The 87,097-nt window shown below is 65.8% G+C and carries 83 protein-coding genes and 2 pseudogenes; 52 read left to right on the top strand and 33 right to left on the bottom strand.

Annotated features, from left to right (window positions below):
* Positions 1-424, top strand: a 424-nt coding sequence (locus AC5RU7_RS17480; RefSeq protein ID WP_494053288.1) for an aldehyde dehydrogenase family protein, incomplete at its 5' end; no start/stop codon positions are given.
* 31 nt (positions 425-455) lie between these two features.
* Here the strand turns inward: AC5RU7_RS17480 and AC5RU7_RS17475 are convergent.
* Genes AC5RU7_RS17475 through AC5RU7_RS17445 form a run of 7 tightly spaced genes read right to left on the bottom strand, consistent with a single transcriptional unit; the run spans position 456 to position 8,722 of the window.
* Positions 456-1,505 carry an NAD(P)-dependent alcohol dehydrogenase gene (locus tag AC5RU7_RS17475; RefSeq protein ID WP_494009600.1) on the bottom strand — a complete coding sequence of 350 codons (1,050 nt, stop codon included), beginning with the start codon at positions 1,503-1,505 and terminating at the stop codon, positions 456-458.
* An 11-nt stretch (positions 1,506-1,516) separates the two neighbouring features.
* Entirely contained in the window at positions 1,517-3,025 is a 1,509-nt protein-coding gene (locus AC5RU7_RS17470; RefSeq protein WP_494009601.1) for a CoA-acylating methylmalonate-semialdehyde dehydrogenase, read from the bottom strand.
* A gap of 32 nt (positions 3,026-3,057) precedes the next feature.
* The gene (locus AC5RU7_RS17465; RefSeq protein ID WP_494053287.1) at positions 3,058-4,041 is read right to left on the bottom strand and encodes a D-2-hydroxyacid dehydrogenase; all 984 of its coding nucleotides are present in this window, start codon (positions 4,039-4,041) and stop codon (positions 3,058-3,060) included.
* A complete protein-coding gene (locus AC5RU7_RS17460; RefSeq protein ID WP_494009603.1) occupies positions 4,038-5,159 on the bottom strand; it encodes a tartrate dehydrogenase in 1,122 nt (373 codons plus the stop codon). The genes AC5RU7_RS17465 and AC5RU7_RS17460 overlap by 4 nt, the downstream gene beginning before the upstream one ends.
* Entirely contained in the window at positions 5,156-6,706 is a 1,551-nt protein-coding gene (locus AC5RU7_RS17455; RefSeq protein WP_494009604.1) for an aldehyde dehydrogenase family protein, read from the bottom strand. The genes AC5RU7_RS17460 and AC5RU7_RS17455 overlap by 4 nt, the downstream gene beginning before the upstream one ends.
* A gap of 36 nt (positions 6,707-6,742) precedes the next feature.
* Positions 6,743-8,020, bottom strand: a complete 1,278-nt coding sequence (locus tag AC5RU7_RS17450) for an NAD(P)/FAD-dependent oxidoreductase (RefSeq protein WP_494053286.1) — start codon at positions 8,018-8,020, stop codon at positions 6,743-6,745.
* 27 nt (positions 8,021-8,047) lie between these two features.
* Positions 8,048-8,722: a haloacid dehalogenase type II gene (locus AC5RU7_RS17445; protein WP_494009606.1), complete on the bottom strand. Its 675-nt coding sequence runs from the start codon at positions 8,720-8,722 to the stop codon at positions 8,048-8,050.
* 414 nt (positions 8,723-9,136) lie between these two features.
* On the opposite strand from AC5RU7_RS17445, the gene AC5RU7_RS17440 reads away from it, so the two are divergent.
* From AC5RU7_RS17440 to AC5RU7_RS17400, 9 genes are all read left to right on the top strand, one after another.
* Complete coding sequence (locus tag AC5RU7_RS17440; RefSeq protein WP_494009607.1) at positions 9,137-10,066, top strand: ABC transporter substrate-binding protein; 930 nt, start codon at positions 9,137-9,139, stop codon at positions 10,064-10,066.
* A 50-nt stretch (positions 10,067-10,116) separates the two neighbouring features.
* Positions 10,117-11,013 (top strand): amino acid ABC transporter permease, encoded by an 897-nt coding sequence (locus tag AC5RU7_RS17435; RefSeq protein WP_494009608.1) that lies wholly within the window; start codon positions 10,117-10,119, stop codon positions 11,011-11,013.
* Positions 11,010-11,777, top strand: a complete 768-nt coding sequence (locus AC5RU7_RS17430; protein ID WP_494009609.1) for an amino acid ABC transporter ATP-binding protein — start codon at positions 11,010-11,012, stop codon at positions 11,775-11,777. The genes AC5RU7_RS17435 and AC5RU7_RS17430 overlap by 4 nt, the downstream gene beginning before the upstream one ends.
* 3 nt (positions 11,778-11,780) lie before the next feature.
* Positions 11,781-12,914, top strand: coding sequence for an FAD-dependent oxidoreductase (locus tag AC5RU7_RS17425; RefSeq protein WP_494053285.1), 1,134 nt, complete (start codon positions 11,781-11,783; stop codon positions 12,912-12,914).
* Between the two features lie 77 nt (positions 12,915-12,991).
* Positions 12,992-14,245 (top strand): aspartate aminotransferase family protein, encoded by a 1,254-nt coding sequence (locus AC5RU7_RS17420; protein WP_494053284.1) that lies wholly within the window; start codon positions 12,992-12,994, stop codon positions 14,243-14,245.
* Positions 14,246-14,271: 26 nt separating this feature from the next.
* Positions 14,272-15,726, top strand: a complete 1,455-nt coding sequence (locus AC5RU7_RS17415) for an NAD-dependent succinate-semialdehyde dehydrogenase (RefSeq protein WP_494053283.1) — start codon at positions 14,272-14,274, stop codon at positions 15,724-15,726.
* 41 nt (positions 15,727-15,767) lie between these two features.
* Complete coding sequence (locus AC5RU7_RS17410) at positions 15,768-16,460, top strand: GntR family transcriptional regulator (RefSeq protein WP_494009613.1); 693 nt, start codon at positions 15,768-15,770, stop codon at positions 16,458-16,460.
* Positions 16,461-16,596: 136 nt separating this feature from the next.
* Complete coding sequence (locus tag AC5RU7_RS17405; RefSeq protein ID WP_494053282.1) at positions 16,597-16,905, top strand: hypothetical protein; 309 nt, start codon at positions 16,597-16,599, stop codon at positions 16,903-16,905.
* Between the two features lie 69 nt (positions 16,906-16,974).
* Positions 16,975-19,128, top strand: coding sequence for an amylo-alpha-1,6-glucosidase (locus AC5RU7_RS17400; RefSeq protein WP_494053281.1), 2,154 nt, complete (start codon positions 16,975-16,977; stop codon positions 19,126-19,128).
* A gap of 768 nt (positions 19,129-19,896) precedes the next feature.
* Here the strand turns inward: AC5RU7_RS17400 and AC5RU7_RS17395 are convergent.
* The 3 genes from AC5RU7_RS17395 to AC5RU7_RS17385 form a co-directional block, all read right to left on the bottom strand.
* Positions 19,897-20,097: a hypothetical protein gene (locus AC5RU7_RS17395; RefSeq protein WP_494053280.1), complete on the bottom strand. Its 201-nt coding sequence runs from the start codon at positions 20,095-20,097 to the stop codon at positions 19,897-19,899.
* 74 nt (positions 20,098-20,171) lie between these two features.
* Entirely contained in the window at positions 20,172-20,591 is a 420-nt protein-coding gene (locus AC5RU7_RS17390; RefSeq protein ID WP_494053279.1) for a YkvA family protein, read from the bottom strand.
* 85 nt (positions 20,592-20,676) lie between these two features.
* Positions 20,677-21,510, bottom strand: coding sequence for a response regulator transcription factor (locus AC5RU7_RS17385; RefSeq protein WP_494053278.1), 834 nt, complete (start codon positions 21,508-21,510; stop codon positions 20,677-20,679).
* Positions 21,511-21,852: 342 nt separating this feature from the next.
* On the opposite strand from AC5RU7_RS17385, the gene AC5RU7_RS17380 reads away from it, so the two are divergent.
* Complete coding sequence (locus tag AC5RU7_RS17380; protein ID WP_494053277.1) at positions 21,853-22,944, top strand: glycoside hydrolase family 16 protein; 1,092 nt, start codon at positions 21,853-21,855, stop codon at positions 22,942-22,944.
* 106 nt (positions 22,945-23,050) lie between these two features.
* On the opposite strand, the gene AC5RU7_RS17375 is transcribed toward AC5RU7_RS17380, so the two are convergent.
* The 4 genes and pseudogenes from AC5RU7_RS17375 to AC5RU7_RS17360 all read right to left on the bottom strand — a co-directional run.
* Positions 23,051-23,215 (bottom strand): hypothetical protein, encoded by a 165-nt coding sequence (locus AC5RU7_RS17375; protein WP_494053276.1) that lies wholly within the window; start codon positions 23,213-23,215, stop codon positions 23,051-23,053.
* Between the two features lie 4 nt (positions 23,216-23,219).
* Positions 23,220-24,269, bottom strand: coding sequence for a glycosyltransferase family 2 protein (locus AC5RU7_RS17370; protein WP_494053275.1), 1,050 nt, complete (start codon positions 24,267-24,269; stop codon positions 23,220-23,222).
* Positions 24,270-24,739: 470 nt separating this feature from the next.
* The gene (locus AC5RU7_RS17365; RefSeq protein ID WP_494053274.1) at positions 24,740-25,204 is read right to left on the bottom strand and encodes a pyridoxamine 5'-phosphate oxidase family protein; all 465 of its coding nucleotides are present in this window, start codon (positions 25,202-25,204) and stop codon (positions 24,740-24,742) included.
* Positions 25,205-25,274: 70 nt separating this feature from the next.
* A pseudogene (locus tag AC5RU7_RS17360) lies at positions 25,275-25,484 on the bottom strand (ZIP family zinc transporter); the annotation flags it as partial.
* A 105-nt stretch (positions 25,485-25,589) separates the two neighbouring features.
* On the opposite strand from AC5RU7_RS17360, the gene AC5RU7_RS17355 reads away from it, so the two are divergent.
* Positions 25,590-26,066, top strand: a complete 477-nt coding sequence (locus tag AC5RU7_RS17355) for a sensor histidine kinase (RefSeq protein WP_494053273.1) — start codon at positions 25,590-25,592, stop codon at positions 26,064-26,066.
* A gap of 75 nt (positions 26,067-26,141) precedes the next feature.
* Here the strand turns inward: AC5RU7_RS17355 and AC5RU7_RS17350 are convergent, their stop codons facing one another.
* Positions 26,142-26,753, bottom strand: a complete 612-nt coding sequence (locus tag AC5RU7_RS17350; RefSeq protein WP_494053272.1) for an NADPH-dependent FMN reductase — start codon at positions 26,751-26,753, stop codon at positions 26,142-26,144.
* Positions 26,754-27,022: 269 nt separating this feature from the next.
* On the opposite strand from AC5RU7_RS17350, the gene AC5RU7_RS17345 reads away from it, so the two are divergent.
* A complete protein-coding gene (locus tag AC5RU7_RS17345; RefSeq protein WP_494053271.1) occupies positions 27,023-27,166 on the top strand; it encodes a hypothetical protein in 144 nt (47 codons plus the stop codon).
* Positions 27,167-27,357: 191 nt separating this feature from the next.
* Positions 27,358-28,296, top strand: a complete 939-nt coding sequence (locus AC5RU7_RS17340) for an SRPBCC family protein (RefSeq protein ID WP_494053270.1) — start codon at positions 27,358-27,360, stop codon at positions 28,294-28,296.
* Positions 28,297-28,396: 100 nt separating this feature from the next.
* Here AC5RU7_RS17340 and AC5RU7_RS17335 read toward each other — a convergent pair whose 3' ends face one another.
* Together AC5RU7_RS17335 and AC5RU7_RS17330 are read right to left on the bottom strand one after the other, a co-directional pair.
* Complete coding sequence (locus tag AC5RU7_RS17335) at positions 28,397-30,394, bottom strand: rhamnogalacturonan lyase (protein ID WP_494053269.1); 1,998 nt, start codon at positions 30,392-30,394, stop codon at positions 28,397-28,399.
* 216 nt (positions 30,395-30,610) lie between these two features.
* Positions 30,611-31,105: an Lrp/AsnC family transcriptional regulator gene (locus AC5RU7_RS17330; protein WP_494053268.1), complete on the bottom strand. Its 495-nt coding sequence runs from the start codon at positions 31,103-31,105 to the stop codon at positions 30,611-30,613.
* 92 nt (positions 31,106-31,197) lie between these two features.
* Between AC5RU7_RS17330 and AC5RU7_RS17325 the strand changes: the two genes are divergently transcribed.
* Both AC5RU7_RS17325 and AC5RU7_RS17320 read left to right on the top strand, forming a co-directional pair.
* Positions 31,198-32,292, top strand: coding sequence for a histidinol-phosphate transaminase (locus AC5RU7_RS17325; protein ID WP_494053267.1), 1,095 nt, complete (start codon positions 31,198-31,200; stop codon positions 32,290-32,292).
* A gap of 11 nt (positions 32,293-32,303) precedes the next feature.
* Entirely contained in the window at positions 32,304-32,978 is a 675-nt protein-coding gene (locus AC5RU7_RS17320) for a YitT family protein (protein ID WP_494053266.1), read from the top strand.
* Positions 32,979-32,997: 19 nt separating this feature from the next.
* On the opposite strand, the gene AC5RU7_RS17315 is transcribed toward AC5RU7_RS17320, so the two are convergent.
* The gene (locus tag AC5RU7_RS17315; protein ID WP_494053265.1) at positions 32,998-33,954 is read right to left on the bottom strand and encodes a YncE family protein; all 957 of its coding nucleotides are present in this window, start codon (positions 33,952-33,954) and stop codon (positions 32,998-33,000) included.
* Between the two features lie 150 nt (positions 33,955-34,104).
* On the opposite strand from AC5RU7_RS17315, the gene AC5RU7_RS17310 reads away from it, so the two are divergent.
* Positions 34,105-34,443 carry a hypothetical protein gene (locus AC5RU7_RS17310; RefSeq protein ID WP_494053264.1) on the top strand — a complete coding sequence of 113 codons (339 nt, stop codon included), beginning with the start codon at positions 34,105-34,107 and terminating at the stop codon, positions 34,441-34,443.
* A gap of 32 nt (positions 34,444-34,475) precedes the next feature.
* On the opposite strand, the gene AC5RU7_RS17305 is transcribed toward AC5RU7_RS17310, so the two are convergent.
* Both AC5RU7_RS17305 and AC5RU7_RS17300 read right to left on the bottom strand, forming a co-directional pair.
* Positions 34,476-35,408, bottom strand: coding sequence for a threonine/serine dehydratase (locus AC5RU7_RS17305; protein ID WP_494053263.1), 933 nt, complete (start codon positions 35,406-35,408; stop codon positions 34,476-34,478).
* Between the two features lies 1 nt (position 35,409).
* Positions 35,410-35,682 (bottom strand): hypothetical protein, encoded by a 273-nt coding sequence (locus AC5RU7_RS17300; RefSeq protein WP_494053262.1) that lies wholly within the window; start codon positions 35,680-35,682, stop codon positions 35,410-35,412.
* A gap of 213 nt (positions 35,683-35,895) precedes the next feature.
* Between AC5RU7_RS17300 and AC5RU7_RS17295 the strand changes: the two genes are divergently transcribed.
* Positions 35,896-36,492, top strand: a complete 597-nt coding sequence (locus AC5RU7_RS17295; RefSeq protein ID WP_494053261.1) for a dTMP kinase — start codon at positions 35,896-35,898, stop codon at positions 36,490-36,492.
* A gap of 83 nt (positions 36,493-36,575) precedes the next feature.
* On the opposite strand, the gene AC5RU7_RS17290 is transcribed toward AC5RU7_RS17295, so the two are convergent.
* Positions 36,576-37,406 carry a hypothetical protein gene (locus AC5RU7_RS17290; RefSeq protein ID WP_494053260.1) on the bottom strand — a complete coding sequence of 277 codons (831 nt, stop codon included), beginning with the start codon at positions 37,404-37,406 and terminating at the stop codon, positions 36,576-36,578.
* Between the two features lie 183 nt (positions 37,407-37,589).
* On the opposite strand from AC5RU7_RS17290, the gene AC5RU7_RS17285 reads away from it, so the two are divergent.
* Positions 37,590-38,339 carry a GntR family transcriptional regulator gene (locus tag AC5RU7_RS17285; protein WP_494053259.1) on the top strand — a complete coding sequence of 250 codons (750 nt, stop codon included), beginning with the start codon at positions 37,590-37,592 and terminating at the stop codon, positions 38,337-38,339.
* Between the two features lie 12 nt (positions 38,340-38,351).
* On the opposite strand, the gene AC5RU7_RS17280 is transcribed toward AC5RU7_RS17285, so the two are convergent.
* Entirely contained in the window at positions 38,352-38,810 is a 459-nt protein-coding gene (locus AC5RU7_RS17280; RefSeq protein WP_494053258.1) for a PTS sugar transporter subunit IIA, read from the bottom strand.
* The gene (locus AC5RU7_RS17275) at positions 38,810-39,040 is read right to left on the bottom strand and encodes a PTS sugar transporter subunit IIB (protein WP_494053257.1); all 231 of its coding nucleotides are present in this window, start codon (positions 39,038-39,040) and stop codon (positions 38,810-38,812) included. The genes AC5RU7_RS17280 and AC5RU7_RS17275 overlap by 1 nt, the downstream gene beginning before the upstream one ends.
* 231 nt (positions 39,041-39,271) lie before the next feature.
* Between AC5RU7_RS17275 and AC5RU7_RS17270 the strand changes: the two genes are divergently transcribed.
* The 5 genes from AC5RU7_RS17270 to AC5RU7_RS17250 all read left to right on the top strand — a co-directional run bounded on the left by AC5RU7_RS17270 (position 39,272) and on the right by AC5RU7_RS17250 (position 45,226).
* Positions 39,272-40,522, top strand: coding sequence for a PTS transporter subunit EIIC (locus AC5RU7_RS17270; RefSeq protein ID WP_494053256.1), 1,251 nt, complete (start codon positions 39,272-39,274; stop codon positions 40,520-40,522).
* Between the two features lie 39 nt (positions 40,523-40,561).
* Complete coding sequence (nagB, locus tag AC5RU7_RS17265) at positions 40,562-41,341, top strand: glucosamine-6-phosphate deaminase (RefSeq protein ID WP_494053255.1); 780 nt, start codon at positions 40,562-40,564, stop codon at positions 41,339-41,341.
* Entirely contained in the window at positions 41,326-42,162 is an 837-nt protein-coding gene (locus tag AC5RU7_RS17260; RefSeq protein WP_494053254.1) for a copper homeostasis protein CutC, read from the top strand. The genes nagB and AC5RU7_RS17260 overlap by 16 nt, the downstream gene beginning before the upstream one ends.
* Positions 42,159-43,361, top strand: coding sequence for an N-acetylglucosamine-6-phosphate deacetylase (locus tag AC5RU7_RS17255; RefSeq protein WP_494053253.1), 1,203 nt, complete (start codon positions 42,159-42,161; stop codon positions 43,359-43,361). Before AC5RU7_RS17260 ends, AC5RU7_RS17255 begins: the two co-directional genes overlap by 4 nt.
* Positions 43,362-43,453: 92 nt before the next feature.
* On the top strand, positions 43,454-45,226 hold the full coding sequence (locus AC5RU7_RS17250) for an HNH endonuclease signature motif containing protein (protein ID WP_494053252.1): 1,773 nt from the start codon (positions 43,454-43,456) through the stop codon (positions 45,224-45,226).
* A 47-nt stretch (positions 45,227-45,273) separates the two neighbouring features.
* Here the strand turns inward: AC5RU7_RS17250 and AC5RU7_RS17245 are convergent, their stop codons facing one another.
* The 3 genes from AC5RU7_RS17245 to AC5RU7_RS17235 all read right to left on the bottom strand — a co-directional run bounded on the left by AC5RU7_RS17245 (position 45,274) and on the right by AC5RU7_RS17235 (position 47,473).
* A complete protein-coding gene (locus AC5RU7_RS17245; RefSeq protein ID WP_494053251.1) occupies positions 45,274-46,101 on the bottom strand; it encodes an MBL fold metallo-hydrolase in 828 nt (275 codons plus the stop codon).
* Between the two features lie 41 nt (positions 46,102-46,142).
* Positions 46,143-47,033 (bottom strand): Rieske (2Fe-2S) protein, encoded by an 891-nt coding sequence (locus AC5RU7_RS17240; RefSeq protein WP_494053250.1) that lies wholly within the window; start codon positions 47,031-47,033, stop codon positions 46,143-46,145.
* Positions 47,034-47,173: 140 nt separating this feature from the next.
* Entirely contained in the window at positions 47,174-47,473 is a 300-nt protein-coding gene (locus AC5RU7_RS17235) for a putative quinol monooxygenase (RefSeq protein WP_494053249.1), read from the bottom strand.
* A gap of 149 nt (positions 47,474-47,622) precedes the next feature.
* Between AC5RU7_RS17235 and AC5RU7_RS17230 the strand changes: the two genes are divergently transcribed.
* Together AC5RU7_RS17230 and AC5RU7_RS17225 are read left to right on the top strand one after the other, a co-directional pair.
* Complete coding sequence (locus AC5RU7_RS17230; protein WP_494053248.1) at positions 47,623-47,916, top strand: hypothetical protein; 294 nt, start codon at positions 47,623-47,625, stop codon at positions 47,914-47,916.
* Positions 47,917-48,057: 141 nt separating this feature from the next.
* Entirely contained in the window at positions 48,058-48,474 is a 417-nt protein-coding gene (locus AC5RU7_RS17225; protein ID WP_494053247.1) for an Hsp20/alpha crystallin family protein, read from the top strand.
* Positions 48,475-48,544: 70 nt separating this feature from the next.
* Here the strand turns inward: AC5RU7_RS17225 and AC5RU7_RS17220 are convergent, their stop codons facing one another.
* Positions 48,545-49,573: an Lrp/AsnC family transcriptional regulator gene (locus AC5RU7_RS17220; RefSeq protein WP_494053246.1), complete on the bottom strand. Its 1,029-nt coding sequence runs from the start codon at positions 49,571-49,573 to the stop codon at positions 48,545-48,547.
* 130 nt (positions 49,574-49,703) lie between these two features.
* Here AC5RU7_RS17220 and AC5RU7_RS17215 point away from each other — a divergent pair, with 130 nt between their 5' ends.
* On the top strand, positions 49,704-50,972 hold the full coding sequence (locus AC5RU7_RS17215; RefSeq protein ID WP_494053245.1) for a M20 metallopeptidase family protein: 1,269 nt from the start codon (positions 49,704-49,706) through the stop codon (positions 50,970-50,972).
* A 77-nt stretch (positions 50,973-51,049) separates the two neighbouring features.
* Positions 51,050-52,339 (top strand): MFS transporter, encoded by a 1,290-nt coding sequence (locus AC5RU7_RS17210; protein ID WP_494053244.1) that lies wholly within the window; start codon positions 51,050-51,052, stop codon positions 52,337-52,339.
* Positions 52,340-52,421: 82 nt separating this feature from the next.
* Here the strand turns inward: AC5RU7_RS17210 and AC5RU7_RS17205 are convergent, their stop codons facing one another.
* On the bottom strand, positions 52,422-53,972 hold the full coding sequence (locus AC5RU7_RS17205) for a glycoside hydrolase family 32 protein (RefSeq protein WP_494053243.1): 1,551 nt from the start codon (positions 53,970-53,972) through the stop codon (positions 52,422-52,424).
* Positions 53,973-54,374: 402 nt separating this feature from the next.
* Between AC5RU7_RS17205 and AC5RU7_RS17200 the strand changes: the two genes are divergently transcribed.
* From AC5RU7_RS17200 to AC5RU7_RS17125, 16 genes and pseudogenes are all read left to right on the top strand, one after another.
* Positions 54,375-55,811 (top strand): glycoside hydrolase, encoded by a 1,437-nt coding sequence (locus AC5RU7_RS17200; RefSeq protein WP_494053242.1) that lies wholly within the window; start codon positions 54,375-54,377, stop codon positions 55,809-55,811.
* A 36-nt stretch (positions 55,812-55,847) separates the two neighbouring features.
* Positions 55,848-57,182 carry an ABC transporter substrate-binding protein gene (locus tag AC5RU7_RS17195; RefSeq protein WP_494053241.1) on the top strand — a complete coding sequence of 445 codons (1,335 nt, stop codon included), beginning with the start codon at positions 55,848-55,850 and terminating at the stop codon, positions 57,180-57,182.
* A 63-nt stretch (positions 57,183-57,245) separates the two neighbouring features.
* A complete protein-coding gene (locus AC5RU7_RS17190) occupies positions 57,246-58,127 on the top strand; it encodes a carbohydrate ABC transporter permease (RefSeq protein WP_494053289.1) in 882 nt (293 codons plus the stop codon).
* Positions 58,124-59,026 (top strand): carbohydrate ABC transporter permease, encoded by a 903-nt coding sequence (locus tag AC5RU7_RS17185; RefSeq protein WP_494053240.1) that lies wholly within the window; start codon positions 58,124-58,126, stop codon positions 59,024-59,026. Before AC5RU7_RS17190 ends, AC5RU7_RS17185 begins: the two co-directional genes overlap by 4 nt.
* 38 nt (positions 59,027-59,064) lie before the next feature.
* On the top strand, positions 59,065-60,144 hold the full coding sequence (locus AC5RU7_RS17180; RefSeq protein ID WP_494053239.1) for a LacI family DNA-binding transcriptional regulator: 1,080 nt from the start codon (positions 59,065-59,067) through the stop codon (positions 60,142-60,144).
* A 169-nt stretch (positions 60,145-60,313) separates the two neighbouring features.
* Complete coding sequence (gene katG, locus AC5RU7_RS17175; protein ID WP_494053238.1) at positions 60,314-62,608, top strand: catalase/peroxidase HPI; 2,295 nt, start codon at positions 60,314-60,316, stop codon at positions 62,606-62,608.
* Between the two features lie 183 nt (positions 62,609-62,791).
* On the top strand, positions 62,792-63,592 hold the full coding sequence (locus AC5RU7_RS17170) for a hydroxypyruvate isomerase family protein (protein WP_494053237.1): 801 nt from the start codon (positions 62,792-62,794) through the stop codon (positions 63,590-63,592).
* A 33-nt stretch (positions 63,593-63,625) separates the two neighbouring features.
* Positions 63,626-64,516: pseudogene (locus AC5RU7_RS17165) on the top strand (2-hydroxy-3-oxopropionate reductase); the annotation flags it as partial.
* A 196-nt stretch (positions 64,517-64,712) separates the two neighbouring features.
* Positions 64,713-66,491 carry a glyoxylate carboligase gene (gene gcl, locus AC5RU7_RS17160; protein WP_494053236.1) on the top strand — a complete coding sequence of 593 codons (1,779 nt, stop codon included), beginning with the start codon at positions 64,713-64,715 and terminating at the stop codon, positions 66,489-66,491.
* Between the two features lie 3 nt (positions 66,492-66,494).
* Positions 66,495-67,691 (top strand): glycerate kinase, encoded by a 1,197-nt coding sequence (locus AC5RU7_RS17155; protein ID WP_494053235.1) that lies wholly within the window; start codon positions 66,495-66,497, stop codon positions 67,689-67,691.
* Positions 67,684-69,027, top strand: a complete 1,344-nt coding sequence (allB, locus tag AC5RU7_RS17150) for an allantoinase AllB (RefSeq protein WP_009358443.1) — start codon at positions 67,684-67,686, stop codon at positions 69,025-69,027. The genes AC5RU7_RS17155 and allB overlap by 8 nt, the downstream gene beginning before the upstream one ends.
* Positions 69,028-69,036: 9 nt before the next feature.
* Positions 69,037-69,654, top strand: coding sequence for a winged helix-turn-helix domain-containing protein (locus AC5RU7_RS17145; protein ID WP_494053234.1), 618 nt, complete (start codon positions 69,037-69,039; stop codon positions 69,652-69,654).
* An 80-nt stretch (positions 69,655-69,734) separates the two neighbouring features.
* Positions 69,735-70,214 carry a thioredoxin-dependent thiol peroxidase gene (bcp, locus tag AC5RU7_RS17140; RefSeq protein WP_494053233.1) on the top strand — a complete coding sequence of 160 codons (480 nt, stop codon included), beginning with the start codon at positions 69,735-69,737 and terminating at the stop codon, positions 70,212-70,214.
* A 111-nt stretch (positions 70,215-70,325) separates the two neighbouring features.
* Entirely contained in the window at positions 70,326-71,324 is a 999-nt protein-coding gene (locus AC5RU7_RS17135) for an aldo/keto reductase (protein ID WP_494053232.1), read from the top strand.
* A 54-nt stretch (positions 71,325-71,378) separates the two neighbouring features.
* Positions 71,379-71,951 carry a GNAT family N-acetyltransferase gene (locus AC5RU7_RS17130; RefSeq protein ID WP_494053231.1) on the top strand — a complete coding sequence of 191 codons (573 nt, stop codon included), beginning with the start codon at positions 71,379-71,381 and terminating at the stop codon, positions 71,949-71,951.
* Positions 71,952-72,056: 105 nt separating this feature from the next.
* Complete coding sequence (locus AC5RU7_RS17125; protein WP_494009669.1) at positions 72,057-72,827, top strand: zinc metalloprotease; 771 nt, start codon at positions 72,057-72,059, stop codon at positions 72,825-72,827.
* A 180-nt stretch (positions 72,828-73,007) separates the two neighbouring features.
* Here the strand turns inward: AC5RU7_RS17125 and AC5RU7_RS17120 are convergent, their stop codons facing one another.
* Positions 73,008-73,376, bottom strand: a complete 369-nt coding sequence (locus AC5RU7_RS17120) for a hypothetical protein (protein WP_494009670.1) — start codon at positions 73,374-73,376, stop codon at positions 73,008-73,010.
* Positions 73,377-73,637: 261 nt separating this feature from the next.
* Between AC5RU7_RS17120 and AC5RU7_RS17115 the strand changes: the two genes are divergently transcribed.
* The 4 genes from AC5RU7_RS17115 to AC5RU7_RS17100 are packed head-to-tail and all read left to right on the top strand — an operon-like array spanning position 73,638 to position 77,458.
* The gene (locus tag AC5RU7_RS17115) at positions 73,638-74,750 is read left to right on the top strand and encodes a PP2C family protein-serine/threonine phosphatase (protein ID WP_494053230.1); all 1,113 of its coding nucleotides are present in this window, start codon (positions 73,638-73,640) and stop codon (positions 74,748-74,750) included.
* A complete protein-coding gene (locus AC5RU7_RS17110) occupies positions 74,747-76,708 on the top strand; it encodes a glycosyltransferase family 2 protein (RefSeq protein WP_494053229.1) in 1,962 nt (653 codons plus the stop codon). The genes AC5RU7_RS17115 and AC5RU7_RS17110 overlap by 4 nt, the downstream gene beginning before the upstream one ends.
* Positions 76,708-77,040, top strand: coding sequence for an STAS domain-containing protein (locus AC5RU7_RS17105; RefSeq protein WP_009358427.1), 333 nt, complete (start codon positions 76,708-76,710; stop codon positions 77,038-77,040). Before AC5RU7_RS17110 ends, AC5RU7_RS17105 begins: the two co-directional genes overlap by 1 nt.
* Positions 77,033-77,458 (top strand): ATP-binding protein, encoded by a 426-nt coding sequence (locus tag AC5RU7_RS17100; RefSeq protein WP_494053228.1) that lies wholly within the window; start codon positions 77,033-77,035, stop codon positions 77,456-77,458. The genes AC5RU7_RS17105 and AC5RU7_RS17100 overlap by 8 nt, the downstream gene beginning before the upstream one ends.
* A gap of 23 nt (positions 77,459-77,481) precedes the next feature.
* On the opposite strand, the gene AC5RU7_RS17095 is transcribed toward AC5RU7_RS17100, so the two are convergent.
* Complete coding sequence (locus tag AC5RU7_RS17095) at positions 77,482-78,708, bottom strand: GAF domain-containing sensor histidine kinase (protein ID WP_494053227.1); 1,227 nt, start codon at positions 78,706-78,708, stop codon at positions 77,482-77,484.
* Positions 78,709-78,967: 259 nt separating this feature from the next.
* Between AC5RU7_RS17095 and uraD the strand changes: the two genes are divergently transcribed.
* The 4 genes from uraD (at position 78,968) to AC5RU7_RS17075 (ending at position 83,503) form a co-directional block, all read left to right on the top strand.
* Complete coding sequence (uraD, locus tag AC5RU7_RS17090) at positions 78,968-79,465, top strand: 2-oxo-4-hydroxy-4-carboxy-5-ureidoimidazoline decarboxylase (protein WP_494009676.1); 498 nt, start codon at positions 78,968-78,970, stop codon at positions 79,463-79,465.
* Positions 79,462-79,800, top strand: coding sequence for a hydroxyisourate hydrolase (uraH, locus tag AC5RU7_RS17085; protein WP_494053226.1), 339 nt, complete (start codon positions 79,462-79,464; stop codon positions 79,798-79,800). Before uraD ends, uraH begins: the two co-directional genes overlap by 4 nt.
* A 158-nt stretch (positions 79,801-79,958) precedes the next feature.
* Positions 79,959-80,768, top strand: coding sequence for an IclR family transcriptional regulator (locus AC5RU7_RS17080; protein ID WP_494053225.1), 810 nt, complete (start codon positions 79,959-79,961; stop codon positions 80,766-80,768).
* A gap of 227 nt (positions 80,769-80,995) precedes the next feature.
* On the top strand, positions 80,996-83,503 hold the full coding sequence (locus AC5RU7_RS17075) for a GcvT family protein (protein WP_494053224.1): 2,508 nt from the start codon (positions 80,996-80,998) through the stop codon (positions 83,501-83,503).
* A 61-nt stretch (positions 83,504-83,564) separates the two neighbouring features.
* On the opposite strand, the gene AC5RU7_RS17070 is transcribed toward AC5RU7_RS17075, so the two are convergent.
* The 3 genes from AC5RU7_RS17070 to AC5RU7_RS17060 all read right to left on the bottom strand — a co-directional run.
* Positions 83,565-85,913, bottom strand: a complete 2,349-nt coding sequence (locus tag AC5RU7_RS17070; RefSeq protein WP_494053223.1) for an FdhF/YdeP family oxidoreductase — start codon at positions 85,911-85,913, stop codon at positions 83,565-83,567.
* Positions 85,914-86,022: 109 nt separating this feature from the next.
* Positions 86,023-86,643: an MBL fold metallo-hydrolase gene (locus tag AC5RU7_RS17065; protein WP_494009681.1), complete on the bottom strand. Its 621-nt coding sequence runs from the start codon at positions 86,641-86,643 to the stop codon at positions 86,023-86,025.
* A partial coding sequence (locus AC5RU7_RS17060) for a zinc-binding dehydrogenase (protein WP_494053222.1) occupies positions 86,643-87,097 on the bottom strand: 455 nt, incomplete at its 5' end. The genes AC5RU7_RS17060 and AC5RU7_RS17065, both read right to left, overlap by 1 nt.

Raw genomic sequence — 87,097 nt, 5'->3', positions numbered from 1 at the left:
CGCCGTTGACGCCGGTGCCGTCGCTGTCACCGGTGGGGCTCCCGTGGACGGGCCAGGCTACTTCTACCAGCCCACCGTCCTGGCCAATGTCCCCAACAACGCCGCGATCCTGGGCCAGGAAATCTTCGGCCCCGTCGCCCCCGTCACCACCTTCACCACCGAGCAAGAAGCCATCAACCTCGCCAACGCCTCCGAGTACGGCCTCGCGTCCTACCTCTACAGCAAGGATTTCAACCGGTTGCTCAGGGTGGCCGAACAGATCGAGTTCGGCATGGTCGGGTTCAACGCAGGCGTCATCTCCAACGCCGCCGCACCCTTCGGCGGCGTCAAACAATCCGGACTCGGCCGCGAAGGCGGCACCGAAGGCATCGCCGAATACACCACCACCCAATACATCGGCATCGCCGACCCCTACGCGGTGTAAGTCCAACGCGGAATGGCTGGCGGAGGGGAGATTAGAATGTTTCTGCGTCAACCACGAAGCGGTACCGCACGTCGCTGGCGAGGACGCGGGCGTAGGCTTCATTGATCTGGGCCGCCGGGATGACTTCCACCTCGGCGCCCAGTCCTTTGGCGGCACAGTAGTCCAGCATTTCCTGGGTTTGCCGAATCCCGCCCATCTTGGAACCGGCTAGGTTGCGACGGAAGGAAACGAGCGACCAGGCCCGTTGGCTGAGTGGTTTAGACGGCAGACCCACCAGGACCATGGTGCCATCCAAGGCAAGCAAGGAGAGGTATGCGTCCAAGTGGATATCCATGGCGGCAGTGTTAATAATCAGGTCGAAAGTGCCTTGGAGATTTTCGAACGTAGCCGGATCTGATGTGGCACACAGCTGGTGCGCACCGAGCCGGAGGGCGTCCTCCTGCTTGCTCAGCGTCCGGCTCAGTACGGTGACCTCAGCACCCATCGCCGCTGCGATCTTGATGCCCATGTGGCCAAGTCCCCCCATGCCAACGATGGCGACCCGTTTCCCCGGTCCTGCGCCCCAGTTGCGCAGTGGCGAGTACATGGTGATGCCGGCGCACAGCAGCGGGGCGGCCTCTTCGAGTCGAATCCCCGCCGGGATGCGCACGACGTAGTTCTCGTCCACCACGATGCTGGTGCTGTACCCGCCTGCAGTGGGGAGGCCGTCACGGCCAATGGAGTTATACGTGCTGGTCGCGCCCTGCAGGCAGTACTGCTCTTCGCCGCCGCGGCAGTTTGTGCACTCGCGGCAGGAGTCGACGAAACAGCCGACGCCCACCCGGTCTCCCACTTTATGGCGCGTTACCTTTGGGCCGATGGCTTCCACTACTCCGGCAATTTCGTGGCCTACCACCACCGGATAGTTGACGGACCAGTCCCCCCGCGCCGTGTGGATGTCGGAATGGCAGATGCCAACGAACTTGATGGCTATCACGACGTCGAAATCTCCCGGAGCCCGGCGTTTCACCGTGCCGGGTACGAGGTCTGACGTTGGCGACGTTGCCAGATACGCCCTGGCAATCGTGGTCGTGGCGTCCATTTCTCCCGCGTTCAGTTGGACGGGAAGTTGTAGGAGGCGCCGGAGGCGTGGTGGGTTTCGGGCCAGCGGGAGGTGATGACCTTGCCGCGGGTGTAGAAGGAGACGCCTTCGGGGCCATAGATGTGCTTGTCGCCGAAGAGGGAGGCTTTCCAGCCGCCGAAGGAGTGGTAGGCCACCGGTACGGGCAGGGGGACGTTGATGCCGATCATGCCGACGGTCACGGAGCGCTGGAACTTCCTGGCAGCGGCGCCGGAGGAGGTGAAGATGGCGGTGCCGTTGCCGTATGGGTTGGCGTTGATCAGCTTGATGCCGTCCTCGAGGGTGTCGACGCGGACCACGACCAGGACGGGCCCAAAGATCTCTTCGGTGTAGGCGGTCATTTCGGTCGTGACGTGGTCGATGACGGTGGGGCCCACCCAGAAGCCGTCCTCGTGGCCGGGGACCACCAGGTCGCGGCCGTCCACCACCATGGCCGCACCCGCGGTTTCGGCCTCGGTCACGATCCGGACGATGCGTTCCTTGGAGGCCGGGGTGATGACCGGGCCCATTTCGGCGTCGGGGACGGTGCCGTTGTTGACCTTCACGGCCAGGGCACGTTCTTCGACCTTCTTGACGATCAGGTCCGCGGCGTCGCCGACGGCGACGGCGACGGAGATGGCCATGCAGCGTTCACCGGCCGAACCGAACGCGGCGGCGGCGAGGTGGTCGGCGGCGTTGTCCAGGTCGGCGTCGGGCATGACGATGGCGTGGTTCTTCGCCCCGCCCAGGGCCTGGACGCGCTTGCCGTGCTTGGTGGCGGTTTCGTGGACGTACTGGGCGATCGGGGTGGATCCGACGAAAGAGATGCCGTCCACGTCCGGGTGGGTCAGCAGCCCGTCGACTGTTTCCTTGTCGCCGTGCAGGACCTGGAACACACCGTCCGGCAGGCCGGCCTCCTTCCAGAGCTTGGCCAGCAGCAGTGACGGGGAGGGGTCGCGCTCGGAGGGCTTGAGGATGAAGGCGTTGCCGGTGGCGATCGCCATCGGTGCCATCCACAACGGCACCATGACGGGGAAGTTGAACGGCGTGATGCCCGCGACCACGCCGAGCGGCTCGCGGAAGGAGAACACGTCGATGCCGGTGGACACCTGGTCCGAGTAATCACCCTTCAGCAGGGTGGGGATCCCGCAGGCGTATTCGATGACCTCCAGGCCACGGCCGATTTCGCCCTTGGCGTCGGAGAGGACCTTGCCGTGCTCGGCGGTGATGAGGGCGGCGAGTTCGTCCACGTGGGCGGCGACGAGTTCGCGGAACTTGAACAGCACCGCGGTGCGCTTGGCCAGGGAAATGTCACCCCAGGTGTCGGCGGCCTTCCGCGCGGCGGCGACGGCGGTGTCCAGGTCGGCACGGTTGGCCAGGCGGAGCTCCGCGGTCACCTTGCCAGTGGCCGGGTTGAACACCTGGCGGGTTTTGTCACCGGAGCCGACTGCCTCCGTACCTGCGATAAAGTGCGGGATCCTGGTGAGGGCGATCGTTGGCATGGCGGAGTTTCCTTAGAGAGATGGGAATACGGTCAGGAAGTTGGGACGAATCCGAGGGTCTTGTCCACGACGTTTTCGAGTGGCTCGCCGTCGCGGTACCGTTTGAGGTTCTCCACGAAGAGTGCGCCGAGATCATCGAGGTAGTCCTCGGTGTCCCCGCTCATGTGCGGCGTGATGATCACGTTCTCCATGTCCCAGAGCGGGTGCCCCTCGGGCAGCGGTTCGGGATCCACAACGTCCAGTGCGGCTCCGGCAATTGATCCGGCGGCCAGGGCATCGACCAGCGCGCCAGTCTGGACGATTTCGCCCCGTCCCACATTGATCAGGCAGGCAGTGGGCTTCATGGCCGCCAAGACCTCCGCGCCCACCAGCCCCTTGGTCTGCTGGGTCAGCGGCGCGGCAAGGACGACGTAGTCGAAACCCGGGACAATCCGGGCCAGCTCGCGGGACGAATGGATCACGTCAAAATCGGCGTCGCCGGGCCGGCTGCTGCGGCCCGCACCGCTGACCTGCATGCCGACGGCGCGGAACAGCGAGGCGATCTCGCGCCCGATGGAGCCCGTACCCACCACCAGGGCCCGCTGCCCCTGGATCTTCCGGCTGGTCCGGTGCTCCCACCGCTGCACCCGCTGCCGCCTGAAGGAGCCCTGCGAATCCTTGGCCAGGTCCAGCACAAAGCCGAGCGCAAACTCGGCGATCGCCCGGCTCAGCACGCCCCGCGAGTTCGTGTACTGGATCTTGCTGCGCACCAGTTCGTCGAACATCAGCTGGCTCACCCCCGCGGCGGACACATGGACCCACCGCAGCGATGACGCGGCACCCCAGTTCTCACGCAGCGCCGGGGAGAACGAATGCCACTGGTACAGCACATCGGCGCCGTCCATCGCCCCGGCCAGTGTGTCGGCCTTGGCCAGGCGGACCTCGGCCAGCGCCTCGATCTCAGCAAGCCGCGGCGGCAGGGCCTCCCGGTACAGAACTGCAACAACGGGCTTTGCGCCCGCGCCCGCTACGCTCATGAGGCCGACGCCGGTGCTGCCGCCGGCCCGCCGGGTACCCGCGCATCGATCGCGTCCAGCGCGTGGTAGACGTCGATGGCGGCCAGGACCGCGGCCGTGAACTCCGACGTCGAGGACGGGCCTCCCACGTCGCGGGTACCAAGGCCCTCCCGGAGCACCGACTCGAAGGCGAGCTGCAGGTGCTCGGCAGCCTCCGGGTGGCCGAGATGCTGGAGCATCATCGCACCGGACCAGATCTGGCCTACCGGGTTGGCCAGCCCCTTGCCCGCGATGTCCGGCGCCGAGCCGTGGACCGGCTCGAAGAGGGACGGGAAGTCGCCATCCGGATTCAGGTTGGCGCTCGGGGCCAGGCCGATGGACCCGGTAACCGAACTTCCCAAGTCAGAGAGGATGTCGCCCAGCAGGTTTGAGGCCACGATGACATCCAGCGTCCAGGGCTTCAGCACCAGGTGGGCGGCCAGCGCATCCACCAGCTCGCTGACCAGGGTCACGTCCGGGTACAGCCGGGCCGTTTCCTCCACCACTTCATCCCAGAACGGCATGGTGTGGATGATGCCGTTGCTCTTGGTTGCCGAGGTCAGCAGGCCGCGGCGGGACGAGGCGAGCGCCGCCGCGAAATGGGCTGCCCGTGACACACCCTGGCGGGTGAAAATCGTTTCCTGCACAGCGGTCTCGTGCGGCTGCCCGCGGTAGGCGCGGCCGCCCACCTCGGAATACTCGCCCTCGTTGTTTTCCCGGACGATGAGGATGTCGATCGGTTCCTTGGACGCAAGCGGCGACCGCACGCCGTCGAGCGTTTTGACCGGGCGGAGGTTGATGTACTGCTGGAACTCCCGGCGGATGGGAATCAGCAGGCCCCACAGCGACTCCGTGTCCGGAACCTCGGGGGAACCCACGGCGCCCAGGAAAATCGCGTCGTGCCGGGCCAGCTGTTCCAGTCCGTCCACCGGCATCATCCGGCCGTGCCGGAGGTAGTAGTCGGACCCCCAGTCGAAGTACGTGAACTTCAGGTCCAGGGAATGCAGCTCCGCGATCCGTTCCAAGCACGCAATCGCGGCCGGTACAACCTCCTTGCCGATGCCGTCGCCGGCGATCACCGCAATGCTGTGTGCTGTCATGAAGAAACGCTCCGTTCCGGGGTGGCCACCTGGTGCTGCCGCTGCATGGGCGCCCCGGCAAGGTTGACGATGGTGTTCTTGGGCTCGGTCATTTCCCGCACAGCGTGCCGGACGCCCTCCCGGCCCACACCGGATTTCTTAAAGCCGCCGAACGGCATGGAATCGATCCGCACGTCACTCGTTTCATTGATGACCACCGAACCCACGTGCAGTTTTTCGGCTATCTGGAGCGCAAGATCGATGGACCGGGTGAAGACGCCGGCCTGCAGTCCATACTCTGTAGCATTGGCGGCGAACACCGCGTCCTGCACCTCGATGAACGGCAGGATGGATACCACCGGGCCAAAGACTTCGTCGCGAATCACCCGGCAGGCGGAAGGCACGTCGGCCAGCACTGTCGGTTCGTAGTAGGCCCCGCGCCGCTGCCCGCCTGCATGAACAGCGGCGCCGGACGTCTTGGCTTCCTCCACCCATTCCTCAACCCGCCGGGCCTCAGCCTCTGAAATCAGGGGACCCACGTCAGTGCCGCGGTCCAGCTTGGGACCGGTCTTCAGTTGCCTGGTGCGCGCGGTAACGAGCTCCAGCACGGTATCGAACAGCGACGTGTGCACGTACACCCGCTGCACCGACAGGCAGTTCTGGCCCGCCACCCCGAAGGCACCGGCCACAATCGCCTCGGCCGCAGCCTGGGCGTCCGCGTCCGCGCACACAATCGTGGCGTTGTTTCCGCCCAGCTCGGAAAGGATCTTCTTCCCGCCCGCTGCCGCGGCGATCCGCTCCGCCGTCGCCGGACCGCCCGTGAATGAAATCAGGTCCACGCGGGGATCAGTCACCAGCGCCTCGGAGACGCCAGGACCGGACACGATTGCGGCGATCCGGCCGGACGGGACTCCCGCCTCCAGCAGCAGCTTCACCAGCGCCAGGCCTGTCAGTGGTGTCCGATGTGAGGGTTTGAGTACGACGCCGTTGCCTCCGATGAGCGCCGGGCCCAGCTTGTGTGCCACCAGGTTCAGCGGGTCATTGAAGGGCGTGATTGCCGCAACGATGCCCACCGGCTTCCGGCTGTACCAGCCGATCTTGCCCGCACCGGCCATGCTGTCCTCAAAGCCCAGGGTCTCCCCTGCCAGTTCCACGGAGGCGGCGGCGGAAAGCCGCAAGGTTTCGGCGGCGCGGCGCACCTCGCGCTCGGCCTCGGTGATGGTCTTGCTGCTCTCCGCCGCGATGATGTTTGCGAACCGCTCCGCCTGCTCCCCAAGGAGCAGCACCGCCTTTTCCAGAGCCTCCCGCCGGGCCCGCAACGGCCACTCCTCCGCCTGGAGCTGACGCTGGATATGGGCGATCGCGCGCTCCACGTCCTGCGGCGTGGAACTGCACACCCGCCCCAGCAGGACGCCGTCCTCGGGATCCCGCACCTCCAGGGTCATGTCGGCGGTGTGCCACTTTCCCTCGAAGAAGGCGCCGCCCGGAAGGTTGGCGAACTGGGTGCGTTTGAAGGCAGTTTCCTCGGTGTTTTTTGGGCGCGCTTCAGCGACCGGTGTTGTTGGCATGGGAACCCTTTAGGTTGGCGAGCTGGTGAGTTTGGTCTATTTGACCCGGTCGATGACCTTGGCGGCGGCGCCGATGAAGGGCAGGAACCACGGCGGGCCGAAGTGGCCCGGCACTGGCGGGTTCTTCAGGTCTTCCCACACGTTGGCGCTCTTGTCGCCGGCCATGTAGTGGGCCATCCGCTTGCCCATGTGCGCCGCCATCTGGACGCCGTGGCCGCTGTAGCACAGCGAGTAGTAGAGCCCGTCATGGACGCCGGCGTGGACCATCTGGTCCATGGACAGGTCCACCAGGCCGCCCCAGATGTAGTCCACCTTGGCGTTGGAGAGGTAGGGGAACAGATCGAGCATTGCCTTGCGCAGGATCTCCGCGCTCTTGACGTCCGAGTCGGGGCTGGACAAGGCAAAGCGGGCGCGGCCGCCGAAGAGGAGCCTGTTGTCCGGGGTGATCCGGAAGTAGTACGTGAGCATCTTGCTGTCCGAGGCCTGGCGCCGGTTCGGCAGAATCCGGTTGATCACGTCTTCGGGGAGGGGTTCGGTGCAGATGATGAAACTACCCACCGGGATTACGCGGCGCTGCATCCACGGGGTGATGTTGCCGGTGTATCCGCTGGTGGCCACCAGGACCTGCTTGGCCCGGGTGATCCCCCGGGTGGTGTGCACGTCGTGGACGGTCCCGGAGATCCTCTTCAGCTCGGTGACCGCTGCGTTCTCGCAGATGTCCGCGCCAGCTGCAACGGCAACCCCTGCCAGCCCGTGGACGAACTTACCCACGTGCAGGCCTGCGCCCATCGGATCCAGCATCGCACCCTGGTAAAAATCGGTGCCGATTTCGCTGTGGATCTCGGACTTGGGGATGACCGTGACATGGTGGTCGGCGAGCTTTGCCAGCAGCTCCTGGGACTTCAGAAACCCGTCGTAGTGGGACTTGTGGAACGCCAACGAGAGCTTACCGAACCGCTTGTAGTCGCAGTCGATCGCATTGTCCTGCACGAGCTTCTCGATGCTGTCGATCGCGTCGTTGTACTCGTTGAACATCTCGACGGCGCGGGCTCCCCCGTAGCGCTTGACCGCGGTGCTGAAACCGATGGCCAACCCGGTAGTCGCCATTCCCCCATTACGGCCGGACGCGCCCCACCCCACGGTGTGGCGTTCAAAGACGGCAACGCTCGCGCCCTGCTTGGCGAATTCCAGGGCCGCGGAGAGGCCGGTGAAGCCGGCTCCAATGATGGCCACATCAACGTTTTCCGGTACCGGTGTGCGCCGGTAGTCTCCGGATGCTTCGGCAGTGTCCAGCCAGTAAGGAATGAGTTTCACGGGGTGACCTTTCGTCGCGTCGTCGGCTTAGAGGCCGAGGTGCTTGTTGATCTCGTCCAGGGACTTGGCAGTGTTGAGGTCGTAGCCCGGGCCAATGGGGTCATAGCCACGGTCTAGCATCCAGAGGTTCCGGAAGCCCATGTCGTGCATCGGGTGCATGTCGTAGCGGGTGTGCGAGGAGACGTGCAGGAAGTCCTCCGGCCTGGCGTTCAGGGTGTCCAGCATGTATTCAAAGGCCTGGTAGCGCGGCTTGTATGCCTGCGCCTGCTCAGCTGTCAACACGGCGTGGAAATCAGCGCCGAGCCTGGGAATGCTGATGTCCAGGAAGCTGTCATCGGCGTTGGACAGTGCCACCAGCTTGTAGTTGTCGCCCATCAGCTTCAGCGGAGCCGGCACGTCATCGTGCGCAACCCAGCCGCGTACTGCCTCAGCGAACTCTGCGCCCGCACCGGGAGTCGGCCCAATGCCCCACCGCTTGCACACCCGGTCAAAGGAGTCCTGGAGGATCGCTTCGTAGGGCTTGTAGTCGCCGAGGACTTCGTCGAACCGGTACCCGCGGAACTGCTTCTTGAAGGTGGGCCACTGCTCTTCGGAGATGCGGCCATCGAGCAGGCGACGGGTGGTGGGGTCGATGTCGAAGTTGATGAGTGTGCCGTAGACATCAAACGAGATGTATTTCGGCCGGAAGTTGGTCTCTGCCATGTTCTGTTCCGTTCTTGATCAGGAGGTTGGAGCGGGCATCCCTTGAGGCGGGAAGTTTTGTGACGGACATGCGACCGGGAAAGGACTGGCGCAAGCCGGAAGATCTCCTGCCCGATACGTCGACTGTAGGCGGCCAAATTGTAAATTGTCAACAACTTTTCACGCTCGCGGACTCGCCGCCGATACTCACCCGGCGAGAAAAATTGTTGCTGTGAATTGTTGACAATCTACTTGCGAGGGGGTTGCATTGCAGTAGAGGCCGAAGAGACACGGATCACAAACACGGCCTGAACCGATACTGAAGACGCCGCTCCCCGCATTCCCTTTGCTCCCTTGCACAAGGCGCCAATTCAATTCCAAATCACCGTGGCGACACCGCAGTCCCCCGGCTCAAATCCTAGAAGGAAGACATCCATGAAGACCATTAACAAACTGCAGACCGCAGCCGTAGGGCTCGCCGCTGTACTGGCCCTGAGCGCCTGTGGTGGTGCAGCCGGAGTCAGTTCCACAACGGAAGAGACGAAGTCGCTGACCAACAACACCAGGGATATTTCAGAAGGCGTTCAGCCTGATGCAGCCGCCGTGGCACTGCTGCCGCAGTCCTACAAGGACAAGGGTGAGCTTACAGTTGCGATGGACCTGCATTACCCGCCCACCACTTTCCTCGCCGAGGACAACCAGACCCCGATCGGCCTGAACCCGGACGTAGCCCGGCTCGTTGCGAAGAAGCTTGACCTGAAGCTGAAGTTCGTGGACACGAAGTTCGACACGATCGTCCCGGGCCTGGATGGCGGCCGCTTTGACTTCACCGCCACCACGATGTCGAAGACCGAGGAACGTCTCAAGGTCCTGGACATGATCGATTACTTCAAGGCCGGCAACTCGGTGGCAGTGGCAGCCGGGAACCCGTTGAACCTCACGATGGAGACCCTGTGCGGGAAGAACATCGCCGTGACTCAGGGCTCCACGGGCCAGCTCAAGCGCCTCCCGGCCCTGAGCGAGCAGACCTGCACCTCCAAGGGACAGCCGGAGATCAACGCCGTGACCCTGCCCAACGTCCAGGAGGCCCTGACCCAGCTGCACTCCAAGCGGATCGACGGCGTCCTGTATGACACCACCTCCCTGGGATGGGCACAGAAGCAGCAGCCGGACTCCTTCACCCTCCTTGGGCGGGTCAACGTCGGATCCAGCGACTTGGCCGCCATCGGCCTGAAGAAGGGCTCGGAGCTGACCCCGGCCATGCAGGCAGCAATCCAGTCAGTCCTCGAGACCCCGGAGTACAAGGAGTCCCTGGAGACCTGGGGCCTGGAGTCCGGCGCCATTACCGACGCCAAGCTGAACTAGCGGGGCGCCCCCCAATGGCTACAGCTATCACAAAAGGAAGTGAAGCAACGATGGACAGCATTGATCCGGCCCTGAAGCCACGGCTTCGGCTTCGGACCCGCGCCGAGTATGCCGGGTGGATCTTCAGTATCCTCGTGGGCATCGGGATCCTCTCCTCCGTCCTGACCAACCCCAACTTCAAGTGGCACGTCGTCGCGAAGTACTTCTTTGCCGAGTCGATCCTGCGCGGGCTGATGCTCACCATCTTCCTCACGGTCGCGTCCATGGCCCTGGGCACCCTGCTCGGGCTGGCCCTGGCGATCATGCGCTCCTCGCACGTAAAGCCGGTTTCCATCGCCGCCGGGCTCTACATCACGTTGTTCCGCGGCACCCCGGTGCTGGTGCAGCTGATCTTCTGGTTCAACATCTCCGCCCTGTACCCGGACCTGAGAATCGGTATCCCGTTCACCGACATCGGTACCGCCGTGGACACGAACGCGATCATGGGCCCCATTACCGCAGCCTTGGTCGGCCTGACCCTGAACGAGGCCGCCTACATGGCCGAAATCATCCGCGGCGGTTTCTCCTCTGTCGGTAAAGGCCAGATCGAAGCCGCAGACTCCCTGGGCATGAGCGCCGGCACCAGGATGCGCAAGGTCATCATCCCCCAGGCCATGCCATCGATCATCCCGGCCACCGGCAACCAGGTCATCGGTATGTTCAAGGGAACCTCCCTGGTCAGCGTCCTGGGCGTCGCTGAACTGCTCCAGAGCGCCCAGCTCATCTACGCCCGCACCTACGAAACCATCCCGCTGCTGATCGTCGCCAGCCTCTGGTACCTGGTGATGACCCTGCTGCTGAGCTACCCCCAATCCAAGCTCGAACAGAAATACTCCCGCGCGACCTCCCGGCTTCCCCGCAAAGCCAAGCCGGTCGTGCTCACTGATCCGGAAGGTGCTGCCCGATGAGTAACGACGGCACGATCGTTGCCCAGAAAATCCGAAAGTCCTTCGGACCCAAAACCGTCCTCAAAGACATCAACCTCGAGATCGCCAGCGGTGAAATCTGCTGCATCATCGGGCCCAGCGGCTCCGGCAAATCCACCATCCTGCGCTGCATCAACGGCCTGGAAACCGTCGACTCCGGAGTCCTGAAAGTCAACGGCGAAGACTTCGGCTACTACGAAACGGCTACCGCCTACCACGCCCTGCCGCCCAAGAAGCTCGCCGAGCAGCGCACCAGGGTGGGCATGGTGTTCCAGCAGTTCAACCTGTTCCCGAACATGACCGCCCTGGAAAACGTCATGTCCGGGCCGGTCCTGGTCAAGGGCGCGGACAAAAAAGAATCCGCCAAACGCGCCCACGAACTGCTCGCCAGCGTCGGCCTGGCCGGGTTCGGGGACTACTACCCCGCCCAGCTCTCCGGCGGCCAGCAGCAGCGCGTCGCGATCGCCCGGTCCCTGGCCATGGACCCCGAGATCATGCTCTTTGACGAACCCACCTCGGCCCTGGACCCCGAAAAAGTCGGTGAAGTCCTCGCGGTGATGAAAGACCTCGCCAAGAAAGGCATGACCATGGTCGTGGTCACCCACGAAATGGGCTTCGCCCGCGAAGTGGCCGATTCCCTGATCTTCATGGACGACGGCTACGTCATCGAACGCGGTGACGCCCGGGAAGTCCTCACCAACCCCCAAGAAGCCCGCACCAAGGCCTTCCTGGACCAGGTGCTGTAGACCATGAACGGAAAACTCGCCGTCATCGGCCTGGGCAGCATCGGCTCCATGGCCCTCTGGCAGGCCTCCCGCCTCACCGACTCCGTGACCGGTTTCGAAGCACAGACTCCCGCCCACGGCCGCAGCGCCGTGGGCGGGGACACCCGCCTGTTCCGCATGATCTACCGCGGCACCCCGGACCTTTACCCCATCCTGCAGCGCTCCCGTGATCTCTGGGCGGAACTGGAAGCAGAAACCGGCCAGGACATCCTCACCCGCTGCGGCGGCCTGTCCATCGGCACCAAAAACGGCCCCTACCTCACCGCCCTGCTCGAAACCACCGCGGCGAACAAAGCCGACCATGTCATCCTCTCCCGCGAGGACATGGCCGACCGCTACCCCCAGCACAACCTGCGCCCCGACGACATCGCCGTCTACGACCCGCACGCCGGCGCCCTGCGCACCGACCGCGCCGTCACCGCCGCCATCCAAGCCGCCCAGGCCAACGGCGCAACCATCCACACCAACACCCCCATCGACACCATCACCGAAACCAACGACGGCGTCACCATCACCTCCGGCGCGAAGACCTGGACCTTCGAAAACGTCATCATCGCCTCCGGCGGCTGGTCCCAACGCCTCATGCCCGACCACCTCACAGCAGCAACCCAGACCAAGCGCGTCTTCCTGACCTGGTTCGTGGCCCGGGACGCTGCCCAATTCGCCCCGGAAAAGTTCCCCATCTTCATCCGGATCCACGCGGACCGCTCCATGTACGGGGCGCCCGCCGTGGACGGAGCCACCGTCAAAGCAACCCTGGACGGCCGCGGCAAACCAACACCAGACCCCAACGCAGTCCCCAGGGAACTCACCCAGGCCGAAATCCAAGAAACCACCGAAACCGTCACCGAATTCCTCCCCGGCCTCCACCCCAACATCGTCCGCTCCGACGCCTTCCCGGACCTTTTCACCACCGACTCCCAGCCCTTACTGGGCTTCCTGGGCCAGTCAAGCAGGATCTACGCCGCCACCGGCTTCTCCGGCGCCGGGTTCAAAAATGCCACAGGCTACGGCGAAATCGCCGCTGGCGAGGCACTCGGCAAGGCATCGTACGGCGGCCTCGATTTTGTCCGTCCCCAACGGTTCGGTACCAACTAGCCGCCGCAGGAAAACTTGCGATACCACCCGGTGTCGCCTATTGTTGACAATCTACAATTAGAAGAAAGTAAGAAGACATGGCAACCCTGAGCCCCATCCTGAAGCAGGCGACTCCTGTTGTCGTCGACCATGCCTCCGGCAGCTGGATCCACGCCACCGACGGCAAGAAGTATCTTGACTTCACCACCGGGATTGGTGTCACCAGCACCGGCCACTGCCACCCCGATGTTGTGGCCGCGGCACGCGAGCAGGTGGGCAAGATTGTCCACGCCCAGTACACCACCGTGATGCACCAGCCCCTGCTGCAACTCACGGAACTGCTGGGGGAGGTCCTGCCCCAGGGGCTGGACAGCGTCTTCTACGCAACTTCGGGATCAGAAGCCGTGGAGGCCTCTGTCAGGCTGGCCCGGATGGCCACCGGCCGGCCGAACATCATCTCCTTCCAGGGCGGATTCCACGGACGGACGGTCGCGGCAGCGTCCCTGACCACCGCCGGAACCAAGTTCCGGTCCGGATTCTCCCCCCTCATGAGCGGCGTGCACGTCGCGCCCTTCCCGCACTGGTACCGGTACGGCTGGGACGAGGAAACCGCGGTCAGCTTCGCCCTCAAGGAACTGGACCACATCCTCCTGAGCATCAGCACGCCCGCGGACACGGCCGGCTTCATCATCGAACCTGTCCTGGGTGACGGCGGCTACATTCCCACTCCCCCTGCCTTCCTGCAGGGCCTGCGCGAACGCGCCGACCGCCACGGCATCGTGCTCATCCTCGACGAGGTCCAGGCCGGCGTCGGACGCACCGGCAAATTCTGGGGACACGACTGGGCAGGCATCACCCCTGACATCGTCATCACGGCCAAGGGCCTGGCCAGTGGCTTCCCCATCTCAGCGATCGCCGCCTCAGCTGAACTGATGGGCAAGGCCTGGCCCGGCTCCCAGGGCGGAACCTACGGCGGAAACGCCGTCGCCGCTGCAGCCGGCGTCGCCACCCTCGGGGTCATCCGCCGGGAAAACCTGGTGGAAAACGCCCTGCAGCGAGGCGACGAACTGCGCGCCGGACTCGACAAGCTGCAGACCGAGTTCGCCGGCATCGGCAACGTCCGCGGACGGGGCCTGATGCAGGGCGTCGAATTCACCGCCGCGGACAACACCCCGGACGCCGCCACGGCGCTGGCCGTCCAACAGGCCGCCATCAAGGAAGAACTGCTCCTCCTCACCTGCGGCCCGCACGGCAACGTCGTCCGCATCATCCCGGCGCTCAACGTCACCAGCGACGAAATCCAGGCCGGCCTGACCAGGTTCACCCAGGCCCTCAAAACTGCCACCTCCTAATCGCCCTTGATCACTGAAAGATCACCATGAACTCCTCCTTTGATCCCAACAGCCTCCACACCGGGCTCTTTATTGACGGAACGTGGCAGCAGGCCACCGACGGCGCCACGTTCGCCGTGGAAAACCCTGCAACCAACGAAGTCATCGCCCACGTAGCCGACGGCGGGCCCGAGGACGCCGTGCGGGCCATCGAAGCCGCCGGCCGGGCCCAGGCGGCCTGGGGCAAGTCCACCCCGCGCCAGCGGGCCGACATCCTTCGCCGCGCCTATGAACTGGTCACCGCCAATACCGACCATCTCGCGGCGATCATGACTGCCGAGATGGGCAAGCCCCTGGCCGAAGCCAAGGGGGAAGTTGCCTATGGCGCTGAGATGCTCCGCTGGTTCTCCGAAGAAGCCGTCCGCATCGGCGGCGACAGCACGGTATCCGTGGACGGAACCACGCGCATCCAGATCACCAAGGAACCTGTGGGACCCTCGGTGCTGGTTACTCCCTGGAACTTCCCCCTTGCCATGGGTGCCCGCAAGATCGCCCCTGCCGTCGCCGCCGGCTGCACCATGGTGTTCAAGCCGGCAGAGCTCACACCGCTCACGTCGCTGGCACTGGTGGCCATCTTCAAAGAGGCAGGGCTTCCCGACGGCGTGCTCAACGTCGTCACCACGGCTTCGGCTTCCAGCGTGGTACGCACGTGGACGGACAGCGGCATCGCCCGCAAGATCAGCTTCACCGGTTCCACCGAGGTGGGCAAGGTCCTCCTCCGGCAGGCGGCCGACAACGTCATGCGCTCATCCATGGAACTGGGCGGCAACGCACCTTTCATCGTCCTGGCCGATGCTGACATCGAAAAGGCCGTTGACGGTGCCATGAAAGCCAAGATGCGCAACATGGGCGAGGCGTGCACCGCAGCCAACCGCTTCTTCGTCCACAAGTCCGTGGTGGAGGAGTTTGGCGAGAAGTTCTCCAAGAAGATGTCAGAATTGCAGGTGGGCAACGGCGCTGTGGCGGGCACCGACGTCGGGCCTCTGATCGAGCAGAAGGGGCTCGACAAGGTCGAAAGCCTCGTCGCTGATGCGACGGCCAAGGGTGCGCGAGTGCTGACCGGAGGAACTCGGCCGGAAGGCCCCGGGTACTTCTTCACTCCCACGGTCCTGATGGATGTTCCCAGGGATGCCGAACTGATGAGCACGGAGATTTTCGGGCCGGTGGCAGCCATATCGTCCTTTGACAGCGAAGACGAGGTCCTCAGCCTGGCCAACGACACGGAGTGGGGACTGGTGGGCTACGTGTTTACCGAGAGCATGGAAAAAGCCATGCGCTTCTCGGCGGAACTGGAGGTTGGAATGGTCGGGATCAATACCGGCATCGTCTCCAACCCTGCCGCACCCTTCGGGGGCGTCAAGCAGTCGGGCCTGGGACGCGAGGGCGGAAAAGTGGGAATCGACGAATTCCTGGAGTACAAGTACACAGCAATAGCGTTCTAACAAGAATGCAATCTGCCGAAGCATGAAATGAGGGGATGTCAATGGCGGCACCGGAGGCAACATTCGTACTGGAAGGTCGCCCCACGGCGCAACTGATCGCCGACCAGTTGCGGGAGCTGATCGTCCAGGGGGCTTTCAGGCCCGGGCAGCAGGTCAACGAATCTGCGCTGGCCAGCCAGCTCAATACCTCGCGCGGGCCGCTGCGGGAAGCTCTGCAGCGGCTCTGCCAGGAAGGCATCCTGGTCAGCAAGCGCAACCGCGGGGTTTTCGTACTGGAGCTGACGGCGGATGACGTGAAGGAAATCTACGCCGTCCGCGAGGCTGTGGAGCTCGCTGCCGCCAACACCCTCCTCAACTCGGACCCCGAGCAGGTTGCTGCCACCTGCAGGGAACTCAAGGGCATCATCAAAAACATGGCCAAGCAGGTGAAGGCCTCAGACTGGCAGTCGCTGGCACGGCTGGACATGCAGTTCCACACCACGTTCGTGTCAGGCACCGGCAACACCCGCCTGATCCGGATTTATGAGACACTCGCGGCCGAATCCCGCATGTGTATCCTCGGGCTGGAAGTGGCTTACCCGCGCATCGACGTCCTGGTACAGGAACACCAGAAGATCCTCGACCACCTGGAAACAGGCGATCGCAACGGACTCCAGCATGCCATTGAACGCCACATGCAGAAGGCGGTGGAGGACCTTACGTCTGATCCTGAAGCAGCCGGGATCAGCGCCTAGAAGCAAGGACCCGCTGAACCACTGCATAAATAAGGGCCCAGTTCCAACGGAACTGGGCCCTTACTCAACCACACTTATTTCCATGACCGCCTGCTGCCACTGGCGCCAGCTGCCGGTCAGCACGGAGCACTCACACATGAAAGACAACCGGGCCATTCCCGCCTTCGAAACCCGAGCTGCCCGCAGGCTCCGGGAAACCATGTGGTCATCCTTGGAGCCGGGCGACCTGGTGACACTGGGCCGGCAGGGCTTTGACCATTACAGCGGGAGGGTGGACGAACGTACCGCCGACGGCCGGACAATCTGGGTGGTGGACCACATCGGGGACCGGCGGCTCTTCCACATCGAGGACGATTACGAGCTCTCCATGGGCATTAAGTCCGACGCCGGCGCGCGGCTCTGGCCTGCAACGTGCGGCAAGAGTAGCCTCAGGCATACCACGTAGCGCACGGCCAACCAGCCCCCCAAACCCGGAGCGGTTGCCCGTCAGGCAGTTCCCCGAGGAGGCCGGGCAATGGCTGGATGGAACGCGGACACGGCGGCGGGACCACTTGGCGCCGGCACGGTCACACTGGTGGAAGGCACGTCCTTCTGCATCTCCCTGCCGAACGGAGACATCTACCCTGAACATCCGCACGGGCTCTTCTTCCAGGACACGCGTATCCTGTCCAGGTTGAACCTGGCCGTCAACGGGCAGCCCCTCGAACCCCTGGCGGCCCAGACGAAGGAACCATACAGGGGAATCTTCGCCTGCAGGGTCGCCAGATCGGACGGCTACGCGGACAGCCCGCTCATTGTGGAACGCAGGCGGGAACTGGGGATCGGCATCGTGGAACACATCACCGTCCATAACCACTCCACAACGCCCGTGGAATGCGCGGTCTCACTCACCGTCAGCTCGGATTTCGCGGATGTCTTTGAAGTCAAGGAAGCCCGGACGCCGCGGGAGTGGGCAGAGACCCGTGAGTTCGACGGAAAGACCCTGAGCATCAGCGGCCGCTGGCACGAAGTCCGGAAGTCCGTCGTCGTAAGTTCCGCTACCCCCTGGAACGCGGAGGGTGAGGAGCTGAACTGTGTCACCACCATCCCGCCGCGCGGAGAGTGGAACACCGTCCTGACAGTGGCGCCCGGCTCCGGGGCCGCCACGGCCCCCATAGTCCGCCCGGCCGAAGGCGAGCTGTCGCGCAGCGACCGCCGCCGGCAGGAATGGGTGGCCAAGATCCCCAAACTGCATATGAGTAACCGGTCCGTGGAAAGGACGCTCCGCCGCAGTTATGACGATCTTGGCGCCCTCCGCATTGAAGATCCAAGCCACCCGGAGCGCATTGTGGTGGCGGCGGGAGCGCCCTGGTTTATGACGCTGTTTGGCCGGGATTCCCTGTGGGCCTCGGAGATGGCCATGCCGGTTGACCCGTCCCTGGCGCTGGGCACCCTGCAGACCCTTGCTGACCGGCAAGGTGCCGTAGTGGACCCCATCAGCGAGGAGGAACCCGGAAAGATCCTGCACGAGGTGCGGCTCGACGTCTCCAGTTCCCTGGCACTGGGAGGCAAATCCATCTACTACGGCAGCATCGACGCAACGCCCTTGTTCGTGGTGATCCTGGGGTCGGTAAGCCGCTGGGGTTTCGCCAAGGACACCATCGCAGCGCTGCTTCCGCACGCCGACCGCGCCCTGGACTGGATACGGGATTACGGCGACAGGGACGGCGACGGCTTTGTGGAGTACCAGCGCCTCAATGACCAGGGACTTATCAACCAGGGCTGGAAGGATTCCTGGGACGGCATCAACTTTGCTGATGGAACACTGGCAGAACCACCGATCGCTCTCTGCGAGGTCCAGGCGTACGTCTATGACGCCTATATGGCCCGCTCCTGGATCGCCTATGACACCGGAGAGACAGCCCTGGCGGCCGAGCTCGCGGAGCGCGCTGCGGAGCTGAAGGCGCGGTTCAATGAAGAGTTCTGGATGCCGGACCGGGGATACTACGCCATCGCGCTGGACGGCAAGAAGCGGCAGGTAGATGCCTGCGCATCCAACATGGGACATTGCCTGTGGGTGGGTCTCGTGGATGAGGACAAGGCTCCGCTGGTTGCGGAACGGCTGATGTCCCCTGAAATGTTCAGCGGCTGGGGCGTCCGCACCCTGGCCACGGACATGGGCGCCTACAACCCGGCCAGCTACCACAATGGCTCGGTGTGGCCGCACGACAACGCCGTGATCGCGGCAGGCCTGATGCGCTATGGATTCGTTGAAGAGGCGCAGCGCATTTCCACCGCCCTGTTCGAAGCCGCCGAATACTCCGAGGGCCGTCTGCCTGAGTTGTTCTGCGGATTCAGCAGGGAGCAGTACGGCGAGCCCGTACCCTACCCGACGGCCTGCTCGCCCCAGGCCTGGGCCGCGACGTCACCTATTCAGCTGGTGACGAGCCTGATGAGATACGACGCCAACGTTGCCCGCGGGGGGTTCTGGATGGATCCCCACTTGCCGCCGTCCTACGGTGACTTGCATATCAGCAATGCACCCATGGCCGGAGAGCGGGTCACCATCGATATCGCCAACTCGGTACCCGCCGTACGGGGACTTCCGAAGGGGATGGTGTTCCATCGGGGCCACCGGCCGTGGCTGACCGAACTCGTGGCCGAGGCCGCGCTGCGCAAGGAGCAGTAAGGGCCTTCAGTTCCGCCTACTGGCTGGAAGCGAAAACAGCTGCGGGCCGAAGGCTCCGGCTCCCGGCAGCTTTCCCCAGCATCCACAGCACGGGCTCGCCGCATGAAGCGGGCATGAGTTCCCCCTTCGTGATGAACCGTGCCGCTGCCGGATCACCGGCGGCTGACCACCACCCGGTTTTGGGGCAGTGATGGCCAGTCCGGCTCGTTTCATCAAGCTCGAAAGCAGGAGTGTCGATGCGCCGTTTCTTCATCGTGTTTCCTTGGGGCTGGGTCCGGTTGGAAGGACGGGGTGAGCTGCTAACGTTCCCAAGCTTAGCAATTGTCAACAATCTACAACAGATCTACGCGCTAGGATTTTTCGCGTTTTTGAAAGCGTTGCAAATCCCTGCCACCGATTGCAGGAGCAGAGCGGTGCCGGGTATCCGGGCCGCCGGCATTCATGCAGATCAGAACCAGGGCGGCGAACTTCGTCGCCGGGCATACAGGGGCAGGGGCTCGGGCCACTCTCCCCGCCAGGTTCGAACTGGGGACTTCCCCGTCCACGCCGCCGCTCTACCGCTCCTACCTTGCCCAGAGCGGCATCGCCTGGTTGGGGTGAAGCCCCCGCGCGAGTCAGGCTCCAGCGCGGGGGCTCCCTGTGCTTCCTAGTTGGGGAAATAACGTGGAAACAAGAAGAATTTACCGGCCGGCAGGAACTTGAAATTTCCAAAACAGGCCGGTTTGGGGAATCTTGAGGAAACCTTGAGCAGCGCCGCCAATCGGGCGGTTAACTGCCCGGTTCCTCTGTGGAGTCCGGGTCCTCCTCGGGCTCGAAGGTGTTGGGTTCGGCGTCCACGCTGATGCCGATGCCGTCGCCGCCCCGTGGGATCCCGCCGTCGTTCTTGTCAGGTGCCGCATTGCCCGCGGCGCCTTCCACGCCGTCCTGCGTTTCGTCGTCGGGCAGGGAATCGGGTGAGTTGATTGTCATCGCTCCTCCTTCATTGGCCGGGCCTCCACGCTAACAGCCCGCGGCCGGAAAGGCGCCGGTAGGGACAACAAAATTTACTGCGTCCGCCCGATGGGCCTCGCCGCCCGCAGGATGACGTCCAGCCCGGCGGGGCTGCCAGGCCCGTGCCTCCGGACCGCTGCTTCGCCGGCGCGCTTGATGACCGAGCGCATGACCAGGGCCACGATCACGGCGTCGTCCGCGTAGCCGATCACGGGGATGAAGTCCGGGACCAGGTCGATGGGCGACAGGAGATAGGCCAGCAACAGCACCAGCCGGACGCGGACGCCGACGGCGACAGTACGGTCCGCCGCGAGCCCGCGGATGAGCCGCAACAGGTCCGGCAGCAGCCGCAGGGCGTCCTTCATGGAGACCGTTTCGGGATGGCGGCGGGCGTACACCCACAGGAGGAACAACAAAACGGCGTATGCCAGCAGGATGCCTGCCACTATTCCGGCAATGGTCTCCCAGTGCACTTTCGTCTCCTCCCGTTTGGGGCTATAACCTCCGGCGCCGGAACGAGACTACGCCAAGGCAGGGGACCGGCAACGCTTTGGGGAATTACTGCGTCATGCGGTAGCCGACACCGCGGACCGTCTCCACCCAGCGAGGATGCCGTGAACTTTCCCCCAGCCGCTTCCTAAGGTTGCCCACATGCACCTCCACTGCACGCTCCTCGCCCGCACTGACGAAGGAGTTTGTGCTGTAGGGCTCGTTCCGGAGCCTCCGGACCAGGTCGGCCTTGGTCTGGACTGTCCGCCCGTTCTCCATCAGGACCAACAGGATGTCGAACTGCGTGCGCGTCAGGTCCACGGGGACCCCCTCAATGGCCGCCTGCCGTGAATCCTCGTGCACAGTGAGCCCGCGGTGGGCGAAATCGCAGCAACCCGGTACTTCCTGTTGCTCCGGCGGCGCTCCCCCTACCCGCCGATCATGCGGGGCTGCCCCGCCGCCGGCGTCCGTTGAATCCCGCCGGTGCCACTGCCCGTGACCCGGTGAGCCGTCAGCCGGAGCAGTGGGCAATGTCCGGGGGCGGCGGAGCATGGCACCGATCCGCGCCCTAAGCTCCCGCGGCCGGAAGGGCTTGGTGAGGTAGTCGTCGGCCCCCGCCTCGAATCCCATCAGCGCATCCGCTTCGTCGGTACGGCTGGTGACGATGATGAGGTAGGCATCGCTAAAGGTCCGGATCCGCCGGGAGGCCTCCAGCCCGTCAAAATCAGGAAGGCCAACATCCATAGTGACAATGTCCGGCTTGTGTTCCCATACGGCTTCGACACCCGCAGAGCCGGACGATGTCGAATGGACGGCAAAACCGGATTGCAGCAGCACCTCGGTCAGGATGTCCCGGACGTCGTCATCGTCCTCAACCACTACGGCGACGCCGCGCTCCACCATCCATGCCCCCTCAAGCCTTATCCGCTTCCGCCCATCGCGCTGCAAACTTGCTGGCGCAATGCACTAAGTGTTCGGAGACGGAAGCAAAAAGGATGCCCCTGGTCCTAATTCTCGGGAAGCCCTCATGACATTACCCAAAGAATTGGATACACACCCATTCCCCAACCGGTAGTGCGCATTTCTTGAGATTAGGTTGAGTATTGCGTTTTGCTTGAGGTTGCTTTTCCGCAAGAATTCGGGTCGCAAAACTATTGCCTTTTTACGTTGCGGAGACAGAAGATCAAGCTGTGCTCAATGGGGGCGCAAATTGCTCGCTGGGAGCAACTGATAAGGGGCGTTTGCATGGCTTGTTTTCGCTTTTCTCTCCACCATCCCTCGAGCCGGGGCAAATCCCTGGCCATGCTCGCGGCCGGAGTCCTGGCCATGATGGCCAGCTTCACGCCGGCCCAGGCCGCGGATACCACTCCTCTCGATCCCAATCCCGGGCCGGCCGGCAACTTCTCCTGGAAGGGCTTCAACTGGGAAAAACGCTTCTGGGGCGGGGCGCCGCAATACAACAAACTGTTTGCGGCCGCCAATGTCAGCAACCCGGATGCGAACGGACACGTTACCCTCAGCCTCACAAATCCGAGCGGTGATGCCCCCGTTGGCGCGGAGTTCCAGTCCACCAGGCAAGGATTTGGCTATGGCACCTACAGCACCGTGGTGGAAAAGGACCTCACAACCCTTCAGAAGGAAGTGGTGTGGGGATGCCTCTTCACTTACGATCCCCTGGCCGAGCCTGGATACAACGAGATCGACCTGTGCGAGGCCTCCGCGTGGGGCGGCGGGGCCGCCTATGGGGAGTCCTGGCCTGTGACCCAGGGCCACGGGTACTGGTTTGATGCCAGCAAACCCCCAGGGGAAGGAAACAACACCACGGTCTTTGGCGTAACATCCAGCCCCGTCAACACCCACCGAATGGTGTGGGAGCCCGGCCGGCTTACGTTCGACACCTTCCAGGGGGAAGGCTTCGCTGGAACCCTGCTGAAGAGGACAGTCCTGGAAGGGCCAACGGTACCAATTCCGGCTAAGGAACAGATCCACTTCAACCTCTGGGTGACCGGCGGGGGCGGAGGCGATCCCGCCCACGTCAAGCCGGAGAGCGTGGTAATTCGCGACTTTTCCTTTGTGCCTGCCGCAGCCGCCGCGCCGGCCCAGCCGGTTTCCGCAATCACGCTGAGCGCCTCCACCACCAAGACCAAGTCGGTCAGCTCCACCACCTTGAAGTGGACGGGAGCAACGGGGAGCAGTGTGACGCTGTGGATCAACGGCACCCGGAAAACCATCCCGAACACCGGAAGCGTCGTCAACACCATCAAGGGCGGGAGCACCATCGCCTATAAGGTTTGCGACACTGCCGGGTGCTCGAATGTGGTCAACGTGGTGACCTGACACTTGCCAGGGCGGAGCCCGGCCATGAAGAATGCAGCGTGCACGTTGACCGCTGCATTCTTCGTTGGAACGTGGTTGGCCGCAGGTGGAGCCATCCGGCCGCCTGTTAGGACTTGGTTCCGCGCACGGGGACGATCCGCCTGACGGCAAGCCCCAGGGCCAGAAGGGCAAATGCGGCGAGCGCAAGCCAGAAGAGGTCACCCGCCCCGGTCATGGCGAGGGTTCCGGAACCGGCCCCCGCGGCGGCAGGTACTGCTGGGTTGTTGTACATGGAGTTACCAGGCTTTCTTTTTGTTAAAGGCTGCATCTGCATATGCCTTCGCGTGGACTGCCTGCAGGAACAGGTCAATCACAAGTTCGTACATGGTGGCTGCTGCGAGCATGTATCTCCATCCCCGCAGCCGCACTGTCACCACCCGCTCGATCACGAAGACACCGGTCACGGCGAGCCAGAACGGCTGGATGTGCAGCCCCTCCCCCGTGGCCAGTGCCAATGCCACCGTGCTGACGTAGGCGATGGTTACGGCCACGCCCACTAACGACAGGAACTGCCTGCCCCAGTAGGGCCGGGTCACCCTGGTCCAGCCGTATTGGACGCAGTTCTCCACCGCCCCACGCTTCCAGCGCAGTCGCTGCGCCCACAGTTCACGCCAGGTGGGCATCACCTCCGTCACCAGGGTGCAGTCAGCGGGCGAACGTATGCGGTACTTGAGGGTCAACAGGGCAAAGGACAACTCGTTGTCCTCTGTGAGGACCGAGGTATCGTAAACGCCTCCGCGGCCATTCCCTGGCGGAAGGGTGCCATCGAGCCTTGCCGCCACCACATCCCGGAGAGTGCGGGCCCGGAACAGCGCAGCAGTTCCCGTTACCACCAGGCATCTGCCGTGGAGGCGCCGCACGTCCCTGGCATAGCGTGCATATTCATTCCGCTGGAGATGCCCCACAAACCCGCCGCCTCCCGCTCCGGTGAAAACACCGCCCACAGCACCAAGCCGTGAATCAGCCTGCAGGTGAGCCACAGAGCGCTCAATGAAGTCCCGGGACAACTGGGAATCGGCGTCCTGGATCAATATCAGGTCCTCGGGAGCCGCATGGGGCAGAAGTCCTGCGAGAACGAAGTTCAGGGCACCCGCTTTTTTATCCGCGTTCCCCACGGTCCGGACTACCTCCCCACCGGAAGCCGCAGCGATTTCCACAGTGCCGTCCGTGCAGTTGTCCGCCACCACAATGACCCGGTCCGGACTGCGCGTCTGGTCCCGCAAGGAGGCCAGGGTATCTGCAATTCCAGCAGCTTCATTATGTGCAGGAATTATGACAGTAATCACAATTCCGGACCGCCCGCACGAGACCTTAAGCGGTGCGCCAGCGGCATTTGCGATGGACGCCACATTTTCTTCACAATCCCCCCAAGAGACACTTCTGCAATGGATCTCGAGTCTTCCAAGGAGACCGCAAAGGATCGGCATAAAAGCGGAAATTAAGGGGCAAGCTTCAGTCAAGAAAAACGCACGATCTTGAGGTGCGGAAAATGAGCCGTTGAGGTAGGAGAATTAGCCCAATCGGGGGCCACAGCAAACGCCGAACCAAGCAGCTACCGCTTCGACTTCGGGAACGGTCCCGTTGAGCGCGGTTACACCGGAGTCAGCGCGGCGGGCAGGCTGCCCGCGGCTTCCGCAATGACGGCCAGCGCCCGCATGGTCGCCGGGGACCTCACCCGGCAGGGCCTGCTCTAGCTATCGCGACGGCGGGAAGCAGCACATTCCCGTGCCCCGCCGTCGTACCGGCCCAGGCGCCGTCACTCCCAGTCTGAAGTGAAATCCAGGGGCGGCCACCAGCGCGTCCGCGAATGGACGGCGAACCGGCGCCCGGTGACCTCGGTGGGATTGATGCGGATCAGGTGGTCCTTGAGGCTCGGCTCCCAGGGTTCGCGGTCCGGATCGGCCAGTTCCAGGGGCAGGGAGCCGTTTTCCACGGGCGAGGGAACGCCTTTGACGACGACGCTCCACACCTCCGTCCCGTAGACGTTGAGCGCATCCGTTTCCAGCGCCACCGGATTCCCCGTAAGCATCGACCGAAGTTTCGTTCCGGGGGCGGTCCGCAGATACAGCGCCCTTTCCGCGGGAACGAAGTTCACCGGGAAGATCTCCGGCGTGCTCCCGTTGATGACTGCCAGCCTCCCGATGTAGGAGGAGCCCAGGAGCATCCAGCATTCCTCGACGGTCAGGACTTCTGTTGCCGATTCCGGCTGACGGGTTCCCATGGGCGAGATTCTAGGTCTCCGGCACAAGTAGGGGGTAGGGCCTTGGGTCCCCCGGTCCCGCCCCCCGCGCCTAACCGCCGATGTGGTGGACCGTGAAAGCGGTCAGGAAGCCCACGGAGGCCGTCAGGCCGGTCAGGTTGTGGTGCTCCTCGAACGCCTCCGGGATCATCGTGTCCGCCAGCATGGCCAGGATTCCGCCGGCAGCCGCGGCGGTGATGAAGGCCACCACGCCGCCCGGCGCATTCTCCAGAGCTGCGCAGCCCACCAGCGAGGCCACGCCGCGCCCAGAATTGATGGGATCTTGACCCAATCCTTGCGGACCCCTGAAGTTGCGGGTCCACGCTGGAGGCATCGGACCAAACCAGCTTGTGGGGAGCAGGAAGTCATGGGAAACAAGACAGCTTTTGAGGGCGACGTCACCACCGAGGGAGGCGTGCTGACGGACCAGCATCCGCTCGATTTCCACGCTTTGGGACTGGCCGGCTGCATTGACCGGCTGACCGGGCCCCTCCGCCGGAGGGGGACCGCCGTCTGCTGGGATACTCCGCACTGGGGCATCGAGATCCCGTCGGACTGCGCCGCCCTCCTCTACCAGTCGGCCCGCGAGGCGCTCAGCAATGCATACAAGTACTCCGGGGCGTCCCACCTCACCGTCCGGCTTGCCGCGGTGGACCACGGCATCCGCCTGGTAGTGGCCGATGACGGCACGGGTTTTGACAGTCGCCGCGCCACGCGCGGGCGGCACCACGGCTATGGGCTGCGCCTTATGTCGGTGGCCGTCCGGGAAGCCGGTGGCTGCGTGGACATCAGTTCCAGCCCGGGTCACGGCACCAAAGTGACCGTAACCCTGCCGCTGGACTGACACCCAGCGCACACGGACTCGGAGGCCGCCATACTGGGACGGCGCGCCTCCGCATGCCCGGCTCCGATATTGCTTCTAGCGGGTCAGCTTGGCCTCGTCGGTTTCCAGGTCGCCGATGTGGCCCGGTGCGTTGGCTGCCAGGACGCGCGCAACGAACGCGGCGTACTCGTCCATGTAGTGGCGCAGGAACCTGGCGGTATCCTCCTTCTTCACCTCGCCGTCCTCGCCGAAAACAGCGGCGTCGTAATGGATGTAGGCCTCGGGTGCGTTCAGCTGCGGCGCGTCCAGGAAGCTGAGGACGCTGCGAAAGGAGGACTGCATGACGGCAGTACCGATGCTGCCCACGGAGGCGCCGATGATGCCGGTGGGCTTGCGGGCAAACGAGTTGCTGCCCCAGGGCCGGGAGCCCCAGTCGATGGCGTTCTTGAGTGCACCGGGGATGGACCGGTTGTACTCAGGGGATACGAACAAGATGCCGTCCGACGCCTCGATGGCCTCCTTGAGGGCACGGGCTGCGGGCGGGAAGTCGGCGTCGTAGTCGTAGCTGTAGAGCGGGAGGTCCCCGATGGGGATCTCCGTGAACTCCAGGTCCTCCGGCGCGAGCTTGATCAGCGCCTTGGAAAGGGTCCGGTTGATCGAGCCTGTTGCCAGGCTTCCCACGAAATATCCGATCTTGAACGGTGCCATGAGTGTTCCTTCCGAGGGCCGGGCGGCGCCGGCCTTCCATGTTCTTTCGAAAAGGTGCCGTCCGTCTTCCTGCGAAACTGGCGGCGCTGGTTGGTGCCACTGCACCCAACAGTCCAGCACAGATGGACCGTGCCGGCCAGAGCCCCTGGCTTACCCGGTGATGTCCTTGACAGGCCGCGGCCGGGAGCGCTGAATGATCTGTAGCGCAACCCCGGTTTTCGTGGCGTCCCGCCGCCTTCCCCGTTCGCCTTCCAAGGAGCACACCAGCCATGACGGACTATCCACTGGACGAGCGAGTCCACACCGAAGCACCCGCCGAGGGCGATCCGGACGCGGACGTCACGGAGATCCGCGTACATTCCCAGGATCCGGCAGAAGGGGCCGACGAACCCGCCCCGCCGGCGTCCAAGTAGGCGGCAGTCCTTCCCGGCCGCCTTCCCGCGGCCGGGCTTTGGCATGCCCGCCGGCGGCACCCGGCCAGGGGCCGCCGTCGTCCGTTCCGATTTCCATGCTCTGGATATGGACGAGCCCAAAAGGTATGTTGGTAAGCATGCTGATGATTTTTCCGAGTCATCAGTTCCGGTGACAAAGCGAAGGAGACGTTATGAGCACGAAGGTGGAAAAACGCATTCTGGTGAACGTACCGGTGAGCACGGCCTACAACCAGTGGACCCAGTTCGAGGAGTTCCCGCACTTCATGGGCGGCGTCAAGAGCGTCACGCAGCTGGCCGATGACCGGCTGGAATGGGTGGCCGAAATCGGTGGCGTCCGCCGGCAGTGGGAAGCGAAGATCCTGGAGCAGGTCCCGGACCGCAAGGTGGCCTGGGCTGCCACCGAGGGTGCCACGAACGCAGGCGTGGTGGAGTTCGAGGACGTAGGCGGCGGGCAGACGTCCGTACGGCTGACGATTGATTACGAGCCCGAGGGACTGATCGAGAAGGTGGGCGACAAGCTCAACGTCGTTGACCGGCAGGCCGAGGCAGACCTGCAGCGGTTCAAGGAATTCATCGAGGACGAAGGCTACGCGAGCGGCGCCTGGCGCGGCACGGTCAACCCCGGCGCCACGGTAGGAACGCCCGGAGTGGAAGACGCGGCAGCATCCCGCGGCGATTCCGGCAAGGCCGGTGTTTCGGGCAAGGTGGCCGCCGGACTGGGCGTTGCGGCAGCAGCCGGTGCCGCTGCCGCCATGGCTGCCGGGGGCAACAAGGGCGAGACTGCAGCTGCGGACGAAACGGTAACTCCAGCCACTACCGGGGAGCCGGCCACCGTCACGCCCCTGACGACGGATACCACCACTACGGGCACGGATACGGCAACAACGGGTACGACGGCGGCCGCCGGCTCCACCGGTTCAGTCGCCGACCTTGGTGGTGATGACCGGATCGGTCACCCCTTCGACCAAACGAACGGCCTGGTGGACACCACCGGTGAATCCGACGAGACCATCGAGGGCGAGAACCTGAGCGCCGGCGAGCGGCGCGAGGACGACCGGCGTCCCGACGGCGGCCTGCCGCCCATTGGCGGCAACCTCGGCCAGCACTGACCGCGCGGACGGCCCGCCGTCGCACATCTCCTAACCAAGCGCCGCCCGCCTCTCCCCGAGGCGGGCGGCGCTTTGCCGTTCTTGTGCGGCCTTGCGCTGGTTACTTCTGAGTGCCTGCGTAGGTGACGGACGGCACTCCAGGGGTCTCCATGCCTACACCGATGAAGAAGCTGGGGTGCGGCGGCTGGTTGTAGGACACGTTCTGGTTAGCCACGCCGGTCCGGTACATGGGGTCGTGCATTAGGGTGCGGAGCCGCACCTCGGTGGGTGCGGTGCTGGTGTAGATCCGCAGTTCCGTGCTGTCCGACGACGGGAACACAAGTTCCTCACGCCAGTCACCCAGGAGATCCGCCTGGAGGGACGGGTTGCCCTTGGTGTGGTTGTTGGTCCGGGCGCCGGTGGCGGTCAGCAGCCTGTCGCTGGACTCAGTTTCCCAGTTCCATTTGGAGACGGTGGGCACGCCTACGCCGGCAACGGCGTCGAAGTCGTGGTCCACGATCTCGCGAAGCAGGTCGCCGTCCCACCAGGCCATAAAGTTGGCGGCAGGGATCTTGTTCGCGATCAGCTCGCCCTTGGCGGAGCGCAGCTGGCCAACCGGCGAGTTCCAGGCGCCGTCGCCGCCTACAGCCCAACTCTCGGAGCCCGGGAAGCGGGGATCGATATCTCCGGTCGCGCCGCGGCCGGTATCCCGCGTGGCGGGGATGCTCCAGAGGATTTCACCGGTGGCGGCGTCACGGAAAGTGGCTCCGCGGTTGCCGCTCTGGCTCATGCTCTCGTGGACGGCGAAGGTCTCAAGGCCCGGACGGGACGGATCGAGGTTGCCCGTGTGGATGGCGTCGCCGTGGCCCAGCTTGGTGTTGTACAGCGGTTTGCCGTCATCGTCGATGGTCATGGAGCCGAAGACGAACTCGTCCTTGCCGTCCTGGTCCACGTCCGCAACGGAGAGGTTGTGGTTGCCCTGGCCCCTGTACTCCGCGCCCGCAGTGTCCGAATCAAATGTCCATCTCTTCACCAGCTTGCCGTCCACCAGGTCATAGGTGACCAGGACGGTCCGGGTGTAGTAACCGCGGCTGAACATCAGGGACGGCTTCTCCCCGTCAAGGTAGGCTACGCCGGCCAGGAAGCGGTCCACGCGGTTGCCGTAGCCGTCGCCCCACGCGGAGACATTGCCGCGGGGCGGGTCGTAGGGGACGGTGTCCATGATGGTACCGGTGGCGCCGTTGAACACAGTGAGGAATTCCGGGCCGGACAGGATGTAACCGCCGCTGTTGCGGTGGTCGGCTGCAGGGTCACCGATGACCGTGCCTGCGGCGTCCCTGGTGCCGTCAGCGGTCTTGAAGGAAACCTCGGCCTTGCCGTCCCCGTCAAAGTCGTATGCAAGCAGTTGGGTGTAGTGGGCGCCGGCGCGGATGTTGTGGCCGAGGTCGATGCGCCACAGCTTGGTGCCGTCCATCTTGTAGGCATCCACGTACACATTGCCCGTGTAGCCGGATCTTGAGTTGTCCTGCGCATTGGAGGGGTTCCAGAGCTGGATGATCTCGTAGCTGCCGTCGCCGTCCAGGTCCGCCACGGTGGCGTCGTTGGCGGTGTAGGTGTAGGGCTTTCCATCCTTGCTGACGCTGTCGGCCGGCTTGTCCAGCTTGATGGACAGGTAGTTCTGCTCGAGCGGGGTGAATTCCGCACTGAGCTTGTCCTGGCCGTTGCCGTTACCCACGGTCTTAATGACGTACTTGGAGGTTGCGGTTCCGGCCGGGTCGACATAGGTGGTGGTGTCCCGGATGGGCTCTTGGGTGATCTGTACGCCGTCGCGGATCACGTGGAACCCGATGCTGTCTTTGTCCAGGCCGAGCATGCGCCAGCCCAGCGTGACGCCCTGACCCGTCAGCACCGCAACGGGTGCGCGGTCCAGGTTTTCCACCTGGCGCTTGAGCTCCGTTGATGCGGCCTTTGCCTGGCCGGGGGTGGGCTGGCCGGGCTCCGCCTGGGCAAGCGGTACACCGGTAAAGGCCAGCGCCGCCGCTGTCAGTGCAGCTGCGGGGGCGGCCTTCCAGGCACGGCCCGCGCGGGATGGATAGGAACACTTCGAGGGAAAAGCCAAAGAACATCTCCTTTGATGCGGCGGCAGCTGAGTCTGCCGTACGACAGTTTGGAACGTTTCATGTGCCCCGAAAATTACCTCTTCACCAAATTCAATGGAAGGGGTTTGAGGTCGGGGAAAACGCTTTCTGCCCTTCAGGTTTATCAGTGGCTTCACAGGTCGGTCAAGAGCTATTCCGATACTTTGTGGGAGAAATTGTTCTTTTATCCCCTCGTTCTAGTCTTCGCCGACCTTGTAGCCCGCCACCGACTGCAGCAATGGCACGGTCCTCGTCGGCATGACCTCCACCAGAGACATGGCCGTGCTGGTGCGGACGACGCCGGCAATCGCCAGCATCGCATTGGTTACCCGGTGGAGGTCGGCAGGGTCCTTCGCCGCCACTTTGGCCAGCAGGTCGGCATCTCCCGTGGTGGCGTGCATTTCGATAATTTCCGGAATGGTCCGCAGCTCGGCCGTGGCTTCGTCGCTGGAGGACTGGCTGATGGAGATGGAGATGAAGGCGATCAGCGGCAGTCCCAGCGCCTCCGTCCGGACCCGCTGGCTGAACGGCGCCAGGCTTCCGTCATTCACCAGGCGGCGCAGCCGCGCATGGACCGTGTTGCGGGCAGCCCCCAGCGTCCTGGAGAGCGAGAGGACGGTCGCCTGCGGGTCGTCGTCGAGTGTGAGGAGGATCTCGGCGTCAAGAGTATCAAGAAGGTGCATACTGAGCATTTTGCCACTCCATCCTGCTGGCAAGGCAGGATCTGTCCTGCAGTAAGCAGCTGTGTTGCGCATACGCACGCAACTGCCCCACGATGCTTTGCATGACCAGCACCCTTCCCGACACTGCCGCTCCCGGGCTGCGCGCCGCCGTCGCAAACCTCCCCGCGTACGTTGCCGGTAAAAGCGCAGAGTCTGAACTGACTGCCGCCCTGGCTTCAAACGAAAGCCACTTTGCTCCGCTGCCGTCCGTCGTCGAGGTTGTTACTGCCGAAGCCGGCCGGATCAACCGGTACCCCAACATGGGCGCGGTGGACGCCCGGGAAGCCATTGCGCGGCACCACGGAGTGTCCCCGGAGGAAATCGCCGCCGGCCCCGGCAGCTCAGGCGTCCTGCAGCAGATCATCACCGCGGTCTGCGATGCCGGGGACGAAGTAGTCTTCGCGTGGCGGTCCTTCGAGGCGTACCCCATCCTTGTCACCGTGGCCGGCGCCGTACCTGTCCCAATCCCGCTGCTGGACAACGAACAGCACGATCTCGCGGCCATGGCCGCCGCCATCACGGACCGCACCCGCCTGGTGATCCTCTGCTCCCCCAACAACCCGACGGGCGTCTCCATTGACGGCGGCGCACTGCAGGACTTCCTGAAGTCCGTGCCGTCCACGGTCCTGGTGGTGCTGGACGAGGCCTACATCGAGTACCAGCGCGGGCCGGGCCTGGACTCGCTGGAGTTCTACCGGCGCTACCCCAACCTGTGCATCCTGCGCACCTTTTCCAAGGCCTACGGCCTCGCCGGACTGCGGATCGGCTATGCCATCGCCCGCCCGTCCGTGGCTGAAGGACTCCGCCGGACCGCCATTCCCTTCGGCGTCAACCGGATGGCCCAGGCCGCGGCCGCCGCATCGCTGGCCGCAGTCGATGAACTTCGTGCACGAACCGACGCCGTGGCACAGGAACGCACCCGGGTCATCGCCGCCCTTCGCAGCTTCGGCTGGGACGTCCCGGACAGCGAGGCCAACTTCTACTGGCTCCGCGCCTCCGACGAGCTCCGGGAAGAGCTGCTGGCTGCCTTTACCGACGCGGATATCCTCGCCCGCGGCTACGCGGGCGACGGCGTCCGCGTCACCCTGGCGGACAAAGAAACCAACAGCCGCGTCCTCGCTGTCCTGGCAGACCGCGGACGGTTTGCCACCCAGTGAGTACCGCCACCATGCCCCCCGCAGAGGTTCGCGGTGCCGAGCCGGCCACAGCGGAAGGAACCACGACGGCGGCACCCGCCATGCCGCCGTCGGCCGTCCGCCATTCCCTGCTCGAGGATGTCCTGGGCTTCCTCACTGGAACCTTCGCCGCTTCACTTGGCCTGTACCTGCTCAAGTCCAGCGAGGCCGTCACCGGCGGCACGGCCGGCCTGGCCCTGCTGCTGAGCTACAGCCTGCCGCTGCCGTTCGGCGTGATCTTTTTCGGGGTGAACCTGCCGTTCTTTGGGCTGGCCGTGTGGAAGAAGGGCTGGAACTTCGCGCTGCGCACCGGCGCGGCAATCACCCTGGTCTCGGCCATGGCGAGCCTGCACCCCTGGGCCGTGGGGCCGCTGGCGATCGACCCCGTCTATGGGGTGCTGGGCGGAAACCTGCTGGCCGGCGTCGGGCTGCTCATCCTGTTCCGGCATAAGTCCAGCCTGGGCGGCTTCAGCATCCTGGCGCTTCTGCTGCAGGAGAAGCTGAAGTGGCGGGCCGGATATGTGCAGATGGTGCTGGACGTGGCCATCGTGCTGGCAGCGCTGGTACTGGTGCCACCGTTGATGGTGCTGCTGTCCGCCGTCGGCGCCACGCTGCTGAACCTTATCCTCGCCCTGAACCACCGCCCCGGACGCTACCTCGGAAAGTAGACGCCGGGAGGGCTGCTGGTTAGGGGCCTGACTCGTACCGGTCATCCTGGCCGTGCTGCCGTGCAGGGACCAGGACCACTTCGTGTAGATCCGCTGCCGGCTCGTCGAACTTGGCGTTGACTGCCGCCAGCGTGTTCCCAAACAGTGCCGCCGTTGTGGGAATCTGGAAGCTGTCGCTCGTGATGACGTCCCTGACCTCGCCCGAGGACAGGTCGTGGTTGAGCTTGACCCGGCTGACCTGGTTGAGGAAATTCTGCACCACCCACACGGTCTTGCCGCGGGCGACGATGCCGTCCGCATTAGGAAGCTTTTCGGTGGCAATCAACGCGCTCTGCCCGGTGTCGGGGTCCACCGTGAAAAGGGCCTGCTTGGCGGAATGGGCCACGATCAGCACCCGCCCACCCTTTACGGACGTGATGCCGTTCAGGTTGAACGCACCCGGCAGCTCGGCGGCCGGGCCCAGCAGCGGCAGCGCGGTGACAGTGCCGGACTTCCCGTCCCGGCTTACCTGCAACTGGTAGAGCTCCCCACGTGCGGAGTTGGTGAACCAGGCCCCGTCCCTGGTGAGGGTGACGTCATTGATGAAGCCCGGCGCCAAAGCGAATTCCCCTACAGCCTCCTTTGTCTTCGTGTTGTACACGAAGGCCTTGCCGGTGCTGCCGCCCGCCACGAAGAGCAGCTTGGTGCGGACATCGAACTTCATACCCACCGCCTGCCGGTCGGCTGGCGCATCGATGAATCGTGTGGCCTTAGGCTCCCGGATGTCCCCCTTGAAGATGTCCCCGGTTTCCAGCTCCCCTGCATAGAAAGTAGTCCCCCGTCCCGCTGCGATGCCCTCGGCGGAGGTGGCGCCGTCGAGCACGATGACATTGTCTCCCGGGGAGTCGCCGGCGGAGGCGGGAACGGCGGTGGGGAGGACGAGGGCCATTAGAGCGATGAACCCGATGACTGCACGGCGTTGTACTGTTCGGCGCATAATGATTCCTGATCTGGATTTTGCGCGGGGCCCTCTGCGGCAGCTCCACACGATGGTGTAGCCAGTTTAAGTACGGCAGTTGGGCCCGCCAAGGCATCGGAGCCCCCATTCTGCTTACAATCGAAACCTCTATTGACTACTGAGGGATCCATGAAGAAATTCGCCACAGTCCTGTTCGCCGCCGGCCTGGTTGCTTCGGCTACAGCCTGCTCCGCCTCCCACCAACTGTCCACCGCGGAAACCTGCGAGCGGATCCAGTCCGTTGTGTCGAACCCCGCCAACAGCGCCGGCAAGACGGGCATGAACCGGCTGGCAAACCAGATCCGCCCCATCCACGCCGTCGCTTCCGACGACCTGAAGCCGGCCCTCGCCTCGATCATCGAGTACACGGACGAGCAGGCGAAGGAAACGCCGGACGAGGCCAAGCTCGCCGAGCTCCAGGCCGATTACGAGGAAGCCGGCAGCACCTACAGCCAGTTCTGCAGCTAAATACCCTCCGCGAACCGGGCCCGGCCGCCCGGCTACAGGCTGGCCGGGTCCGTATTGGCGCCGCAGAGGATCACTGCCACGCGCTCGTCCCGGTGGGGCACGTAGGCGCCACTGGTGAGGGCCGCGTAGGCGGCCGCGGCACCCTGCTCCACCACTATCCGGTAGGTGTTCCAGAGCTGAGTTCGGGCTGCAACAATATGGTGATCGGACACCAGGACGCTTTCGACGCCGGTGCGGACCGCCACGGAGAAGCCGATGTCACCGACGCGGCGGGCTCCCAGCGAGTCCGCCGCGACGCCGGACACCGCCACGTCCACCGGCTCTCCCGCGGCAAGGGCGGTATGCAGGGTAGGTGCGCCGTGCGGTTCCACAGCCACGACTTTTGCGTGGCCTTCCACGGCGGCCGCAACGCCTGCCATGAGTCCGCCGCCGCCGACAGCCACCAGGACGGTTTCGACGCCGGGCACCTGTTCCAGCAGTTCCGTGCCAACGGTTCCTGCGCCCGCTGCGATTTCGGGCTGGTCGTAGGCGTGGCAGTATACGGCGCCGCTGTCCCGGGCGTATGCCACCGCCGCCTGGTAGGCCTCGGCATATTTCGCACCGCCCTGGACCACGGTGGCGCCGATGGCCTTGAGCTTTTGGACTTTGACTTCCGGCGCTGCGGAGGGAACGAACACCGTGGCGGGGACGCCGAGCTGGGCTGCCGCGTAGGCGTTGGCGAGGCCCGCGTTCCCGCCGGAGGCCACCACCACGCCCACATCGGGCCGGAGTTCACCGCGTTCCTTGCTGGCCAGGATCCGGTTCAGCGCACCCCGGGCCTTGAAGGTCCCGGTGTGCTGCATGAACTCGCATTTGAACCAGGCCTGTCCGGGAAACGCGCCCCGGTCGGCCGCCATAACGGGCGTCAGGCGGGTGAGGCCGGCGGTCCGGTCCGCAGCCCGGTCAACGTGGGCACGGGTGATCACGTCAGACTTCGTCGTCCCAGGTTCCGGACTCCTCCAGGGCTTCCTCGGGCTTGTTTTCCTGCCCGGGATCGCCGCTGCCGACGTACGACGCCGGGACGGTACCGCCGGGATGGGCCTGCTGCTCTTCACGGATGTTGGATGCGCCGGGCAGTTCGGGGTGCAGGCCGCTTTGCGGAGCTTCCTTCCCCTGTCCAGGGACGGTCTTGGCTTCGTCAGGGTCACCGAGGCCGCGAAGGTCTGCGTCGTTCAGGGGCTCGTTATTGGATGTGGTCATGGTCCTGCCTTTCACCGTGGGAAAGCCGCTGCTTCCGGCCGTACTGGCCCGGCCGCTTTCCAGCCTACGTTTTCAGGGGCGTGATCGCATGGAATTGTGGATCCTGTGGTTGGTCGGCAAACCTGTGAAAAAGGGCCCGTTAGCTGGGAATTTCACTTCAAGCGGGACTTCCCGGGAACCGGGGGCGTTTAACCCATGGCAGAAGGAGGCCACGTGATCATTGTTCTTACCGGAATCGACGGTTCCGGCAAGTCCACGGCTGCCGCTGCCCTGGTGTCGTACGTCGAAGCACACGGCGGCAAGGCCGTGCTGCTGAACAACCATGCCGGACGGCGAACCATGTCCGTCCTGTCCGCCAGGACGGGGATCCGCCTTCCCAAGCGCCTGGCCGAGGCCCTGGAAACCACCTTCCGGGTGTGGAACGTGCTGGTTTCCCATCTGAGGGCAAGCCGCTTTGAGGGACTGGTGGTCATGGACCGCCACCTGTACTGCCAGCTGGCACTTCGGACCACCAAGGCCCTGCCACGCGGCCGCTTCCTGCCCTGGCTGCTGAAGGCACTTCCGGCGCCTGACGCCGTCGTCCATTTTGATATTGACCCCGGCGAGGCGCACCGGCGCATTGTTGCCCGCGGGACGGATGACGAGACGCTGGAGGACCTCATCGCGTTCCGGGACGCCTACGCTGCGCTGCCGGAATACAAGGACTTCGTGAAGGTTGACGCTTCCGTGCCGCCTGCGGAGCTGGCCCGGCAACTGGAGCAGCTCATTATGAGAGGGCAGCATCTGCCCGCTCCGCCGGTCGGCGCCTAGATCCTGGATCCGCAAGAACAGCGAAGGGCGGGCAGGACCAACTGGTCCTGCCCGCCCTTGCTGTCGAATGGGCGACTACCGGATCAGCGTGACGCTGTCGGCGAAGCCGTGGACTCGCTGTCTTCGGTCTCCGTGGCCATCGGGGAGGCTGTGTCCTCCGGCGAGGCCGTGGACGTAGCAGTCGAAGTGGACGTGGCGGTGGAGGTGGACGTCGGGCTGGAGGTGGCGCCGCCGCCGTCGGCCTGCTCAAGCACTTCGTTAATGAGGTCCTCAAGCTCCTTCTGGTCCGCGTCGCCCAGCTCGGCGCCGCTCTTGGTGGCGACCACCAGCAGCCGCCCCTCCGCAGCAGAGACCTGCATCAGCTTCTGCTGGTTCTCGCCGCTGCGGCTGCTGAGGGTGGCGAAGGTTTCCTGGGCATCCGTCTCGGCCTGCAGCTCCTCACTGGAGACCTCGTAGCTCTGGCCCAGGGCCTCAACCTTGAAGGTGGCGCACTGGTCCATCTTGCCCTTGATGTCCGTGAGGACCTGCTCGGCGTCCTCCCCTTCACCGCTGGACTGTGCGGACAGGGTGCGGGGCTGGTTGCCTTCGGAGATCGCGACGGCCACCTCGCCGTTCTCCACGGTGTCCAGCAGGCCGGCGGTGGCAATGTCCTTGCAGTCTTCAGGGTCCACCGTTGCGGTGCTCAGCAGCAGGTTGGCGATGTTCCCGCCCTGGTCCACCTGCTCCTTCGAGTAGAGCTTCAGCTCGTTGCCGTCGGCGTCGGTCTTGCCGGAGATGAGGTCGCGCAGCTCATCTTCCGTGTAGACCTTCTCTTCCTCGGTAGGGGAGGGTGACGCCGTCGTGGTCGCAGTGGGGCTGGCCGCGCCGCCTCCTCCGCCCGTGCAGCCGGCCAGGGCCAGCATTGCCGCAGTCATCAATCCAAGAGCCGGAACTTTACGCATGTGTACATCCCCTTCGAAATAGAAAGCATGCTTAGTGTTTTCCACCATAGACGGTCCTGCGTGCAGAGGGAAATAACGGGCGGATAACTTTGGCAGTGTGGAATAATCCGAGGTAGTGGTCCGCACCGGACCGCTCCACAGATCAGAGGGGCAACAGTGTCCGCCATAACTACCGGCACCGAGGCGGGGAGGGCGGCCATCAACAACTCCCAGGTCCCCAAGCATGAGCAGCTCCGGCTGATCATCCTGCGGCTGGCCAAGGAGCAGTTGGGGCCCGGCGCCCGGCTTCCCAGCGAGCGGACCCTCATGGACTCCTACGGCGTCAGCCGCATCACCGTCCGCGCGGCGATCGGCCGCCTGGTGAACGAAGGGCATCTGGTCCGCGTTCCGGCCAAGGGAACGTTCGTGGCGGACTCCCCCGTCCAGTCCACGCTGCACCTGGCGTCCTTCACGCAGGAAATGGAGGCCATGGGCCACGTCCCCAGCACCGTGGTGCTGGTGGCGGAGTCAGCCGCCGCGCCCGACCACACCGCGGAGGCGCTCAGCCTCCCGCGGGGGTCCGAAGCCATCCACCTGCGCCGGCTCCGCCTGGCCGACGGCCGCCCGGTAAGCGTCGACGACGCGTGGTACAACCCGGAGCACGCCGCCGGACTGCTGGACATCGACCTGACCGGCTCGGTCTACAAGGCCCTGGCTGCCCAGTTCGGCCACCAGATCGACCGGGCACGCCAAAGCGTCCGGTCCGAGGGCGCCCCCGCGGATGTGGGGGCGCTTCTCGGCACCGGAACGGGTGCGCCGGTCCTGGCCTTCGACCGGATTTCCTATTCGGGCGCCCTGGCGATTGAGCATTCGCGCTCCTGGTACCGCTCCGACCGCTACTCGCTCAACATGGAAGTCCGGCTCTAGGCCGTACATCCTTCAGTCCAGCGAAAACAGGCTGGCGCCCGCCGCCACGGCACCTTCCGCCAGCAGCGTTGCCGTGTCCGGCTTCGTGTCGAGTACGACGACGGGACTCACCATCGAATAACCGGCCGCCAGTGCGGGGGCCGGGTCCACATGCATGACGGGTTCGCCGGCCGCGACGGTGTCGCCCTGGGCGACCAGCAGCTTGAAGCCGTCGCCCTTGAGCTTCACGGTGTCGATGCCCACGTGCGTCAGCACGCCGCGGCCCGACTCGCCCACCACAACAAAGGCGTGCGGCAGAAGCTTGACCACCTTTCCCGCCAGGGGGGACACGACGTCGAACGCGTCACCGGCCGGCGGTTCAACGGCCGCACCGGAACCTACCATCTGCCCTGCGAACACGGGATCGGGAACGTCTGGCAGCTGCACCACTGCCCCGCTGATGGGGGCGAGGACCAGCATCGACTCCGCCACTAGAGGAGGTCCTCGATGTCTTCGGCCAGGGAGTCGGCCTCAGGACCAACGATCACCTGGACTGCGGTGCCGGCGGTGAGCACGCCGTGGGCCCCAGCGGCTTTCAAGGAGGCTTCGTTCACCAGTGATCCATCCTTTACCTCGGTCCGGAGGCGGGTGATGCAGGCTTCCACCTCAAGGATGTTGGCGGCGCCGCCCAGGCCTTCAATGATCTTTTCTGCTTTGGACATTGCTGCCCTTTCTGACGGTGCCCGCGTGGAGCACTTCTTCAGCACCGGACCGGCGGCCCGGTGGGACCTATTCTGGCTTCCTCCCCATCGAACCAACAGCCCTGGCGGTGTTCTCCGCCGATCTTGACAGCCGGTCGTGGGATCAATCACACTGAACTGGTCATAACCAGACAGTACCGGCTGTAACCGTCACTTCACAAGCCCCGATCCCCAACCCGCAGAGGTGTACCCATGTCAACATCCGAGACCACGGCCTTGGCGCCGGAGAAGAAGCCAAACCGCGCCTTCGCCACCCTCCAGCGGCTGGGCCGCTGCCTGATGCTTCCCATCGCCGTCCTGCCCGCGGCGGGCCTGCTGCTGCGCATCGGGCAGCCGGACCTGCTGGGCGCCATTCCCGGATTCGAAGGCGGCGCCGCCGTCATCTCGGCCGCCGGCAACGCGGTGTTCACCTGGCTGCCGCTGATCTTCGCCGTCGGCATCGCCATCGGCTGGGCAAAGAAGTCCGACGGCTCCACCGCACTGGCCGCCGTGGTGGGTTACATGGTGATCGACGGCGTCTTCAAGGCCATGTCACCGCTGGTCCTGGCAGGGCAGGTGGATCCCGCCGGCAAGCAGGCCCTGATCAACTACGGCGTACTGGCCGGCATCGTGGTGGGCCTGCTCTCCGCCGGCCTATGGCAACGGTTCTACCGCACCAAGCTGCCCGACTTCCTGGGCTTCTTCAGCGGCCGCCGCCTGGTGCCCATCCTGACGTCCGTCACCAGCCTGGTTGTCGGCGTCGTGCTTGCCCTCTTCTACCCGCTCTTCAACGCCGGCCTCTCCGCAGCGGGCCAGGCCGTGGCCGGAAACCCGGAACTCGGCGGCGGCATCTACGGCTTCGCCAACCGCATGCTCCTCCCGGCAGGACTGCACCACATCCTCAACTCCGGCCTCTGGTTCCTGATCGGTGACTACACGGACGCCTCCGGCCAGCTGGTCCGCGGCGACCTCAACCGCTTCTTTGCCGGCGACCCCGCGGCAGGCGTCTTCATGACCGGTTTCTTCCCCATCATGATGTTCGGCCTGCCCGCGGCTGCCCTTGCCATGTGGCGACACGCCAAGCCCTCGCAGAAGAAGATCGTGGGCGGCATCATGCTCTCCACCGCGCTCACCGCATTCTTCACAGGCATCACCGAACCGCTCGAGTACGCGTTCATGTTCGTCGCCTTCCCCCTCTACATCGTGCACGCAGTGCTGACCGGCACGTCAATGGCCCTGGTCAACGCCCTGGACATCCATCACGGCTTCACCTTCTCGGCGGGGTTGATCGACTTCGTCCTCAACTTCGGGAAATCGCAGAACGGCTGGATGCTCATCCCCATCGGGTTGGGTTACGCGGTGATCTACTACTTCCTGTTCTCCTTCGTCATCAAGCGCTGGAACCTGCGCACCCCCGGCCGTGAGGACGACGAAGTCACGGTGGACACCGACGCCGCCAAGTAAGTCCCCCCGCTCCGTTCACCAACCCGAAAGCACTCCCGCATGGAAATCATCATCCTTCCCACCGCCGACGACGTTGCCCGCACGGCTGCCGACGCCATCGAGGAACAGGTTCGCCGCGGACCGTGCGTCCTGGGGCTGGCCACCGGCTCCACGCCGCTGGGCACCTACCAGGAGCTCATCCGCCGGCACCGCACGGGCGGCCTGACCTTCGCCCAGGCGCAGGCGTTCCTCCTCGACGAGTACGTGGGGCTGCCCGCCGCACACCCGCAGTCCTACCACTCAGTGATCCGGGACGAGTTCACCGCCAGTGTGGACTTCGCCCCGGACGCGGTGTACGGACTGGACGGGATGGCGGAGGATCCCGAGGCCGAGGCTTCCCGATACGAGGGCCTGATCGCAGCAGCGGGCGGGGTGGATATCCAGATCCTGGGCATCGGAACTGACGGGCATGTGGGGTTCAACGAGCCCATGTCCTCGTTGGGCTCCCGGACCCGGATCAAGACCCTCACCCGGCAGACCAGGCAGGACAACGCCCGCTTCTTCGACTCGGCGGACGACGTCCCGGACCACGTCCTGACCCAGGGCCTGGGCACCATTCGCGAGGCCCGGCACCTGCTGCTGCTCGCCATGGGCGAGGCGAAGGCGGAAGCCATCGCGGCCGCCGTCGAAGGTCCGGTCGCGGCAGTCTGCCCGGCGTCGGCGCTGCAGCTGCACCCGCACGTGTCCGTCCTGGTGGATGAGGCTGCGGCCTCCCGGCTGGCGCACCGCGAGTACTACACGGACACCTTCGGTCGGAAGCCGGCATGGCAGGGGCTGTAAGCACGGGGTCCACCGCCGGGGCCGCCGGCGCAGCTCGGGCCGCTGCAGGGATTGCTGCCGGCCCCGTCCTGGAGCTTGCCGTGGAGGATGCCGACGGCGTCCGGCTGGCTGCCGCCGCGGGCGCCGCCCGGGTGGAACTCTGCGCCGCCCTGGCCGGGACGGACGGCATCACGCCCAGTATCGCCTCCGTGGAGCAGGCCTGCACCGTGGGCCTGCCCGTCCACGTCCTGGTGCGGCCCCGGCCCGGCAACTTCATCTACTCTCCCGGAGAGCTTGCAGTAATCGAGCGTGACGTGGCGGCGGCAATGGATGCAGGTGCCGCCGGTGTGGTGGTCGGGGTCCTGGCGGCCGACGGCGGACCGGACGCCTCCGCCGTCGGGCGCTTTGCCGAGGTGGCACGGCGCTGCACGCCGGCCGCCGAGGTGACGTTCCACAGGGCCTTCGACGCCGCTTTGGCGGCCGGCTTCGATCCGGCGGAAGCCCTGGCCCGGTTGGAGCAGGCAGGGGTGGACCGTGTCCTGACCAGCGGCGGCAGCCCGGACTGCGCCCTGGGCCTTGGCATGCTCGCCCGGCTGGTGGAGCTGGGCCGGACCCACGCGCCGTCGGTCCAGGTCATGGCCGGCGGCGGAGTGACGCTGGAACTGGTACCGCGGCTGCTCGAAAGCGGCGTCCAGGCAGTCCACACTTCCGCCCGGGCACGCCACGGGCTCTCCGGCGGGGACCGGGCGGCCGCCGCCGACCCTGCTTTGGCTGCGGCGATGGCCGCGGCAGTGGCAGGGGGACCCCTAGGGACACCCGCTGGGGAAGGGTCGGAAGCATGAGCAACGAACGGGTCCTGCGAGGCCGGATGGTCACCGGAAGCATGGACATTGCCGACGGCGTCATAGCGGTTGACGCCGGCCGCGTCACCTATGCAGGGCCGACGTCCGGATACCGCGGGAAGGCTGGGCCTGCGACCGAAAACATCCTGTTGCCAGGCCTGGTGGACCTGCACTGCCACGGCGCGAACGGCTCCGACTTCTCCGAGGGCTCCCTCGACGCCGCCCGGTCGGCGGCCCGCTACCTGTACAGCCGGGGTACCACAACGCTGCTGGCCAGCCTGGTGACGGGGTCGCCGGGGAACCTGGTGCGCAACCTCTCTGTCCTGCGGACTTTGGCGGGGGAAGGACTGATTGCCGGATCCCACCTCGAAGGCCCGTTCCTGGCGGCAGGGCAGTGCGGCGCCCACGATCCCTCGCTGCTCCTCGAACCGGACTCGGCCCTGATGACCGAGATGCTGGAAGCCGCCGGACCATCCCTGGCGTCCATCACGCTGGCGGCCGAGCTTCCCGGGGCGTCCGGCCTGGTGGATCTGCTCGCATCACGCGGCATCATCCCGTCCCTGGGGCATACCGCCGCGGACCCGGCGGCCGCTGCAGGGTTCCTGGAGCACGCTGCTGCCGGGTTATCTGCTCCGTCAAATCCAACCGGGCGGTTCAGGCCTACCGTCACGCACCTGTTCAATGCGATGCCAAGCCTGCACCACCGCTCCCCCGGCCCGGTATCGGCCAGCCTCAGTGCTGCCCGTGCCGGCAATGCGGTGGTGGAACTCATCGCAGACGGCGTGCACCTGGCGCCGGAAACGGTCAAGCTCGTGTTCGACCTGGTGGGCGCGGAAAACATCGCCTTGGTTACCGACTCGATGGCGGCCACGGGCCTGCAGGACGGGGCCTACCAGCTCGGTTCGCTGGCCGTCACCGTGGACCAGGGCGTCGCGCGTGTGGACAGTACCGGGGCCATTGCCGGCGGAACTGCCACCTTGCTGGACGTTGTGCGCACCACCGTCGCCGCGGGTGTCCCCCTGCAGGACGCCGTACTGTCGGCAACAGGCGTTCCGGCCGCTGTCCTCGGGCTGTCCTCCCAGGCAGGCGACCTCCGTGCTGGCCTGTCCGCCGACGTCGTCGTTACCGACCCGGACCTCAAACTGGCGGGAGTCCTGCGCCGGGGCGAATGGGTGGCTGCCCTCGCGCCCACACTGTAGGGGCGGCGGCACTCCCCCGCGCCCGGTCCCGAAGCCTGACGGGGGCCTGGTGCTGGGGCAGGAATGTCGTACCCTCCCACGATGATGTGGGTATGGGAAACGGCGCAGTCATAGCAGCACCGATGGAGGGTGTTACTGCCACCACGGCCGCCATCAACGCGCTGTTCCTTGAGGAGGAAGCCCTTGCGGCTGCTTCGCTGGAGGCTGACGGCGGCAATGGTGTTGATCTTTTGGACCGGCTCTACCGGTTCCGGTTGGAGCGGGTGGGCCTGGAAAAGCGGCTTGAGGCTCAGGTCGCCGCACTCAAGGCTAGGGACGCGGCCCAGTCCCTCGACCTGCAATTGGCCATGACCCCGCCCGATGCCTCCGCCCACGAGCGCACCTACGCGGAAATATCAGCTGTGGAAGAGATTGCCGGGATCCTGACCATCAGCTCCGGGGCGGCCGCCGCGTTCCTGGCCCAGTCCCGGCAGGTGTGCTCGCTGGCCGCCGCCTACAACGCGCTGTCCACCGGATCCTTGTCCTGGCAGCACGCCCGGATCATCGCCGACGAAACGGACAACCTGGACCACGCCACCGCCACGGCGCTGGCGGATCATTTCCTGGACCCGGACGCGCCCAACCCGGCCCGCGGCTGCCCCGCCGGTAACCTCGTCCCCTCACGGTTCCGGGCCAAAGTCCGCGCCTGGCGCGAACGCCACCACCCCGAATCGATCGAGAAGCGTCACGCCAAGTCCGTCGCCGACCGCCGGGTCGAGTTCACCCGTGACCGGGATGGCATGGCCTGGTTCTCGGTCTACCTCCCGGCCCACTCGGCGATGGCGGCCTGGAACAAGACCAGAGCTATCGCCCGCGGCCTTCAAGGACCCAACGAAACCCGGACTCTCACCCAGATCACAGCCGACGAGGTTGTCCGGCGCCTCCTCGCCCACACCGAATACCCTTCCCCGGGCAGCACCCTTGCAGGCAGAATCCTTGCAGGCAACGGGGATAGGGCAGGCGCTGAAAGACCCGCGAGCAGCTGCCAACCCAGCACCGAGGGCGAACAACCAGCTGTCATCGGGGAACAGATCCCGGATGAATTCATCGGGCTCGCCACCCTCATAGGCTCCGACGAGCCAGCGGCAGGCCTCCCCATCCCCGACGGCACTCACTCCGGAACCAACGGGCACATCGCAGGGTTCCCTGACAAACCCAGCCCCGAAGCCGGGAAAGTCCCCACACCCCACGCCGACGTGCTGGTTACCGTCCCCGTGTTCGCCCTGATCGGCCAAACGGACGAACCGGCCATCCTGGACGGGTACGGGCCGGTCCCCGCGTCGATCGCCCGCAAACTCCTCGCCGACGGAGCCGACTCCTTCACCCGCGTCCTCATCGACCCGCGCGACGGCGCACCCCTCGAAATCGGCCGCACCAGCTACCGGATCACCAAAGCCATGCGACAAGCCCTGACCCTCCGGGACGGCAAATGCACCTTCCCCGGCTGCAACAACAACGCCCTGGACAACGAAGCCGACCACCTCACCGCCTGGCAACACGGCGGAACAACCGGCATCAGCAACCTGGCACAACTCTGCCCAAAACACCACCGCCTCAAACACAACACCGGCTGGACACCCACGGAAGCCACCAAAAACGAACCGCCCGGCTGGACCTCACCCACCGGCCGCCACTACCCCAGCGAACAACCCGACTGGGAACCACCACGTCTGCCTTCGGGTATGCCTTCCCCGGATGTGGCCGGCCCCGGACCTTTGCCGTCCGGGACTCCGTTGGCGTCTCGGGCCGGCGTCATCAATGTGGACTTTCGTCCGGCCTTATCCCCGGCGGAAGAGTGCCTCCTGGAGTACCTGCGCAAGGCATAGCGTGCCTGCAGTATCGCTCCCACCGCGGTGTTAGTCAGGTACTTCCGCTACGTGGCCCTGAGTCCTCCCCTGACCTGGCTGAGCCTGGTCCGCTGTTTGGCCTCCTGCCCGGCCAATGCATGCAGCCGGGAGACCACGTTCAAGGCCAGCGGGCGCCCGTGCCCCGGTGCCAGCAGCCGGGGTCCCAGGTTGGCAAGGCGGTCCACCGATTCCATGGCTTCCTTCCAGTCCCACGTGGTGTATCGGGGCGGACCTGCAACGTCAGGCCTGGCCAGGAGGATACCCGGCAGCGAGTTCAGGTTTACCGTCACCACCGCGTCACCCGAGATCAACACCCTGTCGCTGGGGCGCCAAAACGCTACGTGCCCGGGCGTGTGCCCTGGCGTGGGCACTGCATTCCAGCCCGGCAGCCCCGGCACTTCCCTGCCGGGCGCAAGCGGTTGGACGACGTCGGAAATGTCCCCGCTGGCCTCGATTCGCCGGCGGACCGGGGCCGGCAGCGAGCGCATGATGGGCATAACCACCCACCGGTCCAATGGCATCGAAAAGTCGGCCCGGTGCTTTCCCTGGGCCATGGGCAACTCGGCCGGATGGACGTACACCGGCACTTGCCACAGCCGGGCCAACGTGCCGGCGGCACCGGAGTGGTCGGGGTGGAGGTGCGTCAACAGGATCGCACGGGGCTTCTCCTTTGGACCGAGCATCCGCTGGACAGCCTTGTGTACCGGCTCCGCGCTGGCGGCCCAGCCGGTGTCGACAAGCACCCGGGACGATCCGGACCGGACAAAGTAGAGGTTGGACGCGAGTGCTCCCGTACCCGAGGTTATGAGGACAACCCCAGGAGCAATTTCCCGGATTTGGCTGATGCGCTTCATTGCCCTTCCATTTTGATCCAGGACACCGCGCTTTTACATCCTCAGCCGTCAGCTCCGGGCAGGCATACCTCCACGAGACCGCCAGTGATACGGGTATCGAAGCGTGGCTGACGGGAGGTGGCAGGGCCGGCCTGCACCTCGCCAGTGCGCAGGGAGAAGGTGCTCCGGTGCCAGGGACACACGACGCAGGGTTCGCTGCCGCCCTTGGCGGCCCCGTCCTTAAGTTTCCCTTCGTGCAGCGGCCCGGACAGGTGGCTGCAGACGTCGGACAGCACGTTGACGCTGTCGCCCTCCCGGTGGACGAGCAGCGGCAGTCCGGCAACCTCGTGCTTGAGCAGCTTTCCTTCAGGCAGGTCCGAGAGCTGTGCCAGGGAATGCCATCCCGACGGAAAGCGGTGCGGTATCTCCTCGCTGTGGTTCACCCCGGCTGCCTGGCGGTAGGTGAGGTGGCCGCCCAGGAAGCCGCCGGCACTTACTGTCGCAAGTCCGAAGTAGGCGAGCACCTTTCCGCTGTTCTGGCTGCCCCTCGCCCGCTGGACCAGCGACGCAATGTAAAAGCCCGTTGCCGTCACGTTTGCGGCGGCGTGCACCAGACCCACTCTTTGCTGCTGCGGATGGAGTTGCAGCCAGTCATTGAAACCGGCCAGCGCGGACGGAAGCACACTTGCAGTGCCAACCCCCACCAGAATCCCGGCAGCCTTCCCGGTACCGGGGATTGCGTCCAGGACCCCGGCGGAAACCCACACCCCGATCGGGACCTGGACAGCGAGTGGGTGTACCGGATGACCGATGGGAACACCGTGGAGGACGTCCCTCGCCCATCGTGGACGGAGGACCTTCCTGACGACTTTCCGGACGCTCTTGGCCGCGGGGTCAAGCCATTCGGCGTCCTCGAGGCGGGTGACAAGCTCAAGTACAGGCAGCGGCTTCATGGGTCTCCCTTACCCTGTTTCCTGGAATCCAGTCGGTGCCCAGAGCCTAGCGGCTGGCCGCCCCGGGTAACAGGGCCAAGACAAGAGGGCAGGGACGAAAGGGAAGGCAGGAAGCAGCCGCATCCGGCGCCGGTACCCGGTTACCGCAGCGGCGACCCCAGCACCGTGAACTGGCTGCCGCCCATCTCGCCGGACAGCAGGGGCATGGCTTCGGCGATCGCGGCCCGCACGCTGTCCAGCTGCAGTGAGGCCCGGTGTGCCTCCGGCGACTCCCACAGTTCGCTCACAAACACCGTGTCAGGGGCGTCGTCGTTCACGCCCACCTCGTACAGCAGGCATCCGGCTTCCTTGAGTCCCGGCATGGGCCTGAGAAGGATGGACACAACGGCGTCCCGTTGGCCGGGCTTGGTTCCGAGGCTTCCCACATTCGCAAAGGTCATAGTGCCCAGTCTGCAGCATGGGTATGACCGGACAGGGCTAAACCCGAAACAGAATTTTGCCTACTTTGCGTGATCCAGCTGGCCAGATTGGGTATAGAACATAATGGCTAAAGCAGTGGGCCAACCGGCAGCCCTTGGGAGCACGCGCCATGAAAGCCAACGGGACCTTCCCGCCCGCCATCGAGCTGGGCAGCACGCCTTCCGGCAGGATTTTCCACGCCTTCCACCATCTGCAGTTGGTGCCGACACCGGACCTCCTCCGTTTGAAACGTGCGCTGGAACTGGACACCGCCGCATTCGACAGCGCCGAACCGGACAGCAGCCAGCTGGACAGCGGAGAGGCGGGCACCAGTGCATCAGACCCCGGTCCGGCCCGTGACCTTCTCCGGTGCATCGACGCGGAGTTGTCCCGCCGCCGGGAGCAGAGCCCGCAGGCCGGCTAAGACCATCCGCTCCGCGGGTTGGGCTGCGGAAAACGGGTGAGGGCAGTCCCTGTGTGCTACAGGGGCCACCGCCGCGGACCGGCGCCTTTGATGCCCGGCAGCGGTCCGCGGCCTAACCATCATTGAAAGGAGCACTCGCAAATGAGCAATGGCATTCTCCGGCGCACCGGAGCCGACATCACCGAGCCGCTTCGGCGCTTCTTCGAAGGCGACCTGGACCCATGGCTTCGGACCGAGGAGTACAGGGAGAACGGCACCCTGGTCATTAAGGCGGAAGTCCCCGGCATCGACCCCGACAAAGACGTGGACATCACCCTGACCGATGACCAGTTGCGCATCACCGTGCGGCACGAGGAAAAGTCGGAGCACACGGGCAAGGAAGGCTACCGTTCGGAATTCCGCTACGGCACGTTCTCGCGGGCAGTTACGCTCCCCGCCGCCGTTAACCAAGGTGACGTCAAAGCCACCTACACAGACGGCATCCTGGAGGTACGGGTTCCCCTGCCGGAACTCCAGGATGCTTCCGCCCGCCGGAAGATACCCATCACCAGGGGCTAGGAGGACGACGGCGGCGCGCGGCCGCCGTCGTCCGTTTCCCTTCTCCCCGGCTGGCTTCCCAGGCCTGACCTCATTCCGCGATGCCCAAGGTTCCGGTATGGACCACTGCGCCGCTGGCCGTGGTGTCGTCGTTCAACATCCAGCCCACGCGCTTGACCGTGCGCAGCATCACCACGCTCTCCACCAGTTCAATGCCCGGTACTTTCTGCTGCAGCGCCAGTTCGGCGGTCATGACGTCGGCCAGCGACTGGAGCCACATGATGATCACGAAGTTGGTGGGCCCGGTGGTGGACGCGCTGAGCCGGACATTGCTGATGGTGCGGAAGGCGGCGGCTGCCTCCTCATGCCTGCCGGCCGGGACGTTGGCGAACCACTGGCACGTCACCGGGAACGACGAGTAGCGCTGCGCCACCTCGCAGCGGAACAGCAGGATCCCGCTGGCGAGCACCCGGTTCAGCTGACGCTGCACCGTGGCGGGATGACGGCCCAGCTCCCGGGCAATGTCCGCCGCCGTCGCCCTTCCGTCCCGCGCCAGGTACGGGAGCAGGGCCAGGTGGCTGGCTGGGAGGTCCCCCCCTGCCTCAGCTTGCCGGCCCGGGCCCTCGGCGCCTTGCCCCAGCGTCCGAAGGGTGGCCAGCTGGGTCTTGTCCAGGATGTTCAGCCGCCATTCGTCCGCGCTGGTGTGCAGCCGCGTGCAGAGCGCCGTCTGGTACTTGGTGAGCCCTTCGATGGTCTTCAGCCTGGCGGCGACGTTGGTGCTGAACTCCTCAAGCGACCTGGCGATGACGGTCAGCATCAGGTCCCGGTTGCTGGCCGCCTCCTCCACCGTGACGATCTCGGGAACGGCCGCCAACTGGGCGGTGACGGCGTCCCGCAGGTTCATGTCGCAGTCAACGGCCACAAAAGCCAGGAGCATCTCCTTCGGGTTTCCCGCCAGGTGCGCGGTCACCCACGCCGCGCCGCTTGACCTCAGCCGTTCCCAGCGCGCGGCCAGCGTGGTGGCGTGGACGCCCAGCACTTTGGCGGCATCGGCCCAGCCAAGGCGGGGGTGGACCTGCAGCACCTGGATCAGGGCAAGATCGTCCTCGCTGAGCTCCATGGACCATCCCTTCCTGCATGAATCCTGCGGCTACCCAGAAGCATCAGCATATTTATTGCGCTTTCGGTGAATGTGAAGCGCGCCACTCCAGAATAGTCCACAAGCCGGAAGCCCACGCCAAGGAGTACAAGTGCCCATTACCGAAGACGCCCGCGACCTGCAGGAAGACCTGGTCCGCCTCCGCCATGACCTGCACCGGCAGCCGGAGATCGGCCTGCACCTCCCCCGCACCCAGGAGCGCGTCCTCCAGGCGCTGGACGGCCTGCCGTTCGAGATCACGCTGGGCAAGGAGACGACGTCGGTCACTGCCGTCCTGCGCGGCGCCGCCGGTTCACCCGTGGACGGCGGGTCCCCGGTGGGCGGCGGTTCCCCAGTGGGCGGCCAGGCGATCGAACGGCCCGCCGTCCTCCTCCGCGCGGACATGGACGGCCTGCCGGTGCAGGAGAAGACCGGGGTGGACTACACGTCCAGGACCGACGGCGCCATGCACGCCTGCGGCCACGACCTGCACACGTCCATGCTCGCCGGAGCAGCCACGCTCCTGGCCGAGAGGCGGCACCTGCTCCAGGGCGACGTCGTCCTGATGTTCCAGCCCGGCGAGGAAGGCTGCGACGGCGCCAGCTACATGATCCGGGAAGGCGTCCTGGACGCCGCCGGTCCCCGCGTCCAGGCGGCCTTCGGCATGCATGTCTTTTCCTCGCTGGAGGAACACGGCCAGTTCTGCACGAAGCCGGGCGTCATGCTCAGCGCCTCCGACGGCCTGGAGGTCACGGTCCTCGGCGCCGGCGGCCACGGTTCCGCCCCGCACGCAGCCAAGGACCCGGTGACAGCGGCGGCCGAGATGGTCACCGCGCTTCAGGTGATGGTGACGCGGCAGTTCAACATGTTCGATCCCGTGGTCCTGTCCGTGGGCGTCCTGCAGGCCGGCACCAAGCGGAACGTTATTCCGGAGACCGCGCGCATTGAAGCCACCATCCGGACCTTCTCCGAAACCTCCCGCCTGAAGATGATGGAGGCCGTACCGCGGCTCCTCAAGGGCATCGCAGCAGCCCATGGCCTCGACGTGCACGTGGATTACCAGGAGGAGTATCCCCTGACCATCACGGACGAGGACGAGACGCGCACCGCCGAAAACGTCATCGCCGGCCTGTTCGGTGAGCGCAGGCTCTCCCGCTGGGCCACCCCGCTTAGCGGTTCCGAGGATTTTTCCCGGGTGCTGGCAGAAGTGCCCGGCACCTTCGTGGGGCTCAGCGCCGTCGCGCCCGGCGCTGATCCCGCAGCCTCCCCCTTCAACCACTCGCCGTATGCCACGTTCGACGACGGCGTGCTGGCTGACGGGGCAGCGCTCTACGCAGAACTGGCCGTCTCGCGGCTCGCCGCACTTTCAGCAGCGCCATAACACCGGCAGCCACCCCGCAACGCCGGCAGCAGCGCTGCGCCGGTAACCCCATTCGCACCGACCACCAGGAAGTCATCATGTCCATTGCAGTAACAAGGCAGCAGACTGGACGCGTGTCCACCGCGAAGACCATCGTCGGAACCGGCATCGGCAACGCTGTCGAGTGGTACGACTGGGCCATCTACGCCACGTTCACGCCCTTCATCGCCAGCCAGCTCTTCAGCAAGGCGGACCCCGCCTCCGCGGTACTGTCCACGCTGGCGATCTTCGCCGTCGGCTTCGTGGCCCGGCCCTTCGGCGGCTTCGTTTTCGGCTGGATCGGAGACAGGGTGGGCCGCAAGGCATCCATGACGCTCGCCGTCGGACTGGCGTCCCTGGGCAGCCTGATGATCGGCATCGCGCCCACGTTCGCGGCCGTGGGCGCCTGGGCATCGCTGATGCTGCTGGTGGCCCGGCTCATCCAGGGACTCGCGCACGGCGGCGAACTGCCGTCGTCGCAAACCTATCTTTCGGAAATGGCACCCAAGGAGCACCGCGGATTCTGGGCCACCCTGATCTACACCTCCGGAACGGTTGGCATCCTTTTCGGCACCCTGCTGGGCGCGGTGCTGAACATGACGTTGACCACCGATGCGATGAACGCCTGGGGCTGGCGGATCCCGTTCCTGCTGGGTGCCGCGATGGGCCTCTACGCCCTGGTCATGCGGGCCCGGCTGCACGAGACCGAGGCCTTCGAGGGTGAATCCACGACTTTGAAGCGGGCGCCAATCTGGCCGCAGATCGTCCGGCACCGGAAGCAGGCCCTGCAGGTGATCGGGCTGACGGTCGGCCTGACGGTGATCTACTACATCTGGGGCGTGGTGGCACCGAGCTACGCCACCACCGCACTCAAGATCGACCGCGGCGAGGCGCTCTGGGCCGGTGTTGTTGCGAACATCGTGTTCATTGCCGCGCTACCGGTGTGGGGCAAGCTGTCCGACCGGATCGGGCGCAAGAAAGTGCTGTGGTCCGGGGCCATCGGTTCCGCCGTGATGCACTTCCCCATGACCTGGCTGCTGAAGGATTCCGCCTGGCAGCTGGCCGTGGGCATGTCCGTGATGCTGGTCTTCATCGCCGCGAGCGCCGCCATTGTGCCGGCCGTCTACGCCGAGCTGTTTCCGACGTCCATCCGCACCGTAGGCGTCGGAGTTCCGTACTCCATCTGCGTGGCCGCGTTCGGCGGGACCGCACCATACCTGCAGCAGTGGCTGGGCTCGTCGCTGGGCGCACCGCAGGTGTTCAACATCTACGCGGTGCTGCTCCTGGTCATCAGCGCGGCGTTCGTCTTCACCATCCCGGAGACGAAGGGTAAGGACCTGACGCACTAGCCGCTTCAGGTGGCTCCTCCAGGCGGATCCGCCGGTCCCCGGCGCATGGTGCACCGGGGCCCGGCGGTGTTTCCGGGGCTGCTCAGCCGAAGTTCCTGATGGTGATGCCGGAGAAGGTTGCCGGGCCGCCGTCGGTGTAGAACGAGATTCCGGTGTCACCCGCCGCGAAGTGCACCTGCTGGGACAGCACCGTGTGCCCGGCGTTCACGAACACCTCCACGCTCTGTTTGTCCACGAAGATGCGCAGGTGGACCGAGCGGGCGGCCGCATCGATCTGTGCCGCTGCACGTGTGAACGGCACGAGTGAAAAGCCCGCCAGGTCCGACGGCCCACGGTCGACATAGAGCTCCGCCCCGTACTTGCCAATGTTGGTGTGGCGTCTGCCGTCCGCGGACCGGCCCACCGAGACGCCCACGTTGGCGGCGGCGGCCCAGGAGATATCGAGTTCCAGTTCGTACGCCTGGCCGCTCCACGGCAGGACGGCGCTGCCGTTGACAGTGCGGTCCGGCAGCACGGTAGTGGAGCTGGCATGGCTGGCGAGCACCGGGACGGGACTGCTGAGCAGGCTGTACCAGCCCCCGATCTGGCGGGCGAGGCGCAACTCCCGCACAACCGAGTTCTGGCCGTTGTACCCGTCGCTGGCGTCCGTGGGAACGTCACGGGCGGCGTACTTCCAGTTGTTCATCCAGCCGATCGCGTACCGCCGCGTGTCGGGCGCCTCCGCTGCCGGCCAGGTCACGGCGCCGTACCAGTCCCAGCCCCAGTCGAGCCACTGCGGATCCAGGTTGTCTGCGAGGAACTGCCCGCCATCCCAGGTTCCCGTCCAGTAGGCGTAGGTCATGGGCAGGCCGATGCTGTACGCATCCATGCTGGCGCCCAGCACCCAATGCCGCGTGCCGTCGTCGGCCGTCATCTCGAAAAGGTCAGGGCATTCGATCCCGCCGAGGGCATGGTTGGGGTAGTCGAAGTTGCGTTTCAGCTGCCAGTCGCGCAGGTTTTGCGAGGTATAGAACGCGGCGTACCGGGCCCGCCCGATCACGCACACCCATTCGCTGCGCGCGCCATCCCAATGGATCTTCGGATCCCGGAACCACTCCGCGTTCTCGATCTCGGCCTGCGTGCTGGCGGCCCGGCCGTCCGTATTCACGATCACGGGGTCGGGTAGCGCCCTAAAGGTGTAGCCGCCGTCGGTGGACCAGTAGAGGTATTGCTCCTGGTACTTACGGATCCCGCCCGTGGGCTGCGTGGCGAGGACCACGATGGCGCCTGCCCCGAAACCGGCAGTGTTTGCCGTGTCCACCACCGCTGATCCCGACCAGACAGGAAAGTCCGGCTGCAGCGGGATGGCAACCCCGTGATGGTCGAAAACCACGCAGTCCGTGGTGGTGGCGTGGTCCCATCCTCCCGGGCCATTGTTCTGGGCTGAATGCAGGTAGTAGAGGTGGTATGCGCCGTTGACGTGCACCGGACGTTGCGGGTCGCACAGCCAGCCCGCCGGCGGCGTCATGTGGTACACGGCGCGTAAAGACTCCTTGGCCTTGGCTGCTGCCGGGATGGCGTTGCTCATGAACAGAGCCAGCGCTCCTGCGCCTGTGCCCTGCAGGACGTTACGCCGGGACAGATGGGGCGTCATGGTAGTTCCTCTCGAAGGTGGGCTGCATCAGGGCGTGCGACAGCCACTGGCGCACGCGGCGATAACGACGGCGGCGCAGCAGTTCGCAGGCACAGGAGCCTGCGTGGGAGCGGGTTGCGTCGCGGCCCGGATGAAGGGACGGCCCGCCGGCGTTACGTGGCGCCGGACGGGCCTTGGAACGGTTACTGCTATAGGGGTGGAACCTTCATTGGTTCGGCGGCTGACCTCGTCGTCGGAAAATCGCTTGGCCCCAAAACTAGGGATGCAAACAGTGTTTGGTCAAGCGTTTTATCGCCCGTCTTTCAACTCCGAAAAAATTTCGCTAAAACGCTTGATCAAACCCGGCGTGATCATCTACCTTGAGGTGATCAAACGCTTTAGCAGAACGGAACATCAACGCCGATGAGTTATCCAGTCTTCTTCCAGCCCGCCGACGGATGGGTGGGAGACCTCATCCCCTTCCAGAAGGACGGGGAGTTCTGGCTCTTCTATCTTCACGAGGTCCGCTCCGACCCCAAGCCGGGTACATCGTGGAACCTGGTTACCACCAAGGACCTCATCCAGTTCCAGGACCAGGGGGTGTCACTGCCCCACGGAACAGAGACGGATCCGGACTTCAACGCCTACACGGGCAGCGTGGTGATAGACGAGTCCGGCGTCCACCACCTCTTCTACACCGGACAGAACCCGAAGAACCTTGGCGGGGACGGGCTGCCGCTGCAGCTGGTCATGCACGCCACCAGCACCGATGGAATGCGCACCTGGGTGAAGCACCCCGAGCTGACGTTCGGCGCACCTGCCTGCTACGAGTCCGGGGACTGGCGGGACCCTTTCGTGTTCCACGACCCGTCCTCGGGCCAGTGGCGCATGCTCCTGGCAGCCCGGCACGCCGAAGGACCCGATCGCCGCCGCGGGGTCATCGCCCAGTGCGTGTCCAGCGACCTGGTGAGCTGGCAGTATGCGGAACCCTTCTGGGACCCCCGCCGGTACATCACGCACGAGTGCCCGGACGTCTTTGCCTGGGGCGACTGGTGGTACATGGTCTACTCCGAGTTCTCCGAAAATTTCACCACCCGGTACCGCATGGCCAAAAGCCCTGACGGCCCGTGGCTGGTTCCGGACCAGGACAGCATCGACGGCCGGGCGTTCTACGCATCCAAGACCGCCGAGCGGGACGGGCGGCGGTTCTTCTTTGGCTGGATCGCCAGCAAGGAAGGAAATTCCGACGGCGGCCCCTGGCAGTGGGCGGGCACCATGTCCGTCCTGGAGGCCCGGCAAAACCCTGATGGAACCCTGGCGTTCGGCTTTGCCGACGAACTGGTGGACAGCTTCTGGGACGAAGTTGCCGTGACCTTCGACGGCGGCCTGCCCGCCAGGCTGGACGTTCCGGACGGCTACGCCGCCATTGTCTCCGGGGAGGATCTGCCCTCCCAGTTCTACGCGAAGGCAGTCCTGGAGATCGGTCCGGGCACCACAGAGTGCGGATTGCTGCTGCGGTCCAGCACCGACGGCGACAGCTCCTACATCCTCCGGCTCGAACCCAAGCGCGGGCGCCTGGTCTTCGACCGGTGGCCGCGGGCCGTCACGGGTGAGGCCCAATGGCATGTCTCCGGGGACGTGCCGTTCGAGATCGAACTCGAACGCCCGTGCAGCCTTCCCCCCGGGGAACACACCCTGGAAGTCATTGTCGACGGCGACCTGTGCGTCGCCGTCGTGGACAGGCAGGTGGCTCTCAGCACCAGGATCTACGACCTGCCGGCGGGCCGGATCGGCGTCTTCGCCGGCGAAGGATCCGCCACCCTCACACGCCTCGAAGTACGCAAGCGCACCGACAACTGAATACCCTCCTCCGTTCACACCAAGGGAAAGACCGCAATGAAGAATCTTATTCGCGCCGGCGCCGTCGCAGCCGCCACCGCACTGGCACTGACAGCCTGTGGAGGCGGAAGTTCCACCGATCCCTCCAACGTCAGCCCCACCGGTGAAATCAAGCCCCGGGAAATCTCCTGGCTGCTCTCGCGGCCCGCTGACGGGGCCGTCATCAACATCATGAAGAAGCTCGCCGACGACTATGCCAAGGACCACCCCGGCTTCGAGCTGAACCTGATCACCACCCCGGACCGGCCCTCCTACATCCAGAAGCTCGAAACCCTGGCCGCGGCCAACAAACTCCCCGAGCTCTTTGACACGGACGCCACACCCTTCGCCCAGCAGCTGGCCAAGCAGGGCAAGATGGTGGACGCCGAGAAGCTGCTGAAGACCCTGGACGTTTACGACGATTACCGTCCAGGCGCCCTGGACTACCAGCGCTTCGACGACGGCTCCCTGTACATGATCCCGTTCCAGTTCGAACTGGAGTTCATCTGGTACAACAAGGCACTGCTGGAGAAGGCAGGCGTTTCCGCGCCGAAGTCCCTGGACGATATCCCAGCCATGTGCACGGCCCTGCGCAACGCAGGCATTACTCCGATCGCCATCGATGGCCAGGACCAGTGGCCGCTGGAACGCTATATTGCCTACCAGCCGTTCCGGGAAGCCGGCCCGGACTTCGTGCAAAAGCTGAAGAAGGGCGAAGCCAAGTTCTCGGACCCCGCCGGCCAGAAGACGGTCAACTGGATGGCTGAGCTGGGCCAGGCAAAGTGCTTCCAGGAGGGCTTCTCCGCGCAGGGCTATTCAGACGCGCAGAACCAGTTCACCTCCGGCCAGGCGGCGATGTACAACATCGGCACCTGGGAGCTGCCCAGCCTGGCCACGGACAAACTCAACCCCGCGGTCCGGGATGACATCGACTTCTTCACCCTGCCCACCACGGCCGGCTCCGTGACGGCGGCCAATGAGTTCGTTTCGCCCTCCGGCATCGGCATGGCCGTGAACGCGAAAACCTACGATCCCCTGGTGAGCGACTTCCTGAAGTTCGCCCTGGAAAAGTACCCCGCGGAATACGCAGCCACTGGCGCACTCTCGCCCACCACCGACGTCGAAACCGCCGTCCCGGCCAACGCAACGCCGCTGTACCGGAAGGCACTGGACCAGGCGAAGGACCTCGGTTCCAAGCAGGCCATGCCCTGGGACACGCAGCTGGACCCCACCACCAACGGCCGGCTGCAGCAGGAGCTTGTCCTGCTGGTCCAGGGCAACATCACGCCTGAGCAGTTCACCAGCACGATGGATAACACCATCGCGCAGAACGCCCCGAAGTTCTTCAAGTAAGCAACCACTGCGGCGGGGGACTCCGGTCCCCCGCCCGAAAGGCCCGCCATGCAATCCAACCGGATGCTTCCCAACCGGTCCAGGACGTCGGTCCTGGTCTTCCTGCTCCCGCCGCTGCTGCTCTACGGCGCAGCAGTGCTCTTCCCCATCCTCCAGTCGCTGTTCCTGAGCTTCTTCTCCTGGAACGGCATCAGCGACATGGAGTTCGTGGGACTGGACAACTACGTCCGCATGTTCGCAGCCGATGACATTTTCTGGCGGGCTTTCCTGAACGCCCTGGTGTACCTGGCCATCTGCCTGGTCCTGCAGCTCGGCGGCGCCCTGGTGGTCGCCAGCCTGCTCACGTCCCTCCGCCACGGCCGGGAACTGGTGAAGACGCTCTACCTGCTGCCCGCCGTGATCTCCACCGTCGCCATCGCCTTCCTCTTCGTCCGGATCTACTCCATCGACCCCGTGGGTCTGCTCAACCAGCTGCTGCACTGGATCGGGCTCGGCAGCCTGGAGCGTCCCTGGCTTTCGGACGTCACCACGGTCCTGGCGGCCGTCTCGGCGCCGGAAGGCTGGCGCTTCACCGGCCTTTACATGCTCATCATCTACGCGGCCCTGCTCGCCGTGCCGAAGGAGCTTGAAGAAGCCGCCGTGCTGGACGGGGCATCGCGGTGGACGCTGTTCACCAAAATCCGCTTCCCCTACATCCGCCCGGTGTGGATCACCACCACCATCATGGCCACCACCTACGGCCTGCGTGGCTTCGACATCCCCTACCTGATGACCAACGGCGGGCCGGGGCAGTCCTCGGAACTGCTCACCACCTACATGTACAAGACGGCGTTCACCAGCACCGACTTCGGCTATGCCAGCACCATCTCCGTGTTCATCGTCATCGAGTGCCTCGTTGCCGTCGGCCTCATCCTGTTCCTGCTCAAGCGGAAGGCAGACTCATGATCACCCAGGCAGCCCCAGCCAGCCCGCCCGCCGTGGTGCCGCCGCGTCCGGCAGCCCGCCGCCGCCGTCGCAGGCCTGACCTGTTCCGGACGCTCTCACGCGTCCTGATCATGCTCATTGTGATCGTCCAGGTGTATCCGCTGGCCTGGCTGTTCCTCACCAGCCTGCGCACCGAGCAGGACTTTGCCAGCGGGGATCCGTTCGCCCTGCCCAGCTCGTTGACGTGGGAGAACTACGCCCGTGCCTTCGAAACGGGAGACCTGGGCCGGAACATCATGAACAGCTTCATCGTCACCATGGGCGCCAACATCCTCATTGTCCTGCTGGGCATGATGGCCGCGTATGCCATCCAGGTGCTCGGGTTCCGGCTCAGCAAGCTGGTCCGGGGGCTGTTCCTGATCGGCATCATCGTCCCTGTCCAGATCGCCCTGGTGCCGCTGTTCATCGACTACTCGGCGGTGAACCTGCTGGACACCTACCAGTCCATGATCATTCCCCTGGCCGGGTTCTCCCTGCCGATGTCCGTCTACTTGTTCTCCTCGTTTTACGAATACATCCCGAAGGAAACGTACGAGGCCGCATCCCTGGACGGCGCGGGACCCTACCGGATCTTCGGCCTGATCACCCTGCCGCTGTCGCTCAACACGGTGGTGACCGTGGTGCTGGTCAACAGCATCTTCATCTGGAACGACTTCATCTTCGCCAACACCTTCGTGCTGTCCGAGGAACTGAAGACCATCCCGCTGGGACTGCAGAACTACATCGGCGCCATGGGCAAGGTGGACTGGACGGCCACGTTTGCCGCCGTGTGCGTCACCATCACCCCGCTGCTGCTGGTCTTCCTGGTCCTTAACAAGGCCATGATCCAGGGACTTGAGAGCGGGGCGACCAAGGGATGACCGCCGCAGCAGCCGGATATACTCCTGACGGAGGGCAGATGAATTCAAGGGAGAACAAGCCGGGAGAAGCCGCGCCTGCGGCCAGCTCCCGGCACCGGCCCGAACGCGCCCACCCTGTCACGCTCCGCGACGTCGCCGAGGCGGCGGGGGTCTCCACTGCCACGGTGTCGCTGGTGGTCAACAAGAAAAAAGACGCCCGCATTGCCGAAGAAACCCGCCAGCGCGTCAAGGATGCCATCCGCGCGCTGGGCTACCGGCCCAACGCGATGGCCAAGACCCTGGTCAGCGGAACCTCCCGGTTCATCGGACTGGTGGCCGACGGCGTTGCCACCACTCCCTTCGCCGGCCAGATCATCCACGGCGCCCAGGACGAGGCATGGAAGCACGGCTACGCCCTCCTGATTGCGAACACCGAGGGCAACCGGGAGCTTGAACAGGACGCGATCAGCATGATGCTCGAGTACAAGGTGCGCGGCATCCTCTATTCCACCTGGTTCCACCGCGAAACTGACATTCCGGCCTCGCTGCGGGAAGCGGACTTTGTCCTGGTGAACTGCTTCGCCACCGAGCCGGGGGCACGGGCGGTGGTGCCGGACGAGGTGCAGGGCGGAAAGTCGGCCACCGAGATCCTGCTGCGGCACGGGCACCGCCGCATTGCCTTCATCAACGCCACCATTCCCGCCCCTGCCAAGGACGGACGGCTCCTGGGGTACAGGCAGGCGCTCGAGGAAGCCGGCATTGCCTTCGACCCCGGCCTGGTCATGGAAGCCTATCCGGACCAGGAAGGCGGCTACGGCGCAACCGGTGCACTGCTCAAGCGCGGCGCCACCGCCGTCTACTGCTACAACGACCGGATGGCCATGGGCCTCTACGACGGGCTGCGTGAGCACGGTTTGTCCATCCCGGAGGACATCGCCGTGGTCGGCTTCGACAACCAGGAAGTCATCGCCGCGCACCTGCGGCCGCCGCTCTCCACCGTGGCATTGCCCCACTACGAGCTTGGGTCCGCAGGGGTGCGCATATTGCTCGGGCTGGAGGAGACAGCCGGAGCGGAGGCGGCGAGAATCCACTGCCCCACGGTGGAACGGACATCGGTCCAAGTCACCGCCTCCGCATAAGCCGGTCACGCTGACTGATGCCTGGGGGCGTGGTGCTCGGGATGGCGGCAGGCCGCCGTCGTCATACTTCCTGCTTGGGGGTTCAGCGCGCTGGCTCATCATGGTCAAATGGGAGGGTTGTACGGCCGCCCGAGTCCGACCACGGCCTCGGCCACATGGAAGGAAACACATGACCGATCACCAGGACCACCCCCCGATCCCCACCCCGGGAAGTGCCCAGGGCCTGGACCGCAAGGTTGAGGGCGGGTGCCCGGTCGCACATGACAGCGTGACCTCGCACGGCAGTGAGAGCGAGAATCCGGCGATCGACTCGCCGCAGCCCAAAGGACACCGTCCCCGCACCGTCGCGGACTGGTGGCCGAACCAGCTCGATCTCTCTGTGCTCCACGCCCACAACCAGGCGGGCAACCCGCTCGGCCCTTCGTTCAGCTACCGCGAAGAATTCCAGAAGCTGGACGTCGAGGCGCTCAAGCAGGACATCACCCAGGTCCTGACCACGTCCCAGGACTGGTGGCCTGCAGACTTCGGCCACTACGGCGGCCTCATGATCCGGCTGAGCTGGCACGCCGCCGGCACCTACCGCGTCCACGACGGCCGCGGCGGTGCGGGCGACGGCAGCCAGCGGTTCGCCCCGCTGAACAGCTGGCCGGACAACGCCAACCTGGACAAGGCCCGGCGCCTGCTGTGGCCGGTCAAGCAGAAGTACGGCCAGAAGCTCTCGTGGGCGGACCTGCTGGTGCTGGCGGGCAACGTGGCCCTCGAATCGATGGGCTTCAAGACGTTCGGCTTCGCCTTCGGCCGCGAGGACGTGTGGGAGCCCGAGGAGATCTTCTGGGGTCCCGAAGACACGTGGCTCGGCGACGAACGCTACATCGGCGAAGGCCAGATGGCGGAAGAAGTTGGCTCCACCGAGATGGGCCTCATCTACGTGAACCCTGAGGGGCCCATGGGCAACCCGGACCCCAAACTCGCGGCCGCGTTCATCCGTGAAACCTTCAAGCGGATGGCGATGAACGACGAGGAGACCTTCGCGCTGATTGCGGGCGGGCACACGTTCGGCAAGACGCACGGTGCCGGTGACGCCGATGCCCATGTCGGTCCCGAGCCCGAGGGCGCAGAAATCGAGACGCAGGGCCTGGGCTGGCTGAGCACGTACGGCAGCGGCAAGGGGGCTGACACGATCACCTCCGGCCTGGAAGTCACGTGGACCGACCGGCCCACCGAATGGAGCAACCGCTTCCTCGAGATCCTGTTCGAATACGAGTGGGAGCTGGTCAAGAGCCCCGCCGGCGCCCACCAGTGGGTTGCCAAGGATGCTCCGGAGATCATCCCGGACGCATACGACCCGGAAAAGAAGCACCGGCCCACGATGCTCACCACCGACCTGTCGCTGCGCTTCGACCCGATCTATGCCGAAATCGGGCAGCGGTTCCTGAAGAACCCGGATGAGTTCCAGCTCGCCTTCGCCAAGGCCTGGTACAAACTGCTGCACCGCGACATGGGTCCGGTGGGCCCGCACATGCTCGGGCCGTGGGTTCCCGAGGCCCAGCTGTGGCAGGATCCGGTTCCGGCCGTGGACCACGAGCTGATCGGCCAGCAGGACATCGACTCGCTCAAGGCGCAGCTCCTGGACTCGGGGCTGTCCGTCGCGCAGCTGGTCCGCACTGCCTGGGCGTCGGCATCCACCTACCGCAAGACGGACAGGCGTGGCGGGGCCAACGGCGCACGGATCCGGCTGGAGCCCCAGCGCGGCTGGGAGGTGAACGAGCCCGACCAGCTCGCCACTGCCCTGCAGGCGATCGAGAGGGTCCAGCAGCAGTTCAACTCCGGCCAGGCCGGCGGCAAAAAGGTCTCGCTGGCGGACCTGGTCGTCCTCGGCGGGTGCGCTGCGGTGGAGAAGGCCGCCAGCGACGCCGGGTTCCCCGTCACCGTGCCGTTCCACCCCGGCCGCACGGACGCCTCCCAGGACCAGACCGACGTAGAAGCCTTCCAGTACCTGCAGCCGCGTGCTGACGGATTCCGCAACTACGTCCGGCCCGGCGAGAAGCTCCAGCCGGAGACCCTCCTGCTGGACAAGGCGTACCTGCTGGGCCTCTCCGCACCGGAGATGACGGCGCTCGTGGGCGGCATGCGCGCCCTCGGCGCCAACCTCGGCGATTCCCTGCACGGCGTGCTCACCACCCGGCCGCAGGTCCTGACGAACGACTTCTTCGTCAACCTGCTCTCCCCCGGCACCAAGTGGAAGGCGTCGGAGGCGGAGGAAAACGTCTACGAGATCAGTGACGTCACCACCGGCGAAGTGAAGTGGACCGCCACGCCGGTGGACCTGGTGTTCGGCTCCAACTCGCAGCTGCGGGCGCTGTCCGAGGTGTACGCGAGCGAGGACGGCAAGGAGAAGTTCGTCAACGACTTCGTGGCCGCATGGACAAAGGTCATGGACGCTGACCGCTTCGACCTGCGGTAAAGGATCACCTCAAGGGCCGGCTGCTTTGCAGCCGGCCCTTTCTCTTGCCCTGCCCCTTGACGCGCGTCGCCCTCCTTCCCTACACTTTTCATAAAGCAGAATCTAAATTCCACCAAGCGGAAACGGTACGAATACCGAGACGCAAGGGAAGATGGATCAAAGCCCTCCCCGGAAGGACCTACGATGACGTACACAGTGAACTGCTCCATCCTGCTGACGGAGCTGCCCCTGCTCGAGCGGCCGGCCGCAGCCAAGGCAGCAGGCTTCGACGCCGTCGAGTTCTGGTGGCCGTTCGAATCCTCCGTTCCCGCGGATTCAGAGATCACCAGGTTCGAGAACGCCATCAAGGACGCCGGGGTGCAGCTCACCGGCCTGAACTTCAACGCGGGCAACATGCCCGGCGGCGACCGCGGCCTGGTCTCCTGGACGGGCCGCGAGTCCGAGTTCAAGGACAACATCGACATCGTGGCCGGCATCGGCGAGCGCCTGGGCTGCAAGGCCTTCAACGCCCTCTACGGCAACCGGCAGGAGGACGCCACCAGCGAAGAGCAGGACGAGCTGGCCGCCAGGAACCTGGCCGCAGCAGCCGAAGGCGTGGCCCGCATCGGCGGCACGGTTCTCCTCGAACCCGTCAGCGGTGCACCGAAGTACCCTCTGCTCACCGCTGAGGACGCACTCCGGGTCATCGCCCGCGTCAAGGCAGAATCCGGTGCCACCAACATCAAGTTCCTCGCCGACTTCTACCACCTCGCAGTCAACGGCGACGACGTCGAAGCCGTCATCGAAAACCACGCCAAGGACTTCGGCCACATCCAGATCGCCGACAACCCCGGCCGCGGCGCACCAGGCACCGGAACCCTCCCGCTGGGCGAATGGATCGCCCGCAGCCGTGAACTCGGCTACGAGGGCTACATCGGCCTCGAGTACAAGGAACCGCAGGAAACCGCCTTCAGCTGGGCCATCCGCCAGCGCGTTTCACAGTAATCTCCGCCAGCACCACCACACAGACTTTCAGGAAAGAGAACCATCATGAGCAACGTTGCAGTCATCGGACTCGGAATCATGGGCCTGCCCATGGCCTACAACCTGGTCAAGGCCGGCCACACCGTCACCGGCTTCAACCGCAGCCAGGACAAGATCGACAAGCTCGTCTCCGAAGGCGGCAAGGGCGCCACCAGCATCGCGGACGCCGTCAAGGACGCCGACGTCGTTATCACCATGGTCCCGGACTCCCCTGACGTCGAAGGCGTCGTTACCGGCAAGGACGGCGTCTTCGCCAATGCCAAACAGGGCACCTTGTGGATCGACGCCTCCAGCATCCGCCCCGACGTCGCCAAGCGCCTCTCCGACGAAGCCCGCGAGGCCGGCATCCGCCCCCTCGACGCCCCGGTCTCCGGCGGCGAACAGGGCGCCATCGACGCCGCCCTCTCCATCATGGTCGGCGGCGACAAGGGAGACTTCGACGCCGCCTCGGACGTCCTGAACGCGGTCGGCAAGACCATCGTCCACGTCGGCCCCTCCGGCTCGGGCCAGACCGTCAAGGCAGCCAACCAGCTCATCGTCGCAGTCAACATCGAGGTCCTCGGCGAGGCCATCGCCTTCCTCGAGGCCTACGGCGTGGACACCGACGCCGCCCTCAAGGTCCTCGGCGGCGGCCTGGCCGGCTCCAAGGTCCTGGACCAGAAGGGCCAGAAGATGCTGGACCGCAACTTCGACCCCGGCTTCCGCCTCGCCCTGCACCACAAGGACCTCGGCATCGTCACCTCCGCCGCCCGTGAAGCCAACGTCGCCGTCCCCCTCGGCGCCGTCGTCGCCCAGCTCGTCGCCGCCACCGTCAACCAGGGCGACGGCGCGCTGGACCACTCCGGACTCTTCAAGCAGGTCCTCCAGCTCAGCGGCAGGAAGTAGGACAGGCCGCAAGTAAGCCCTCCCCCACGAAGTTTTTGTCCAGATAAAGCGACTTACGGGCCTCCCAAGTCGCCGCATCTGGACAAAAACTCCCTTCAGCACACCCTCCCCACCCGCTCCCTAACCTCGCAAGCTCGGTCAGGGAACCCTGCGGGCGTGGGCCCACAGACTTCCCAAGCTTTCAAGGAGCACCCCCATGAGCAAGATGCGTACCGTTGATGCAGCGGTTGCCATCCTGGAAAAGGAAGGCGCCATCGAGGCGTTCGGCCTGCCAGGCGCGGCAATCAACCCCTTCTACGCCGCCATGCGCGCCCACGGCGGCATCCGGCACACCCTGGCCCGCCACGTTGAAGGCGCCAGCCACATGGCTGACGGCTTCAGCCGCGCCAAGGACGGCAATATCGGCATCTGCATCGGCACGTCCGGCCCCGCCGGCACGGACATGATCACCGGCCTCTACGCCGCCTGGGCAGATTCGATCCCCATGCTCTGCATCACCGGCCAGGCGCCGGTGGCCAAGCTGCACAAGGAAGACTTCCAGGCCGTGGACATCGAGTCCATCGCCAAGCCCGTCACCAAGATGGCGATGACCATCCTGGAGCCCGGCCAGGTTCCCGGCGCCTTCCAGAAGGCCTTCCAGCTGATGCGCTCCGGCCGCCCCGGCCCCGTGCTCCTGGACCTGCCCATCGACGTGCAACTGGCCGAGATCGAATTCGACATCGACACCTACGAGCCCCTGCCCGTTGAGAAGCCCAAGGCCTCCCGCAAGCAGCTGGAAAAGGCCCTGGACATGCTCACGGCAGCCCAGCACCCGCTGATCGTGGCTGGCGGCGGCATCATCAACGCCGGCGCCTCCGCCCAGCTGGTGGAACTGGCCGAGATCCTCAACGTTCCGGTAATCCCCACCCTGATGGGCTGGGGTGCCATCCCGGACGACCACCAGCTGATGGCCGGCATGGTGGGCCTGCAGACCAGCCACCGCTACGGCAACGAGAACTACCTGCAGAGCGACTTCGTGATCGGCATCGGCAACCGCTGGGCCAACCGCCACACCGGCGGCCTGGAGACCTACACCGCGGGCCGGAAGTTCGTGCACATCGACATCGAGCCCACGCAGATCGGCCGCGTGTTCTCCCCGGACCTGGGCATCGCGTCCGACGCCGGTGCGGCGCTGGCAGGGCTCGTTGAGCTCGCCAAGGAGCGCAAGGCGGCAGGATCCCTGCCGGACTACAGCGCCTGGGTGGCCGAGTGCCAGGACCGCAAGGCCTCCCTGCACCGCAAGACCCACTTCGAGAACATCCCCATCAAGCCGCAGCGCGTGTACGAGGAGATGAACAAGTCCTTCGGCCGCGACACCATCTACGTGTCCACTATCGGCCTGTCCCAGATCGCCGGGGCGCAGATGCTGCACGTGTTCGGTCCGCGCAAGTGGATCAACGCCGGCCAGGCAGGCCCGCTGGGCTGGACCGCCCCGGCCGCGCTCGGCGTCGTCCGCGGCAAGCCGGACGAGACTGTGGTGGCGCTTTCCGGCGACTACGACTTCCAGTTCATGATCGAGGAACTGGCCGTGGGCGCGCAGTTCAACCTCCCGTACATCCACGTGGTGGTGAACAACTCCTACCTGGGCCTGATCCGGCAGTCGCAGCGCGGCTTTAACATGGAGCAGAACGTGTCCCTGGCGTTCGACAACATCAACTCCCCGGAGACCAACGGCTACGGCGTGGACCACCTGAAGGTGGCCGAGGGCCTGGGCTGCAAGGCCGTGCGCGTGGAGGACCCCAACGACCTCGCCGCCGCCTTCGACAAGGCCAAGGCCCTGATGGGCGAGTTCCAGGTTCCCGTGGTGGTGGAAGTGATCCTGGAAAAGGTCACCAACATCTCCATGGGCGTGGAAATCAACGCCGTGAACGAGTTCGAGGAACTGGCAGAGTCCGCCGCGGACGCCCCCACTGCCATCCTGGCGCTGCAGGCCTAAACCATGCGCATCGTCATTGCCCCGGACAAGTTCAAGGGATCCCTTTCCGCCCCGGAAGTCTGCGCGCACCTGGAGAAGGGCCTGCAGCGCGGGGCGGGCGGCAACCTTGAGGTGCTCCGGATTCCGGTGGCCGACGGCGGCGAGGGAACCCTCGATGCCGCCGTCGGCTCCGGCTTCACCCGCCGCACCGCCACGGTGGCCGGCCCCCTCGGCCAGCCGGTGGAAGCGGACTTCGCGGTCCGGAACCACGAGGCCGTCATTGAGATGGCCACTGCCTCCGGGCTGGCCCTGGTCCCCCAAGTGGCACGCGGCGGCCGGCCGGACTCCGCCTCCGCCCTTGCGGCCACCAGCCTGGGCACCGGCCAGCTGATCCGCGCCGCCCTGGATGCGGGCTGCCGCCGCATGGTTTTGGGGGTGGGCGGCAGCGCCAATACCGACGGCGGTGCGGGGCTCCTGCAGGGGCTCGGGGCCAGGTTCCTGGACAGCAGGAACAACGAGCTGCCGCCGGGCGGGGCTGCGCTGGCAAACCTGCACAGCATCGACTTCACCGACTTTGAGCCCCGGCTGGTGGACACACGCTTTGTGCTGGCATCCGACGTCGACAATCCCCTGCTGGGCGCGTCCGGCGCCGCGGCGATTTTCGGCCCGCAGAAGGGTGCCACGCAGCAAGACGTCGACGTGCTCGACGCCGCCCTGGCCAGGTTTGTCGAAGTCCTGGCCAGGGAAATCGGATTCCGTGCCGTCAAGGCCGCCGAAGCCCCCGGCGCGGGGGCGGCCGGCGGGGTGGGCTACACCGCCATCGCCGCCCTGGCCGCAACACGCCGGCCGGGCATCGACGTGGTCCTGGAATTCACCGGCCTCGCCGACCGCCTGGCCAGTGCGGACCTGGTGATCACCGGCGAAGGCAGCCTGGACGAGCAAAGCCTGCTGGGCAAGGCGCCCATGGGTGTGGCGCGTGCTGCCGCCGCCCACGGCATTCCCGTGGTTGCCGTCTGCGGCCGGAGCACGCTCCAGGAGGGCCAGGCGGCGGCCGCCGGATTCGGGGAAGTTTACGCTTTGACCGGACTCGAAAGCGATGTAAACAGGTGCATAGCAGAGGCAGCGCCGCTTCTGGAGCAGCTGGGCACCCAGATCAGCGGAAAGCTGGCAGCCGGAGGGTTTGCCGGCGCCACACGTACCAAGGAGGACCTCCGTGTCTGAAGAACGTTTTGACCTCGTCATCCGTGGCCAGCGCATCCTGACCACCGCCGGGATCGCCCCGCGCGAAGTGGGCGTCCGCGGCGGAAAGATCGTGGCCATCGAGCCGCTCGGCAACGGCCTGGCCGGCGCCGAGGTGGTTGAACTCGCCGACGACGAGACGCTGCTCCCCGGGCTGGTGGACACCCACGTCCACGTCAACGAGCCCGGCCGCACCGAATGGGAGGGTTTCGCCTCCGCGACCCGTGCCGCGGCTGCCGGCGGCGTGACCACCATCATCGATATGCCGCTGAACTCCGTGCCGCCCACCACCACGGTGGCAAACCTCAAGCTCAAGCGCGAGGTGGCAGAGGACCAGGCGTTCATCGACGTCGGGTTCTGGGGCGGTGCGATTCCCGGAAACAAGGCTGACCTGCGCCCCCTGCACGATGACGGCGTGTTCGGCTTCAAGTGCTTCCTCCTGCACTCCGGGGTGGACGAGTTCCCGCACCTGGACGCGGACGAGATGGAGGAGGACATGGCCGAGCTGAAGTCCTTCGACTCGCTCATGATCGTCCACGCCGAGGACTCACACGCAATCGACCGGGCCCCGCACCCCGGCGGCGACCACTACGAGACCTTCCTCGCTTCCCGCCCCCGCGGCGCCGAGAACAAGGCCATCGCCGAAGTCATCGAGCGGGCCCGCTGGACCGGTGCGCGTGCGCACATCCTGCACCTCTCGTCGTCGGACGCCCTGCCCATGATCGCGTCGGCAAAGCGCGACGGCGTCAAGCTCACCGTGGAAACCTGCCCGCACTACCTGACACTGATGGCGGAGGAAATCCCGGACGGCGCCACGGCCTACAAGTGCTGCCCGCCCATCCGCGAGGCCTCCAACCGGGAGCTGCTCTGGCAAGGCCTGCTGGACGGCACCATCGACTGCATCGTCTCGGACCACTCGCCCTCCACCCTTGACCTGAAGGACCTGGAGAACGGCGACTTCGCCGTGGCGTGGGGCGGAGTTTCGTCGCTGCAGCTGGGCCTGTCCCTGATCTGGAGCGAGGCCCGGCACCGCGGCATCCCGCTGGAGCAGGTGGTTTCCTGGATGGCGGAGAAGCCTGCCAGCCTGGCCCGGCTCACCAACAAGGGCCAGCTGGCGCTCGGCTACGATGCCGACTTCGCCGTCTTCGCCCCGGACGAAGCCTTCGTGGTGGACGTGTCCAAGCTCAAGCACAAGAACCCCATCACCCCCTACGACGGCAAGACCCTTTCCGGCGTGGTCCGCAAGACCTTCCTTCGCGGCGCCGTGGTGGACGGCCAAACCCCCACGGGCAAGCTGATCCGCCGCGGCGGAGTGTAAGGACGCGCCATGGCAGTGGAAGTCCACCACCCGCGGACGGCCCACCGTCCGCGGGTGGTCCAGCCCAAAGCTGCCGCCCGCGGACTGGCCGTCTGGGTGGTTCCGGAGGAGGGAACCAGCCCCGAACTCCTGGCCCGCGCCGCCCAACTGGTCCTTGCCAGGGCCCTGCAGACTGCTCCGGAGGCGGAAGTCCATTGGCCTGCTGCCGGAGCTCGCAAAACGGTGCCGTCGCCGTCCCCCTCGGAGGACTCCCCGCAGGGGGACGACGGCGGCGCCCCTTCCCTCCCGCCGTCGGCCGGTCCCGTCAGCCGCATGGCCGTGGACCTGGCCGCCGATACCGTCCTGCTGGATGGCAAGCCGGTGCCGCTCACCGGCGTCGAATTCAAGGTGCTGCGGTACCTGGTCACGCACCTGTCCCGGACCGTCAGCCGGGAGGAACTGCAGGAGTTCCTGGACTCGTTCGAGACGCCCGGCGCCTCTGCCCGGTCCATCGATGTCTACGTGGGCAGGATCCGCCGGAAACTCGGAAATGCACGCCACGCTGTGGCCACCGTCCGTGGCGGCGGATACCAGTTCATGCCGGGCCAATGCGCCACTGTTCGCGGCCCGGCGGAATACTGCATATGACGCCGGAGTTGTACCACTGAGCGGGAAGCCGCTTCACTTGTTGTTTGGCCATTATTGACCGACCCTTCCAAAGGAACACCATGAGCCCCACCCTGACCACCAAGCTGCAGCCCGGAACCGAGGCCCCTGACTTCACCCTCAGGGACGCCCAGGGCCGCGAAACTGCCTTGGCCGACTACCGTGGCAAGAACGTCATTGTGTACTTCTACCCGAAGGCGGCCACCCCCGGCTGCACTACCGAGGCCTGCGACTTCCGCGACAGCCTGGCCTCCCTGCAGGGGAAGGGCTACGAGGTCATCGGTGTCTCCCCCGACGCCCCCGAGGCCCTGGCAGGCTTCAGCGGCGACTTCTCCCTGACCTTCCCGCTGCTCTCCGACGAGGACCACGCGGTTGCCCTGGCCTACGGCGCCTGGGGCGAGAAGCTGGTCGACGGCGAAATCGTTGAGGGCATCGTCCGCTCCACCGTGGTGGTGGACCCCGACGGCAACGTGGTCCTGGCGCAGTACCAGGTCCAGGCCGACGGCCACGTAGCAGCGCTGAAGGAAGCCCTGGGCATCTAGGACGCTCTCCCACTTCCTGCGCCTTTCCAGCCAACGCTCCTGCACTTGCTGCAGGGGCGTTCGGCTTTTAATTCCCTTTTAGGCTCCGGCCTTCCTGGGTACGGGGAGCGCATGGACAACACAGAGAGCCAGGACCAGGCAACGCTGCGAAGCCGGATGGGGCGCCTCGGCTTCGGCGGGACCGGCGTTGGCAACCTTTACCGCGCGATTTCCGATGACCAGGCGGCTGCCACCGTGGAGGCGGCCTGGGACGCCGGCATCCGCTATTTCGACACCGCACCGCACTACGGGCTCGGCCTGTCCGAGCGGCGGATCGGCGCGTTTCTCCGGGACAAACCGCGGGATGGATTCATCCTGTCCACCAAGGTGGGCCGGGTCCTGGTTCCCTCACCGGCAACCAGGGATGACCGGGATCCGGAAGGGTTCGACGTTCCCGCGGACCTGCGCCGCGAATGGGATCCCTCGGAGGCGGGGGTACGGCGGAGCATTGAACAGTCGCTGGACCGGCTGGGCCTGGACGCCATCGACATCGCCTACCTGCACGATCCGGACGTCTACAGCATGGAAGATGCGGTGAAGACGGCGCTCCCTGCCCTGGAAAAGGTTCGCGCCGAGGGCCTGGTGCGGGCCATCGGCGTGGGCACCAACACTGCCGGCGCCGCACTGGAGTGCGTGGAGGCGGCGGACCTGGACTTCCTCATGCTGGCCGGGCGCTTCACCATGCTCGAGCAGCCGGGATCCGATGACCGCCCGGGCGCCGGACTCCTGGACCGCTGCCTGGAACTGGGGACCGGGGTGGTCAGCGTCGGCGTCTACAACTCCGGCATCCTCGCCAAGCCCGACCTGCCGTCCGATGCGCACTACAACTACTCACAGGCGAGCGAAGAGATCCTGGACAAGGCCCGGCGGCTCGCCGGTGCGTGCAAGGAGCACGGTGTGGAACTTCCCACCGCCGCCATCCAGTTCCCCTACCGGCACCCCGCCGTCGTCAACGTCACGGTGGGAGCCAGCAGGCCTGAGCAGATCCGTGAAAGCGCGGAGCGGATGGCCGCGCAGGTGCCGGACGGGCTGTGGCAGGACCTGCAGGAGCAGGGGCTGATCCCCGCATAGGTGCGCCGCCGGATCCGTTGCCGTGTTGTCCGGCGCGGTGACAGGATGGCGTCTATGGCGATCGAGGTCCGTCCCGCAACCACTTTCGAGGACGTCCGGGCGCTGGTGGGGCCCAAGCGGCCTGACGCCAACGTCTGCTGGTGCCTGAGCTACCGCATCCCCTCCAAACTGAACCAGTCGCTGCAGGGAACGGAGCGCGGTGAGCTGGTAAAGAAGCTTGTGGGGCAGGATCCCCCGCCAGGGGTGCTGGCCTACGACGGCGGCGAGCCGGTGGGGTGGGCAGCGGTCCACCCGCGTGCGGACACCAGTTTCGCCGGGAACCGGAAGATCCCGCACGTGGACAGCCTGGAGGTGTGGTCGGTGTGGTGCATCCGCGTGCGGCCCGGCCACCGCGGCAAGGGCATCTCCCATGCCCTCCTGGCAGGTGCGGTGGACTTCGCCCGTTCCTACGGGGCACCCGCCGTCGAGGGTTACCCAGTGGACAACGGCGGCTCGAAGGTGGACCTCACCATGGCCTACGTCGGCACCCGGAAACTCTTCGAGGATGCCGGTTTCACCAAGGCAGCGGACACGCAGTCGGTTCTCAACGGATTCCCGCGGGTGCTGATGCGGCTGGAGCTTCGCTGAGCCCGCCCTGTACTTGCACTGCTGGGTATAACGCTGCTGTAACGCCTCTTTCCCTAGCATGCGCACGTAACCATCAACCAAACGCGCACAAAGGCAGGGAGAGCCATGGAATCGGCCGCTGAAGAACTGGTCCACCGTCTCGGGGACACCTTCGTCTGCGCCACGGAGGGACGCGGGCACGCGACCCCCGGCGGGCGCCCGCCGAGCGAGATAGTGGTCGATGCGACGGAGGGCTTCGTTCCCCTGTGGCACCCGGGCACCATCCTGAAATGGCGCTTCCAGGAGCGGTCATTCGCGCTCGCTCCCAACCCCGGGCAAAGCAAGGGCGTGGTCAGCGAGCTGATGGGCGAATGCCTGCTCCGCTGGGGCACCGCCGCACCCGTCAGGTTCACCCGGGACGACGATCTGTGGGATTTCGAGATCGTGCTGCGGAACGCCCCGGACTGCACCCCCGCCGGCTGCGTCCTGGCCAGCGCATTCTTTCCCGACGGCGGGCGGCACCAACTGACCATCTACCCCACCATGTTCCAGCAGGTAAGAGAAGAACAGGTGGAGACGATGCTCCACGAGTTCGGCCACATCTTCGGCCTGCGCCACTTTTTCGCCAATATCCGGGAGACTGCGTGGCCCTCGGAGGTTTTCGGAACGCACGAGCCTTTCACCATCATGAATTACGGGGCCAACAGCAAGCTCACGGACGCGGACCTGGGTGATTTGAAGGAGCTCTACCGGCTGGCGTGGAGCGGCCATCTGGCCAACATCAACGGCACCCCCATCCGGCTGGTGCACCCCTACAGCTTTACGGGATCAATGGTGCTGGACGGGGTGGGCTCGGTTCCCTCCACGCTGCAGCCGGCCGCACGGTCGGCAGCCTAGTGACTGCCTAGGGTTTTTTCCACCATTTCCGGGACCAGTCCCGCTCCATTGCCCAGAGCGCCAAGAGCAGCGCATCCGCAGTCATGAGTCCGGCGATAAGGTACGCCCACCCGGCCATCCAACCCACTGCAATCTCCTGACTGTCTCCCCCAGCCACTCGATTGCTCCTAAGTGTGACACCTAAACCGCTGCGGCGGAACGCCCCAAATCCACAGACCTGAAAAGTGCCTCCAGCCTGTTGTGCGCCTCGGTCTCCAGCTTCAGCCGGCGCGTCAACCTCTCCACCTGGTCGGACATCGCGGCCCCCACCGGCAGCCTGTCGCCGGGCCAGCTGGAAACTTCCCGCGACTCCCCGAGGGCCGCCGCGAGCGCCTTCGCCGCGGCACGGACCTTCCGGGAGTGGACGTAAACGCGCAACAGCGCCCTGGCTTTGTCGATGCCCGCCCGGGCCAAGCCCGGCGGCACGTGATCGGCGTCAGCTGCCGGCCCGTCGGCAACGGCCGGCCCGGCAGGCGCCGGCGTCCGGTACGTGATCTTCATTTTTCCCATGGCTGCTCCCGCCTTCCCGCAAGCCGTCCAGCTTCCGGGGGGCCGTCGTCGACCGTTCTCCTGCCCGGAAGATCTGTCACTTCGAGTGTCCCGAACCATGCTCAACGTCCGGGCAAGCGGATCCCAAGATTGCCGCAAGATCCTGCAAGGGCTCAGAACAGCGCCGTAGACGGCCTGACGGAACGGGTCCGGACAAGCCTGAAAAGCACTGTGAAGTCCCACGACATGCCCCGTCGCGGTTAATACGGTAGAAGTAGAGTCATGGTCTCAACCTCCGAAATTCGTCGTGCCGTTGTCATCGAGGACGACCCCGACATCCGGGGGCTGCTGGTCCGCGTGCTGGAAAAGCAGGGGTTCGAGGTATCGCAGGTGGGTGCGGGGCTGCCGGGCGTGGCGGAAGTCCGCCGCCTGCAGCCTGACCTCGTCACGCTGGACCTGAACCTTCCGGACCTGGACGGCCTGGAAGTCTGCAAGCTGCTGCGGGAGTTTTCGGACGCGTTCATCGTCATGCTCACCGCCCGGGCGGACGAGCTGGACAAGCTGACCGGGCTGGACAATGGGGCCGACGAATACATCAGCAAACCGTTCAGCCCGCGCGAACTCCAGTCCCGGATCAACGCACTGTTCCGCCGCCGGCCCTCGGCCGCCGCTGATTCCGCGGCCCGCAGCGAACTCCAGCGCGCCACGGAAGTGCAGCAGAGCCTCCTGCCCAAGGAGGACATCCGGGTGGAGGGCTACGACGTGGCCGGCGTGTTCCGCCCCTCACGCAGCGTGGGCGGCGACTTCTACGACTGGTACCAGACACCGGACGGGCTCCACCTCACCTTCGCCGACGCCATGGGCAAGGGCATGGGCGCGGCCCTGATCGCCGCAACGGTGCGCGCCGTCATGCGCTCCACCGGCCACCGGCCGGACCTGGATGCCGCCTTCGCCTCCGCCAGCAAGGCCATCGCCACGGACCTGGACTCCTCCAACTCTTTCGTCACCCTGTTCCACGCCCGGCTGGAGGCGGCGTCAGGGAAGGTCAGCTATGTCGACGCCGGCCACGGGCTCGCGCTTCACGTCCAGTCAGGCGGGACTGCCGGGCGGCTCCCCTCCGGCGGCCCGCCCGTGGGTGCGTGGACGGGAACGGACTGGCCGCAGTCGTCTTTCGAGCTGGCACCCGGAGATTCCCTGGTGGTGGTCAGCGACGGAGTCCTGGACGTTTTCGAGTCCGTGGAGGACTTCACGGAAGCCGTCCGCACTGCCACGCTGGCCCATGGCTCCGCCCATGCCGCCAGCAGCGCCATCATGGCCCTGGCCCCCGCTGAGACGGCAGAGGACGATGTCACGGTGGTCGTGGTCCGCCGGCTGCCCGAGGAAGCTACGCCATGACCCGCTTCCTGACCCGCCTGGTAGTGGTGCTCACCGTCATCACCGGGGTCAACTACATCACCTGGCGCTGGCTGGCATCGCTTAACTGGGATGCCTGGTGGATCGCCCTGCCGCTGGTGGTCGCCGAAACCTACAGCCTGATCGACGTCATGCTCTTCGGCATGACGGTATGGAAGCTGAAGATCCGCAAGGGCGCGCCGGCGCCGCCGCATGATGCCACCGTTGACGTCTTCATCACCACCTACAACGAAGACCTGGACATGGTGATGACCACCGCCCTGGCGGCCCAGAAGATCCGGCACCCGCACAGCACCTGGATCCTGGACGACGGCGCCCGCCCCGAACTGAAAGCCCTCGCGGAACAGCACGGGCTGGGCTACGTCACGCGCAGCGAGGACTGGACCTCGGACCTCCCCCGCCATGCGAAGGCCGGCAACCTGAACAACGCCCTCATGCAGACCTATGGCGAGTTCCTCCTGATCCTGGACGCGGACCAGATCCCCGAACCGGACATCCTGGAAAAGACCCTAGGCTACTTCAACAACCGCCGCGTCGCCCTGGTCCAGACACCGCAGTATTTCAGCAACGTCCCCGCCGATGACCCGCTCGGCAGCCAGGCACCCTTGTTCTACGGCCCCATCCAGCAGGGCAAGGACGGCTGGAACGCCGCCTTCTTCTGCGGCTCCAACGCCATCCTGCGCCGCGAGGCCCTGATGCAGCTGGGACTGGTGGGCTACGTCAAGGAAACAGAAAAGAGCATCCGCCGCGCGCTGGCAGCGTCCCAGACCGCCATCAAGAAGGCCCGGAAGTCCGCTGAGATGGAGTCACCGCTGGTGGCCGAGGTGCTGGACGAGGTGGAGGCGGCCACCCGGGAGGCGCAGAAGGAACTCGACGCCGGGCAGTCGCTCAGCGAGATCACCTACCGGGTCCGCCGCCGGGTCGATGCCGCCGTGCAGACCCTGGTGATGGCCGACGTCGAAGCCCTGCAGTCCGACCTCGAAGAGATCGCCGCAATGGAACTCGCCCATGTGGGCGACGCCGGGGTCCCCGTAGTGGCCGACGACGCCGTCCAGCGCATGTCCCGCCGCGACTGGTCCCCGCTGGGCGCCCTGGAGTCCGTGCAGGCGGTCCTGGACGCACTCTCCGTGGAACGCAATGACGAGGCGCAGCCCGTCATGCCCCTGGCCACCATCTCCGTCACCGAGGACATGGCCACCGCCATGCGCATGCACGCGATGGGCTGGGAGAGCGTCTACCATCACGAGGTCCTGGCGTACGGCCTGGCACCGGAGGACCTGAAGACCATGCTCACGCAGCGGCTGCGCTGGGCCCAGGGCACCATCCAGGTGCTGCTGCGCGAGAATCCGCTGGTGCAGAAAGGCCTGAAGCTCGGCCAGCGGCTGATGTACTTCGCCACCATGTGGACCTACCTCAGCGGGTACGCGGCCGTCATCTACTTCGCCGCCCCCATCATCTACCTGCTGCTGGGCATCCTCCCGGTCACCAGCCTGAGCTGGGATTTCTTCATCCGGTTCATCCCGTTCATGGTGGTCAACCAGATCCTGTTCGCCGTGGCCGGCCGCGGCATCCCCACCTGGCGGGGGCAGCAGTACAGCCTGGCCCTGTTCCCCACCTGGATCAAGGCCTGCTCGACGGCGGCGCGGAACGTCTGGTTCGGCCGTCCCCTCGGGTTCGCCGTCACCCCCAAAGCCCGCCAGAGCGGCGGACCCAGCTGGAGCCTGATCCAGCCCCAGATCGTGGTGTCCGCGCTGCTGGCCGTGGCCGCCGTCGTCGGGATCATCCGGTTGGCCGCCGGCCTGGCGGAACCGCTGGGCACGCTGGTGAACGTCGCCTGGGTCATTTTCGACCTGGTGGTCATGAGCATCCTGGTCCGCGCCGTGCTGTACAAGGGGTATGAACCGGCCGCAGAACCCGCAGTTACAAAGAAGGAGTCCTGATGGAATTCAGTTACGAAGTGCGAGATTCGTACGCGGAGGTGAAGGCGGACGGGCGGCTCAACATGGTGTCCGCCCCCAAGCTGCGTGAGTTCGTCACCGACGTGATCGCCGGCGGGTCCAACCGGATCGTGGTCAACCTGGAAAAGACCGCCTTCATGGATTCTTCAGGCCTCGGTGCGCTGATCGGGTGCCTCAAGGCGGCCCGCCAGGCAGGCGGTGACCTCCGGATCGCTGCCGTCCAGCCGCAGGTGAAGATGGTCCTGCAGCTGACCAGCATGGACAAGGTCCTCACCGCGTACCCGTCGGCCGACGAGGCGTTCAGCAATGACTGACGTCCTCGCCTCCCGCAGCTTCCGGGGACCCGCTGCGGAGGACGCCGTCGAATCCGTCCACAACGACCTGGACAGCTTGTGGCTGGACGTCCCCTTCGTCCAGGACATGGACCAGATGACGTTCACGACGGCGGTCATCGAGTCCGTCTCCAACATCGTCCAGCACGCCGAACCGGCCGGGGACGAACCGGTGGGGCTGGGCGTGGACATCACCGTCCAGCCCGCGCTGCTCGAGGCCCGCGTCAGCGCCTACCATGCCAAGCCGCCGTTCGGGCCGATGGAACCTTCCGACCCCGGTGAAGACGCCGAATCCGGCCGGGGCCTGGCCCTAATCGAAGCGCTGGTCACCACCGTCACCTTCGAGCGGCAAGACGGGACGAACACCTGGGTGTTGTCCCGGACATCGTCGCAGGGCTAGCCAACCCGCCCCACCCTGGGAGTTTAGGGCTTTGCGGGGAACAGCACCGAGACTCTGGTGCCGCCGCCGGGCGTCCCGCTGATGGACAGTTCGCCGCCGTGCGCCTGTGCGATGCGGCGGCAGGTGGCAAGGCCCAGTCCCGTTCCGGGGCCGTCCCCCGGACGGTTCAGCCGGACCAGCGGCTCCACCGCCCGCTGCCGGTCCGCCGCCTGGATGCCCTTGCCGTTGTCTGCCACGTGGATGTTGACACCCCGGGGGCAGGTTCCGGCGGTGACAGTGACCTCAAGCGGCCGCCGCGGGTCCCGGTAGTTCAGCGAGTTGGCCAGGAGGTTCTGCACCAGGGTGCGCAGCTGTCCCCGGTCGGCGAATAGTTCAGCGTCCTCGCACAGGATCCCGCTGCCCGGCCCCAGGTCCACGCCGAGGTCCTGGGCGGCTTCTGCGGTGACAGCCAGCAGGGAAACCCGCTCGGGGTTCAGGGTTCCGTCGGCCCTGGAGTAGTCAAGGACGTCCTCGAGCGTGGCGAGCATGCGCTCCCCGCTGTTCCTGATAAGCGTCAAGTACTCCCCCGAGGGGTGCCCCGGCGGGATCTGCGGATCATCCTCGGCGAGCTCCACGTAGCCCAGGATGGTGGTCAGCGGGGACCTCAGGTCGTGGCTGACCCTTCCTGCAAACTCGGCCAGCATCGCGTTGCTGCGCTGCAGTTCCTGCAACACGGCATCGAGCTGGAGCGTGCGGTGCTGCAGCTCCAGCAGCTCCACCACCTGCTGGGCCAGGACTTCGAGCAGGCCGATCTGTTCCGGCGTGGGAAGCTCCGCCTGGTCCGAGAAGACGCAGAGCGAGCCAAGCACCAGCCCACTGGCAGTCACCAGCGGCACGGACGCGTAGAAGCGGACGTCGGCGATCTGGCCCGTGACGAAGGGGTTGGCAGAAAACCGGGGATCGTGGGAGGCGTCCTGCACTACGGTGGTGCCAGGGTTGAGGAAGACGGTGGCGCACATGGAGTCCTCGCGCGAGCAGATCCCCGGGTCGATGCCCGAGGCCGCAATCTGCAGCTGCTGATCCGATGTGATGATGTTGACCACGCTGTACGGCACCCCGCAGAGCGAGGCGGCCAGCCGGACCAGGCTGTCCAGCGTGTCCTGGGCCCGTTCATCCGCCAGTGCCGGTATTTCCCCCGGTACCGCGGGCAGGAGCCCGTATTCCCTCAGCCCAAGCTCGCGCCCGGCATCCCGATCGGTCAGCATTTGCATAGCCGCACCGTCCATATTTTTTCTTCCCCAGCATGTCAGCCCGGGCCCCAGCGGCCCTTCCGTGATGATACCGGTGATGCCGGGGCGGTGTTGTAATCTCTTGACACCGGGCAGCACCTGCCCTTGAATATTACGTATGCTGAAATAACAGTTCCATGATGCGGAAGCTTGTCGCGCGCGCTGCCGGCAGGTCCGGGAAGTCCGGTATCCGCATAGCCGTCACCATGGATGCCAGCATTCGTACCGAGGACCAGCCAGCATGAAGCTTGCCGAATTCAACACCGCGGACCCTGCCGCGGCCGCGGACACTCTCCGGCCCTGCATCGATGTGAGCCGGTGGGTTGACGCCGTCGCCGCCGCCCGACCGTTCTCCACCAAGGAAGACCTCCTGGCCTTCGCGGCGGAGGCGGCCAACCCCTTCACTTCCGCCGAAGTGGAGGCAGCCATGGCCCACCACCCCAGGATCGGGGAACGGCCGACGGCGGCCACCGCCGAAGCCTCCATGTCCCGTTCAGAGCAGTCAGGCGTTGATCCGGCGGACGCCGCTGCCGCCGAAGCCCTGGCGAAGGGCAACCGGGACTACGAGGAAAAATTCGGGCGTGTCTTCCTGATCCGCGCCGCCGGCCGCACTGCCCCGGAAATCCTGCAGTCCCTCAACGAGCGGCTCGCCAACTCGCCCGCCCAGGAAGACACCATCGTGGCCCAGCAGCTGCGCGAGATAGCCGTCCTGCGGCTGGAAGGACTGATCACCGAATGAGCGTCTCCCACGTCACCACGCACATCCTGGACACCGGCGCCGGACGCCCGGCGGCGGGGGTCGCCGTCGTACTTTCGAAGAACGACGGCGGCACCTGGCTGGAGCTGGCCAAGTCCATAACCGATGCGGACGGCAGGGCCAAGGACCTGGGGCCTGAGCAGCTGCAGCCGGGGCACTACAAGCTCAACTTCGCCACCGGCAGCTACTACGCCGGACTGCAGACGGCCACCTTCTTCCCGGAAGTGGACCTCGTGTTTGAAGTGACGGGCCCAGAGCACTACCACGTGCCGCTGCTGCTAAGCCCGTTCGCATACTCCACCTACCGCGGCAGCTAGGCTCCGCAGCACCCGCGGCGTTCAGCCTGGTTCATGGAATGTCAGCCCAGTCACACAACCCGGCATAGGATCGGAACGGTGACTAATGAAGGGGCTGCCGGCTTTCCGTGCAACCTTGCGGCGGGCAGTGGGCTGCAGAAACTACGTGGGAGTGGATCATGGCTTCAAACAGGGACCTTGAATCCGACGCCGAGGCCGAGGGCGGCCAGCACGGCGGGGTCCAGTCGGTGGAACGCGCGCTGACCGTCCTGGAGATCCTTGCCCGGGAGGGCCATGCCGGAGTGAGCGAGATTGCCGAGGAAATGGGAATCCACAAGTCCACGGTCTCCCGGCTGATGGGCTCACTGGTGAGCCGTGAAATGGTGCACCAGAACAGCGACCGCGGCAAGTACCAGCTGGGGTTCGGCATCCTGCGGCTGGCCAGCTCCATCCCCGGCCGGCTGAGCCTGGTCCGCGAGGCGAGGCCGGTCCTGGAAAGCCTGGCCCTGGAATACAAGGAAACAGTTAACCTTGCCGTGCTGCGCTCCAACTATGCAGTGAACGTGGACCAGGCGATGGGTCCCTCCACGCTGGCCACCTACGACTGGGTGGGCAGCCTGACGCCCCTGCACGCGACGTCCAGCGGAAAGATCCTTTTGGCCGCGCTGAGCGCGGACGAGCGGGACCGGATCCTGAAGGAAACGGGCCTGCCCGCCCGCACTTCCCGCACCGTCACCAGCCGGACGGAACTGGACAAACAGCTTCACCAGGTCGCCGCCCAGGGATATGCAGTGGTGCGGGAGGAATTTGAGATCGGCCTGAATGCTGTGGCGGTTCCCGTCTACAACCACCAGGGCGTCGTGGCCGGGGCCATCAGCATCTCCGGGCCAGCCTTCCGGTTCGATCCCGAGAAGACGCCGGGCCTGCTGGAGGCCCTCAAAGAGGCCGGCCTGAAGGTCAGCACCAACATGGGATACACCCGCCGCTGAACGCCAATGCCCCTGGACCCGGGTCCGGGGGCGTTTCCTTGTGTCCGGCTGTTGCAAGTCCGGAGGCCTGGGCTTGGTGCCTGCTCACCGCATGCTTGACATTGACTGTGTGCTGCATCACTCTTGTTGCATATAGCGATCCGTGTTGCTCATGGCGAAGAAGCTGAACGGCCTCGCATCGCTTGTTCCGCCGCCCTGCCAGCCGCCGACCAGGAGAACCACAGACTATGAGCGCATCACCGCGCGTCGTCATCATCGGAGCCGGCATCGTCGGCACCAACCTTGCCGACGAACTCACCAGCCGCGGCTGGACCAACATCACCGTCGTCGAACAGGGGCCGCTGGAACTGGCCGGCGGGTCGACGTCGCATGCGCCCGGCCTGGTGTTCCAGACCAACCCGTCCAAGACCATGACGGAGTTCGCCACCTACACCGTGGACAAGCTGCTCTCCCTGACCGCGGACGGCGTCTCCTGCTTCAACCAGGTGGGCGGGCTGGAGCTGGCCACCACCGAAACCCGGTTGGAGGACCTCAAGCGCAAGCTCGGCTACGCCACCTCCTGGGGCGTGGACGGCAGGCTGATCGACGCGGACGAGTGCGAGAAGCTCTGGCCGCTGCTGAACAAGGGACGGCTCGCCGACGGCCGCGGCATCCTGGGCGGCCTGTTCGTTCCCTCGGACGGCCTCGCCTCCGCGGCCCGCGCCGTCCAGCTCCTGATCGGCAAAGCCCGCGAGGCCGGCGTCACCTTCCTTGGCTCCACGCCCGTGACCGGCATAGAGCAGGCCGGCGGCAAGGTGACCGGCGTCCAGACGTCCGACGGCGTGATCCCGGCAGACATCGTGGTGTCCTGCGCCGGGTTCTGGGGCCGAGAGCTCGGCAAAATGGTGGGCCTTCAGGTCCCGCTGCTGCCACTGGCTCACCAGTACGTTAAAACCACTGCGGTGGAGGCGCTGCGCGGCGCCAATGAACTGCCCAACGGGGCCAGCAAGCCCATCCTGCGCTACCAGGACCGGGACCTGTACTTCCGCGAGCACGGCGACCGGATCGGCGTCGGCAGCTACGCCCACAAGCCCATGCCGGTGGACATGGCCCGCCTTCCACGCGTCAGCGCGGACCAGATGTCGGACCACAAGATGCCCTCCCGCCTGGACTTCACCCTGGAGGACTTTGCCCCGGCCTGGGAGGACTGCCAGGACCTGCTGCCGGCCCTGCATACCGCCCAGATCCACGACGGGTTCAACGGCATCTTCTCCTTCACCCCGGACGGCGGCCCGCTGATGGGCGAGGCCCCGGACCTGGACGGGTTCTTCGTGGCCGAGGCCGTGTGGGTCACCCATTCCGCCGGCGTGGCAAAGGCCATGGCCGAACTGCTGGTGGAGGGACAGTCCCGCACCGACCTGCACGGCTGCGAACTGACCCGCTTCGAGAAGGTGCAGACCTCCGACGCGTACGTTAGTGACACCTCGCAGCAGAACTTCGTGGAGATCTACGACGTCCTGCACCCGCTCCAGCCGCGGGAATCCCCGCGGGATGTCCGGGTGAGCCCGTTCAACGTGCGGCAGAAGGAACTTGGCGCGTTCTTCCTCGAATCGGCCGCGTGGGAACGTCCGCACTGGTTCGAGGCCAACCGCGGCCTCCTGGAGCACCTGCCCGCCGAGTGGCAGGTCCCGGAGCGCGATGAATGGGCCGGCATGTTCTACTCCCCCATTTCCGCCGCCGAGGCGTGGAAGACGCGGACCGCCGTCGCGCTTTACGACATGACGCCGCTCAAGCGGCTGTCCGTCACCGGGCCGGGCGCGCTGGACCTCCTGCAGCGCCTCAGCACGGGCAACATCGCCAAGAAGCCCGGCGCCGTCACCTACTGCCTGCTGCTGGCCGACGACGGCGGCATCCGCAGCGACGTCACGGTGGCCCGGCTTGGGGAGCAGGACTTCCAGCTGGGCGTCAACAGCAACGTGGACTTCGACTACCTGCGGGTGGAGGCACGGCAGCAGTCGGCGGCCGATCCCGCCCGATGGGTGCACGTTACGGACATCACCGGCAGCACCTGCTGCATCGGCCTGTGGGGCCCGCTGGCGCGTGAAGTGATGGGCAAGGTCAGCACCGACGACCTCAGCAATGACGGCCTGCGCTACTTCCGCACCAAGGAGATCAGCGTGGGCGGCATCCCCGTCACGGCCATGCGCCTGTCCTACGTGGGCGAACTCGGCTGGGAGCTGTACACCACTGCCGAGTACGGCCTGAAGCTCTGGGACCTGCTCTTCGAAGCCGGCCGGGAGCACGGCATCATTGCCGCCGGCCGCGGTGCCTTCAATAGCCTGCGGCTGGAGAAGGGCTACCGGCTCTGGGGCACGGACATGACCTCCGAGCACCACCCCTACCAGTCCAGCCTCGGCTTCTCCGTCGCCAAGGACAAGACCGGCTTTGTGGGTGCTGAGGCCCTGGCCGCCCGCAAGGAGCAGCCGGCCGCCCAGACCCTGCGCTGCCTCACGGTCGACGACGGCACGTCAGTCGTGCTGGGCAAGGAACCCGTCTACGTGAACGGCCAAGCCGCCGGCTACGTCACCAGCGCCGCCTACGGCTTCTCCATCGGCAAGCCGCTCGCCTACGCCTGGCTGCCGACCGCCGTCGGGGTGGGCGACGCCGTCGAGATCGAATACTTCGGCCGGCGCGTGGCAGCCACCGTGACAGCGGAGCCGCTGTTCGACCCCGGCATGGAGCGCCTCCGCGGCTGACCGGCCCAACTGAAAAGTGCCCCGCCTCCTTTTGGAGGCGGGGCACTTTTTGCTGTTCCCGCTAGGCGCCGGCGGTCTGGAAGGCCGGTTCTTCGGCCGCTGCGGCGTCGGCGGTGTGGGGTTGGAAGCGGACGAACATGGCTTTGAAGCCGGGGGTGTTGGATTCGCGAGCGACGTTTTCCTTGTGGACCAGGGCGTTGGCTTCGGGGAAGTACGCGGCGGCGCAGCCCTTGGCGGTGGGGTAGGCCACGAGCCGGAATTTGTCGGCGCGGCGGTCGACGCCCCCGAAGGTGCTGATGACGTCCACGAGGTCGCGGTCCTCGAAACCGAGTTCGGTGAGGTCCTCGGGGTGGATCAGGATGACCCGGCGGCCGTCGGAGATGCCGCGGTAGCGGTCGTCCAGGCCGTAGTAGGTGGTGTTGTACTGGTCGTGGCTGCGGATGGTCTGCAGGACCAGGTGGCCCTTGGGCGGGGTGAGGTATTCCAGCGGGCTGACGGTGAACCGGCCGCGGCCGATGTCCGTGGCGAAGGACCGGGTGTCGCGGGGCGGGTTGGGCAGCACGAACCCGTTCTTGGTCCGGACCCGGGTGTTGAAGTCCTCAAACCCGGGCAGGACGCGCTCGATGTGGTCGCGGATGACGTCGTAGTCCTCGGCCATCGCCTTCCAGTTGACGGGGTGGTCCGGGCCGAACGTGGCTTCGGCCATCCGGGCCACGATCACGGGCTCGGCGAGCAGGTGCTCGGAGACCGGGGTCAGGCGGCCCTGGGTGGAGTGGACCACGGACATGGAGTCCTCCACGGACAGGAACTGGGCGCCCTTGGGGTGCTTGTCGTCCTTGTCCGTCCGGCCCAGGGTGGGCAGGATCAGCGAGGTGCGGCCGTGCACGATGTGGGACCGGTTGGGCTTGGTGGAAATGTGCACGGTCAGCCCGATCCGCTGCATGCCGGCTTCGAGGGCCTCGGTGTCGGAGCAGGCAAGCGAGAAGTTCCCTCCCATGGACACGAACACGTCCACCTCGTCGCGTTCAAAGGCTTCCATGGACTCCACGGCGTCGTAGCCGTGGTGCCGCGGGGACGTGATGCCGAACTCGTTGTCCAGGGCCGTCAGGAGCCATTCCTTCGGCTTTTCCCAGATGCCCATCGTCCGGTCGCCCTGGACGTTGGAGTGCCCACGGACGGGACAGGCCCCGGCGCCGGGCTTGCCGAAGTTGCCCTGCAGCAGCAGGACGTTGACCATTTCCTTGATCGTGTCCACCGAGTGTGGCTGCTGCGTCACGCCCAGGGCCCAGCAGAAGATGGACGCCTTGGACTTGATGAGCATCCCGGCCACGGTTTCGATCTGTTCCCGGGCCAGTCCGGTGGCGTGCTCGGTCTCGTCCCAGTCCAGGGTGGCGCGGGCTGCGCGGTAGGCGTCGAAGCCGTCTGTCTGCGCGGCTATGAAGGAATGGTCGACGACAGAACCCGGGTTGGCTTCTTCAGCTTCCAGGAGCAGGTGGCCGAGCGCCTGGAACAGGGCCAGGTCCCCGCCCACCTTGATCTGCAGGTACTCATCGGCCAGCGGCGTGCCGCCGCCCACCACGCCGGAGACGGTCTGCGGGTCCTTGAAGTTGAACAGGCCGGCCTCGGGCAGCGGGTTCACCGCCACCACCTTGCCGCCCTTGTCCTTGCATTCCTTCAACGCGGAGAGCATGCGGGGGTGGTTGGTGCCCGGGTTCTGGCCCACCACGAAGATCAGCTCGGAATCGTGGATGTCATCCAGGGACACGGTGCCCTTGCCGATGCCGATGGTCGGGTTCAGCGCCGAGCCGGAGGACTCATGGCACATGTTCGAACAATCCGGCAGGTTGTTGGTGCCCAGCGCCCGGGCGAACAGCTGGTACATGAACGCGGTCTCGTTCGCCGTGCGGCCGGAGGTGTAGAACACGCACCGGTCCGGGGTGGAAGCGCGGATGTGTTCACCGATCAGTTCGAACGCATCCGCCCAGGAAATCGGCGAATAGTGCGTGTCCCCCTCGCGGATCACCACCGGCTCACTCAGCCGGCCCTGGTTACCCAGCCAGTACTCCGTCTTGGTGGCCAGCTCGGCGATGGAGTGCCTGGCCCAGAACTCGGCCCCCACAGTCCGCAGGGTGTTCTCCTCGGCCACGGCCTTGGCCCCGTTTTCACAGAACTCGGCGGCCTTGCGCTTCTTGTCCGACTCCGGCCACGCACAGCCCGGGCAGTCGAACCCGCCGCGCTGGTTCAACCGCAGAAGCGACTGCGTCGTCCTGGCCACGCCCGCCTGGGCAACCGCACGCTCCAGGGCGACCATCACGGCCTTGACGCCGGCCGCCTCAGTCTTGGGCTTACCGACAACAAGATCGTCCTCATTGATGTCCGCGACAGGGGCGGGCTGCTTACCGAACTTCATCGTTCCAACTTCCTTACCGGCAAAGTGCACCGTGCTTTTTAATCCGAACGCCAGCAAAGGCGCGCCACGGTCCCGGGCGCGCCTTTGCTGGCACTGCTTGCTGTGCTGGCTACTGGGCCACCTTGGCCAGGTTTTCCCGTTCCGCCGCGATGGTGGTGTTGTCTCCGTGCCCGGTGCGGACCACGGTTTCGGCCGGCAGCGTCAGCAGCTTCTCCCGGATCGAGGTGACGATGGTGGGGTAGTCGCTGTAGGACCGGCCGGTGGCGCCCGGGCCGCCGTTGAAGAGCGTGTCCCCGGTGAAGACCGTTCCTTCGCTTTCCAGGTAGAAGCAGGTGGACCCCGGCGAGTGGCCCGGCGTGTGGATCGCGCGCAGGCTGGCCCCGCCGACTTCGAACACGTCACCGTCCGCCAGTTCCCGGTCCGGCTTGGAGTCCGGGTAGACCTGCTCCCAGAGCACCAGGTCCTCGGGGTTCAGGTAGATCGGCGCGCCCACGGCGTCGGCCACGTCCCGGGCGGCGCCGATGTGGTCGTTGTGCGCATGGGTCTGCAGGATGGCCAGGACCTTGCGGCCCTTGACCTGGTTGATGATCGCCGCGGCGTCGTGCGGGGAGTCGATGATCACGCACTCCTCGTCGTTGCCCACGATCCAGACATTGTTGTCCACGTCCCAGGTACCGCCGTCGAGCGAAAACGTGCCCGAGGTGACCAGGTTCTCGATCCGGACCGCCATTACAGCTCCACCACCGAACGCAGGACCTTGCCTTCGTGCATCTTCTGGAAGGCTTCCTCCACCTGGTCGATGGTGATCCGCTCTGACACGAAGGCGTCCAGGTCCAGGTTGCCCTGCTTGTAATGCGAGACGAGCATCGGGAAGTCCCGGGAGGGCAGGCAGTCCCCGTACCAGGAGGACTTCAGCGAACCGCCCCGACCGAACACGTCCAGCAGCGGCAGTTCCAGCTGCATCTCCGGCGTCGGGACGCCCACCAGGACCACACGGCCGGCGAGGTCGCGGGCATAGAACGCCTGCTTGTAGGTTTCGGGACGGCCGACGGCGTCAATCACCACGTCCGCCCCGTTGCCACCGGTGAGGGCGCGGATGGCCTCCACCGCGTCTTCCTGCCGGGAGTTCACGCCATGGGTCGCGCCCAGGGACCTGGCCATCTCGATCTTGTTATCGTCGATGT

It is taken from the genome of Arthrobacter sp. K410C, from assembly GCF_059090105.1.
This window is presented reverse-complemented; position numbering and strand designations above follow the sequence as displayed.

Excerpts from the sequence above, each read along its gene's own strand:
- AC5RU7_RS17190 (WP_494053289.1), top strand. The coding sequence starts at position 57,246 with ATGCTTCCCAACCGGTCCAGGACGTCGGTCCTGGTCTTCCTGCTCCCG.
- AC5RU7_RS17435 (WP_494009608.1), top strand. The coding sequence starts at position 10,117 with ATGGACAGCATTGATCCGGCCCTGAAGCCACGGCTTCGGCTTCGGACC.
- AC5RU7_RS17120 (WP_494009670.1), bottom strand. The coding sequence starts at position 73,376 with ATGGGAAAAATGAAGATCACGTACCGGACGCCGGCGCCTGCCGGGCCG.
- katG (WP_494053238.1), top strand. The coding sequence starts at position 60,314 with ATGACCGATCACCAGGACCACCCCCCGATCCCCACCCCGGGAAGTGCC.
- bcp (WP_494053233.1), top strand. The coding sequence starts at position 69,735 with ATGAGCCCCACCCTGACCACCAAGCTGCAGCCCGGAACCGAGGCCCCT.
- AC5RU7_RS17100 (WP_494053228.1), top strand. The coding sequence starts at position 77,033 with ATGACTGACGTCCTCGCCTCCCGCAGCTTCCGGGGACCCGCTGCGGAG.
- AC5RU7_RS17325 (WP_494053267.1), top strand. The coding sequence starts at position 31,198 with ATGACCAGCACCCTTCCCGACACTGCCGCTCCCGGGCTGCGCGCCGCC.
- AC5RU7_RS17425 (WP_494053285.1), top strand. The coding sequence starts at position 11,781 with ATGAACGGAAAACTCGCCGTCATCGGCCTGGGCAGCATCGGCTCCATG.
- AC5RU7_RS17245 (WP_494053251.1), bottom strand. The coding sequence starts at position 46,101 with ATGAAGCGCATCAGCCAAATCCGGGAAATTGCTCCTGGGGTTGTCCTC.
- AC5RU7_RS17080 (WP_494053225.1), top strand. The coding sequence starts at position 79,959 with ATGGCTTCAAACAGGGACCTTGAATCCGACGCCGAGGCCGAGGGCGGC.
- AC5RU7_RS17250 (WP_494053252.1), top strand. The coding sequence starts at position 43,454 with ATGGGAAACGGCGCAGTCATAGCAGCACCGATGGAGGGTGTTACTGCC.
- uraD (WP_494009676.1), top strand. The coding sequence starts at position 78,968 with ATGAAGCTTGCCGAATTCAACACCGCGGACCCTGCCGCGGCCGCGGAC.
- AC5RU7_RS17195 (WP_494053241.1), top strand. The coding sequence starts at position 55,848 with ATGAAGAATCTTATTCGCGCCGGCGCCGTCGCAGCCGCCACCGCACTG.
- AC5RU7_RS17170 (WP_494053237.1), top strand. The coding sequence starts at position 62,792 with ATGACGTACACAGTGAACTGCTCCATCCTGCTGACGGAGCTGCCCCTG.
- AC5RU7_RS17455 (WP_494009604.1), bottom strand. The coding sequence starts at position 6,706 with ATGCCAACAACACCGGTCGCTGAAGCGCGCCCAAAAAACACCGAGGAA.
- AC5RU7_RS17065 (WP_494009681.1), bottom strand. The coding sequence starts at position 86,643 with ATGGCGGTCCGGATCGAGAACCTGGTCACCTCGGGCACGTTTTCGCTC.
- AC5RU7_RS17105 (WP_009358427.1), top strand. The coding sequence starts at position 76,708 with ATGGAATTCAGTTACGAAGTGCGAGATTCGTACGCGGAGGTGAAGGCG.
- AC5RU7_RS17070 (WP_494053223.1), bottom strand. The coding sequence starts at position 85,913 with ATGAAGTTCGGTAAGCAGCCCGCCCCTGTCGCGGACATCAATGAGGAC.
- gcl (WP_494053236.1), top strand. The coding sequence starts at position 64,713 with ATGAGCAAGATGCGTACCGTTGATGCAGCGGTTGCCATCCTGGAAAAG.
- AC5RU7_RS17260 (WP_494053254.1), top strand. The coding sequence starts at position 41,326 with ATGGCAGGGGCTGTAAGCACGGGGTCCACCGCCGGGGCCGCCGGCGCA.
- AC5RU7_RS17130 (WP_494053231.1), top strand. The coding sequence starts at position 71,379 with ATGGCGATCGAGGTCCGTCCCGCAACCACTTTCGAGGACGTCCGGGCG.
- AC5RU7_RS17125 (WP_494009669.1), top strand. The coding sequence starts at position 72,057 with ATGGAATCGGCCGCTGAAGAACTGGTCCACCGTCTCGGGGACACCTTC.
- AC5RU7_RS17420 (WP_494053284.1), top strand. The coding sequence starts at position 12,992 with ATGGCAACCCTGAGCCCCATCCTGAAGCAGGCGACTCCTGTTGTCGTC.
- AC5RU7_RS17135 (WP_494053232.1), top strand. The coding sequence starts at position 70,326 with ATGGACAACACAGAGAGCCAGGACCAGGCAACGCTGCGAAGCCGGATG.
- AC5RU7_RS17375 (WP_494053276.1), bottom strand. The coding sequence starts at position 23,215 with ATGTACAACAACCCAGCAGTACCTGCCGCCGCGGGGGCCGGTTCCGGA.
- AC5RU7_RS17440 (WP_494009607.1), top strand. The coding sequence starts at position 9,137 with ATGAAGACCATTAACAAACTGCAGACCGCAGCCGTAGGGCTCGCCGCT.
- AC5RU7_RS17115 (WP_494053230.1), top strand. The coding sequence starts at position 73,638 with ATGGTCTCAACCTCCGAAATTCGTCGTGCCGTTGTCATCGAGGACGAC.
- AC5RU7_RS17400 (WP_494053281.1), top strand. The coding sequence starts at position 16,975 with ATGGCTGGATGGAACGCGGACACGGCGGCGGGACCACTTGGCGCCGGC.
- AC5RU7_RS17470 (WP_494009601.1), bottom strand. The coding sequence starts at position 3,025 with ATGCCAACGATCGCCCTCACCAGGATCCCGCACTTTATCGCAGGTACG.
- AC5RU7_RS17340 (WP_494053270.1), top strand. The coding sequence starts at position 27,358 with ATGAGCACGAAGGTGGAAAAACGCATTCTGGTGAACGTACCGGTGAGC.
- AC5RU7_RS17445 (WP_494009606.1), bottom strand. The coding sequence starts at position 8,722 with ATGGCAGAGACCAACTTCCGGCCGAAATACATCTCGTTTGATGTCTAC.
- AC5RU7_RS17300 (WP_494053262.1), bottom strand. The coding sequence starts at position 35,682 with ATGACCACATCCAATAACGAGCCCCTGAACGACGCAGACCTTCGCGGC.
- AC5RU7_RS17200 (WP_494053242.1), top strand. The coding sequence starts at position 54,375 with ATGAGTTATCCAGTCTTCTTCCAGCCCGCCGACGGATGGGTGGGAGAC.
- AC5RU7_RS17270 (WP_494053256.1), top strand. The coding sequence starts at position 39,272 with ATGTCAACATCCGAGACCACGGCCTTGGCGCCGGAGAAGAAGCCAAAC.
- AC5RU7_RS17460 (WP_494009603.1), bottom strand. The coding sequence starts at position 5,159 with ATGACAGCACACAGCATTGCGGTGATCGCCGGCGACGGCATCGGCAAG.
- AC5RU7_RS17350 (WP_494053272.1), bottom strand. The coding sequence starts at position 26,753 with ATGGCACCGTTCAAGATCGGATATTTCGTGGGAAGCCTGGCAACAGGC.
- AC5RU7_RS17205 (WP_494053243.1), bottom strand. The coding sequence starts at position 53,972 with ATGACGCCCCATCTGTCCCGGCGTAACGTCCTGCAGGGCACAGGCGCA.
- AC5RU7_RS17410 (WP_494009613.1), top strand. The coding sequence starts at position 15,768 with ATGGCGGCACCGGAGGCAACATTCGTACTGGAAGGTCGCCCCACGGCG.
- AC5RU7_RS17320 (WP_494053266.1), top strand. The coding sequence starts at position 32,304 with ATGCCCCCCGCAGAGGTTCGCGGTGCCGAGCCGGCCACAGCGGAAGGA.
- AC5RU7_RS17275 (WP_494053257.1), bottom strand. The coding sequence starts at position 39,040 with ATGTCCAAAGCAGAAAAGATCATTGAAGGCCTGGGCGGCGCCGCCAAC.
- AC5RU7_RS17145 (WP_494053234.1), top strand. The coding sequence starts at position 69,037 with ATGGCAGTGGAAGTCCACCACCCGCGGACGGCCCACCGTCCGCGGGTG.
- AC5RU7_RS17380 (WP_494053277.1), top strand. The coding sequence starts at position 21,853 with ATGGCTTGTTTTCGCTTTTCTCTCCACCATCCCTCGAGCCGGGGCAAA.
- AC5RU7_RS17290 (WP_494053260.1), bottom strand. The coding sequence starts at position 37,406 with ATGACTGCGGCAATGCTGGCCCTGGCCGGCTGCACGGGCGGAGGAGGC.
- AC5RU7_RS17345 (WP_494053271.1), top strand. The coding sequence starts at position 27,023 with ATGACGGACTATCCACTGGACGAGCGAGTCCACACCGAAGCACCCGCC.
- AC5RU7_RS17255 (WP_494053253.1), top strand. The coding sequence starts at position 42,159 with ATGAGCAACGAACGGGTCCTGCGAGGCCGGATGGTCACCGGAAGCATG.
- AC5RU7_RS17235 (WP_494053249.1), bottom strand. The coding sequence starts at position 47,473 with ATGACCTTTGCGAATGTGGGAAGCCTCGGAACCAAGCCCGGCCAACGG.
- AC5RU7_RS17355 (WP_494053273.1), top strand. The coding sequence starts at position 25,590 with ATGGGAAACAAGACAGCTTTTGAGGGCGACGTCACCACCGAGGGAGGC.
- AC5RU7_RS17315 (WP_494053265.1), bottom strand. The coding sequence starts at position 33,954 with ATGCGCCGAACAGTACAACGCCGTGCAGTCATCGGGTTCATCGCTCTA.
- AC5RU7_RS17185 (WP_494053240.1), top strand. The coding sequence starts at position 58,124 with ATGATCACCCAGGCAGCCCCAGCCAGCCCGCCCGCCGTGGTGCCGCCG.
- AC5RU7_RS17405 (WP_494053282.1), top strand. The coding sequence starts at position 16,597 with ATGAAAGACAACCGGGCCATTCCCGCCTTCGAAACCCGAGCTGCCCGC.
- AC5RU7_RS17330 (WP_494053268.1), bottom strand. The coding sequence starts at position 31,105 with ATGCTCAGTATGCACCTTCTTGATACTCTTGACGCCGAGATCCTCCTC.
- AC5RU7_RS17075 (WP_494053224.1), top strand. The coding sequence starts at position 80,996 with ATGAGCGCATCACCGCGCGTCGTCATCATCGGAGCCGGCATCGTCGGC.
- AC5RU7_RS17210 (WP_494053244.1), top strand. The coding sequence starts at position 51,050 with ATGTCCATTGCAGTAACAAGGCAGCAGACTGGACGCGTGTCCACCGCG.
- AC5RU7_RS17110 (WP_494053229.1), top strand. The coding sequence starts at position 74,747 with ATGACCCGCTTCCTGACCCGCCTGGTAGTGGTGCTCACCGTCATCACC.
- nagB (WP_494053255.1), top strand. The coding sequence starts at position 40,562 with ATGGAAATCATCATCCTTCCCACCGCCGACGACGTTGCCCGCACGGCT.
- AC5RU7_RS17465 (WP_494053287.1), bottom strand. The coding sequence starts at position 4,041 with ATGAGCGTAGCGGGCGCGGGCGCAAAGCCCGTTGTTGCAGTTCTGTAC.
- AC5RU7_RS17475 (WP_494009600.1), bottom strand. The coding sequence starts at position 1,505 with ATGGACGCCACGACCACGATTGCCAGGGCGTATCTGGCAACGTCGCCA.
- AC5RU7_RS17095 (WP_494053227.1), bottom strand. The coding sequence starts at position 78,708 with ATGCAAATGCTGACCGATCGGGATGCCGGGCGCGAGCTTGGGCTGAGG.
- AC5RU7_RS17415 (WP_494053283.1), top strand. The coding sequence starts at position 14,272 with ATGAACTCCTCCTTTGATCCCAACAGCCTCCACACCGGGCTCTTTATT.
- AC5RU7_RS17395 (WP_494053280.1), bottom strand. The coding sequence starts at position 20,097 with ATGACAATCAACTCACCCGATTCCCTGCCCGACGACGAAACGCAGGAC.
- AC5RU7_RS17385 (WP_494053278.1), bottom strand. The coding sequence starts at position 21,510 with ATGGTGGAGCGCGGCGTCGCCGTAGTGGTTGAGGACGATGACGACGTC.
- AC5RU7_RS17365 (WP_494053274.1), bottom strand. The coding sequence starts at position 25,204 with ATGGGAACCCGTCAGCCGGAATCGGCAACAGAAGTCCTGACCGTCGAG.
- uraH (WP_494053226.1), top strand. The coding sequence starts at position 79,462 with ATGAGCGTCTCCCACGTCACCACGCACATCCTGGACACCGGCGCCGGA.
- AC5RU7_RS17430 (WP_494009609.1), top strand. The coding sequence starts at position 11,010 with ATGAGTAACGACGGCACGATCGTTGCCCAGAAAATCCGAAAGTCCTTC.
- AC5RU7_RS17225 (WP_494053247.1), top strand. The coding sequence starts at position 48,058 with ATGAGCAATGGCATTCTCCGGCGCACCGGAGCCGACATCACCGAGCCG.
- AC5RU7_RS17310 (WP_494053264.1), top strand. The coding sequence starts at position 34,105 with ATGAAGAAATTCGCCACAGTCCTGTTCGCCGCCGGCCTGGTTGCTTCG.
- AC5RU7_RS17220 (WP_494053246.1), bottom strand. The coding sequence starts at position 49,573 with ATGGAGCTCAGCGAGGACGATCTTGCCCTGATCCAGGTGCTGCAGGTC.
- AC5RU7_RS17240 (WP_494053250.1), bottom strand. The coding sequence starts at position 47,033 with ATGAAGCCGCTGCCTGTACTTGAGCTTGTCACCCGCCTCGAGGACGCC.
- AC5RU7_RS17155 (WP_494053235.1), top strand. The coding sequence starts at position 66,495 with ATGCGCATCGTCATTGCCCCGGACAAGTTCAAGGGATCCCTTTCCGCC.
- AC5RU7_RS17230 (WP_494053248.1), top strand. The coding sequence starts at position 47,623 with ATGAAAGCCAACGGGACCTTCCCGCCCGCCATCGAGCTGGGCAGCACG.
- AC5RU7_RS17180 (WP_494053239.1), top strand. The coding sequence starts at position 59,065 with ATGAATTCAAGGGAGAACAAGCCGGGAGAAGCCGCGCCTGCGGCCAGC.